Annotated in this window: 109 protein-coding genes, 1 tRNA gene, 1 pseudogene and 1 riboswitch (2 of these 112 cut by a window edge); of the genes and pseudogenes, 37 read left to right on the top strand and 74 right to left on the bottom strand. The window is 42.9% G+C overall.

All coding sequences use genetic code 11. The features are described 5' to 3' along the window. The 3 genes in view from B9Y67_RS04480 to B9Y67_RS04470 are tightly spaced (at most 29 nt apart) and all read left to right on the top strand, a layout consistent with a single transcriptional unit that may run on beyond the window. Window positions 1–766, top strand: the 3' portion of a protein-coding gene (locus B9Y67_RS04480; protein ID WP_085505559.1) for an NAD(P)/FAD-dependent oxidoreductase. Its footprint begins 401 nt before the window's first position; the window shows 766 of its 1,167 coding nt (coding positions 402–1,167); the start codon falls outside the window, past its left edge; its stop codon occupies window positions 764–766. Window positions 767–789: 23 nt separating this feature from the next. Further along, entirely contained in the window at window positions 790–1,749 is a 960-nt protein-coding gene (locus B9Y67_RS04475; RefSeq protein WP_085505558.1) for an ornithine cyclodeaminase family protein, read from the top strand. A gap of 29 nt (window positions 1,750–1,778) precedes the next feature. Continuing rightward, window positions 1,779–3,218: a sodium/proline symporter gene (locus B9Y67_RS04470; protein WP_085505557.1), complete on the top strand. Its 1,440-nt coding sequence runs from the start codon at window positions 1,779–1,781 to the stop codon at window positions 3,216–3,218. A gap of 43 nt (window positions 3,219–3,261) precedes the next feature. Here B9Y67_RS04470 and B9Y67_RS04465 read toward each other — a convergent pair whose 3' ends face one another. Next, window positions 3,262–4,878 (bottom strand): sodium:solute symporter family protein, encoded by a 1,617-nt coding sequence (locus tag B9Y67_RS04465; RefSeq protein WP_085505556.1) that lies wholly within the window; start codon window positions 4,876–4,878, stop codon window positions 3,262–3,264. A 178-nt stretch (window positions 4,879–5,056) separates the two neighbouring features. After that, a riboswitch (SAM riboswitch) is annotated at window positions 5,057–5,173 on the bottom strand. Between the two features lie 186 nt (window positions 5,174–5,359). On the opposite strand from B9Y67_RS04465, the gene B9Y67_RS04460 reads away from it, so the two are divergent. Next, window positions 5,360–6,595 carry a dicarboxylate/amino acid:cation symporter gene (locus B9Y67_RS04460; protein WP_085505555.1) on the top strand — a complete coding sequence of 412 codons (1,236 nt, stop codon included), beginning with the start codon at window positions 5,360–5,362 and terminating at the stop codon, window positions 6,593–6,595. Between the two features lie 304 nt (window positions 6,596–6,899). Here the strand turns inward: B9Y67_RS04460 and dacB are convergent, their stop codons facing one another. Next, window positions 6,900–8,399 (bottom strand): D-alanyl-D-alanine carboxypeptidase/D-alanyl-D-alanine endopeptidase, encoded by a 1,500-nt coding sequence (gene dacB / locus B9Y67_RS04455; protein ID WP_085505554.1) that lies wholly within the window; start codon window positions 8,397–8,399, stop codon window positions 6,900–6,902. A gap of 222 nt (window positions 8,400–8,621) precedes the next feature. Here dacB and B9Y67_RS04450 point away from each other — a divergent pair, with 222 nt between their 5' ends. The 4 genes from B9Y67_RS04450 to B9Y67_RS04435 all read left to right on the top strand — a co-directional run bounded on the left by B9Y67_RS04450 (window position 8,622) and on the right by B9Y67_RS04435 (window position 13,077). Continuing rightward, on the top strand, window positions 8,622–9,569 hold the full coding sequence (locus tag B9Y67_RS04450; RefSeq protein ID WP_085505553.1) for an MBL fold metallo-hydrolase: 948 nt from the start codon (window positions 8,622–8,624) through the stop codon (window positions 9,567–9,569). Window positions 9,570–9,760: 191 nt separating this feature from the next. After that, complete coding sequence (locus B9Y67_RS04445) at window positions 9,761–10,894, top strand: zinc-dependent alcohol dehydrogenase (protein WP_085505552.1); 1,134 nt, start codon at window positions 9,761–9,763, stop codon at window positions 10,892–10,894. Between the two features lie 129 nt (window positions 10,895–11,023). Next, a complete protein-coding gene (locus B9Y67_RS04440) occupies window positions 11,024–12,826 on the top strand; it encodes a cation:proton antiporter (protein ID WP_085505551.1) in 1,803 nt (600 codons plus the stop codon). A 68-nt stretch (window positions 12,827–12,894) separates the two neighbouring features. Beyond that, window positions 12,895–13,077, top strand: coding sequence for a hypothetical protein (locus tag B9Y67_RS04435; RefSeq protein WP_085505550.1), 183 nt, complete (start codon window positions 12,895–12,897; stop codon window positions 13,075–13,077). Between the two features lie 29 nt (window positions 13,078–13,106). Here the strand turns inward: B9Y67_RS04435 and B9Y67_RS04430 are convergent, their stop codons facing one another. The 6 genes from B9Y67_RS04430 to B9Y67_RS04405 form a co-directional block, all read right to left on the bottom strand. Beyond that, a complete protein-coding gene (locus B9Y67_RS04430; protein ID WP_085505549.1) occupies window positions 13,107–14,897 on the bottom strand; it encodes an L-lactate permease in 1,791 nt (596 codons plus the stop codon). 183 nt (window positions 14,898–15,080) lie between these two features. Then, a complete protein-coding gene (locus B9Y67_RS04425; protein ID WP_085505548.1) occupies window positions 15,081–15,857 on the bottom strand; it encodes a fumarylacetoacetate hydrolase family protein in 777 nt (258 codons plus the stop codon). A 27-nt stretch (window positions 15,858–15,884) separates the two neighbouring features. Continuing rightward, on the bottom strand, window positions 15,885–17,297 hold the full coding sequence (locus B9Y67_RS04420) for an FAD-binding oxidoreductase (RefSeq protein WP_085505653.1): 1,413 nt from the start codon (window positions 17,295–17,297) through the stop codon (window positions 15,885–15,887). Between the two features lie 60 nt (window positions 17,298–17,357). After that, window positions 17,358–18,734 carry a (Fe-S)-binding protein gene (locus B9Y67_RS04415; protein ID WP_085505547.1) on the bottom strand — a complete coding sequence of 459 codons (1,377 nt, stop codon included), beginning with the start codon at window positions 18,732–18,734 and terminating at the stop codon, window positions 17,358–17,360. Then, a complete protein-coding gene (locus B9Y67_RS04410; RefSeq protein WP_085505546.1) occupies window positions 18,735–20,033 on the bottom strand; it encodes an FAD-binding oxidoreductase in 1,299 nt (432 codons plus the stop codon). A gap of 360 nt (window positions 20,034–20,393) precedes the next feature. Further along, on the bottom strand, window positions 20,394–22,571 hold the full coding sequence (locus B9Y67_RS04405; protein WP_085505545.1) for a malate synthase G: 2,178 nt from the start codon (window positions 22,569–22,571) through the stop codon (window positions 20,394–20,396). A gap of 244 nt (window positions 22,572–22,815) precedes the next feature. On the opposite strand from B9Y67_RS04405, the gene B9Y67_RS04400 reads away from it, so the two are divergent. Further along, entirely contained in the window at window positions 22,816–23,727 is a 912-nt protein-coding gene (locus B9Y67_RS04400; protein ID WP_085505652.1) for a LysR family transcriptional regulator, read from the top strand. 140 nt (window positions 23,728–23,867) lie between these two features. On the opposite strand, the gene lpdA is transcribed toward B9Y67_RS04400, so the two are convergent. The 5 genes from lpdA to B9Y67_RS04375 all read right to left on the bottom strand — a co-directional run bounded on the left by lpdA (window position 23,868) and on the right by B9Y67_RS04375 (window position 30,634). Continuing rightward, window positions 23,868–25,256, bottom strand: coding sequence for a dihydrolipoyl dehydrogenase (gene lpdA / locus B9Y67_RS04395; RefSeq protein ID WP_085505544.1), 1,389 nt, complete (start codon window positions 25,254–25,256; stop codon window positions 23,868–23,870). A 17-nt stretch (window positions 25,257–25,273) separates the two neighbouring features. Further along, window positions 25,274–26,542 (bottom strand): dihydrolipoamide acetyltransferase family protein, encoded by a 1,269-nt coding sequence (locus tag B9Y67_RS04390; RefSeq protein WP_085505543.1) that lies wholly within the window; start codon window positions 26,540–26,542, stop codon window positions 25,274–25,276. A 38-nt stretch (window positions 26,543–26,580) separates the two neighbouring features. Beyond that, window positions 26,581–27,615 (bottom strand): alpha-ketoacid dehydrogenase subunit beta, encoded by a 1,035-nt coding sequence (locus B9Y67_RS04385; protein WP_085505542.1) that lies wholly within the window; start codon window positions 27,613–27,615, stop codon window positions 26,581–26,583. Between the two features lie 3 nt (window positions 27,616–27,618). Then, window positions 27,619–28,629: a thiamine pyrophosphate-dependent dehydrogenase E1 component subunit alpha gene (locus B9Y67_RS04380; protein ID WP_085505541.1), complete on the bottom strand. Its 1,011-nt coding sequence runs from the start codon at window positions 28,627–28,629 to the stop codon at window positions 27,619–27,621. Window positions 28,630–28,825: 196 nt separating this feature from the next. After that, the gene (locus B9Y67_RS04375) at window positions 28,826–30,634 is read right to left on the bottom strand and encodes a sigma-54-dependent Fis family transcriptional regulator (RefSeq protein ID WP_085505540.1); all 1,809 of its coding nucleotides are present in this window, start codon (window positions 30,632–30,634) and stop codon (window positions 28,826–28,828) included. A 306-nt stretch (window positions 30,635–30,940) separates the two neighbouring features. On the opposite strand from B9Y67_RS04375, the gene B9Y67_RS04370 reads away from it, so the two are divergent. Beyond that, entirely contained in the window at window positions 30,941–31,426 is a 486-nt protein-coding gene (locus B9Y67_RS04370; protein WP_085505539.1) for a hypothetical protein, read from the top strand. A 229-nt stretch (window positions 31,427–31,655) separates the two neighbouring features. On the opposite strand, the gene B9Y67_RS04365 is transcribed toward B9Y67_RS04370, so the two are convergent. Then, window positions 31,656–31,728: transfer RNA gene (locus tag B9Y67_RS04365), tRNA-Ala, on the bottom strand. A 163-nt stretch (window positions 31,729–31,891) separates the two neighbouring features. On the opposite strand from B9Y67_RS04365, the gene B9Y67_RS04360 reads away from it, so the two are divergent. After that, a complete protein-coding gene (locus tag B9Y67_RS04360; protein ID WP_085505538.1) occupies window positions 31,892–32,233 on the top strand; it encodes a YflT domain-containing protein in 342 nt (113 codons plus the stop codon). 51 nt (window positions 32,234–32,284) lie between these two features. On the opposite strand, the gene B9Y67_RS04355 is transcribed toward B9Y67_RS04360, so the two are convergent. From B9Y67_RS04355 to trpE, 7 genes are read right to left on the bottom strand one after another with little or no spacing between them, the layout of a single operon-like run. After that, window positions 32,285–32,869 carry an anthranilate synthase component II gene (locus B9Y67_RS04355; RefSeq protein WP_085505537.1) on the bottom strand — a complete coding sequence of 195 codons (585 nt, stop codon included), beginning with the start codon at window positions 32,867–32,869 and terminating at the stop codon, window positions 32,285–32,287. Between the two features lie 33 nt (window positions 32,870–32,902). Further along, on the bottom strand, window positions 32,903–33,706 hold the full coding sequence (gene trpA / locus B9Y67_RS04350) for a tryptophan synthase subunit alpha (protein ID WP_085505536.1): 804 nt from the start codon (window positions 33,704–33,706) through the stop codon (window positions 32,903–32,905). Window position 33,707: 1 nt separating this feature from the next. Beyond that, window positions 33,708–34,901 carry a tryptophan synthase subunit beta gene (gene trpB / locus B9Y67_RS04345; RefSeq protein WP_085505535.1) on the bottom strand — a complete coding sequence of 398 codons (1,194 nt, stop codon included), beginning with the start codon at window positions 34,899–34,901 and terminating at the stop codon, window positions 33,708–33,710. Beyond that, complete coding sequence (locus B9Y67_RS04340; RefSeq protein ID WP_085505534.1) at window positions 34,861–35,538, bottom strand: phosphoribosylanthranilate isomerase; 678 nt, start codon at window positions 35,536–35,538, stop codon at window positions 34,861–34,863. Before B9Y67_RS04340 ends, trpB begins: the two co-directional genes overlap by 41 nt. Further along, a complete protein-coding gene (gene trpC / locus B9Y67_RS04335) occupies window positions 35,535–36,296 on the bottom strand; it encodes an indole-3-glycerol phosphate synthase TrpC (protein WP_085505533.1) in 762 nt (253 codons plus the stop codon). Before trpC ends, B9Y67_RS04340 begins: the two co-directional genes overlap by 4 nt. Next, entirely contained in the window at window positions 36,289–37,308 is a 1,020-nt protein-coding gene (gene trpD, locus B9Y67_RS04330) for an anthranilate phosphoribosyltransferase (RefSeq protein WP_085505532.1), read from the bottom strand. The genes trpC and trpD overlap by 8 nt, the downstream gene beginning before the upstream one ends. Next, window positions 37,305–38,813, bottom strand: coding sequence for an anthranilate synthase component I (gene trpE, locus B9Y67_RS04325; protein ID WP_085505531.1), 1,509 nt, complete (start codon window positions 38,811–38,813; stop codon window positions 37,305–37,307). The genes trpD and trpE overlap by 4 nt, the downstream gene beginning before the upstream one ends. 464 nt (window positions 38,814–39,277) lie before the next feature. On the opposite strand from trpE, the gene B9Y67_RS04315 reads away from it, so the two are divergent. Genes B9Y67_RS04315 through B9Y67_RS04305 form a run of 3 tightly spaced genes read left to right on the top strand, consistent with a single transcriptional unit; the run spans window position 39,278 to window position 41,162 of the window. Further along, on the top strand, window positions 39,278–39,481 hold the full coding sequence (locus B9Y67_RS04315) for a PLD nuclease N-terminal domain-containing protein (protein WP_062439427.1): 204 nt from the start codon (window positions 39,278–39,280) through the stop codon (window positions 39,479–39,481). After that, window positions 39,481–40,389, top strand: a complete 909-nt coding sequence (locus B9Y67_RS04310; RefSeq protein ID WP_085505529.1) for an ABC transporter ATP-binding protein — start codon at window positions 39,481–39,483, stop codon at window positions 40,387–40,389. The genes B9Y67_RS04315 and B9Y67_RS04310 overlap by 1 nt, the downstream gene beginning before the upstream one ends. Continuing rightward, window positions 40,386–41,162, top strand: a complete 777-nt coding sequence (locus B9Y67_RS04305; RefSeq protein ID WP_254901697.1) for an ABC transporter permease — start codon at window positions 40,386–40,388, stop codon at window positions 41,160–41,162. The genes B9Y67_RS04310 and B9Y67_RS04305 overlap by 4 nt, the downstream gene beginning before the upstream one ends. Before the next feature lie 103 nt (window positions 41,163–41,265). Here B9Y67_RS04305 and B9Y67_RS04300 read toward each other — a convergent pair whose 3' ends face one another. Next, a complete protein-coding gene (locus B9Y67_RS04300; protein WP_085505528.1) occupies window positions 41,266–42,435 on the bottom strand; it encodes an FtsW/RodA/SpoVE family cell cycle protein in 1,170 nt (389 codons plus the stop codon). A 141-nt stretch (window positions 42,436–42,576) separates the two neighbouring features. Between B9Y67_RS04300 and ftsW the strand changes: the two genes are divergently transcribed. Beyond that, on the top strand, window positions 42,577–43,764 hold the full coding sequence (gene ftsW, locus B9Y67_RS04295; RefSeq protein ID WP_085505527.1) for a putative lipid II flippase FtsW: 1,188 nt from the start codon (window positions 42,577–42,579) through the stop codon (window positions 43,762–43,764). A gap of 61 nt (window positions 43,765–43,825) precedes the next feature. After that, entirely contained in the window at window positions 43,826–45,154 is a 1,329-nt protein-coding gene (mgtE, locus tag B9Y67_RS04290; protein ID WP_254901704.1) for a magnesium transporter, read from the top strand. Window positions 45,155–45,192: 38 nt separating this feature from the next. Here mgtE and B9Y67_RS04285 read toward each other — a convergent pair whose 3' ends face one another. The 3 genes from B9Y67_RS04285 to B9Y67_RS04275 all read right to left on the bottom strand — a co-directional run bounded on the left by B9Y67_RS04285 (window position 45,193) and on the right by B9Y67_RS04275 (window position 48,873). Beyond that, the gene (locus B9Y67_RS04285; protein ID WP_085505525.1) at window positions 45,193–45,429 is read right to left on the bottom strand and encodes a group-specific protein; all 237 of its coding nucleotides are present in this window, start codon (window positions 45,427–45,429) and stop codon (window positions 45,193–45,195) included. Between the two features lie 222 nt (window positions 45,430–45,651). Continuing rightward, window positions 45,652–46,641, bottom strand: coding sequence for a sodium:calcium antiporter (locus B9Y67_RS04280; protein ID WP_085505524.1), 990 nt, complete (start codon window positions 46,639–46,641; stop codon window positions 45,652–45,654). A gap of 72 nt (window positions 46,642–46,713) precedes the next feature. Continuing rightward, entirely contained in the window at window positions 46,714–48,873 is a 2,160-nt protein-coding gene (locus tag B9Y67_RS04275) for an ATP-dependent helicase (RefSeq protein WP_085505523.1), read from the bottom strand. A gap of 219 nt (window positions 48,874–49,092) precedes the next feature. On the opposite strand from B9Y67_RS04275, the gene B9Y67_RS04270 reads away from it, so the two are divergent. Both B9Y67_RS04270 and B9Y67_RS04265 read left to right on the top strand, forming a co-directional pair. Next, window positions 49,093–49,401, top strand: a complete 309-nt coding sequence (locus B9Y67_RS04270) for a transposase (protein WP_085505303.1) — start codon at window positions 49,093–49,095, stop codon at window positions 49,399–49,401. Then, window positions 49,359–50,309 carry an IS3 family transposase gene (locus tag B9Y67_RS04265; RefSeq protein ID WP_139823724.1) on the top strand — a complete coding sequence of 317 codons (951 nt, stop codon included), beginning with the start codon at window positions 49,359–49,361 and terminating at the stop codon, window positions 50,307–50,309. Before B9Y67_RS04270 ends, B9Y67_RS04265 begins: the two co-directional genes overlap by 43 nt. 273 nt (window positions 50,310–50,582) lie before the next feature. Here the strand turns inward: B9Y67_RS04265 and B9Y67_RS04260 are convergent, their stop codons facing one another. From B9Y67_RS04260 to B9Y67_RS04245, 4 genes and pseudogenes are all read right to left on the bottom strand, one after another. Next, window positions 50,583–51,719, bottom strand: coding sequence for an MBL fold metallo-hydrolase (locus tag B9Y67_RS04260; RefSeq protein ID WP_085505521.1), 1,137 nt, complete (start codon window positions 51,717–51,719; stop codon window positions 50,583–50,585). Window positions 51,720–51,736: 17 nt separating this feature from the next. Continuing rightward, a pseudogene (locus B9Y67_RS04255) lies at window positions 51,737–52,125 on the bottom strand (DsrE/DsrF/DrsH-like family protein). A gap of 11 nt (window positions 52,126–52,136) precedes the next feature. Then, the gene (locus B9Y67_RS04250; RefSeq protein ID WP_085505650.1) at window positions 52,137–52,709 is read right to left on the bottom strand and encodes a sulfurtransferase TusA family protein; all 573 of its coding nucleotides are present in this window, start codon (window positions 52,707–52,709) and stop codon (window positions 52,137–52,139) included. Window positions 52,710–52,865: 156 nt separating this feature from the next. Then, window positions 52,866–53,099, bottom strand: coding sequence for a DUF3006 family protein (locus B9Y67_RS04245; protein WP_254901696.1), 234 nt, complete (start codon window positions 53,097–53,099; stop codon window positions 52,866–52,868). A 278-nt stretch (window positions 53,100–53,377) separates the two neighbouring features. Here B9Y67_RS04245 and B9Y67_RS20610 point away from each other — a divergent pair, with 278 nt between their 5' ends. Next, a complete protein-coding gene (locus tag B9Y67_RS20610) occupies window positions 53,378–53,536 on the top strand; it encodes a hypothetical protein (RefSeq protein ID WP_176223912.1) in 159 nt (52 codons plus the stop codon). A 34-nt stretch (window positions 53,537–53,570) separates the two neighbouring features. Here B9Y67_RS20610 and B9Y67_RS04240 read toward each other — a convergent pair whose 3' ends face one another. Both B9Y67_RS04240 and nadE read right to left on the bottom strand, forming a co-directional pair. Then, window positions 53,571–54,131, bottom strand: a complete 561-nt coding sequence (locus B9Y67_RS04240) for a cysteine hydrolase family protein (RefSeq protein WP_085505520.1) — start codon at window positions 54,129–54,131, stop codon at window positions 53,571–53,573. Between the two features lie 12 nt (window positions 54,132–54,143). Continuing rightward, window positions 54,144–54,890 carry an NAD(+) synthase gene (gene nadE / locus B9Y67_RS04235; protein WP_085505648.1) on the bottom strand — a complete coding sequence of 249 codons (747 nt, stop codon included), beginning with the start codon at window positions 54,888–54,890 and terminating at the stop codon, window positions 54,144–54,146. Window positions 54,891–55,092: 202 nt separating this feature from the next. Here nadE and B9Y67_RS04230 point away from each other — a divergent pair, with 202 nt between their 5' ends. The 4 genes from B9Y67_RS04230 to B9Y67_RS04215 all read left to right on the top strand — a co-directional run bounded on the left by B9Y67_RS04230 (window position 55,093) and on the right by B9Y67_RS04215 (window position 57,161). Further along, window positions 55,093–55,419: an ion channel gene (locus B9Y67_RS04230; RefSeq protein WP_085505519.1), complete on the top strand. Its 327-nt coding sequence runs from the start codon at window positions 55,093–55,095 to the stop codon at window positions 55,417–55,419. Between the two features lie 9 nt (window positions 55,420–55,428). After that, entirely contained in the window at window positions 55,429–56,025 is a 597-nt protein-coding gene (locus B9Y67_RS04225; protein WP_085505518.1) for a potassium channel family protein, read from the top strand. A gap of 95 nt (window positions 56,026–56,120) precedes the next feature. Further along, window positions 56,121–56,807, top strand: a complete 687-nt coding sequence (gene bshB2 / locus B9Y67_RS04220; protein ID WP_176223911.1) for a bacillithiol biosynthesis deacetylase BshB2 — start codon at window positions 56,121–56,123, stop codon at window positions 56,805–56,807. A gap of 162 nt (window positions 56,808–56,969) precedes the next feature. Continuing rightward, the gene (locus B9Y67_RS04215) at window positions 56,970–57,161 is read left to right on the top strand and encodes a CsbD family protein (RefSeq protein WP_085505517.1); all 192 of its coding nucleotides are present in this window, start codon (window positions 56,970–56,972) and stop codon (window positions 57,159–57,161) included. Window positions 57,162–57,375: 214 nt separating this feature from the next. Here B9Y67_RS04215 and B9Y67_RS04210 read toward each other — a convergent pair whose 3' ends face one another. Both B9Y67_RS04210 and typA read right to left on the bottom strand, forming a co-directional pair. Next, window positions 57,376–57,807 carry a DUF4064 domain-containing protein gene (locus tag B9Y67_RS04210; RefSeq protein ID WP_085505516.1) on the bottom strand — a complete coding sequence of 144 codons (432 nt, stop codon included), beginning with the start codon at window positions 57,805–57,807 and terminating at the stop codon, window positions 57,376–57,378. A gap of 129 nt (window positions 57,808–57,936) precedes the next feature. Continuing rightward, the gene (typA, locus tag B9Y67_RS04205) at window positions 57,937–59,784 is read right to left on the bottom strand and encodes a translational GTPase TypA (protein WP_085505515.1); all 1,848 of its coding nucleotides are present in this window, start codon (window positions 59,782–59,784) and stop codon (window positions 57,937–57,939) included. 317 nt (window positions 59,785–60,101) lie between these two features. Between typA and B9Y67_RS04200 the strand changes: the two genes are divergently transcribed. Next, a complete protein-coding gene (locus tag B9Y67_RS04200) occupies window positions 60,102–60,860 on the top strand; it encodes a FixH family protein (protein ID WP_176223910.1) in 759 nt (252 codons plus the stop codon). Here B9Y67_RS04200 and B9Y67_RS04195 read toward each other — a convergent pair. The 4 genes from B9Y67_RS04195 to B9Y67_RS04180 all read right to left on the bottom strand — a co-directional run bounded on the left by B9Y67_RS04195 (window position 60,803) and on the right by B9Y67_RS04180 (window position 65,300). Beyond that, on the bottom strand, window positions 60,803–62,557 hold the full coding sequence (locus tag B9Y67_RS04195; RefSeq protein ID WP_085505646.1) for an IS1182 family transposase: 1,755 nt from the start codon (window positions 62,555–62,557) through the stop codon (window positions 60,803–60,805). The two genes, B9Y67_RS04200 and B9Y67_RS04195, sit on opposite strands and share 58 nt — an antisense overlap. A gap of 307 nt (window positions 62,558–62,864) precedes the next feature. Next, a complete protein-coding gene (locus B9Y67_RS04190) occupies window positions 62,865–63,161 on the bottom strand; it encodes a 4a-hydroxytetrahydrobiopterin dehydratase (protein WP_085505513.1) in 297 nt (98 codons plus the stop codon). 19 nt (window positions 63,162–63,180) lie between these two features. Next, window positions 63,181–64,971 (bottom strand): M3 family oligoendopeptidase, encoded by a 1,791-nt coding sequence (locus B9Y67_RS04185; RefSeq protein ID WP_085505512.1) that lies wholly within the window; start codon window positions 64,969–64,971, stop codon window positions 63,181–63,183. Between the two features lie 113 nt (window positions 64,972–65,084). After that, a complete protein-coding gene (locus tag B9Y67_RS04180) occupies window positions 65,085–65,300 on the bottom strand; it encodes a hypothetical protein (protein ID WP_085505511.1) in 216 nt (71 codons plus the stop codon). 310 nt (window positions 65,301–65,610) lie between these two features. On the opposite strand from B9Y67_RS04180, the gene B9Y67_RS04175 reads away from it, so the two are divergent. After that, a complete protein-coding gene (locus tag B9Y67_RS04175) occupies window positions 65,611–66,552 on the top strand; it encodes a TIGR03571 family LLM class oxidoreductase (protein ID WP_085505510.1) in 942 nt (313 codons plus the stop codon). Window positions 66,553–66,579: 27 nt separating this feature from the next. Then, window positions 66,580–67,287 carry a DUF5694 domain-containing protein gene (locus B9Y67_RS04170; RefSeq protein ID WP_085505509.1) on the top strand — a complete coding sequence of 236 codons (708 nt, stop codon included), beginning with the start codon at window positions 66,580–66,582 and terminating at the stop codon, window positions 67,285–67,287. Between the two features lie 38 nt (window positions 67,288–67,325). Here B9Y67_RS04170 and B9Y67_RS04165 read toward each other — a convergent pair whose 3' ends face one another. Further along, a complete protein-coding gene (locus tag B9Y67_RS04165) occupies window positions 67,326–68,945 on the bottom strand; it encodes a BCCT family transporter (RefSeq protein ID WP_085505508.1) in 1,620 nt (539 codons plus the stop codon). A gap of 543 nt (window positions 68,946–69,488) precedes the next feature. Here B9Y67_RS04165 and B9Y67_RS04160 point away from each other — a divergent pair. Next, window positions 69,489–69,758 (top strand): hypothetical protein, encoded by a 270-nt coding sequence (locus B9Y67_RS04160; RefSeq protein ID WP_085505507.1) that lies wholly within the window; start codon window positions 69,489–69,491, stop codon window positions 69,756–69,758. Between the two features lie 18 nt (window positions 69,759–69,776). Here the strand turns inward: B9Y67_RS04160 and B9Y67_RS04155 are convergent, their stop codons facing one another. Beyond that, complete coding sequence (locus B9Y67_RS04155; protein ID WP_085505506.1) at window positions 69,777–70,031, bottom strand: hypothetical protein; 255 nt, start codon at window positions 70,029–70,031, stop codon at window positions 69,777–69,779. A gap of 155 nt (window positions 70,032–70,186) precedes the next feature. On the opposite strand from B9Y67_RS04155, the gene B9Y67_RS04150 reads away from it, so the two are divergent. Then, window positions 70,187–71,089 carry an acetamidase/formamidase family protein gene (locus B9Y67_RS04150; RefSeq protein WP_254901695.1) on the top strand — a complete coding sequence of 301 codons (903 nt, stop codon included), beginning with the start codon at window positions 70,187–70,189 and terminating at the stop codon, window positions 71,087–71,089. Window positions 71,090–71,139: 50 nt separating this feature from the next. On the opposite strand, the gene B9Y67_RS04145 is transcribed toward B9Y67_RS04150, so the two are convergent. From B9Y67_RS04145 to B9Y67_RS04110, 10 genes are all read right to left on the bottom strand, one after another. Next, window positions 71,140–71,568, bottom strand: a complete 429-nt coding sequence (locus B9Y67_RS04145; RefSeq protein ID WP_085505504.1) for a GNAT family N-acetyltransferase — start codon at window positions 71,566–71,568, stop codon at window positions 71,140–71,142. A 133-nt stretch (window positions 71,569–71,701) separates the two neighbouring features. After that, a complete protein-coding gene (locus B9Y67_RS20605; RefSeq protein ID WP_176223909.1) occupies window positions 71,702–71,842 on the bottom strand; it encodes a hypothetical protein in 141 nt (46 codons plus the stop codon). A gap of 121 nt (window positions 71,843–71,963) precedes the next feature. Further along, window positions 71,964–73,544 carry an acyl-CoA synthetase MbcS gene (gene mbcS / locus B9Y67_RS04140; RefSeq protein WP_085505503.1) on the bottom strand — a complete coding sequence of 527 codons (1,581 nt, stop codon included), beginning with the start codon at window positions 73,542–73,544 and terminating at the stop codon, window positions 71,964–71,966. A gap of 794 nt (window positions 73,545–74,338) precedes the next feature. Then, window positions 74,339–75,187: a YitT family protein gene (locus B9Y67_RS04135; RefSeq protein ID WP_085505502.1), complete on the bottom strand. Its 849-nt coding sequence runs from the start codon at window positions 75,185–75,187 to the stop codon at window positions 74,339–74,341. A 240-nt stretch (window positions 75,188–75,427) separates the two neighbouring features. Further along, on the bottom strand, window positions 75,428–77,308 hold the full coding sequence (locus B9Y67_RS04130; RefSeq protein WP_085505501.1) for a PAS domain-containing sensor histidine kinase: 1,881 nt from the start codon (window positions 77,306–77,308) through the stop codon (window positions 75,428–75,430). A 336-nt stretch (window positions 77,309–77,644) separates the two neighbouring features. Continuing rightward, the gene (gene pdaA, locus B9Y67_RS04125; protein ID WP_085505500.1) at window positions 77,645–78,424 is read right to left on the bottom strand and encodes a delta-lactam-biosynthetic de-N-acetylase; all 780 of its coding nucleotides are present in this window, start codon (window positions 78,422–78,424) and stop codon (window positions 77,645–77,647) included. 119 nt (window positions 78,425–78,543) lie between these two features. Further along, complete coding sequence (locus B9Y67_RS04120; RefSeq protein ID WP_085505499.1) at window positions 78,544–79,851, bottom strand: Na+/H+ antiporter family protein; 1,308 nt, start codon at window positions 79,849–79,851, stop codon at window positions 78,544–78,546. Window positions 79,852–80,018: 167 nt separating this feature from the next. Continuing rightward, window positions 80,019–80,165 carry an SE1561 family protein gene (locus B9Y67_RS20600; protein ID WP_176223908.1) on the bottom strand — a complete coding sequence of 49 codons (147 nt, stop codon included), beginning with the start codon at window positions 80,163–80,165 and terminating at the stop codon, window positions 80,019–80,021. A 208-nt stretch (window positions 80,166–80,373) separates the two neighbouring features. Continuing rightward, window positions 80,374–81,162, bottom strand: coding sequence for a YfkD famly protein (locus B9Y67_RS04115; RefSeq protein WP_085505498.1), 789 nt, complete (start codon window positions 81,160–81,162; stop codon window positions 80,374–80,376). Window positions 81,163–81,286: 124 nt separating this feature from the next. Next, window positions 81,287–81,679, bottom strand: coding sequence for an OsmC family protein (locus tag B9Y67_RS04110; protein ID WP_085505497.1), 393 nt, complete (start codon window positions 81,677–81,679; stop codon window positions 81,287–81,289). Window positions 81,680–81,826: 147 nt separating this feature from the next. Between B9Y67_RS04110 and B9Y67_RS04105 the strand changes: the two genes are divergently transcribed. Further along, complete coding sequence (locus B9Y67_RS04105) at window positions 81,827–83,005, top strand: MFS transporter (RefSeq protein ID WP_085505496.1); 1,179 nt, start codon at window positions 81,827–81,829, stop codon at window positions 83,003–83,005. A gap of 40 nt (window positions 83,006–83,045) precedes the next feature. On the opposite strand, the gene B9Y67_RS04100 is transcribed toward B9Y67_RS04105, so the two are convergent. From B9Y67_RS04100 to B9Y67_RS04075, 6 genes are all read right to left on the bottom strand, one after another. Continuing rightward, window positions 83,046–84,053 (bottom strand): metal ABC transporter solute-binding protein, Zn/Mn family, encoded by a 1,008-nt coding sequence (locus tag B9Y67_RS04100; protein ID WP_085505495.1) that lies wholly within the window; start codon window positions 84,051–84,053, stop codon window positions 83,046–83,048. Window positions 84,054–84,180: 127 nt separating this feature from the next. Then, complete coding sequence (locus tag B9Y67_RS04095) at window positions 84,181–84,594, bottom strand: Fur family transcriptional regulator (protein WP_085505494.1); 414 nt, start codon at window positions 84,592–84,594, stop codon at window positions 84,181–84,183. Beyond that, a complete protein-coding gene (locus B9Y67_RS04090; RefSeq protein WP_085505493.1) occupies window positions 84,591–85,448 on the bottom strand; it encodes a metal ABC transporter permease in 858 nt (285 codons plus the stop codon). Before B9Y67_RS04090 ends, B9Y67_RS04095 begins: the two co-directional genes overlap by 4 nt. Further along, window positions 85,441–86,220, bottom strand: a complete 780-nt coding sequence (locus tag B9Y67_RS04085) for a metal ABC transporter ATP-binding protein (protein ID WP_085505492.1) — start codon at window positions 86,218–86,220, stop codon at window positions 85,441–85,443. The genes B9Y67_RS04090 and B9Y67_RS04085 overlap by 8 nt, the downstream gene beginning before the upstream one ends. Before the next feature lie 771 nt (window positions 86,221–86,991). Continuing rightward, complete coding sequence (locus B9Y67_RS04080) at window positions 86,992–87,684, bottom strand: amino acid ABC transporter permease (RefSeq protein ID WP_085505491.1); 693 nt, start codon at window positions 87,682–87,684, stop codon at window positions 86,992–86,994. 10 nt (window positions 87,685–87,694) lie between these two features. Beyond that, the gene (locus B9Y67_RS04075; protein ID WP_085505490.1) at window positions 87,695–88,543 is read right to left on the bottom strand and encodes a transporter substrate-binding domain-containing protein; all 849 of its coding nucleotides are present in this window, start codon (window positions 88,541–88,543) and stop codon (window positions 87,695–87,697) included. A gap of 270 nt (window positions 88,544–88,813) precedes the next feature. Here B9Y67_RS04075 and B9Y67_RS04070 point away from each other — a divergent pair, with 270 nt between their 5' ends. After that, the gene (locus B9Y67_RS04070) at window positions 88,814–90,751 is read left to right on the top strand and encodes a heavy metal translocating P-type ATPase (protein WP_085505489.1); all 1,938 of its coding nucleotides are present in this window, start codon (window positions 88,814–88,816) and stop codon (window positions 90,749–90,751) included. Between the two features lie 239 nt (window positions 90,752–90,990). Here B9Y67_RS04070 and B9Y67_RS04065 read toward each other — a convergent pair whose 3' ends face one another. Genes B9Y67_RS04065 through B9Y67_RS04055 form a run of 3 tightly spaced genes read right to left on the bottom strand, consistent with a single transcriptional unit; the run spans window position 90,991 to window position 92,667 of the window. Then, window positions 90,991–91,821: a YihY/virulence factor BrkB family protein gene (locus B9Y67_RS04065; protein ID WP_085505488.1), complete on the bottom strand. Its 831-nt coding sequence runs from the start codon at window positions 91,819–91,821 to the stop codon at window positions 90,991–90,993. Window positions 91,822–91,851: 30 nt separating this feature from the next. Then, a complete protein-coding gene (locus B9Y67_RS04060) occupies window positions 91,852–92,181 on the bottom strand; it encodes a hypothetical protein (protein ID WP_085505487.1) in 330 nt (109 codons plus the stop codon). A 6-nt stretch (window positions 92,182–92,187) separates the two neighbouring features. Next, the gene (locus B9Y67_RS04055; RefSeq protein ID WP_085505486.1) at window positions 92,188–92,667 is read right to left on the bottom strand and encodes a low molecular weight protein-tyrosine-phosphatase; all 480 of its coding nucleotides are present in this window, start codon (window positions 92,665–92,667) and stop codon (window positions 92,188–92,190) included. A 180-nt stretch (window positions 92,668–92,847) separates the two neighbouring features. On the opposite strand from B9Y67_RS04055, the gene B9Y67_RS04050 reads away from it, so the two are divergent. Next, on the top strand, window positions 92,848–94,218 hold the full coding sequence (locus B9Y67_RS04050) for an alanine/glycine:cation symporter family protein (protein ID WP_062439556.1): 1,371 nt from the start codon (window positions 92,848–92,850) through the stop codon (window positions 94,216–94,218). A 50-nt stretch (window positions 94,219–94,268) separates the two neighbouring features. Here the strand turns inward: B9Y67_RS04050 and B9Y67_RS04045 are convergent, their stop codons facing one another. The 12 genes from B9Y67_RS04045 to B9Y67_RS03990 form a co-directional block, all read right to left on the bottom strand. Continuing rightward, on the bottom strand, window positions 94,269–96,146 hold the full coding sequence (locus tag B9Y67_RS04045) for a sensor domain-containing protein (protein WP_085505485.1): 1,878 nt from the start codon (window positions 96,144–96,146) through the stop codon (window positions 94,269–94,271). A 227-nt stretch (window positions 96,147–96,373) separates the two neighbouring features. Continuing rightward, entirely contained in the window at window positions 96,374–98,185 is a 1,812-nt protein-coding gene (locus B9Y67_RS04040) for an IucA/IucC family protein (RefSeq protein WP_139823722.1), read from the bottom strand. Window positions 98,186–98,213: 28 nt separating this feature from the next. Then, window positions 98,214–99,554 carry a lysine N(6)-hydroxylase/L-ornithine N(5)-oxygenase family protein gene (locus B9Y67_RS04035; protein ID WP_085505484.1) on the bottom strand — a complete coding sequence of 447 codons (1,341 nt, stop codon included), beginning with the start codon at window positions 99,552–99,554 and terminating at the stop codon, window positions 98,214–98,216. Further along, window positions 99,529–100,113, bottom strand: coding sequence for a GNAT family N-acetyltransferase (locus B9Y67_RS04030; protein WP_085505483.1), 585 nt, complete (start codon window positions 100,111–100,113; stop codon window positions 99,529–99,531). The genes B9Y67_RS04035 and B9Y67_RS04030 overlap by 26 nt, the downstream gene beginning before the upstream one ends. Further along, entirely contained in the window at window positions 100,103–101,848 is a 1,746-nt protein-coding gene (locus B9Y67_RS04025) for an IucA/IucC family protein (protein ID WP_085505482.1), read from the bottom strand. The genes B9Y67_RS04030 and B9Y67_RS04025 overlap by 11 nt, the downstream gene beginning before the upstream one ends. Further along, the gene (locus tag B9Y67_RS04020) at window positions 101,845–103,389 is read right to left on the bottom strand and encodes a pyridoxal phosphate-dependent decarboxylase family protein (protein ID WP_139823721.1); all 1,545 of its coding nucleotides are present in this window, start codon (window positions 103,387–103,389) and stop codon (window positions 101,845–101,847) included. The genes B9Y67_RS04025 and B9Y67_RS04020 overlap by 4 nt, the downstream gene beginning before the upstream one ends. 347 nt (window positions 103,390–103,736) lie before the next feature. Further along, a complete protein-coding gene (locus B9Y67_RS04015) occupies window positions 103,737–105,299 on the bottom strand; it encodes an IS1182 family transposase (protein ID WP_085505849.1) in 1,563 nt (520 codons plus the stop codon). Between the two features lie 180 nt (window positions 105,300–105,479). Further along, window positions 105,480–106,145 carry an SOS response-associated peptidase gene (locus B9Y67_RS04010; RefSeq protein ID WP_085505481.1) on the bottom strand — a complete coding sequence of 222 codons (666 nt, stop codon included), beginning with the start codon at window positions 106,143–106,145 and terminating at the stop codon, window positions 105,480–105,482. Window positions 106,146–106,176: 31 nt separating this feature from the next. After that, on the bottom strand, window positions 106,177–106,548 hold the full coding sequence (locus tag B9Y67_RS04005; protein WP_085505480.1) for a DnaJ family domain-containing protein: 372 nt from the start codon (window positions 106,546–106,548) through the stop codon (window positions 106,177–106,179). 124 nt (window positions 106,549–106,672) lie between these two features. After that, on the bottom strand, window positions 106,673–107,497 hold the full coding sequence (locus B9Y67_RS04000; RefSeq protein ID WP_085505479.1) for a CAP domain-containing protein: 825 nt from the start codon (window positions 107,495–107,497) through the stop codon (window positions 106,673–106,675). Between the two features lie 256 nt (window positions 107,498–107,753). Beyond that, a complete protein-coding gene (locus B9Y67_RS03995; protein WP_085505478.1) occupies window positions 107,754–108,392 on the bottom strand; it encodes an MOSC domain-containing protein in 639 nt (212 codons plus the stop codon). After that, the gene (locus tag B9Y67_RS03990; RefSeq protein ID WP_085505477.1) at window positions 108,379–109,125 is read right to left on the bottom strand and encodes a YkgJ family cysteine cluster protein; all 747 of its coding nucleotides are present in this window, start codon (window positions 109,123–109,125) and stop codon (window positions 108,379–108,381) included. The genes B9Y67_RS03995 and B9Y67_RS03990 overlap by 14 nt, the downstream gene beginning before the upstream one ends. A gap of 182 nt (window positions 109,126–109,307) precedes the next feature. Here B9Y67_RS03990 and B9Y67_RS03985 point away from each other — a divergent pair, with 182 nt between their 5' ends. The 4 genes from B9Y67_RS03985 (at window position 109,308) to B9Y67_RS03970 (ending at window position 112,337) form a co-directional block, all read left to right on the top strand. Continuing rightward, the gene (locus B9Y67_RS03985; protein ID WP_082411897.1) at window positions 109,308–109,439 is read left to right on the top strand and encodes a YflJ family protein; all 132 of its coding nucleotides are present in this window, start codon (window positions 109,308–109,310) and stop codon (window positions 109,437–109,439) included. A gap of 148 nt (window positions 109,440–109,587) precedes the next feature. Beyond that, entirely contained in the window at window positions 109,588–110,595 is a 1,008-nt protein-coding gene (mreBH, locus tag B9Y67_RS03980) for a rod-share determining protein MreBH (protein WP_085505476.1), read from the top strand. Between the two features lie 197 nt (window positions 110,596–110,792). Beyond that, complete coding sequence (locus B9Y67_RS03975; RefSeq protein ID WP_085505475.1) at window positions 110,793–111,098, top strand: hypothetical protein; 306 nt, start codon at window positions 110,793–110,795, stop codon at window positions 111,096–111,098. A 324-nt stretch (window positions 111,099–111,422) separates the two neighbouring features. Next, complete coding sequence (locus B9Y67_RS03970) at window positions 111,423–112,337, top strand: ketopantoate reductase family protein (protein ID WP_085505474.1); 915 nt, start codon at window positions 111,423–111,425, stop codon at window positions 112,335–112,337. Window positions 112,338–112,378: 41 nt separating this feature from the next. On the opposite strand, the gene B9Y67_RS03965 is transcribed toward B9Y67_RS03970, so the two are convergent. Together B9Y67_RS03965 and B9Y67_RS03960 are read right to left on the bottom strand one after the other, a co-directional pair. Then, entirely contained in the window at window positions 112,379–112,732 is a 354-nt protein-coding gene (locus tag B9Y67_RS03965) for a GNAT family N-acetyltransferase (RefSeq protein ID WP_085505473.1), read from the bottom strand. Then, complete coding sequence (locus B9Y67_RS03960; RefSeq protein ID WP_085505472.1) at window positions 112,693–112,896, bottom strand: hypothetical protein; 204 nt, start codon at window positions 112,894–112,896, stop codon at window positions 112,693–112,695. Before B9Y67_RS03960 ends, B9Y67_RS03965 begins: the two co-directional genes overlap by 40 nt. 131 nt (window positions 112,897–113,027) lie before the next feature. Here B9Y67_RS03960 and B9Y67_RS03955 point away from each other — a divergent pair, with 131 nt between their 5' ends. Continuing rightward, the gene (locus B9Y67_RS03955) at window positions 113,028–113,666 is read left to right on the top strand and encodes a hypothetical protein (RefSeq protein ID WP_085505471.1); all 639 of its coding nucleotides are present in this window, start codon (window positions 113,028–113,030) and stop codon (window positions 113,664–113,666) included. A gap of 64 nt (window positions 113,667–113,730) precedes the next feature. After that, entirely contained in the window at window positions 113,731–113,961 is a 231-nt protein-coding gene (locus B9Y67_RS03950; protein WP_085505470.1) for a hypothetical protein, read from the top strand. A gap of 625 nt (window positions 113,962–114,586) precedes the next feature. Here B9Y67_RS03950 and B9Y67_RS03945 read toward each other — a convergent pair. Both B9Y67_RS03945 and B9Y67_RS03940 read right to left on the bottom strand, forming a co-directional pair. Continuing rightward, window positions 114,587–114,835: a hypothetical protein gene (locus B9Y67_RS03945; RefSeq protein ID WP_085505469.1), complete on the bottom strand. Its 249-nt coding sequence runs from the start codon at window positions 114,833–114,835 to the stop codon at window positions 114,587–114,589. 18 nt (window positions 114,836–114,853) lie between these two features. Beyond that, window positions 114,854–115,343: the 3' portion of a class D sortase gene (locus B9Y67_RS03940; RefSeq protein ID WP_085505468.1), read on the bottom strand. It continues 155 nt past the right edge of the window; 490 of the gene's 645 nt are visible here — the last part of the coding sequence; its start codon lies off the right edge, out of view; its stop codon occupies window positions 114,854–114,856.

Genomic DNA, 115,343 nt, shown 5'->3' with positions numbered 1-115,343 from the left:
TCCGGAACTTACGACGGATGACCTTGCAGGAGGGTTGTATTGTGCGGAAGATGGCTACCTCGATCCTTATTCCGTCATGCAGGGCTACATCAAAAAAGCGAAGCAGCTGGGGGCCGATTATGTGTATGAAGGAGTGGACCAGATTTTAACAGATCGAGATGGAGTCACTGGTGTACAGCTCGACAATGGTGAGACATATTATGCTCCCCGTGTTATTAATTGTGCCGGTCCATGGGCTCCTGTGCTCAGCGAAAAATTAAACCTGCCGCTCCCGATTGTGCCATTGAAACGGCAAGTCATACAATTTGATATTGCAGACCCCCTTTCAAAAGAAATCCCACTGACTATTGATCCGACTGGTGTCTATTTCCGGCATGAAGGAAAAGAAATCATCTCCGGATTCTCTGAAAAAGTGGAACCTGGCTACGATTTCCGTTGGACAAGGGCGTTTTTTGAAGAGCAATTATGGCCGGTTCTGGCCCAGCGTATCAAAAACTTCGTGCGGGCAAAAATCACTGGCGGCTGGGCAGGATTATATAGCCATAACACCCTGGATCAGAACGCCATTATCGGCCCCCATCCTAAGCTGACCGGTTATTATCTGGCGTGTGGTTTCAGTGGACATGGCATGCAGCAGGCGCCAGCGGTAGGAAAATGCCTGGCGGAACTATTGGTGACTGGCAGCTACCAGACACTGGATTTGAGTCCCCTTCGATTCGAACGGTTTGAGGAGAATGATCTTGTTATTGAAAATGCAGTAGTTTAGTAAAGCTGGGAGGTTCTGGTTTCATGCTCTATCTCAATGAACAAGCGATAAAACAGGCGGTATCAATGAGTGAAGTGACAGACAGTATCGATCTCGCCTATCAAACATATGAAGCGAAGCAATATCATATGCCCACAAGAATGCGGGTGCCCCACGGTGTAAATGATTTTTTGTTGATGCCGTGCGTAACGAGAGACGTAATTGGCACTAAGCTCGTGGCTGCACATCCAAAAAACATTAATACTCCGGTAATCCAGGGGCTTGTCACCTTGAATGATACCAAAACAGGCACCCCCATCGCTATGTTAAATGGAACGGTTTTAACTGGCATGCGGACGGGTGCGATTGGCGGGTCAGCAGTCAGACACCTGAGCTGCCCGGACGTCGCCAACCTGGCATTGATTGGAACCGGAGCGCAAGGTTTCTACCAGGCACTGGCAGCTTGTGCTGAACGGGATATCAAGCATATTCATCTGTTCAACCGCTCCAAGGCTCGTATGATCGACTTTGTTGATCAATTGCAAAAGGAATTAGGTGAGCATATCAAAATCAGTATCCATCACTCAGCCGCAGACGCGGTGGAAAAAAGTGAAGTCGTTATAACTGCCACTACATCCCGTCATCCGGTTCTTCCGGATGATGAAGCGTTATTGAAAGGAAAACTTCTGATGGGTGTCGGCTCTTTCCGACCGGACATGCGCGAATTTCCACATGCCGTCTACCGGCTGATCGACAATGTATATGTAGATAGCACCGATGCCATCCAGGAGTCTGGGGATATTGCCCAACCTTTAGAACAAAAGTGGCTTCACCCCTCTCAAGTCATCTCTTTCTCAAAAGTCGTCACTGGCGTCCAAGCGATCGACCGGGAGAAAACCATTCTGTTCAAATCAACAGGGATGGGCTTATTTGATACGGTAGCAGCCTACCACATCTACCAAAAGGCACAACAGAAAAATCTCGGCACCTCACTGACGTTATGAGGTGCAATACTTATTAAAGGGGAGATTAGATGAACAATATCATTATTGTTGAATTCATCCTGTATTGTCTTGTCATACTTGGAATCGGTTATTATTTCAGCAGGACGAAGCTGGACCATTCTGCTTTTCTATTAGGCGGAAAAAAATTGCCTGGATGGGCGCTAGCCTTTTCCGAGCGTGCCACAGGCGAATCGGCCTGGCTGTTACTCGGGTACACAGGCTTCGTGTTTGCCACAGGATTATCCGGTATCTGGGTAGCAGCAGGGATTGCACTCGGAATTATTTTTTCCTGGCTGTTCCTTGCGAAAAAATTCATGGAAGAGCGGGATAAATATAACGTCTTGACCCTTCCGGATTACCTGGCGGCCCGCTTTGGCGGACAGGCGAACCTGATCCGCTGGTTCGCCACCATACTGATAAGCAGTTTTCTCATGTTCTATTTAAGCGCCCAGATGGCCGGGGCCGGAAAAATGTTATTCACCACCTTTGGTTTGAATGAAACGTTAGGTGTTATTCTGGCTACCATCGTTGTAATCGGTCTCGCTTTTACGGGAGGTTTCATATCTGTTGTCTGGACGGATATGATTCAAAGCGTCATGATGCTGATTACACTTGTCGCACTTCCGATTGTGGCACTTGTATATATCCATACGAATGACTTATCTATTCCAACTGCGTTAGCTGAAGCAGGGTCCACGCACGATGCCTGGTTCGGTGGTGCTGCCGGGTTTGCCATTGGACTATTGTTTTTCAACAACTTTTCCTGGTTTTTCGGTTTCCTCGGCGGGCAGCCTCAGTTAAGTGCCAGATTCATGGCTTTAAGAAGTGAAAAAGATGTGAAGACCGGCCGCAATGTTGCCATCCTTTGGACATTCCTTGCCTACGGGGGAGCTTTCATGATCGGCGTCACGGCCATCACCATCTATAGTCAGGGTTCCTTTGCGGATACGGAAACGGTTCTGCCAGTGATGATTATGGACCTCATGCCGGCCTGGATTGCAGGTATTCTACTGTCCGGTATCCTTGCAGCAATCATCACAACAGCCGATTCCCAGTTGATGGTAGTCACAAGCTCCATTAGTGAAGACATTTTGCATAAAGCATTAAAACTGGACCTTTCTGAAAAACAGTTACTGACTGCCTCCCGTGTCATCATCATCTTCTGTGGATTAATCGGTATGACGATCGCTCTCGTCTCCGAAACGTTGCTTTATTTGATAGTGGGCTGGGCATGGGCTGGCGTTGGAGGAACACTCTCTCCTGCCATCATCCTGACATTTTTCTGGAAACGTTATTCCGGCGTTGGGGTAATCGCCACTATCGTTTCCGGGATCGTTTTCACTGTACTATGGATCAGCACACCCCTGGACTCCATTATTACGTCCCGTTTTACAACATTCTTTATCGCAGCATTTTTCGGTATCGTATTCAGTTTGCTTTTCCCAAACAAAAAATCACAGAAGGCATAGAAAAAGAGAACGCGGCTCTGCTATCCGCGTTCTCTTTTTGTTATCATCCTGTTTTCCATTGTTTTGTTACAGGAACAGTTTGTTTCTTCTCTTTTATAAAATTCATACAGGTGATGAACAACCCACAAACGATCAGCAGCCCGACCATGCCGGCAAGCCCTTTGGCAAGCAGGAAGTCAAATGAGCTGAAGAAGACGATGGCCAGTCCGACAGCAGCGACCATGGAATAGAACCCTACACTGCGGAAGGAAGCTTTCCAAACCCAGTTTCCGGCATTGTCGATCAGGCTGACTACCACAATCGTGATAATATTGATGCCCATTCCGATCCATACCGGGTGTGTATTCATGAAAAAATCATTAATCGCCCAGCCACTGAGATGGTACCACAGAAGACCGGAAGCCGAACCAGTGAACAAAGATATTAAAGCTGCACGTTTTGTCACGACCGGCCAGAAAATCGCCGCTACCACCGGGGCAAATGTCGCAGAGTTTCTCGTCACCCATGCCACGACGTTCCACCATGCGGATTGTTCGGAACGAAGCAGTGCAAATACAATCATTAACCCAGTCAACAACAGCAAAGACCATTTGGTATATTTGATCAGCTGTAATTCATTGGCTTTAGGATTCAAAGCTTTTCCGACATCACGGCCAAGGCTTGTTGCACCAGAGAATTGACAAGGTGCTCCCCAACTGAGTGCAGCTGCCCAGAAACCTAAGAAAAACAGCCCGACTAACGGTGCCGGCAGGGTTTCCATCAAGTAAAGAGGAACTGCCACCAGGCCACGTGTTTCCCCAGGTACTACTTGTGCGGCCGCGAGTCCGAATAGTACAGCACCGATGATCAACGGAATACCAAGCAGAGAAGCGTAGATTAAGCCGCGGCGTCCCTGTTCCGGTGTTTTACAGGACAATGCCATCTGGAATGCCGCCTGAGCAAGAATGACATTGAAAAGGAATGTCCCAAACCAGGCCAGGATCGTCTGTAGACCAGCTGCATTCCAGGAAGCATACTCCGGTCTTTCTTGGAACAGCGTCTGGATGCCATCAATCCCTGGATTGATAAAAAATGCGTAAGTTCCGATCGCAAGCATCATGAAAAATACCACGACATTGCTCAATTGTGTAAATCCGACCGACCACATGCCACCGAATTGCAGGTAGACGAATAGTAATAAAGCAGTTAAAGCGACCGATAATACCAGTGAAATTCCTGTAAATACGGACAATGCGGATGCAAATGCCAGTGCGGTCGCCACCGACCACATCGGGAATGTGAAAGCCGTAATTGCTCCGGCAAGTCCACGAACCTTTTCACCGTACCTGTCACCCAGCAGTCCCGAAATCGTCACCAGCGCGCGCTTACGGAATGGTGCAATTAAAACAAGAGCGATGATCAACACGTGCAGTGTTTCCGCAACACCATACCAGATCGCCGATACTCCCGTCAGATAGCTGAGCTCCAGAATCGCTATGTATGACGATCCGGAAAACAATCCGGTGATACAGACGGTGACAAACAGGGTGTTGAACCCACGCCCTCCTACAAAAAATCCGTTACCATCTTTCGCCCGCCTCATTCCGAGCTGGCTCATGAAAATCAAAAAGAACGTATAGGCTAATGCAAAACCGATGAACCAATATCCTACTGTTGTCATTCTTCTGCCTCCTTAAAAATATGTTAAACTTCTTGGCTGCTTAAAATCCTATTATATTTATCAGTTTAATGAGTTTAAAATTAATAAAAATCCCCCTGTCATTTAGAAAACCCTTTTTAGGGATGCCCTTTCACATAACAAAAAGAAAAGCCTCTCCCGGAGGAAGAGGCTTTTCTCTTCCTCATCTTTCAGACAACAGCGTCTGTTGGACGTAGCACCTTATTATTTCCTTAGAGAAAATAACAGGTTGCTGCAGGTTCACGGGACCAAATTCCTCCCCTGCTCGCGATAAGGATGTTTTCCGTAATTAAGTTAAATCCTACGCTACAAGATACCAATAAGAATGTCAATATATTTTCTGACTTTTTTATCTATTCTCACAATGAAAACCTTTACATTAGTAAAAATAATTCTAATTGCCTAATGGTGATGATCTCTTCCTGTTATACTTTAAGTAACAAGGTGAAAGTGAGGTTTAATCATGCAAACAATCTGGCATACATACAAACATTCTTCTTTTATTTTAAAAATGACCATCGGCTTCCTGTTAGGTATTGCTGTAGGCATTATCTTCGGACAACAGGCGGAAGTGCTGAAACCACTGGGTACGATTCTTATCAACCTATTAAGCTTAATTGCAATTCCAGTCATTTTCCTGACCGTTGTCCTGGCTATCAATCAGATGAAGCCGAGACATTTAGGTCGCCTCGGCGGCAAATTACTCGTCTACTACGGGCTGACCACAGGTGCCGCGGTCGTCATCGGAGTAGCTCTAGCATTATGGATCAATCCGGGTTCTCAGCTTTCGTTACCTGATGCCCAAGTAGAAAAACCGGAAACTCCAGGTTTTTCGGATGTATTACTGAATATTGTCCCGGACAATATCTTTCAAGTCTTCGCATCCGGGGAACTGATGGGTATTCTTTTCCTGGCCGTCATCATCGGCTTGGGAATGGCCAGGATGAGATACGCCGATAAAGTCGACCTGCGTAATGCAGGAGAAACATTACACCGGTTTTTTTCTGCTGCCAACGAGTTATTCTTTTTACTATTAAAAGGAATTCTTCTCTATGCTCCGATTGGAATATTCGCAATTAGTGCTTCTTCTTTCGGGAGCCAGGGCTGGCAGACTTTCCAATCGCTGCTGGCGTTTACCGGGGTGTTTTATCTCGGGGTCATCCTGTTGTGGCTGTTCGTTTATACAGCTTTTCTCAAGTATGCAAAAGTCAGTATCCGTGGTTTTTTCAAAAAGACAAAAGAAGCGTATTTTACTGCATTCTTTACATCCAGCAGTATTGCTTCCCTTCCTGTTGCCATTGATTCAGCTAAAAAAGCAGGTATATCCGAGCGCACAGCCAATTTTTCCTTGCCAATCGGAGCTGTATTTAACTCAGATGGCGGGGCATTGCGGATGGGAGTGTCCATCGTATTTGCAGCCAATATCACTGGCCTTGAGTTGTCTGTCATGGACTTTCTTACCATTGTATTAGTCGGAACACTATTGTCGATCGGGACAGCTGGTATTCCAGCTGCTGGACTGGTTACGTTGGCAGCCGTACTCAGCCTGTTCAACTTGCCACTTGAAATTGTCGCATTGATTGCTGGAGTGGATGTACTGATTGGCATGGCTGGTACAGCCTCGAATGTTTTAGGAGATATCGTCGGTTCCGCCGTCATTGACCGCAATGAAGAAGCAGATTCCGACCCAGCCGCCTGATGCCTTATCTGCTTCCGTGTCTACCTTTTACCAGACAGCATGCTGGAGTACTAGACAAGGAAGGCCGGTTACTAGAAGTTCTCTGAAGTTTATTAGACATAGTGAGAAAAATACTAGACATATTCAATTTTTATTTAGACAATCCTGATGAATGTTAGACATAAAGCGGCGATGCTGGACAGCATATTCCAGCATCGTTCTTTTGATGTTAGATATGAATTAAAAAGTATCCTGCTTGTCAGGAGTGTCCCTCAAAAAAACATCAAAAACGGACTCCCCAGATATAGGAGTCCGTTTTTTCATTTCATTCTTCACTACTAAATTCGGATTCTGCCAATGTGATAGCAATTTCATCTTCAATATCCTGAACCGATCCAAGGTAATTATTCAATACCACAGCGAAAATCAGCTCTTCCCCACCCTTGCTGGTCACATAACCGGACAGTGAAGTAACTCCGGTCAAAGACCCGGTCTTTGCTTTAACATTGCCTTCTGCCGGTGTATCATTCATCCGGTAACGAAGTGTTCCCCCTAGAAACCGATCATTGTTTCCGGCGACGGGAAGGGAAGCTAAATATGCAGGATACCACTCTTTCCCTCTTACTTGATATAATAGTTCAGAAATTTCATGGGCAGGTACCATGTTGACATGGGACATACCGGAACCATCCCGTAGTCGTAGCGTATCAGCTTCCACTCCTATATCCATCAGGAAATCTTCCACAACCTCCAGCCCTTTTTCCCAGCTGCCTTCACCGTGAACGACTTTCCCCATTTCTTTTATTAAGGTTTCCGCATGTCCATTGTTGCTTAGTTTCATAAAGGGTATTAACAGCTCTTCCAATGGCATCGACTTTTTGGAAGCAAGCAACTCAGCAGACTCAGGAGCTGATCCCTCCCAAGCTAATTCCCCTTTTACCTTTATGTCTTCCTTCTCTAATGCTTTTCTGAACAGATGCAATGCTAGTCCGGAAGGTTCATCGACAGCAACCCAGGAGCGGGAACGGAACCCTTCAACAGGAATCTCACCTTCTACAATAATCTGGTTAGTTCCATGCTTACGTTCAATAGAAATATCCTTCTTTTGATTCATTGGTACAGTTTTTGCCTGGTTAATAATTTCTACATAATCGTTTTCCGGTACAACTTTGACCTCCGCAGGCTCCCCGGCTGTATCCGCTGGATGTGCTTCCACGATGACGGTGCCTGCATCATAGTCTTCATTAGGAGCGGCAGTCAGGGCAGAAACCTGAGCGGCATAATAGTTCGTTTCATCGTTCCAGGAAATATCTTCGGACAACCGGACATCATCGTACCAGCTGTCATTCGCTATCACATTTCCTTTCACTTCTTTGATCCCGGCTCCTTTTAGCGCGTTTGCTAAAGTATCAAAGTCTTTTTCCATCAACGTAGGGTCGCCTTTCCCTTTCAAATATAAATCCCCATGCAGTTTATTTCCTTTTATCTCTCCCTCGGCGAGAACTTCAGTCGGGAAGGTATAGTCAGGTCCGAGAACCTCTAATGCAGCAGCAGCGGTCAACAGCTTCATATTAGAAGCCGGCTTCAGTCGCTTATCAGCGTCATGTTCGTAAATAATCTCACCCGTTTCGGCAGAGCGGATACTGACGCCTGCCAGGGCCCCTTCTAATTTTTTATCTGCCATAATCATATTCAGCTGATCGGTTAAGGCCTCATTTTCAGAAGAAGCGGTAACTTGTGGATTATCATAGGCTTGAAAAGGGGCAAACAACATTACAGAACACAGAAACATTACCATGATTTGTTTCGCTTTTGCAGGCAGCATCTTATGTATCTTCCTCCTTGAATAAATTGATACTTCAACCGTAGCAAAGAATACTGAAAATTTTAACAATTATTCAAAAAACAGCTAATTGGTCTAGTGTATTCATGACTTTTGACGGATTAGATTTTTTCCCCATTGAAAAGACTGTCAGAAAGAAGGATTTTTTGTTTAAAAAGTGAATGTAGTAAAGAAGTGACAGAAATTCTTTATGAGGTGAGCCAAATGAAAACAAAAGCTCCAATCGAATTAGGAAACCGCATCCAGTTAATTGATGGTTATGATTTGGGGATGCCTGGCAGAACAGGCACCTATGTACTTAATGAAGAGCACCTGACTCTGATAGAAACTGGACCCAGTCCCTCTATTCCGTATGTACTTGAGGGTCTGAAAGAATTGGATATCAATCCTGAAGCTATCCGTTATATCATTGTGACCCATATTCACCTGGACCATGCAGGCGGGGCAGGACTTTTATTGAAAGAATGTCCTAATGCCGAAGTAGTAGTACATCCACGCGGGAAGCGACATCTCGCTGATCCATCCCGATTGATTGCCGGCGCCCGTGCCGTCTATGGAGAGAAGTTCGATGAATTGTTTGATCCCATTGTTCCAATTCCAGAAGACCGCCTGCTTGTGAAAGAAGATGGAGAAACCCTGGATATCGGTCCGGATTGTACCCTAACCTTTTATGATTCACCCGGTCATGCCAAACACCATTTCAGCATCCATGATTCCAAAAGCAACGGCATTTTCACGGGAGACACAGTCGGTGTAAGGTATCATCAAACCCAGGATAAAGGATTAACCTTCTATTTGCCTTCTACATCACCGAACCAGTTCGATCCCGGTGCTATGAAAGCTTCCATCGATCGATTCCGTACGCTCGGTGTCGACCGAATCTATTTCGGCCATTTTGGTGAATCGGCCCAACCCGAAGAAGTATTCCAGCAGGTAGAAGTATGGCTCCCAAAGTTTGTAGCAGCAGGCGAAGAGGCATTGGCTAATGATGAAGGACAAGCAGGTGTCAAAAAGCGCCTCTACCAGTTAGTTCAGGATTATCTACAAAACCACAATATCCCTGATACTCACCCTGTTCACCAGGTATTGGAAGTGGATTTCGAAGTATGTGCCATGGGCATTGTTGATCTCTTGAATAAGCAAAATAAATAACTCCCTTTATACGGTCGGAAAATTTCCGGCCGTTTTTTAACGGCTTATTTAACAAATCCTCTGATACCTCATTGCGAGTGACATTCCCCCTATTAAAGCAGCTACTCTTCCTCTCTAATGCAAAAGAAGCAGAGTTTAAAATTTCTATAAAATGGTTATAGCCCATTACAACATAGAAAGGATGTGAAGGAATGAAAGCAGTAACGTTTCAAGGAAAAGAAAACATGCAAGTGAAAGATGTTGAAGCTCCATCCATCCAGCAGCCGGATGATATGATCGTAAAAATAACAGCCAGCGGGATATGCGGCTCTGACCTTCATTTATACAAAGGTGGAATCGAGCCGGAACAGGATTACATTGTCGGACATGAACCTATGGGTATTGTCGAAGAAGTTGGACCTGAAGTGAAGAACCTGAAAAAAGGTGACCGTGTCGTCATCCCATTCAACATAGGGTGCGGCGAATGCTTTTTCTGTAATAACCAGATGGAAAGCCAATGCGACAACTCCAACCCACACGGTGAAATAGGCGGCTTATTCGGGTTTACTGAAATGTTCGGAAACTTTCCCGGAGGCCAGGCAGAGTATTTAAGAGTACCTTATGCTGATTTTACTTCGTTCAAGGTTCCCGAAAACAGCAACCTGGATGACGAAAGCGTATTGTTTTTATCTGATGTCATTCCTACCGCTTACTGGAGTGTCGAACATAGTGGTGTGAAAGAAGGTGACACCGTTGTCATATTAGGAAGTGGACCAATTGGTTTGATGGCTCAGAAATTCGCCCGTCTCAAAGGAGCTGAGCGAGTCATTACGGTCGACCAGGTTGACCACCGTCTGGAGCATGCGAAAAAAACCAATCAGGTAGAGACGTTCGATTTCAAAGAAAATCCAGATATCGGAGCTCTATTGCATGAGGAAACTAAAGGCGGCGCGGATGTTGTCATCGATTGTGTAGGAATGGATGGGACCGTGCCTCCGAATGAAGAATTCGGTTCCGAACATGACAACCAATTTGGAACAATCAGTCCGATTGTAACATCTTCTCAGGCTGTCCGTAAGTTTGGTACAGTCCAATTGACTGGTGTTTATGGCACGGAAGCAAATGGCTTCCCGATTGGAGATTTCTTCAGTCGAAATGTTTCCCTGAAAATGGGACAAGCGCCCGTCATCCACTTGATGCCGATGCTTTATGACATGATTGAAAACAACAAGTTCGATCCTACAGACATCATCACCCACCGCATGCCGATTGATGATGCAGCCAAAGCCTATGATATTTTTGATAAAAAAGAAGATGGAAACATCAAAGTAGTACTGAAGCCATAAACAAATAGCATGAATTAAGCGGCCATATCCCAATGGCCGCTTTTTATTTGAAAATTGTCATAGCCGCGCATGTACTGGGACTGGATAGTAAAAGATAAATCTACCAGTGCTTTTTAAGGAGACGTGGCTATGCTTGATTCAACTTTATTTCTATTTATGATGATTGGTTTGCTCGGTATCGGTTCTCAATGGATCGCGTGGCGGTTCCAATGGCCATCCATCGTCGTCATGTCGGTTGTCGGATTATTAGCCGGACCAATCTTCGGCTTTATGAACCCGGAGGAAACCTTTGCAGGTGTGTATGAGCCGATCATTTCGATCGCGGTTGCGATTATTTTATTCGAGGGGAGTTTAAAGCTCTCATTCCGGGAGATAAAAGGGCTCGAGCGCTCTGTAGTAAGAATCGTTACGCTGGGAGCTTTCCTGGGGTGGATTCTTGGTTCCTTCACGGCTCATTATGTAGCCGGATTATCATGGGCCGTCTCTTTTGTAATCGGAGGTCTGTTAATTGTAACAGGGCCGACTGTCGTACTGCCGATGCTGAGGCAGGCGAAACTTAAGCCCCGGCCGGCTTCGATACTGAAATGGGAAGGAATCATCGTTGATCCCCTCGGCGCACTTCTCGCTGTTTTTTCTTATGAAATCATTCGATTTCTCGTATTAGAAAAAGTATCGGTTACGGAGCTGTTATTGTTTTTCCTTGTATCAGGGTTTGCTGTTCTTCTTGGATGGCTGTTAGGCTGGTGTATTGCATGGATGTTCAAGCATGGTTACATCCCTGAATTTCTGAAGTCGCCAATTGTATTCGTTGTGGTCATTCTCTGTTTCACCATCCCAAACGAAATCATGCATGAAACTGGTCTGCTTTCCGTAACGGCCATGGGGGTGACGATGGCCAATATGAACATTTCTTCGATTAATGACATGCGCCATTTCAAGGAAAACATATCCGTTCTACTGATCTCAGCAATATTCATCATGCTGACTGCTTCCCTGTCACTAGACACCCTGCTTTCCATGCTGGAAATGGAAATCCTTTGGTATGTCATCCTGATGCTGTTCATTGTCCGCCCGCTTTCCATCTTATTATCGACGATTCGGACAGAACTTTCTCTTAAAGAAAGGATATTGGTCGGATGGATTGCACCTCGTGGGATCGTAGCCTTGACGGTTTCTGGTTATTTTGCCAGTGTGCTTGTCAATGAAGGCTTTGAGGACGCCTCCATATTAGTACCGCTCACCTTCGGATTGGTCTTTTCCACAGTTGTAGTCCATGGCTTTTCTATCACCTGGCTGGCACAGAAGCTGGGTATTGCCGCTAATGCCACCCCTGGGGTACTAATTGTCGGCAGCAACCATTTTACAATAAAACTGGCATCTGCTCTTCGTAATCTTGAAGTTCCAGTATTGTTAACAGAAGCTTCGTGGGAGCGTGTCCAACTGGCGAAGCAAAACGACTTTAAAAAGGTCTATTATGGAGAAATTCTCTCGGAAAAAACCGAATACCGTTTAGACCTTACCCCTTATGATAAGCTGGTAGCGGCAACAGAGCTTGATTCTTATAACGCGCTCGTAAGTACAAATTTCATGGCGGAATTCGGCCGCAGCAATGTCTATCAATTAAGCCTGAAATCAAACGAGGAAGGTCATCTGAATGACCTGGCTCATACAACGCATGGCAATATTTTATTCGAAGAAGGCATGAGCTGGGAAGCATTGATGAAACGAATAGAACACGGCTTTGTTTTCCAGTCCGAGGAGCTTTCAAAATCCTTCACACTGGAAGACTACGAGGCTCGGCTTTCAGATGATTCGGTCATGATAGCCATATTAAAAAATGAAGGAAGCGTTCAATTTTTTACCTCGGAAAATAAATTGGAAGGCCAGCCCGGCGATAAGGTGTTGAGTTTAGTAACACGGCAAGAAGCTTAATCTTTTTTCAAATATTTACAGGCATTATCTGGTCTGGTAGCCTTATAGTAGGCATGGGGGTAAAAGCTATGTTGAAAAAGATATTTGAATATTTGGCTGCCGCAATTGCTGTTCTACTTATTGTCATCGGCCTTATTCTCGCCTACTTGATTTTTGCTGACTTCCAATATAATGAGGATGAAGATGATTATAACGAAAATGGGAATACGGAAAGCCAATATCAATTTGAAATTCAAAAAATAAGCTTGTAGACAATCGGCGTCTACAAGCTTATTTTTGTTTATTTAGCTGATTTCCAGGATTTTTGATTTTGAAGGGAAAGGTTTGCCATTCTATTGCGGTTCGTGGCGATGATGTAGACGGCAATCGTGCTGATAATAGCTACGATAATCGAACCGATATTGAAGATTCCTTTTTCCGCGGTCCAAACAATCGTGTAGCCAAGACCACCGGCAAACGTAGCATAATACAAGAACGGGAAGATTGTTTTTCGTATGATATCCCCTTCTTTCCCTACTAAACCAACGACGGCACATGCTGCTACGACATTATGAACACAAATCATATTCCCGGCAGCTCCTCCGACTGCCTGGAGTGCCACAATCCAAGGTGCATCGACACCAATCTGTGAGCCAACGTTAAATTGGAACAAGGAAAACATCATGTTGCTGACCGTGTTACTCCCCGCAATAAAGGCACCCAAGCCGCCAACAAATGTAGCAAACAGCGGCCATAAATCTCCTGTCAGCGTTGCTACTCCTGTCGCGAGTTCCATTGGCATGCTTTCAAAACCGGCAGTACCACCACCGGAGTTCAAGAATACCTGAACCATTGGCACGGTAAAAACAAGGGCGGCTGAGGCTGGAATCATCGTCTTGCCTGAATGTTTCCAAGCTTTCTTATAGGATGTGCTGTTCATTTGATGAATAAAGTATGTGATTAATGATACCAGTACAAAAATAGTACCCGGTAAGTATAACGGTTGGAAACTGGCTGTGATTTCTGTACCGAAAATATTTGGAATCGTTACATTCCAAGCCTGCAGCCACTCCAGAAAAGGAAGCGCTTTCAATCTTGTTATTACAAGAAACAGCCCAATTAACAAGTATGGCGTCCAGGCACGCACCATCGACATGCTGCCACTTTTATGAGCGATATCTTTGATTTCAATACTTCCAGTCCATGATGGGTCCCAACGTTCCTTTTCCTCAAAGTCCCAATGCTCTTCTTTGGGGGGCATTAAGAAACCTTTTTTAGCTGCTGATACGACAATGGCAAGCCCCACCAGTCCGCCAATCATGGATGGAAATTCTGGTCCAAGGAGATTCGCTACCATTACGTACGGTATTGTCATGGCAAAAGCAGCGAACAAGGCGAACTTCCAAATTGCAAGCCCTTCGCTGAACGATTTGTTTTTCCCAAAAAATCTTGTCATCAAAGCAACAACGAATAAAGGGATCAGGGTGCCTGTAATGGCGTGGATGATGGCTACCCTGCCCCCAACCATGGTAACCAGCGTCAGGAAGTTATCCGTAATCGTGGCATCCGCTGCCAGCCCTGACTGGACGCCGATCAGAATGGGTGTGCCGACTGCACCAAACGAAACTGGAGTACTCTGGATGACCATCCCTGCAACGACAGCCGCCATGGCAGGAAAACCAAGACCAACAAGCAACGGAACTGCCACAGCTGCCGGTGTGCCGAATCCAGCTGATCCTTCGATGAAGGAACCGAACAACCAGGCAATGATGATGACTTGCACTCGTCTATCCGGGGAAATATCGATAAATCCCTGGCGAATGGTTTTGATTCCACCGCTCTCCTGCAAAGTATTCAATAATAGAATTGCACCAAAAATGATATAAAGGAGTGTTCCAGCGACAACCAGACCATTGACAGAAGCTGCAGCAACCGTTGCTCCAGGAACTTGCCAGACAAACAACGACAACAAAACTGCGACTATATAGGAAATCGGCATGGCTTTTGCCGCCGGCCACCGGAGTCCTACCAGGAATATACCAACTGCAATAATCGGTAACAACGACAAAAGTGCTAAGGTTCCAGTATTCATTACTCACCCTCCGTTATATTATTGTCACTCGTGTTTAGAAAAAGCTAGCTTCTCTTAAACCATTGCTCCTCCTTTCTTTAAGATATATACCTGGGACGAAAAGAGCATATAAACTAAAAGCCAGGGACTTCGCTCCTCGTATTAAACCAACTTCACAGCTAAACCCCTGACAAATTCATCTATTCAGCTTCCGACCGATATAGAACTCTTTACCATTTTATTGCTTAACGTGCCAATTTCATCTATTTTGCAAGCTATAACATCATCGGATTTGATAAGGTAAGCTCCTAAAGGGCTGCCAGTCAAGATACAGTCACCTGGCTTCAAGGTCATTACTTTCGATAGATAAGAAACCATTTCAGCCAAAGGAACAATCATAAGGCTTGTGGGGCTGTTTTGCTTTTCATCTCCGTTGACCTCTGCTTTCACCTGTACTTGATAAGGGTCAAGCTCTGTTTCGATATAAGGACCGAGCGGCGTGAACGTATCGAATGATTTACCCAATGTCCAATGCCCCGCCTCATGGAAAAATTGCGGAGCTGTAACATCATTGCCAATCGTGTAGCCGAATACATAGTCCAACACTTCTTCTTTCGGTACATTTTTCATTTCTTTCCCGATGATAACAGCCAATTCTGATTCGAACTTCACTTCTTCAATTCCCTCTGGGATCTGGATATCCTCATCTGGTCCGATGACAGATGAAGAAGGTTTGAAAAAGAAAACGGGTAAATCAGGAATTTGTTCCGGCAGTTCTTCTCTACTGCTGACATAGTTGGCTCCAATCCCGAGAATTTTTTCCGGAATTACCGGGGCCAGCAATTGAACCTCATCCTCTGCCAAGACTTCCCCCGTGTATTCCCATTCTGAATACATATCACCATTTATGACCTGGATAGCGCCATCAGCAGCCACTCCAGTGAGCGTTTTCCCCATGTGTTTAAATCTTGCAAATTTCATTGTCCTTCCTCCTGTCTATTCCGTGTGTTATTTTACTGCTACCGTGTCTTTTACGATCGTTTTGATATCCATACAACGGCTTGGTGTCGGGAACAGCTTCCCTTTATTGAGCAAATCCTCCGGATTGAATACTTCTCTGATTCTTGTCTGGGCATCCAGTTCTTCGTCCGTAAAGATAAAACGCATTTCCTCTTTTTTCTCAATGCCCACTCCGTGTTCACCGGTTATCGAGCCACCAACATCAGCGCACGCTTTCAAACAGGCAGTACCTGCTTCCAGTGCTTTTTCGGTTTCACCAGGGATACGGGAATCAAACAGTATCAGCGGATGCAGGTTGCCATCACCGGCATGAAAAATGTTCGCAATCCGAAGCCCGGATTCTTCACTGATTTCTGTGATGCGCTGCAGCACTTCAGGCAGTCTGCTCCTCGGAATTACGCCATCCTGAACGAGATAATCCGGGGAAATCGCACCCATTGCACCAAACCCCGTCTTCCGGTTTGCCCACCACTTTCCTCTTTCTTCTTCACTCTCTGCTACTTTTACTTCACGAACGTTCCTTGATTTACAAACCTCCAGTATTTGCTCGATTTGCTCATCTATGCCCGCCGCTATGCCATCTACTTCAATCAAAAGAAGGGCTTCAATGTCTTTCGGGTGACCGACTGGAAAAGTGCCCGCTTCTACCCCCTCAATAGCCGTTTTATCCATCATTTCCAAAGCCGCTGGCACGATTCCCGCTGATATGATGCCAGACACAGCACGGCTACCATCCTCCACATTATCGAAGTAGGCAAGCACTGTCTGTTTACCTTCCGGGTTCTTCAAAATTCGCACCGTAATTTTTGTAACGATACCGAGTGTCCCTTCCGATCCAGTCAACAGCCCCATTAAGTCGTATCCAGGACTGTCCGGGATGCCGTCTTCACTGATTTCGATGACCTCTCCGTTCGGCAGAACAACTTCCAGACCTAATATGTGATTAGTTGTCACCCCGTACTTCAGACAATGGGCACCACCTGCATTCTCCGCCACATTGCCTCCGATAGTACAAACATACTGACTCGATGGGTCGGGTGCATAATAATAACCCTTACTTGAAATCGAATTCGTTAATTTCAAATTGACAAAGCCTGGCTGAACCACAGCCTGACGATTTTCAAAATCGACATGGAGGAGGTTCTTCATTTTCCCAAGACTAATAATCACCTCTCCATTCAGCGGGATTGCACCGCCACTCAGTCCTGTGCCAGCTCCCCGAGCCAAAAAAGGAAGGTCATGTGCAGCACAATATTTTACAAGTGCAGCTACTTCCTCTGTGTTTTTTGGGAAAACCACTGCTTTTGGCATTGCCTTGTGTACGGTGAAACCATCACAGTCATAAGAGAGCAGATCTTCCTTTTCAAAAAGGATCTCGTCTGGTCCTACAATTGCGGCCATTTGTTCAATGTGCACATCTCTACGCGTCTTCTTTTTCCTTCTAGATTTGAACAAACTCACTCACCCCTTGCCTGTTGTGGATTCCATGGCCTTTTTATCTTTTTGATAAGCCCAATCAAGCAGCTGCACCGTATGGACAATCTCGCTTCTCCGCCCGTGTTTTTGTACACCCATCGCCATTTGCAGCATGCAGCCTGGGTTCCCCATTGAAATCATCTCTACTTCTTCTGGGACATGTTCCATTTTTCTATCTAACACAGCACCAGCCATTTCGGGATTGGTAATGTTATAGATTCCGGCACTGCCGCAGCATGTATCGGAATTCGCCATTTCGGTATATTCGACGCCAGGGATGTCATTCAGAAGCTGGCGTGGTTCATGTCTGACCCCTTGCCCATGAGCTAAGTGACAGGCATCATGATAGGTGATTTTTTTATTGATCTCACTTTTTGGTTTCTCATAACCTGTATCATAAAGGTATTTGGAAATGTCCTGGACTTTCTCCGAAAAAACTTCCGCTTTTTCTTTCCATACCGGATCGTCCTTAAATAATTCCGGATATTCTTTCAGTGCACAGCCACAGCCCGCGGCGTTGACGACTACTTTTTCATCATCCTCAAATGCTTCAATATTCTGCTTCGCGAGCTTCCTTCCCATGTCCCGGTCTCCGGCATGGACATGAAGCGCCCCGCAACAGGTCTGCTTCTTCGGTATCTCGACATCATTCCCGTTATGGGTCAACACGTTGATGGTAGATTCATTGATATCACTGAACATGACATCCATGATACACCCGGTCAGCATGGCAACCCTGGCTTTTGTCTGTCCTTCAGCAGGAACAAACTTATAATCTTTGAATTTCTTTTGAACGGGCTGCTTAATCTCAGGCATGATTGCTTCCATATCAGCAAGATGGGGAGGCATGATCTTAAGAGCCCCAGTTTTACGCACCGCCGACTGCAAGCCGCTTTTTTGATAGAGTTTAAGAAAGCTGCCAACCGTCTGCATCCGGTTCGGGTGAGGAAAAAGCCCTTTCAGGAAAAATCCGCTGACCGCTCCTTTCCATCCCTTCAGCGGCAGCGCCTGACGGACCTGGCCGCGTGCTTCTTCTATCAGCCCTCCAACATCAACATCTGCTGGACATGCAGTCGTACAGGCACGGCAGTCCAGACACTGGAAGACAGGATCAGCAAATTGTTCATTGACACTGATCTGTCCTTCCGCTACCGACTTAATCAGGTGAACGCGTCCCCGAGGGGAATGCTGCTCTTTCCCGGTTTCTAAATATGTAGGGCATGACTCCAGACACATGCCGCAGTGAACACAATCGGCCCATTTGTTTTCATCAGGATGATCCTTCAGCAAATAATTACTCGGGCTGGCTTCCGCACATGGCGGTGCTGCTTCTTCCAGTTGTGCCGCTAAACTCTTAGCCATTTATATCCCTCCTAAGAAGCGCTGGTAATTCAACGTATTGTTTGGATCGTTTGTCTTTTTGATCCCTTCAAACAAGAAAAAGTAGGATGGTTTCTTTCCCCAGACATCGATTTCCTTTCGAAGCTTAACAGGCAAATGTTTCACCACAGCATAACCTTTTTTACTTTCTGCTTCTGCTCGGAACTGGTGAATAGCTTGCTTCACTTGAGATTCTTCCCCTGTAAGAATGACGGTAGTGATACCGTGCCCTAACCCGCCATGTATCTCTATTTCCAACTGATCGATATCCGTCATGGTTTCCTCCACCGCCATCATGGTTAGGACATCCATATTCTTCGTGCCTATTTTCAACACAGCTTTTGTACTGCCTGATTCTTGATCAGTCAGGCTGTTCGGAGCCAGGGTGGCAAAAGCACGCCAGAATTCCTTTGCCTTATCCCCTTGGGAAACATCCACACTCATTCCTGCTGGGACATGCTCTTCCATCCACTGTTCCTGATACCGGACGGAGTTTTCGACATCTTCAAAGGCAACCAGTAACGTGTATACTTCCCGATTAAATAACTTTTTGGAAAGAGCCGGGTTAATCATTTCAAGCGAAGCAGGTTCAACCATCGAATCCTGGATGTTTACGATAAATTCTTTTAGAACCTGCACCTGCTCTTTAGGTACAAACAGCTTTACCAGACTTTCTGCTTTTGGGACAGGGCGCAGCTTCATGGTGATTTCCGTAATCACTCCAAGCGTGCCCATAGCACCGATAAATAGTTTATTCATATCATAACCGGCAACATTTTTGACGACCTTTCCACCCGTGCGGATGATCGTGCCAGCAGGGTAAGCCACCCTTAAACCGATCACCTGATCCCTTGCTGAACCATACTTCATTCGTTTGGGACCGCTTTCATTTGCAGCGATTACGCCTCCAATTGTCGCTTGTTCCGGCCAGGCTGGATCAAGCGAAACCATCTGACCAAAATCACTAAGAAACTCCTGGAGTTCTTTAATGGTCGTACCCGGACGAACGGTAACCGTCATATCACCAGCTGTATGCTCGATGATTCCTTTATACTGAGACAGCGAAAGCAGGATATCGTAATCATCTTTCAAACCGCCATATCCCCGCTTCGTACCTCCGGAAACTACAGCAACCTTCTTACCTTCTTCATTCGCTTTGCGAAGAACGTTCGCGATTTCTTCTTCGCTTGTCGGCTCTGCTAATTCAGCACCGCTGTTTCCGAATTTCTCATCTTTCAATACAAGTGAAGCTGTCGATTGAGGAATATCCTTAATTTCCACCCCATCCCCTCCTTTAATAAAAATTTATAATGTCTCCAAAGCTCGTCTTCGACCCTCTTTAGTAAATAACATCATTAATCCCAATAAAATAAAAATTAGTTTAGTAGTCCTTACTTTTTATAAAGGTTTCCAACTACCAACTTAGCAAAGGGGAAGGGAAACGGCGAAACTCCTGCGGGAACGGAAGGACTGGCAAGACCCCGCATGACTAAAGGCCTGAGGAGGATTGCCGTTCTCCCCGCGGAAAAGCGAGTCGTTTCCCTGACCCGCCACTTTTCCATCAGGATGGAAACCATTGTATTAATAAATTTTTATAAAAGGAGCCACTAACGGATCGTTAATGGCTCATGTTCAGTTCGTTTACTTGTTTGCCGGCTCCTTGGATTTTGCTTCGATACGACGGCGGTGAAGAATCGGCTCTGTATAACCGCTCGGCTGTTCACATCCTTTGAATACCAGGTCACAAGCAGCCTGGAAGGCAACAGACTCATCATAATCAGCTGACATTGGACGGTAATCTGCATCTCCTGCATTCTGTTCATCGACGACCTTAGCCATCCGCTTCAACGTTTCCATCACTTGCTCTTCTGTGCAGATGCCGTGATGCAGCCAGTTGGCAATATGCTGACTGGAAATTCTTAAGGTCGCACGGTCCTCCATCAAATCGATATTATTGATATCCGGCACCTTGGAACATCCCACGCCATGTTCCACCCAGCGGACGACATATCCGAGGATGCCCTGCGCGTTATTATCCAATTCCTCCCGGATTTCTTCCTGGCTCCAGTTTGGATTTTCAGCAACCGGAATTTGCAGGATATCATCTTCATACTTACCAGGAGATTTAGCGAGTTCGTTCTGCACTTCTGAGACATCGACTTTATGATAATGAAGGGCATGCAAAGTTGCTGCTGTCGGAGAAGGTACCCAGGCTGTACTTGCCCCTGCTTTCAATTGGCCGTCTTTTTGTTCCAGCATGGCAGCCATCAGATCCGGCATTGCCCACATCCCTTTTCCGATCTGCGCTGTCCTGCGGAAGCCTGTTTCAAGTCCGACACTGACATTCGACTTCTCATATCCGGTAAGCCAGACAGATCCTTTCATGTCCCCTTTTCGAATCATTGGTCCTGCTTCCATAGATGTATGGATCTCATCGCCAGTACGGTCTAAAAATCCAGTATTAATAAAGGCGATTCTGTCTTTAACTTTGCTGATACAGTTTTTCAAGTTTAATGTCGTACGACGTTCTTCATCCATAACACCGATCTTCAATGTATTTCGTTCATAGCCAAGCAGCTCTTCGGTCCGACTGAATAGTTCTTCTGCAAATGCCACTTCCTCAGAACCATGCATCTTCGGCTTAACGATATAGACAGATCCTTTACGTGAATTCTGATAAGTACCATTACCAAGCACCTCATGTTTAGCAAGCAGACCTGTAATTACCGTGTCCAGGATACCCTCTGGTACTTCTTTTCCATTCTGATCCAATACAGCATTATTGGTCATCAGATGCCCTACATTCCGCGCAAACATCAAGGAACGTCCGGACAGAGTCAATTCCCCGCCATCTGGTGTCGTATAGGAGCGGTCGGGATTCAGCTTCCGTGTAATCTCTTTTTTGCCTTTTTGGAAAGAGACACTTAAGTCTCCTTTCAAGAGACCAAGGTAATTTCGATAGACAAGCACTTTATCCTCGGCATCAACCGCTGTTACAGAATCTTCAAAGTCCATAATGGTGGTTAAGGCGGATTCCACCAGCACATCTTTCACACCAGCTTTGTCAGACCTGCCGATTGGATGCTTGCGATCTACCTGAACTTCAAGATGAATGCCATTGTTTTTCAACAGTACGGCCTCTGGTTCTTCCGGGCTTCCGACATATCCGGCGAACTGGGATGGTTCTTCAAGTTCCGCATTACTGCCATCCTCCAATTCAGCAGTAAGCTTGCCGTCATTTATTTTATACACGGTTACCTGTTTATGGGAAGTTCCTTTCAATGGGACGGTGTCATCTAAAAATTCTTTGGAATAGGCAATGACTTTGTCCCCACGAACCGGATTGTAGTCTCCTTTGATTTCAGCTCCCTCATCTTCACTGATCGCGTCAGTGCCGTATAAAGCATCATACAGGCTTCCCCAGCGAGCATTGGCAGCATTAATCGCATAACGCGCATTATTTACAGGTACGACCAGCTGTGGTCCAGCCTGAACCGTGATTTCATCATCAACATTTTGGGTCGTAACCTGAAAATCGTCGACCTCCGGCTCCAGATAGTTCATTTCTTTTAGAAAGGCTTTATATTTACCAGCATCGAAAGATTTATTTTCTTTATGCCAGCTGTCAATTTTCTTTTGTATTTCTTCCCGTTTATTCAGTAACGATTTATTCTCAGGTGCTAAATTATAAATGATCGCTTCTAATCCGCCCCAAAAGTTATCACTTGTGATCCCGCTTTCCGGGATTGCTTCTTCGTTAATAAAATTATAAAGTTCAGGAGCTACTTGAAGATTACCGATTTGAACGTAGTCTTTCACTGTAAATTCCTCCTTAAAATGAATGGTTGGAACAGATAGCAGGATATACACCCAAAACATAGGAACAACAATTTAAAATTCCGAATTTTCTATCCATTCGTTACCTTTTATCTTATAATAAAAGCGCACATATCAAAAATACATATTTGGAATTTACATTATGCCTTTTAGTTATAGTACAATAGAAAATGCAGAACCACTGTTTTATTACAGCGTGAAAAAATATATAACTGGAGTGATCAATGTGGATATTCGTCACCTGGAGTACTTTTCCGAGGTAGCCAAACAATTAAGCTTCACGAAAGCTGCTTCCACCTTGCATGTATCGCAGCCGTCTCTCAGTAAAGCCATCAAACAGCTGGAAGATGAATTGGGCGTGCCGCTTTTCTACCGCGCGAAACAATTAGTATTAACTGACGCCGGTAAGGCTGTGCTCGTCAATGCAAAGAATGTGCTGGACGCTTTTCATAATCTCAACTCGGAACTGAATGACGTTATCGATTTGAAAAAAGGTGAGGTGAAAATCGGAATCCCTCCAATCATCGGTGCCGCCTTTTTCTCCAGCGTAATTACGTGCTATAAAGAAAAATACCCACAAGTAGAAATTTTGTTGAACGAGGTCGGATCAAAAATGATTAAACAGGGAGTGGAAGATGGCTCATTAGACATCGGTTTAGTTTGCAATTTACCAAGTAAAAATGAAGATTTGTTTGACGTGATTGAGGTTATCAACGATCCATTGACACTAGTCGTCCACAACGATCACCCATTAGCATCGGAAAAACACATCGATCTGGCATCCTTAGAAAACGAATCCTTCATTATGTACCGTCAGGACTTCACGCTACACGATCGGATTATAGATGAATGTGCAAAGAAAGGTTTCACCCCAAATGTCGTCTGTCACAGTTCCCAGCGTGACTTTATGATTGAGATGGTAGAGGCAAGGTTAGGCGTAGCTTTGCTTCCTGGAAAAATTGCTGCAGAATTAATGGATCGCTCCCTGGTTTCCATCCCCCTGATCGATTCGAACGCAAGCCTCGAACTCGGGATGATTTGGAAGAAAAATAAATACCTGCCATTTGCAGTAAGAGAATTTATTGAAACAGCAGAGCAATTATTAGTAAAGAAAGAATTGGTTTCTGCAGTAAATTAAAGATTTATTCTGCAGAAATCGGGCCAGAGTTACCGGATACGGCTGCTTCCCTATCAAAGAGAAAGGTTACGAGGGGACAATCACAATGATTAAAAGCTAACAAGGCGCTGCAAACGCAGCGCCTCATTTTTATACTTACCTCATAAGCTATGGACAGGGAAACCAATTGCTTTGTCAGCAGCTTCCATGATACTTTCCCCTAGAGTCGGATGGGCATGGACAACAAGGGAAATATCTTCTGCGGTAAGACCAGACTGAATAGCAACAGCAAGCTCATTAATTAACTCCGGTGCCCCTTCCCCCGCCACTTCTGCTGACAGAATTGTTTGGTCAAGTGAGTCAACCAGCAGCTTCACAAAACCTTTACTGTTATTCATGGTTAGCGACCGGCCATTATGGCTGAAAGGGAAATAATGGACATCTACTGTAACTCCGGATGTAGTTAATTCCTCTTTCGAAGGCCCGACAGCAGCAAGTGGCGGATCTGAAAACACCACCGCCGGAATGACATAATCGGATAGGTCTACCGTGTCTCCAATGATAGTTTCTACAGCAATCTTTCCTTGCAGTGAGGCACGGTGAGCCAGAGCCTGGCCGGAGGTTACATCCCCAATAGCAAAAATGTGGGACTGATTGGTTCGACAAGCGGAATCTATAGGAATTAACCCTTCCTCTGTCGCAATAATTCCCGCTTTATCTAAGCCTAAGGCTTCTGTGTTCGGTTTTCTTCCGACAGTGACCAACGCATAATCCGCTGAGATTTGCCTGGATTCCCCATGGGCATTAAAGTTAACCACAACGCCATCGGTCGAGTTTTCAACTTTAGAGACGTTTGCATCGGTATGAATGGCGACGTTCTTTCTTCCATTCAGCTCCTCCTGAACAAGTGTGCTCATTTCTGATGAGAAACCTGAAAGTATTGAAGGAAGTCCCTCAAGGATAATCACCTCTGTTCCGAAGTTTGCAAACATGGTTCCCAGTTCTATTCCGATGTACCCTCCTCCAATGACAGCGAGGGAGGAGGGCTTTTCATTTAATGATAAAACTCCTTCGGAAGAAAGAATTCGCTCTCCAAAAGGAAATGCAGGGACATTTACAGGTTTTGAACCTGTAGCTATAATACAAGAATCAAAAGTCACCACCCTATATTCAGTGCCAGAAATGGCTGCAGAATGTGAGTCAAGGAAAGCCGCTTCTCCTTGTATCACGTTTACATTTCGATGATGAAGCAATCCGGCAACCCCGTCGGTCAGCTGCCTGACAATATTATTTTTCCAGGCTTGCAATTCGGCGAAATCCACCTTCGCTTCTGGATAATACACACCTGCAGCTGCAGCTTTTTGCGGGATTGCGGCATAGTGGCTCGCCTCGATCAGTGCTTTAGAGGGAATGCAACCGACATTCAAGCAGGTGCCTCCCAGCTTCTCTTTTTCCACTAGTGTTACCTTCATTCCAAGCTGTGCTGCCCGTAATGCTGCCACATAACCACCTGGCCCGGCTCCAATAATGAGAACATCCGTATTAAGCATGTTGATTTCTCCCTTTCTCACAATAGCATTTGATAAGGATGCTCAAGATAATAGACGATTTCATTCAAAAAGGAGCTGGCAGGATCTCCATCAAGGGCACGGTGATCGAACGTCAAGCTAAGGGGTAAAAGGGTTCGTTCTGCTATTTCCCCGCCTTGGAATACGACCGATTTTTGATAGGTTCCTACTCCTAAAATCCCGGCTTCCGGTGTATTCAGGATCGGAGTGAAGTATTCAATTCCGGACGCCCCTAAATTGGTGATTGTAAATGTTGATCCCTTCATCTCATCACTGGAAAGACTGTTTTCTCTTGCTTTTTTACTTAGCGTATATATACTCTCCGCCAACTCCAGGATGGTTTTATTTTCAGCCTGAAAAACGACCGGAACAACCAGGCCATCATCTAAAGATGTTGCCATTCCCAGATTAATCGTTTCGTACGTATGGATTTCATCATTGATATAAGCACTGTTAGCTGCTTTATGTTTTCCTAAGGCCATTACTGTTGCCCTGGCAATAAACGCTGTCAATGTTAGAGAAATGTCGGCATCTGTTTTTTGCAATTCCTGTTTCGCTTGTTTTTGAATTTCCTGTAACTCGGTGATATCTGCCTTTTTCATCAGAGTCAACTGAGCGCTTTCCTGCAGACTTTGATGCATTCGATCTGCAATTACTTTCCTCATTCCTTTAGCTGGAGCTACTTTGGAATTTGCATGGTCCTGGGAAGGTTGTTCATGAGAAGAAGCCGGTGCAGCTGCCAGACCTTCCTTTTCTTCCTCAACAGCTGAATTTTGGTCTAAATAATTCTGTACGTCCTGCTTGGTAATCCGTCCTTGCGGGCCTGTCCCGACTAATTCTTCCATTGGAACTCCATTGGATTTCGCCATTTTTTTAGCAGCTGGTGATATTTTAATTCTCTTACCCGTATCTGGTGCCCGTTTTTCCTCTGTCATGACAGCAGTGGCTGCTACCTCACTTGCAGCTGATGTTTCTTTAGAAGATGTTGAAGGCTTGTCTTCCTCATTAGAAGAAGTGTCGATATTTTCACCTGCTTCTCCAATATAGGCTAATGTATTGCCCACTTTTAACGTTTCATCTTCTTTCGCCATAATTTTCAAGATTACTCCATTCGCCGGAGCCTCTAATTCATTGGTTATTTTCTCTGAGCTGATTGTAACCAGGGGTTCCCCTTTCTTCACTGGTTCGTTTTCCTTTTTCAACCATTCAGCAATGGTGCCCTCCTGCATGCTCATTCCGAATTTCGGCATCACCACTTTCTCCGCCATGGCATTCCCACTCCTTCTTTCATCAGATTAAAAACTAGTTAGATAGTTACGATTGATTCATCATCTATCAATTCAGAAACTACGGCTAATATTTTTTCAGGTGTTGGCAAATACAAGTCTTCTAAAGCTGGCGAGAACGGCACCGGGCTGTGAGGTGCAGTAACCATCTTAATCGGTGCATCGAGGTAATCAAAACCTTTATCAGCTACCAATGCTGAAATGTCGGTTGCTGCGTTGCAGCGTGGGTTGGCTTCATCGACGATGACCAGCCGGCTTGTCTTCTGAACGGATTTCAAAATTGAATTCTCATCCAATGGAGAAAGACTCCTAGGATCAACAACTTCGGCTTCGATTCCTTTTTGGGCAAGTTGTTCAGCCGCAGCAAGCGCTGTATTGACTTGCTTTCCGATTGCCACAATCGTTAAGTCGTCCCCGGCACGTTTGATGTCCGCCTTTCCAATCGGGATGGTATAATGTCCTTCTGGTACTTCCCCTTTGACGTTATATAGGGTTTTATCTTCAAAGAACACTACCATATCGTCATCTTCTATAGCAGAAATCAGCAGTCCTTTGGCATCAGCAGGGGTGGAAGGGACCACAACTTTGACACCTGGAATTGCGGTAAACATGCCATAAAGGGTCTGCGAGTGCTGAGCTGCTGCACGAAATCCTGCTCCGTGCATCGTCCGGATTACAAGAGGAATTTTCGCGTGGCCGCCAAACATGTACCTTAATTTCGCACCCTGGTTCATCACTTCATCCAGACAGCTGCCGATAAAGTCATTAAACATCAATTCAGCAATTGGCCGCATTCCAGTGGCTGCAGCACTTACAGCAGCTCCAACATATCCTGCTTCAGCAATTGGCGTATCAAGAATCCGATCCCGTCCAAATTCCTGGACTAAGCCTTTTGTAACCCCCATTACTCCGCCCCAGGCATCTTCATCTCCAAGATGATCAAGGTCCGCTCCACCGGCTACATCTTCTCCCAGCAAAATAACATTTTCATCGTTTCTCATCGTTTCCTTTATCGCTTCATTAATCGCATCAGCAAATGAAATTTGTCTTGCCATCGTTTATTCCTCCCCGCCTGGTTTATAGTTCACGTACACATCCGTGATCAGTTGATCGGCCTCCGGCATTGGGCTTTTCTCCGCAAACTCCACAGCATCTGCGACGGCCTGCCGCACGTTTTCATCAATGGAGTGGAGCTCATCCTCGGATGCAAGGTTATTCGATAATAGATGTTCCCGGAATCGAATAATTGCATCTAATTCATTCAGGTGCTGCTCCCGTTCCTCTGATGTTTTATAGGTCTGGGCATCGCCTTCAAAATGTCCATAGTTTCGATAGGTGACACACTCGATCAGACTAGGTCCTTCTCCATTACGGGCACGTTCTACCGCTCTTTGTGCCGCTTCATATACGGCCATCGTATCTTTTCCGTCCACCGTTTCACCCGGGATATTATATCCGACTGCCCGATCAGCAATCGATTTACAGCTGGAGGCATATTCAAAAGGTGTTGATTCTCCATATCCATTGTTTTCCGCTACAAAAATGACAGGAAGGTTCCAGATTGCTGCCTGGTTGATTCCTTCATGGAAAGTTCCGTGGTTGTTGGCACCATCACCAAAGAAGCAAACCGCAACCCCGCCAGTTTTTCTCAACTTTGCTGATAACCCTGCGCCAGTCGCCAGCGGGAAACCACCGCCTACAATTCCATTTGCTCCAAGCATCCCTTTACTGACATCGGCAATGTGCATGGAGCCGCCCTTTCCTTTACATAAGCCCGTGGCTTTTCCATAGATTTCTGCCATCATGCCTTTCAAGTCGCACCCTTTAGCAATACAATGTCCATGTCCACGGTGTGTACTCGTAATGTAGTCCTTGTCATCTAAATGGGAACAAACGCCGACCGCAACCGCCTCTTCCCCAGCATATAGATGCACGAATCCGGGTATGGTTCCTGTACTGAATGTTTCATGGACCTGATCTTCAAACCGACGAATCTCTACCATCTTCTGATACATCCATTTGGCTTTTTCAGCTGTCAGTGCTTCTTGCTGGACTTCCGACACTCTCATACACGTCGCCCTCCTTAATTTTTGTAACGCTCTAACGGAAATTGCCTATGGAGCGTTCTACTTTTAACTGTTGCAAGTTTCATGCCAAAAAAGAAAACGCTTACATAATAAGCGTTTTTAAACATTCATCTATTAAATTTCGACTGGAAACTGAGACAAATCGGGAAACTGTCTCATTCTGTCTCAATATGTTCCATTATCCTAGATTGTATTTTTTCAATTTCCGATAAAAAGTGCTGCGGGGTATCCCAAGCTGCCGGGCAGCGGCCGAAGCTTTTCCTCCGTGCTGTCTTAACGCTTTTTCAATATACTCCTTTTCCATCTGCTCACGTGTGGACAATTCAACACAAAAGCTGTCTTCCCTTTCATATGGAGTAATTTGCCGAATATAGGTTTCAACTTCTGAAGGTTCTGGTGATTGCTCACCATATTCTGTATAAATACCTTCCAATACATTAAAAAGCTCCCGGATATTCCCTGGCCAATGGTAGCTTTGCAAAGCACGAATAGCTTCTTTACTCCAGGTGAATGGCCAATTTTGTTTCCCAAAATAATAATCAACTAAGTCAGGAATATCCGACAACCTGCTTTTAAGCGGCGGCATGTGAAGAGGATAGACATAGATTCGATAATAAAGATCTTCCCTGAATTGCCCTTTCTTAACGAGCGCTCCAAGGGACCTATTGGTTGCTGTAATGAGACGGAATGAGACAGGTATCGGCTTTTTACCGCCAATAGGCACTACCTTTTTTTCCTGGAGCGTACGCAGTAGAGCAACCTGTGTTTTTACTGAGATGTCACCAATTTCATCCAAAAATAAAGTGCCACCATTGGCTTGTACTATTTTCCCTTCATAACCACCCTTTTGAGCACCAGTGAATGCTCCTCCTGTATAACCAAACAGTTCGCTTTCCAACAGGTTTTCAGGTATGGCACCACAATTGACCGCAACAAACGGGCCTTTGGATTTACTGCAATCATGAAGCGATCTTGCCATCACTTCTTTTCCTGTCCCTGTGTCTCCAGTAATATGAATGGTGACATTCTTATCAGCAGCCTTTTTCGCACGATCTATTACTTTTTGAAATGCGCTGCTTTTCCCGGCTACACCCTGAAATTGGAACGAGGAGTTCCAGCCTTCGACTGCAGGTGATTTTTTATGATTTGTTAAAGTGATTAGATGCCCTATGATTTCTCTTGAATCTTTTGCGTATACAGGAGACTTTTTGTGGTTTGTCGGTAATTCAGAAATGGCAGCAGGACCATTTGTAATGGCAGGGGATGCGTAAACCAACTGGTGATTACGATTATAAAGCATGAAGGAACGGTCACTGCCTCTTTCTTCTTTCAATCCAAAATGGAATAACTCAAGCTCTTCTTCCTTCATCATATGCTGCCACTTGCTTTCAATCGCATACGCAGCTGCCACAACTGTCGCAAGCACATGTTGATAGTGCTCGGGAATATAAGGACTTGAGATGTCCAAAGCACCAATCACATCGCCATTCTCATCTTTAATCGGCGCAGCGGAACATCCCCATGTTTGCGATGCTACTGAAAAATGTTCCATCCCATTGATGGCGATGGGTTCACCAATTGCCAATGCTGTTCCTATTGCATTCGTTCCGACTTGTTCTTCCGTCCATTTCACACCCTCTGTAAAATTTATCTGACTTGCCGTGGCTTTCACTTGTTCTTCCCCTGCCATCCTTAGTACATAGCCCTCACGATCGACAAGGAGCAAAATCACATTAGAATCATGGTACATAGCTGCAAGCTTTTTGATAAACGGTTCTGCCAACTGTATTAACCGGCTATTTTCTCTTCTCCGCTTCTGTAACGCATCATAAGACAACAAGTGGGTGCCTTTCCCGTTGTAAGGATCGACCCCAAGTCGTCTGCAATGGTTCCACGAAGTTTGAATCCGCTCATTGATACGTGAATCATCCAATACACCTTCCTGGACAAAACGTCTCCAATCACCTTTTGTGATTTGTTCCACCACGGGATACTTCACCTCTTTGAATGGTATTAAAGTTAGTCAGCAAGAGAGCATTCTACTTCTAATATTCGATTAAAATTGCTCTGGTTCCTCCTTGTAACTACTTATATTTCTGAAAATTCCTACAAAATTCTCAAACTATTAAAATACTGCGCATAAAGGGTTTAGCAGCTTGAAGATGAGTTCATTTCCCGACTTTTGTAAAAAAAAATCGATAAATGTAAAACGAATATAAAAGGAATTTTTTGTCGGTTTGTCGAAATTAAGCAGTATGCATAAAAACTTAAGACACTATGAAAGGGTGTAAGTATGTTGAAGAATAGTCTTTTCAAATGGCTGCCCTATAAAGACCAGGATACAAGTGAAAAAAGATTAGTAGAAGTAATGAAACGTCTAAAGATTGGTGACTACCATTTTAATTGGGATCGCAGCAGTTGTTATATAGAATTCGATTACAAAGATCATTCCTATCGTTTGGAACATTCTGTAGAGAAAGCAAAAAGAAAAGGGATTTTGCTGAAGAACGGACTTGATTGTTTAGCGGCATTGACCCAGACACTAGAGGACCTTTGTGTCATCATCGACCGCGGCACCTATCCGTTCGAAACATGGATAGCAGGGATGCAGGACGATTCAAAAGAGGAAACTCCAAAGGTTGATAGAACGCATCAAAATGACACAAACGCAGAGACAGACAAAGAGGAGTTTAACAAGGAATTCATTCCTTTTCGTAAAGATTCAACCGTAAGAGATTTTGAACGAAAGCAGGTTGCCCAGGGAGGACAGCGTAAATAAGGGAAAGTTATGTAATTTTAATATTAAATCGATTACATTAACTATATTCATGTCCTGATCTGATAAAATTTATAAAAAGAATGACAGCACCACATTGGCGCCTACCCCTGGCGCCAGTATAGTGCTGCTTTCTTAAGCAAGAAAACCAACCAATGAAATCTGGTTGGTTTTTTTATGAGGAAAATAAATGCAATAGAAAAACCCTTGTAAACAAACAAGGGTTTATAAGTGGAGCATAGCGGGCTCGAACCGCTGACCTCTTCGCTGCCAGCGAAGCGCTCTCCCAGCTGAGCTAATGCCCCGTAATTCAATTTTTAACTCGACAATCAGTATTATATAACGACATTCCTATTTTTATCAAGAGGAAAATGAAAAAACTGCTAATTTTAATTCTATAACGGGACTTTCTTCATTGTTTATGTTGTTCCATCACCGGGAAACGCTCTTTCTAAGGAGGCGATATCGATGCAACCGAACTATCAAATCTTTGGTGATGACGAAAAAATGGGTGAATCCATCGACCGAATCAAGAAACATGGGGTCGATGAGGATAACATCTATATTCTTTCCCATGACAATGACCATGTCAGACGAGCGAAAAGGCAAACCGACGCTAATAAGATTGGTGTAAGCGAAACTGGTCTTGGTACAGCAACGAAAAATGTCTTCCGTGGTAAAGATGATAAACTGCTCTCCAAGATGAAAGAAATTGGTTTCGAGCAATCTACGGCTAAGGAACTCCATAAAGAATTAGAAAAAGGAAAAACGTTATTAGTTGTAACGAATGAAGAAGATGTTAAATTTTAATAAAAGAAACAAGAAGCGGAGGGTTCTATTGCTAGCAACCTCCGCTTCGCTTTATTTAACGGGAACTTTAATATACTGGTTCAGCATATTTTTCATCAATTGTTTTCCTTCAAGCGTCCCGATAGATTCCGGGTGAAATTGGACACCTTCGATCGGATACTCTTTATGCCGGATACCCATGATTTCTCCGTCTACTGTTACAGCAGTTAAATCAAAGGTTTTTGGCAGACTTTCCATATCGACAATCAAAGAATGGTAGCGCATGGCTTCCATCGGGGATATCAGCCCCTCGTAAATTCCTTTTTCCTCGTGATGGATGTAAGATGATTTGCCATGCATCAACTTTTCCGTCTGTACCACTTCCGCGCCGAATGCCTGGGCGATGGCCTGATGTCCAAGACAGACACCGAAAATGGGGATTTTACCTTTAAACTCATCGATGACCTCTAACGTCATCGGCGCATCGCTCGGTGAACATGGTCCCGGTGAAAGAAAAATCAAATCAGGCTGAAGATTTTTTATCTCTTCCAGGCTTACCTTATCATTACGACGGACAAGAATTTCTTCCCCAAGCTCGCCGAGATATTGCACAATGTTATAGGTAAAGGAATCATAATGGTCAATCATGTAAATCATATTGCTCAGCTCCTCTCCGCTCTTCCTCCTCTACTACTCGACTAGTTCACGTACATTCTCATAAAAACGATCCAGGGCTTCCTGACGCTTGCTATCATCTTTTAAATTTTCTACTTCTGCTTCCACCAGCCGAATGATTTTACTTCCGATAATGACACCGTCGGCATGGTCCCGAATCATTCGGACATCTTCATTCGTCGAAATGCCAAAGCCAACGGCAACAGGAACAGGACTGTGCTCCTTCACTTTCCGGATAAAGTCGGTGACTTCCGACGACAGCTGGTTTTCGCCTCCAGTAACGCCAAGTGTGGATACGCAATAAAGGAATCCACGTGCTTCCGATGCTATCTTTTGAATCCGCTCTTCTGAATTAGGAGCAACTAATGAAATATATTCAATATCGTGCTTTAAAGCCAGGTCTCTGACAGACTCGCTTTCTTCATGTGGCAAGTCTGGAATCAATACACCTTCTGCTCCATGTTCCTCCAATAGTTTAAAAAACTTTTCCTCTCCAATACGGAGAACTGGATTATAATACGTGAAGACGACAACTGGTATCTCCAGTCCCTTTTCACGCATTTCTGGAATCAATTCAATTGCCTGTTGCAAAGACATGCCATTGTCCAGAGCCCGTTTCGCCGCCCGCTGGATTGTCGGCCCATCGGCCAATGGATCGGAATAAGGAATTCCTAATTCCAAAATATCAGCACCAGCCTCCTGGAGTTTCAAAGCGAGCTCAATCGTCACCTCAGGAGTAGGATCGCCTGCTTCAATGAATGGGATGAACAAGTCTTCTGTCTTGTTCAATTTCCCTTGGAATGAAGTTTGTGTCAGCATATTATTCCTCCCCCTTGAAATGATTCATAATCGTAGCCAGGTCTTTATCTCCACGTCCCGACAGATTGATAAGAATCGTTTTATCCGGTGACATGTCTTTTGCTTCTTTGAAAGCCTGTGCTAAGGCATGGGCGCTTTCCACAGCAGGAATGATGCCTTCCGTCTCGGTCAGCAGCTTCAATGCGTTCATCGCTTCCTCATCGGTAACCGCTTCATAGCGTACCTGTTTGGAGTCGAACAAATAAGCGTGCTCCGGGCCGATGCCTGGATAGTCGAGTCCTGCGGAAATCGAGTATGGCTCGGTAATTTGTCCATGCTCATCCTGCAACAGGAACGTCAACGAACCATGAATAACACCGCGATCTCCCTTCGTCAATGTCGCGGCATGCTCCGACGTATCTATGCCTTTTCCAGCCGCTTCAACGCCGACAAGCTCCACATCATCTTCCAGGAAAGGATGGAACATACCGATGGCGTTGCTCCCGCCGCCGACACAGGCATAAATATAATCCGGCAGGGTTGGCTCTCCTTCAAGAAACTGACGCTTGGATTCATCACCGATAATCCGCTGGAAATCACGGACCATCCGTGGGTAAGGGTGCGGTCCAACAACAGAACCGATCAAATAAAAGGTATCTTCACAGTTGGCAACCCAGTAACGAATCGCCTCATTGGTTGCATCCTTCAAGGTGCCTCGTCCACTGGAGACAGGAATCACTTCTGCCCCAAGCATTTTCATCCGAAAAACATTCGGCTCCTGGCGGCGGATATCTTCTTCCCCCATGAACACTTTACATTCCAATCCGAATTTAGCAGCCACCGTCGCAGACGCTACACCATGCTGTCCTGCTCCCGTTTCTGCAATGATTTTTTGTTTGCCCATCCTTTTCGCAAGCAATGCCTGACCAATGGCGTTATTTAATTTATGGGCACCAGTATGGAGCAAATCCTCCCGCTTTAAATAAATCCTGGCTCCACCGAGCATCTCGGTCACTTTATCTGCATAAGTAAGTGCCGTCGGTCTTCCTGCATACTTTTCTAATACGCGGTGATATTCTGTGATAAACTCTCTGTCAGCCATCGCTTCATCAAGCGCTTCTTCGAGCTCCTGTAATGGAGCCATCAAGGTTTCCGGTACATATTTTCCACCAAAGTCACCGTACCGCCCTTTTTGATCTGGATATACTTGTTCCATAGTTTTCCACCTCTCTCATCAGCGCTTGAATTTTATTTCGATCTTTTTTATTGTCCGTTTCAGTCCCACTGGAAAGGTCTATCCCTCCCGGGTGGTAGTTTAGTACTTCTGCTGCATTTTCATCGGTAATACCGCCAGCAATCAGACACGGAACCCTCTGGTGCTCTGCTTCTTTCCTATACGCCGGGATTGCTTCCCAATCAAATCGCACGCCGGTTCCGCCATAGGCACCTTTCACTTTGGAATCTACTACAAATCCATCAACTGCTCCTTTGAATAAGTGCATATAATCCACGCCAAAATCAGCGTGGTGGATGACTTTATAAACCGGTACAGCAAAATGTTCTTTGATTTGCAGTACTTCAGAAACCGTTTCATTGCCATGTAACTGGATGATGTCGAGTGGGACGTAGTGTAAAGCGATTTCCAATTCTTCAAGTGTCGGTTCGACAAAAACACCAACCAGTTTTTGCTGTGGTTTGATTTCATTTATCCAGCGTCCGACAAGCTCAGGACGGACATACCGTTTTGTTCCTTGTACGAAGATGAAACCAAGATGAGTCGCCTGCGAGTCTGCACTATAGGCTAAGTCCTGCTTTGAGCGGTTCCCACATAGTTTCACTAACGGTTCGGTCATGAGCGGACGCCCCCCATCAAACGGTTCACCGCTTGATTGAGGTTATTCTGTCTCATCAGCGCTTCACCAACCAGGATACCTTCCGCTCCAACAGATACGACCTGTTCGATATCCTCATAGGTGAAGATGCCGCTTTCCGAAACTAGCAGACTCTCTTCTGGCACCATTGGGGCAATTTTCTTCGTCTGTTCCAATGTAGTTTCAAAGGTTTTAAGATTCCGATTATTGATACCGATAATTTTCGGTGTAAAAACTTCTAAAATCCCTTCCAGCGTCTCTCCTGAATGAACTTCTACGAGAGCTTCCATCCCAAGTGACTCGGCATGATCATAAAGTTCATGAAGCTGCTTTGGTTCCAATGCTTCTCCGATCAAAAGGATCGCATCCGCTCCGATACGGTCGCTTTCTTCGACCTGGATAGGGTCGATGATGAAATCTTTACGCAATACCGGCAGCTCCACTACCTTTTTAATATCACTTAAAAAGTCACGGTGCCCCTGGAAGAAATGCTGATCGGTCAATACAGATATCGCCTGCGCTCCCGCTTTCTCATATTCCCGCGCGATGACGACGGGATTGAAGTCATCACGGATGATTCCTTTCGATGGCGATGCCTTCTTCACTTCTGCAATCAAACCGGCAAGGTGGGGGGAATTTCTTATCGCACCACGCAAGGAATGGCGTGTCGTATTCTGTTTATCTGGTAATAAGGTTTTTTCTATTTCTTGTTGTTTGATAGCGAGAATTGTATCAAGCATATTTCTGCTCCTTTGTATGTGTGATTGCTTCAAAGTATTCCCTTACAACATCTTCCTCAAGCGCTTTTTTCACCTGCGCTACCCCTGCCTGGATGCTATCCGCCTGTCCGGCAATATATAATCCAGCTGCCGCGTTCATCAGTACGATGTCCCTGGCGCTGTCATTCGCTTTGTTATAGACGATATCTTCAATGATAGCGGCACTTTCTGTCGGATGGGAAATTTGGATATCCTCCAGCTTGCCTCGTCTCAGCCCCACCTCTTCCGGGCTCACAGTAAACCTCGTAATCTCTCCATCTTTCAATTCCACGATATCGGTTTCTCCGGTAATGGTTATTTCGTCCAGTCCATCACGGCCAGTCACCAATAGTACGTGTTTGGATCCAAGTGCCTTTAACGTACCTGCCAGTTTTTCTCCGTGATTCGTATCATAGATACCAATCAGCTGACGTTTCGTCTGCGCAGGATTGGAAATCGGCCCAAGCAAGTTGAAGACAGTCCGGAATCCAAGCTCCTGTCTTGCAGGTACGGCGTGTTTCATCGCCTGATGGTAAGTCGGTGCATATAAAAACGTCATCCGCTTTTCGTTCAGCGCTCGCTTGCCTTCCTCCGGAGTAACCTCTAAAGGCATTCCTAATAACTCTAGCACATCGGCGCTGCCACTTTTGGAGGAAACTTTACGGTTGCCATGCTTTGCAACCTTTACACCCATTGCGGCAAGGACAATAGCTACTGCTGTAGAAATATTAAAGGTCGAGCTGCCATCTCCACCAGTTCCGCAAGTATCAATGACCGCGTCATCTTCGAGATCCATTTTCAGCATATTGCTTCGCATCGCTCTGGCAAAGCCCGTCATCTCCTCGATTGTTTCCCCACGGTAACGCAGTACGCTCAATACACTCATCAATTGTCCTGTAGAGACTTTCCCCTGCATAATCTGGTTCATCAAATCAAAGGCGTCCTGTTCCCCAAGCTTTTCTCCTTCAACGACACGTTTCAATAATTCTTTCATCTCTGCTCCACTCCTTCTCTGCTCTTCTCAAATGTTTTCTCAGCTAATTCTATCGTCTTCTTTAATGCACTCGCTTTATTTAATGTTTCCTCATATTCGCTTTGCGGGTCGGAGTCTGCTACAACTCCCGCCCCCGCCTGGATATAAGCTTTTCCTTTATAAAGGGTCATTGTCCTTATAGTGATACAGGAATCAATGTTCCCGTCATACCCAAGGTAAAGAATGCCTCCTCCGTAAAGGTGTCTTGGCGTTGGTTCCAGTTCCCTTAATATCTGCATCGCCCGTACTTTCGGCGCACCGGATAATGTCCCAGCCGGGAATGCCGAGTATAAAGCCTCTAGCGGATGGATTCCGCTGCGAAGCTTTCCGGTCACTTTACTGATGATATGCATCACCTTGGAAAAACGTCCGATGACCATGAACTCAGGCACCTTAACGGACCCGTACTCCGCTACCCGTCCGATATCATTCCGGGCTAGATCGACAAGCATCCGGTGCTCGGCCCGTTCTTTTTCATCTGCAAGGAGTTCATTAGCCAGGGATTCATCTTCTTCCTCAGTCATCCCCCGCTTTCTCGTCCCGGCAATCGGGTGAATTTCTAATTCCCCATCCCGGACTTCTAACAATCGCTCCGGGGAGCTGCCGATCACTTCTAACTCACCGAATTTCAAATAAAACATATAAGGGGATGGATTCACTTTCCTTAATACCCTGTAGAGCTGAAATCCCCCAAGTGTGGTTTCCGCTTCGAACCGTTGGGAAAGGACCGCTTGAAAAATATCTCCTGCATGGATATAATTTTTCACTTTTTCTACATCTTCAAGAAATGATTCATGCGAATAGTTGCTTTTCAATTGGATTTCTTCGTGAGATTCTTCATCGTTCGTCAGCATCAGGTCATGTACAAACCCGTTGGTCATCAGCTGATCACTAAGTTCTTTGATACGGTTTCTCGCCTGAAGGAATTTATCTTCTGGTTTATCATCATCTTCCAACCGCGCAAACTGCATAATTGTGGTTTCTTTCGTTTTATGGTTATAAGCAATGAGCGTCTGGCAAAACAACAGGTGATAGTTCGAGATCGGAATATCGTCTTCAATTGCCTCGGGAACAGGCTCTATATCAGAAATAGCATCATACGCGATATAACCGACCGCGCCACCACGAAACGGGACAGCGACCTCTGGTTCCTTTACCTTCAAATACTCCAATGAGCGATCGAAGGCTTCCTTCAAATCAGGAGCTTCCATCACCTGTGCTTTTTGTAAATCTTTAATATGAAATATCTCCCCATCCTGCTCAACTTCCAGCATCGGTTCAATGCCGATGAAGGAAAAATTGGACCATGGGGATTCTGGATCCTGACTCTCCAGCATATAGACAGCTTCGTCTTTCAAAGCCTGGAACATATGAATCGGAGTCAAAGTATCCGTATAAAATGATTCCGTTACAGGGATTGTCTGATATGTGCGTGCAGCTTTTAGAAAAGCTTCGCGTGTGGTCATGTCCTCACCTCTCCATAATTGTTATGGAGAATGAGAGTTGGAGGGTAAAAAGTGGATGATAAAAGAAGGTTTGGTACAGGCAACAGTTCAGGCTCTCCCTGATGTCCCTCTACTCGCTCGGCTCAACTCATCCAATTACCTCAACTCAGCTCACTCATTCTCGTCTCTCAACTCTAACTTGTTTGTTAGTTTAAAGAATACTACGCTGTATGTCAACCAAAAGTTCTGACAATTTAAATAATATGTTCTGTTAAAGCTCCCTTTTCTTGAAGACTCAGTTTCGAGATAGTTTGTTTCCGTTACGATAGTAACGATTTGGAGGTTTGGGGGGGTTTCTCCCATCCTTCGGATGGGGTGGTTGGGGATGCTTGGTATTTCTTTATAAATATTTCTATAAAAATATGAAGCTTTTTCCTATAATCATTCGTAAGATTAGATGTATAGGAATTATAGGGGGGATTCATATGGCAGAGTTATTTGAAAGTGTCAACTGGGCGCTTATCGCACCGTTGATTGTCATTCAGCTGATTTTACAAGTGGTGGCGCTGATTGACTGGTTCCGGATTGAACGGACAAACGGTCCAAAGATCATGTGGCTGTTCATCATCCTGCTTCTTAATATGATAGGACCTATCTTGTATTTTGTGATCGGAAGGAGACAAGAGTAATGGCGCTGCTCACGGTAAAAAACTTGAAGAAAAATTATGATGGCAGTCCTGTCATCCGTGGAATCGATTTTTCAATCAACAAGGGAACTTGTGTCGCGTTGCTTGGTCCCAATGGAGCGGGCAAAACGACAACGTTACGGATGTTGTCCGGTTTGATCCGCTCAAACGGCGGGAGCATCTCTTTTGAAGGACTGGATGATCAGACGGATATCCGCTATCACATCGGCTATCTGCCCCAACACCCCGTATTCCATTCCTGGATGTCAGGCAAAGAGTTTCTAGTATATGTAGCTAGGCTTGCTAACCTTGATAAAAAAACAGCGGCTGCACGGGCGGACGAATTACTTGCCCGTGTCGGCATTGCTGATGCAAAAAATAAGCGGATAGGAAAGTATTCTGGTGGGATGAAGCAGCGGCTTGGCATTGCCCAGGCTATGATTCACCAGCCGAAGTTGTTGATGCTGGATGAGCCAGTATCTGCACTCGATCCGATTGGGCGCAGGGAAGTGCTTAATTTGATGGAAGAGTTGAAGCAGGAAACAACCTTGCTTTTTTCTACTCATATATTAAATGATGCAGAAGAAGTCAGCGATGAGCTTCTGATGATGCATAATGGCGAAATTGTAGAGTCGGGACCGATGGAGATGGTAAGGCAAAAGCATCGCGTCGATAAAATCGATGTCGCCTTCCAGAAAGATTTTGTACCCGATGAAAGTTTATTGACAGCTCTTCCTTCTGTCATGCGTATAGAGTCGAACAGGGGAATACACCATATATTCGTTACAGATACCACCCAGGCAAGGGATGAACTTTTGCAATTGGTTCAGTCAGAACACTGGCCACTGGAACGGTTTGAAGTCGGCCGCGCATCACTGGAGGACTTATTCATGAAGGTGGTGAAGTCATGATGCAATTTCTGACCGTGTTCAAACGGGAAATGCTTGAATCGGGCCGGAATTTCAAATGGATTTGGGTGCCTCTTGTTTTCATTCTGCTGGGGTTATCTGATCCATTGTCGACTTACTATCTTCCACAGATCATTGAATCCGTTGGCGGCCTACCTGAGGGAGCATCTTTTGACATACCGACACCTCCGCCACATGACGTCCTAATGATGAGCCTGGCCCAGTTCAGTCAGCTTGGCGTACTGGTGATTTCCTTAATGTCGATGGGACTTATAGCAAGCGAAAGAAAAAGTGGTGTTGCAGAACTGGTGCTGGTAAAACCGGTGAAATACAGCACGTATGTATCTGCAAAATGGACGGCTACCAGTGTTCTGGTACTGGTTTCTTTGTTTGCCGGGTTATTGGCAAGCTGGTATTATGTCAATTTACTGTTTGGTGACATTTCCTTTTTACACCTTTTAGCCACATGGTTTTTCTATGGGTTATGGCTGTTGTTCGTCATCAGTATCTCTGTATTCATGAATAGCTTATTCAAAGTGCCAGGCCTGGTCGGATTTATGACAATAGTGCTGGTCATCCTTACCAGTATCGTTACGACCGTACTGAATCATATTCTGGACTGGAGCCCTGCTAAACTGAGCCCTTATATTAGAATGATGTTAAGCGAAGGAAACATATCTGGCGACCTTTGGGCTACTGCCCTCATCACGATAGGAATTAGCATAGCCTTGCTGGCAGCAGCCATCTACACTTTCCGCACGAAAGAAATGGCCTGATTCCCAGCATTTGGAGGGCTCCGGGGTGTTTACGTAAACACCCCGGAGCCCTCCAAGATTTAACAAAAGGGAGGGTGCAAGTTGCAGCACTCTCCCTTTTCCTTTAATCTTGTAAATTGTTATCGCCAAACATGAATTCACGCTGATGGTAATGAACAGCAAAAGCGAGCCCGATCGCCATCAGGTTCGCGAGCAGCGAGCTGCCGCCATAACTGATGAATGGCAATGGAATACCTGTAATTGGAAGAAGCTGAACGGTCATACCAATATTTTGAAACACGTGGAAAGTAATCATACTGACAACGCCTACGCAAACATAGGCACTGTAGGAATAATTTGCCCTAATAGCCAGCTGGATTAAATGGTAAATCAATAAAAAGAAAACCAGAATCACCAGACAGGCGCCAACAAAACCGAATTCTTCTCCTATTACACTAAAAATGAAGTCGGTATGACTTTCGGGGATATACACTTCTCCCCCGCCAAATCCTTTCCCCGTCAACATGCCGGACCCAATCGCCTGCAAAGACTTAATGAGATGATACCCTTCACCGGACTGGTATTTATAGGGCTCAAGCCAGGCATAGATTCTTCCAAATTGATACTCCTGGATTCCTAAATACTTTCGCAGTACATCAGGAGCCTGGATGACGAGGTAAAACACCGTACCTCCCACTGCTCCAATCAATCCATAAATCGGAAGAATCAGCTTCCAGGTTACACCCGCAACAATAATCAATCCTGACATAATTCCCAGATAAACCAGAGCTGTTCCGAAGTCCGGTTGCTGCATAATCAGCATGATTGGAGCGAATGTGACCCCCATAATTTTCATCAGGAGAACGAAATCAGTCTTAGTAGTCTTAAATTGATTTTCCTTATTGTGGTTGACGATTACTCTGCTTAAGACAAGAATCGTAAATATTTTCATAAATTCCGAAGGCTGGATTGATCCTATTCCTGGCAGAAGAAACCAGCTTTTTTGTCCGTTGATGACTGGAGCTATACTTGCCGGTGCCACGACAAGCGCAAGCAGAATCAACATGCCGGCTCCGTATACATACCAACTCAACCCTTTATACTGAATAGGCTCAATCATTATCATTCCAGCAATGATAAAGCTGCCAAGTATGTACCACATAATCTGCCTCAATACATAGTTATCAGAATACTGATTCGTCTGGATTGCACTGTATATGGCGACACAACTGATGGTGAACAAGGCTAACATAATAAAAAACAGGCGCCAATCAAAGCGCTCTTCAAATGTCATTCAAATCATCCTCAAGGTTTATCAAAATGATGTAAGAGAAAAAAACTGCTTTCCATACATATAGATTCTAATACAATATGAGGGATGATGAAACATATTTATACCAGATTTAATAATGAAAATCACATAAGGAGGCCCAATATGAAACAGATTTTGCGGAGCTATGATTTCGGTCTGCTTGCTATCATACTACTCCTGGGTATATTCGGACTGTTAATGGTCTATAGTTCCAGTTTTGCCTTTGCAGAGATTAAACATGGTAACCCTCAGTATTTTTTTAACAAACAATTGATATGGCTGATCATTGGACTGACGCTATTTTTCTTCGTCAGCATCTTCCCCTACCAATTATATGGACGATGGATCATACCAATAGTCTTTTTGACTTTCCTTTTACTGATAGCAGTCCTGATTCCTGGTGTCGGTATTGAAAGAAACTATTCGCAACGGTGGCTCGGGGCCGGTCCGTTGATTTTCCAGCCATCAGAACTGGCAAAAATAGCGTTCATCGTTTATTTCAGCAAAGTATATACCAATAAACAAAAGGATATAGAAAGCTTCACAAAAGGGGTACTCCCACCATTAATTATACTTGGTGCCGGGTTCGGACTGATATTAGTGCAGCCTGACCTCGGAACTGGCACGTCAATTCTTCTTGCTTGTGGATTGATTTTATCTGTATCAGGAATAAGACAGGTACATTTTTGGGCATTGGCAGGTACTGCCGCTGCCGGGATCGCTGTTTTGGCATTTTCTGCGTCATACAGGCTGGAGCGTCTAACCTCCTTCATCAATCCTTTCGCTGATCCTGATGGAAGTGGATTTCAACTGGTCAATTCTTACCTGTCTATTGGAACTGGCGGTGTCACCGGAACCGGGCTGGCTAACAGTGTCCAAAAACTGGGATACTTGCCGGAAGCCCATACGGATTTCATCATGGCGATTATAGCTGAGGAGTTGGGGTTCCTTGGGGTAGCCATGACTATGATTCTATACTTGTTGCTTTTGTTTAAAGGATTCCATATTTTTCAAAAAACAGAAAATCCGTTCGGGAAGTTATTGGCATTAGGGTTCACCTTTCAAATCATTTCTCAGGCGATGATCAACCTAGGAGCAGTTACAGGGATGCTTCCAATTACAGGGATAACTCTGCCATTGATTAGTTATGGAGGGACTTCCATGGTCATCACCTTTATTTCCCTAGGCATTATGATGAACATTTCTTTGCAGCAAAATTACCGCTTAAAGTATAAGAAATCTGGGAATACTACCCCTCCTAACAGGGTAAAAGATGAAAAGACATACCACCGTCCGGTATGGAACGGATGACGTACCTGTTGTAAAAGGGGGGAATACCTTGACTGCAAAAATTGAGTATGACAGTGAACTTATGTTAGAGATCTTAGATTTGGTCAAAGAAAACAATCAGCCAAAGTTAATGGAACTAGTGGATGATATCCAGCCTTATGACTTACGGCAAATCTATCTCCAACTACCCGAAAAGCTGAAAACTAAATTTTTGTCTCTAGTGGACGAAGTACAGCTGGTAAAGCTGATCCAGGAACTGGAACAACCAGATCAGTTGAAAATGCTCAACCAATTGAGTACGAGTAAGTCTGTTGCTGTTTTAAACAAAATGGATAATGATGACTTGGCTTATATGCTCGATCAATTTCCTAAAGAACGGGTAGAATATTATCTTTCGCGCATGCAAGAACAGGAATCTACTCATGTACAAAATATCATGAACTATCCCGCCGAGACTGCAGGAAGACTGATGACGAACCGTTTTGTATGGATTTCTAAATCTGCAAGCGTGCGCGAGACCGTTGATAAATTAAAATCATTTGCAGCGATAGCCGAAACCATCAATTACCTGTATGTCATTGATGAGGACAAAAAGCTGGTTGGCGTTGTCTCATACCGTGACCTGATTCTAGCGGATATGAATGAAACGATGGAGGATTTGATTTCCCATCGGGTTATTTCGGTACCGACAGGAATGGACCAGGAGGAAGTAGCCCAGGTAATCGAGCGTTATGATTTCCTTGCGGTCCCGGTTGTAGATGAGGAAAACCATCTGAAAGGGATTATCACGGTCGACGATGTCATTGATGTCGTCATCCAGGAAGCGAATGAAGACATCGAAAAGTTGTCTGCTTCTGGTAAAGATATTACATTCGAAACCAACTCGTTGACCGCTTCCTACCGGCGACTGCCGTGGCTGATTTTATTATTATTTATTGGCCTGGTCTCAGGAAGTATCATCAGCACCTTTGAAGAGACATTGGATGCGGTGGTTGCACTTGCCTTCTTTATGCCATTGATTGCAGGTATGACTGGTAACACAGGGACTCAATCATTAGCCATTGTCGTCCGGGGATTGGTTTCTCACGACCTGGATAAAAAGACAGTCACCAGGCTGCTATTAAGAGAAATGTTCGTCGGGATCATCATGGGAGTGATATGCGGTGTGCTTATATTAGTGGTAGCCTATTTATGGCAAGGAAATATGGCGTTAGGAGCTGTCGTAGGGTTATCATTGCTGCTGACCATTATTATCGGTACCTTGACTGGGACAAGTATCCCGCTCCTGCTTCATAAATTCAATGTCGACCCTGCAGTTGCTTCCGGACCACTAATTACGACTATCAATGACATTCTATCCTTATTTATTTATTTTAGTTTAGCAAGACTTCTAATCGAGTTTATGATGTAAAAAGGTCTGGCCCAGTTCAGGGCCAGACCTTTTATCATTTATTCGATTTCAGCTACATACTTCCTCAGTTGTTCGTTTCTTTCCTCACGATCTTGTTCAGAAGCTGTATCGTATTTTTTCAAGAGATGGAAAATATCATTAAGCTCTTCTTGAGAACGAATATCCTTTAAATAGATATGCATTTTCACTGCAAGTTCATCAGGTAGGAATTCTTCCTGACTAATCAGTTTTTTCTTTACATCGTCTTGACCATGATCAATATTGCACTCTGCCATGTTTAACAAACCTCCATCTTTAATAATTTATATTGAGACTTACTACATGCTTACCCATAAAAATCCCTAAAAAAACTCCCCTCTTTCTTAAGCTCTGTTAAATCCCCGTGTTGTTCTTGCGGATAAGCTCCCAATTGCTGAAGACTCAGTTTCAAGATAGTTGGGTCCGTTACCGAAAGGGAAGCGATGGGCTGTGAAACGACGCTTTCCCCTCTCTAACTTTTATGAATTTACATAAATAAGATAACTTGAAATGAAGTAGGTTATAACCATCAATAAAGATGGAATGACATACGTTAGTTTATTTTTCACCTGGACACGAATGATTGGATAAATCGCTAACAGTCCTAATGCCATCGCACTCAAGGTAGTAATGGCATGGGTATTGCTGACTGTTTGGAGAATGGCTTCTTGCCAGTACAATACATCGGTTCCTACTAAAATCATCAGATTAAACAAGTTGCTCCCCAGGATGGAACCAATCGCTAAAGGATAATTCCTTAATTTCAAAGCTACAAATACAGAAACCGCTTCAGGCAATGACGTGGAAGCAGCGACAAGAAATGTACCGACAAAACTGGAACCCAGCCCGGTAATGACTGCAATTTTATCTGCTGAGATAGTCAAAGCTGAACCCGCCGCCAATACTAAAATGGCGGATATGATAAATCCAATGACTGCACGCTTCAAGGTGACATGTTTATAAGCCCCATAGACTTCCGCTTGTCCCTCCGGTTCAGATTCCTTCTGTTCGTCCCCTGCCTTTGAAATGATCTTCGCGCCTATGCCATACATAACAACCATGGCAATGGATTCCCATCCGATGCCGAAAAAAGAAAAAGGAATCGGGATAAGGATCGAGACGACTACTGTTAACGACAGCAGCATAAATAGGCCCATGGTATAAAAGTTTTCATTGGTTGCATGGTTAAAGATACGTTTCCTTCTGAAAATCGCATCCATGACAGCCAGTATCAATAAATTGAACATGTTGCTTCCCATTACATTCCCGACTGCAATATCCGGGTTATCAATGATGACAGAGGTGACACTGGTAGTAACCTCCGGTAATGAAGTGGCACCACCAAGCAGCACCCCTAACAAGGCTGCTTTCAATGTTGATTTTTTATCAATGACATCTACATAATTGGAGATTTTAACACTTAAATAGATGGTAGCGACAGCTGCAATTATAAAAATGACATAAATCATGATGACCCTCCGTTTTTATTCTACGGGTATATACCCAGTACGCAAAATATCAACCATATGATTACTGTCGCTTTACTGATCATCCATAAATTCGAGGTTCTTAAAATTTCTGCTGATCGGTCTTGGCGCTTTCAGCTTATCAAAGAATATCACATACGTGTTTTTCTTTTCATCAATACTTTCGATTTTACCTTCACCAAACACAGGGTGCCTGACGCGAGACCCTTCATGAAAGCTATCAGTTGATGCTTGTTCAGGATGGGCATACGCCTCGATATACTGCTTCGCTTCTTTGATCAACTCTTCATCCAATAAACCTATGCGCTGGTATGCTGCTTCTTCGATTTCAAAAATAAACCGGGAGGGATACTTTTGCAGGCCGCCGCTCTGGAAACCTTCAGATTCCGTCAGATACAGTTCCTTTTCTGCCCGGGTTATAGCTACATAGGCAAGCCTCCGTTCCTCTTCCAGGCCGCGCTCTTTCCGTTCTCTTAAGGTCCGGACATTGGGGATGATCCCTTCTGTCATTCCGACAAAAAAGACATACGGAAACTCCAGCCCCTTGGCCGTATGGATAGTCATCATTTTGACAGTTTCCGCTTGTGCTTCCCGGTCATGTTCCGTATAAAGAGTCAGCATCTGCAAATATTCTTCCAACTCGATGTCTTCCCCCAGTGTCTGTTCATACTGCACGATGGAATGAAGCAGCTCGGTAAGGTTATCCAGACGATCCTGATCCCCATCTTCCCGGATATAAGCTTCGTATCCGGTCTGCTGGAGAGCCTCCTGTAACAGCTCAGAGATGTTCATTGATTTTCTTTTTACTTTTAATGATTCGATCGCCTCGATGAAAGCTTGCGCTCCTGTACGGTGTAGCCGGGGATAATCCGCATATGTTTTCAACGCACCATATAAGGATAAGCCTTCCGTTTCCGCCCGTTCCCTGAGAAAATGCATCCGCTTCTTTCCGATTTGACGTTTCGGTACATTGATAATCCTTGAAAAAGACAAGTCATCTTCAAACGCTATCATCTTAAGATGAGCAAGGGCATCTTTGACCTCCATCCGGTCAAAAAACTTGAAGCCGCCCAAAATGGTGTACTCTATGCTTTCTTTGATAAGCGCTTGTTCGATGAAACGGGATAAGTAATTGGCGCGATATAAAATGGCGATGTCATTATAACTGACCTGCTTCGTGTCAATCAGCTCATTAATTTTATCCACCACCCAGGCCGCCTCTTCTTGCTCGTCCTTGCCATGATAATGGATAACCTTTAAGCCACCTGCATTATCGGTAACCATTTCCTTATCGACACGAAAGTAGTTATGCTTGATCAGCGAATTACCCGCCGATAATATTTCGGGACTCGACCGATAGTTCCGGTTCAGGAAAATTGTTTCAGCTGAAGGAAAGTACTCCTCGAAGTCGACGATATATTTGGGATCGGCTCCCCGCCATTCGTAGATCGTCTGATCCGGGTCACCAACAACGAACAAATTCCCATGCTTTTCTGCCAGCATCCGTACAAGTTCGAATTGCTTGGCATTACTGTCCTGAAATTCATCTACCTGAATATAAAACAACCGGTCCTGCCACTTTTCCAATACCTTGGGATATTGACTGAATAAAACAAATGTGAAATTAATCAAGTCACCAAAGTCCAGACCGAATACCCGTTTTTGTTTTTTCAAATACATTTGGATAATCCGACCATCCAGGTCGTCCCCCGCTTCTTCTGCCGGCATCTCTCCCCGCTGGACCATTTGCTGAACATAATGGGTGTTTCCTTTCAGTATGCCGATCTTATCGAGCAGCCGCTTGAATGTTTTATCATTCATTTTTAAACCTAAGTCTTCGAAAATCTCCCGGAGAATTGTTTTTTGATCTTCCACATCCAGAATGACGAAATTTTTCGGATAGAATAGCCGATGGATGTCCTCCCGCAGCACACGGACACAAAATCCATGATATGTTGTGATAAAGCCGGTATCCTGCTCTCCGCCAATCAATTGTTTGAATCGTCTCCGCATTTCATGGGCTGCTTTATTGGTGAACGTCACACACAGCATGTTGGAAGGCTCGATCCCTAATGCATTAACAATGAAGCCATAACGGTGTGTCAACGCTTTTGTTTTTCCTGATCCTGCCCCGGCGATGACTCGTATGTATCCTTCCGTGGAAGTAACTGCCTGCTGCTGCGCTTCATTCAGTCCTTGCAGTAAATCTTCCATGCCTCACCCCACCTTTTTCTAGAACGTTTGTTTGTATTATATCATAATTGCTGGGCAAGCACTTATCACTCATCTATCATCTCAATTACGTATAATAATTCTCTCTTTTTTGAAGATTTGTCTCTCATATTTTTGAATTTTGGAACTAGTATAGAAAGTGGACACAGGTAGTGAGCCATGTTTTAATCGACCTAAAGCTTAAATTAAGGACGTGTTCACTTGACTAAAAAAATGAAGAGTTACAGTTCGGAATTTAAAGAGTATGTAGCTAAAATGATTGTCCTAGACGGACATAAAATGACTGATATTTGCAACAAGCTCAATTTACCTTACGGTACCGTTAAGCGGTGGGTAGGGAGCTATCGTGACAAGCAGAAGAACGCAGAAAAAGAGGAACAAAACCAGCTATTAACGGCCTCTGAGTACAAAGAGATGTATGAAAAAGAACGGCAAGAGAAGCTTGAAGCTCAGGAGGAAGCCGAAATATTAAAAAAGGCAATGCACATCTTCACGCAAGAAAAAGAGTAAAGTTCGAGTTCATTTATGAACATCGTACAGAACACACCGTATCGAAGATGTGCGAAGTTCTTGGTGTGTCTACATCAGGCTATTATGCTTACCTCCACAGGTTAGAGCGGCCAGAAACAGAGCGGGAAGCATTCAATCGTTATTTAGATGAGCGAATTCTATTTCACTATCACGATAATCATGGGTGTTACGGCAGCCCTCGTATTCATAAAAAAATCCGGGATGAGGATGGACTATCGGTTTCCTTGAAGAAAGTGACTAACCGTATGAGAGAGTTAGAACTGTATGCAGTGCCACCAAAGAAATTTGTAGCGACTACCGATTCGAAACATGCCAATCAAACTTTTCCTAACCATTTGAAACGAGAGTTTCAACCAGAAGCTCCGAACAAGGTCTGGGCTACAGATATTACCTATATTCATACTGGTGAAGGATTCTTGTATCTAAATCCTGTCATGGACCTGTATTCTCGCCGTATTATCAGTTTTCGTATTGACGACCATATGAAACAATCGCTATCTCTACATGCCTTAGAAGAAGCTATCTCCCTTCGGGAGCCAGAAGCAGGATGGATCCATCATTCAGATCAAGGATCCCAATACTGTTCCAGGGCTTATGTAGAAACCCTTGAAGAAGCCCAAGCTACAATAAGCATGAGTCGGAAAGGCACACCCTATGATAACGCCTGTGTCGAAAGTTTCTTTGCCTCATTAAAAAAGGAGTACTTGTATAAATACGTATTCCCTACAAAAGCTGAAGCTATTTTAGCTGTTCAATTTTATATTAAATTTTATAACCAGAAGCGTATGCATTCCTTCTTGGATGATAAGAGCCCTATTGAAAAAGAAAAGGCCTATTATTCGGGCCAAAGTCAGAAGCTCGCTTCAGAACAAACTCCCTCTGCATAAAGGGTAGGATCGGTTTTGGTATCCTTCCCTTTATGCGGAGGCATCCAAGTGTTTCGGAAGAAAACACGCGGAAGAAAAAGTGGCCCGCTGAGTGATCTATTTTTGTCCACTTTATTGACAGAATTCCAATTTGTCTCTTTTGTCCCTGAAATCACCTCTCTTCTTTTCATAAATTCTCCTTTAACGTTATGTATTCTCTCTTTTAGTCATTTTGTCTCATAAACCCAACAAAAATAGAAACCAGCCACCCCTGGGGGCTTACTGGTTTCTTAGCTATTCCCGAATCGCACAACGGTTTGGGCCGATCTCCATTTCCCGCTGAGCTTCTGTTTCTGGTTTTTGTTTTCCCATATTTGTTTCACGGATGTCCTGGTAGCTGTTTGGCTGTGGCGGCAAGTTGTCTGTCACCGCGCTTCGGAATTCATTTTCGTCCTCGATGTTCAACCCATGATTCTCGTTATAGAGGATCCCGAGATTTTCTGAAATGCTTCCGTCTTCACTCATTTCTTTGATGCTCATATAGTGGGCAGGCAGAACAGTCAGGCTATCCGGCAGAGATTTATATCTCTCATAAAGGGTGTTACGTAAATCAGCCACCCAATCTTCAGCCTTTCCTGCCAAGTCAGGACGACCGATGGAATCGATGAACAGAATGTCTCCCGTGAGTAGATACTTATCATCGACAATAAAAGACGTACTCCCAATGGTGTGGCCGGGAGAGTATATAGCTTTGATGGTCGTTTGCCCTAACTGAAATTCATCGCCGTCATGCAAGGGGCTATAATCATATGTTACTTCATCGGCATCCTTCGGAGGTAAATAATAAGAAGCCTGCTGTTTATCAGCCAGCTTTTTTCCTCCTGAAATATGGTCGGCATGCAGATGAGTGTCGAACACATGGGTCAGCTTTACGCCTTTTTCCTTAATCATCTGTTCATATGGCTCCAGCATCCTGTTTGTATCAATCATTGCTGCCTCGCCATCCGATATGACCAGGTAAGACAAACAACCTTTTCCGATCCTGACGAACTGAATCAAACTACCACCGGCAACCGTTCCGATTTCAACCGGCTCTAAGTGTTCACTGTATGCTTTCATTCCTCCAGCAATTGAATAGACATTATCGTACCCTGCCTCGGCGATCTGCTCAGCGACAAATTGAGAAGATCCTCCTTTGGCACAAATCGTATAAATCGGTTTATCCTTTGGCAAATGGTCGACGACTGGATCAATTCCTTCTAATAATTCGAAGTAAGGTTTATTCACAACATCTACGTTTTCACCTTCAATTTTCCAATCATCAAACTCATCGGTATTTCGGACATCTAAAATAAAAACCTTTTCCCCTGACAAGATTTTCTTGGTAAGTTCCTTTACTGTAACTTCTTTGACCTGTTGGCCTATGCTCATTCCTATTCTCCTTTCATTTAAAATGTGAGCGTGATGTTGGCATCATTCGCAAAGTTCAAAAAGCTGGCAGCTCCACCAACATCTATACCCTCCACAAAATGGTCTTTCTCTAAGCTCATCACGTCCATTGTCATCTGACAGGCGATCATTTTCACATTCATTTCACTTGCCATGCTTACCAATTCTTCTATTGGAGGAACATTGGCACGTTGAAAACCTTCCTGGAAATGTTCTGTTCCTTCAGGCATCGGCAATTGTTTGTGTCCTTCCTTGTGAATCAAATTCAACCCTTCAAACGTGAAAAAGATGCCGACTTCAGCATCTGTCGCTGCAGCGGCTGTACAATATTGAATACTTTATATGCATCGAACATTCCGCCATTCGCTGCTATAATAGCTACTTTCATTTTTCATCCTCCTAGTTATTTTGTTCTGTCGGTCCTGACCATTCTTTCATGCCGGGAACCACATTTTTGACATTTTCAAATCCTTTCGCAGCCATTTTCTGTGCAGCTAGATCACTACGGCTGCCTGTTCGGCAAACCACATGAATATCATCATTTTTATCCATTTCCTCAAACCGTTTTTCTAGTTCATCCAAAGGAATGTTAATAGCACCAGGGATATGGCCGAATGCGTATTCAGCAGGTTCACGGACATCGATGACAGTAACTTTTTCATTACCTTCTATCTTCTGCAGCAAATCATCCAAAGCCATAATATCTTTATGTTTCGTTTCTGTTTTCTCTTCATCTGCACTGGCTTTTCTCAAATAATGTTTGAATACATCGCCTTCTTGCGTAGAACCTAAATATTGATGTCCGGTATTTTCAGCCCAGGCTTTAATATCGGTCGTCGACCCTTTGTCCGTTGCCTGAATTTCCATAACCATACCCGGATCTAAGCTTTCGATTCCTTTTTTGGTTTTAACAATGGGCATTGGACAGGCTAGTCCTTTAGCATCAACCACTTTATTGACGGTAACTTCCACCTTGTATTCACTCCTTTCGTCCTTATTATTGATAAGCTTTCTTTTAATATGCTGAGTTATTATTGCCATTGGTTTGTCGGCAACTTTTTTATATTTAGGTATAAAAAAAGCACCCCAATTGGTGTGCTTGAAAAATAAAATAATTATGAATGCCATTTACAATCCTTCTAACTCTTTTTCTGGAATATCCGCTTCCTCATTATTGGACTTAATAATTTCTACATGTCTTAAGTTACCGATACTATCAAAATCTATGGCTAAGGTATCTCCTTCTTTCGCAAAAGCAATCAGCCTTTCTTTTAACACCATCATTTCATTATGCTTGTTGCCTTTATCAACAAGTACAGCGTACAGCCCTTCAAAACGGTCCAAGGTGTATTGATTAATCATTAGGATGTCTCCCTCTCTTCGTAGTTTAGTTGGAGATATTAGCCTGTATCATTTCTTCTCTTAGTTATCCCTACCCTTGTCAGAAAATTAAAAACAGGTATTTCTTGGATTTTGTCGAATTATTTGGATTTTATGATAGGTATGGCTCAAAATTAATCAAAATAGATTATGACAAAAGACTTATTTGATACATTTTGTAAAGAAAATGTAATATAAATGTCGTTTTATTCCCTGTTTTATTATAGAATAAACATAGACATGATGAAGGAGGAACAACAGTGCGCACGTTTTTATTAGCCTTATTGGTCATTTTCATGATCAGCTTCGGAGTCATTGGCTATACGGACACGGGAGAAGAAGGCGAAATTGAAATCAAGGATGATAATCAAACCGAACATTTGGTTATCCAGAGTATTGCCACTTTTAAAACAAAATAAAAATCCGCCTGTCATGGATGACAGACGGATTTTTTTACTGGTTCATGACTTTTTCAAAATTGAAATCAACGCTTGGCGTAATATCGGCAAATAATGACCGCTTCATAATCTGTAATGCATTACTGTTATCATTTTTATCTTCCGACGCGACCAAATCCTCCGGGATATAAAGGTCGTACTCGCGCATGTAGGCACCGTTAGCTGTAAACAATACACACATATCTCCTGTCAATCCTGTCAGGATGAGCCGATTTACTCCCATTTGTGTCAGGAGGATATCCAGCTGGGTACCATAAAAGCCGGAATGTTTTGGTTTGATAACAAAAAAGTCGTCATTAGCCGGTCTCATCTTTTCAACGATGGGTTTTCCTTTTCCTTTTCTGCACTCTTCCACTATTTCTTCAGCATTATCCTGCCAGAGGCCAAAGTTGTCATTAACATAAATGACAGGAATGTTTTTGGCTTTTGCCTCTTGCTTAAATGTATGGAGATTATCTATCATCTCCAAGCCATTTTCAAGTAAGTCTTCTCCTCCATCAAAATCCATTTTATTAATGACGTCTATAATCAACAAGGCTGTATTGGATTGCTGCATTCTATTACTCCTCTATGATTCGAATTTTGGCGGTTCAGCCGGCATGATTCGTTTATGTGCCGATTTCCGGTGAAGAGCTTCGATAATTTCTTTATCTTTCTCCGCTATTTCTTCGCCTCGCAAGTATGCGTCTATCGTATCGTAGGAAACACCCATTTCTTCCTCATCCGTTTGACCTTCCCACAATTCTGCACTCGGTTTCTTATCGACGACCTGAGAAGGTACACCTAGATAGCGAGCCATCTCCTTGACTTCTCCTTTAGTCAGATGGATAAGTGGGACAAGATCGACACCGCCATCCCCATATTTCGTGAAGTATCCGGTGTAATGTTCAGGAGCATTGTCTGTCCCTACCACTAGATAGCCGTAATTTGCAGCGACTGAATATAAAGTGCTCATACGCAGTCTCGCCTGGAGATTAGCACCGTTCAACTGAGCGTTCTCTTCATTCCAATCCTGACTTTGCCGTAACTGTTCCTGTATCTCGTTATAAGTGGTCTGATAACTTTGGGTCAACTCGATACCAACATATTTTAAATCAGCTTCTTGCACTACTGCTACGGCATCCTTTTGATCTTCCACTCGCTGATTAATTGGGAGGATGACACCGATGGAGTTTTCCGGAAAAGCCCGTTTGATCAGATTCGCTACTACCGCGGAATCAATTCCTCCACTTACACCTACCACGGCACCGTTAAGTCCAGCACCCTCTGCCTGCTGCCTTATCCAAGTAACTAGATGTTCGACTCGTCTTTCCATACTCATTGTATCTCTCCTTCTTTTTAACCATTTATCTATACCTCAAGTTCCTTTCCAGACCTGTTTCTAAACATTCTGGTTTACTCGGTTGTATGTAAGGAAATAATCCTATACAGATTGACATGTAAGGAGAGAGATTATGCCGAAGCCATATAGACGCGCCGTTCAATTCAGCATCACACTTGCTGCTTAGATTTTTATCATGACCATTGTGTTCATGCAGATCGAAAACTATACATTTTTTGATAGTTTCTGGATGACAATCGTATCCGTTTTGGCCATCGGATACGGTGATTTGGTTCCTGTCAGCAATGCAGGGAAAATTTTCGCCATGTTGTTTGTTCCGCTTACTATGGGGTTTTCAACCTACCTGCTGACCTTTGTGGCAGCATCTATGATTGAAGGTCGACTATCTAAAAAATGGGAGAGAAAAAAGATGGATAACCAGATTAAACGTATGAAAAATCACTATATTATTTGTGGCTACGGCCGTGTAGGGGAACAGGTTCTAAGAGAGTTTTCCGAGTAGAATTATGAGGTGGTTATCATTGACAATGATGAAGAAGCAGTAGAAAAGATTCCGGAAGACATCCCTTACATTAGGAATAATGCGAAAAGGAATGACGTGCTCAACCATGCGGGGATTAAGAGAGCAAAGGGAATCGTCATCACTACTTCCGATGATGCTGCGAATGTTTTTATTACACTGACAGCCAAGGGATTAAATAAAGACATTGAGACAATTGTACGGGCAGAAGAGTTTGAAACTGAAGATAAAATGAGACGTGCCGGTGCTGACCATGTCGTCAACACGAATGATATAGGCGGAAGAAGAATGGCTCTTTCTATGATCAAACCTGCCAGCATCCATTATATCGATTCCATCATGCATGCAGAATCCGGCCATCATAAGGTAGAGGAAATTACGATTGGTCAAAACTCTAAGCTTGCCAATAAAAAAGCAACCGAACTTCGCACTCAGGATGATTACGGGATTTCCGTCCTTGGGATTGAACGTAAGGGAGAATTTATTGGCCTGGCAGATAAAGATGCCATTATCCAAACGGATGATAAATTGATCCTGTTCGGCGATGCCAAGAACATTAAATTTTTTACAGAAAGCTCATTCGAATAAGCACTCCGGGCAAATGACTTTAAAAACTTCTTATCGTGCGTGATAATAACAGACAGAGGATTTTTATTTGCAGTCGTTTTAAAGGAGTGCTGATCATGATAGAAAAAGAAAGACAGGTGCTAGTCATTTTCCCTCACCCGGATGATGAAGCGTTTGGTGTTTCCGGTACAATTTCCTCCTATATTAACCAAGGGACGCCGCTGACTTACGCCTGCTTAACCTTGGGAGAAATGGGAAGAAATCTTGGCAAACCTCAGTTTGCCAACCGTGAAACCCTCCCATTAATTCGGAAAGAGGAATTGAAGCTTGCTGCAAAAGCAATGGGGATTGAAGACTTGCGGATGATGGGGTTTCGTGACAAAACATTGGAATTCGAAGATGATGAGAAAATGACCCAATTGGTCCGCGACCTCATTAAAGAGATCAACCCGTCATTAATTATTACTTTTTATCCAGGTTATGCTGTCCATCCCGATCACGAGGCTACTGCCCGTGCTGTTATACGCGCAGTTCGCGAAATTACCCCCGCAGACCGCCCGAAACTGCATTGCCTTGCCTTTGCGAATAATACATTTGATGAACTTGGTGCTCCCGATGTCATCAATGATATCAAAGCAGTGAAAAAGCAGAAACTGGATGCCATGCGGGCTCATATATCACAAACGGCCCGTATTCTGGAAATGATCGAGGAAGGAATGAAAGTCAATGATCCAGAAGCGTTGAAATGGGTCACCAAAGAGAGCTTTTATACGTATGACTGGAACAACGATACCGTAAGCTGAAAAGCTGTCCTGCCGGACAGCTTTTTAACTTGTGAAGAAACCCGCGTTTTCCTAAACGACTCCCTAAACCACACCACGATAAAGAACTTTACATCGTTTAGCGCTCCTTATGGGCGGGTACATATTAAACACGACATTGCATAGAAAGGAGCATACTTTCATATGGCAGATAAAAAAGGTCTAAGCGATAAAATGAAAGCCGGCGTGTCAAAAGCTAAAGGCGAGATGAAAGATCAAGTCGGTAATGCAAAAAACGATCCTAAGATGCAGGCAGAAGGAAAAAACGAAAAGGATAAAGGTGAATTTCAGGAGAAAAAAAGTGAAATGAAAGATAGCTTTAATAACGGAAAATAAAAGCAAAGAACAAAAGCGCAAGCGCCTTGCTCACCCCCGACAAGCTTAAGACAAGCCTCGCCGTGACGTTTTTTGTCACAGAGAGGATTGACTTAAGACCTCGAGGGGGTAGGCGCTGGAGCTGGATGGGACCAACCACGTAAAGTTAAGAAAATTTTATAATTTCCTAGACAACGACGAAAAGCCGCTTCCTGGTTCAGGATAGCGGCTTTTCTTATGTTTCTGTATTCATTTCTTTAGGTTTTCGAACAATGCTGAGCACACCAGCTATTATATAGAATAACCCGGCGACCACAGCGACACCAATGGTTACAATAGTGGCCATAACCGCAATGACAATCAATAATATCCCGGCAAGCTTTGGCTTTTTATTTCCTTTTAACATATAGATGGCCCATATACCAGCAAGTAAAGCAATCACAGCTGTTATTATAATGACCATCGCACCATCAGCTATCCCTTCTATCATCTGGTCAATATTGACCTCCTCCAGGTTAGCTTCAGGATCCTGCTGAATAGTTCCTTCCAACGTGTTCCTGAAATCAGGATTGTCTTTCGCATTAAGTACAATCCCAAGCATCCCGGCAATCAGGCCAAAGAGCGCAATCCCGATGCTGGTCACTACTATTTCGGCAGTCCGCTTCATACATTTTCAACTCCCATATAAAGGTTGCATTATTCCTGTTTTTCATTAAAAAGAATAACATACCAGTCAACGATAGGTTCTAGTAAAAAACCCACTTGCCTGATGATGGTTCAGGCAAATGGGCATCTATTACTTCTCTACATTTTGCAGTTTCTTCTTCTTCGCTTCTTTTTCACGTTCATTCTTATTCAAAATCTTTTTACGGATACGGATGGATTCCGGAGTAACTTCACAGTACTCATCATCATCCAAATATTCAATCGCTTCTTCCAGCGTAAGTTTACGAGTCTTTTTGATCGTATTCGTGGTGTCTTTATTAGCAGAACGGATGTTGGTCAAATGTTTTTCTTTCGTAATATTAACCGTCAGGTCATTATCACGATTATGCTCTCCGACCACCATGCCTTCATAAACTTCTGTACCTGGATCGACGAAAATCGTTCCACGATCTTCCAGGTTCATAATGCCATACGTGGAAGATTTCCCTTTATCCAGTGAAACAAGTACACCTTGACGACGACCGCCAACTTGCCCTTGGGCAAGGGGAGCATAGCCATCAAATGTGTGGTTCAAAATTCCATACCCACGTGTCTGAGACAAGAATTCAGTCGTGTAGCCGATCAGGCCGCGGGATGGTACAAGAAACTCCAAGCGGACTTGTCCATTACCATCGTTGACCATATCCTGCATTTCACCCTTACGGAGTCCGATTGATTCCATAACCGCCCCTTGATATTCTTCTGGAACATCAATTTGGACGCGCTCTACCGGTTCACATGTTACGCCGTCTACTTCTTTCAAGATGACTTTCGGTTTGGACAATTGCAGCTCAAAACCTTCACGGCGCATATTTTCCACCAGGATAGACAGGTGAAGTTCTCCTCGGCCTGCTACGATCCATACGTCAGGTGATTCTGTAGGTGTAACACGCAGGCTGACATCTGTTTCAAGCTGAGTCATCAAACGTTCTTCAATTTGACGGGATGTAACATACTTGCCCTCACGTCCGGCAAACGGACTATTGTTCACGAGGAACGTCATTTCAAGTGTCGGTTCATCGATACGTGGAATTTCCATTGCCTCTTGATGGTCAGGAGGGCAAATGGTTTCTCCGACGTTGATATCTTCCATTCCGGAAACCGCAATGATGTCTCCAGCTTTCGCTTCTTTAATTTCGATACGTTTTAGACCGATGAAGCCAAACAACTTCGTCACGCGGAAGTTTTTGACGGATCCGTCTTTTTTCATCAGGACGACGGATTGTCCAACTTTGATACTGCCGCGGAAAATCCGGCCGACTCCGATTCGTCCGACATAATCGTTATAATCAAGCAAAGTAACCTGGAACTGCAATGGGTCATCTGAATTCTCGACAGGTGCCGGAATATTATCCATAATCGTCTGGAACACAGGGTCCATGGTTTCTTTTTGAGTCTCTAATTCAGCTTCTTCACTGGAAGTTCCATTTAATGCAGACGCATAGACTACCGGGAACTCCAATTGATCTTCATCAGCACCAAGCTCGATGAAAAGGTCCAATACTTCATCCACGACCTCTTCCGGCCGGGCACTAGGACGGTCGATTTTATTCAATACGACAACCGGCGTCAACTTTTGTTCTAATGCCTTTTTCAATACAAACCGTGTCTGCGGCATGCACCCTTCATAAGCATCGACGACCAGTAATACGCCATCGACCATTTTCAGGATCCGTTCTACTTCGCCACCAAAATCCGCGTGGCCGGGAGTATCCAGAATGTTAATTCGGGTATCATTATAGTTAATCGCGGTATTCTTAGCTAAAATCGTAATTCCGCGTTCTTTTTCTAAATCATTCGAATCCATTGCGCGTTCGTCCACATGCTCGTTGTCCCGGAACGTGCCGGAATAACGCAACATTTGATCAACTAACGTAGTTTTTCCGTGGTCAACGTGAGCGATGATCGCTACGTTACGGATATCATTTCTGTGTTGCATGGTGCATACACTCCTCTTTTGCTTTTAGAAAAGCCTGACTTTACGTACAAAAATTATTCAACTTGACTATTATAACACAATAACAACTATGATAATACACCTAACTTATATTTTGCTATTCTTCCCATTTACGATTCAATAAAATCAATTATTTGATTGCAATTGTCAATTCATAGTCTTATATAACATAAAAAGATATTTCGAAAAAGTGCCACAAAGTTGCCACAAGATTATACGGACAGGTTCATAGTTTTTCTTTCATGCAAATGATAAGCTATAAATGAATGTGATTATTTACAAGTAAGGGAGTCATTATGATGAGAAAATCGTTGTTTTTACTGGGATTTTTTATTACGGCTATCGTACTTACTGCTTGCGGAGGAGATCAGTCCGGAAATGCTGAAGAAGAGGAAATGGAGCCGATGATCGCAACTGAAGTAATCATACCGGAAGATATTCAGCCTGGCGAAGAAGCCACTTTTCAGGCTAAGGTTACCCAGGGAGATGAAGCTGTCGAAGACGCTGACTATGTAAAGTTTGAATTTTGGGCTGAAGGTAATGAAGATGAAGATAATGAAAAAGTGGAAGCCGAACACCAGGGTGATGGCGTATACGAAGTCTCCTATACGTTCCCGGAAGAAGGAGTATATTTCTTATATGCACATACTCAGGCAAGTGATATGCACGTCATGCCTAAAGAACAATTTACCGTAGGGGATGGAGAAACGGAAGAAGTACAGGAAAAAGCAGAGGAAGACCAATCTGATGAACACCATGATTCTAAAGATATAAAGGTGGCATTTGATTCTAACGGAGAGTGGAAACCAAATGAAGAAGCTAAACTGGAGGCAGACATAACTCAAAACAAAAAGCCGTTTGAGAATGCAACCGTCCAATTTGAAATTGTTTCTGACAAGCTGGATAAACACATATTTGTTGACGCCGCTGAACAAAAGCCAGGTGAATATGAAGGAAAATATACCTTCCCTTCTACTGGTAACTATGAGCTAATAATCCATTACGTAAAAGAAGAAACACATGACCATATAAGCAAACAAGTGAAAATAAACGAATAGTGAATAAGGGGCTGTCCCAAAAGTCTCTTTAAAATGAAAAAAACCACGAAGAAATTAATTTTTCTTCGTGGTTTTTTCGTTGTGAGCTTATTTCCCCAGTGAAACAGGCGGTTCCACTCCGCCTGTTTCAGGAAGTTGTGGGCGATGGCGACCAGCCCAAACTCTATATTCACTTTATCCATGCCCCGGAGAGAAAATTTCCGGAACGACCGATTGCCTTTGATATGACCGAACACACTTTCTACCTCAACTTTTCGTCTGGCATAGATGCGTGCTCCTTCGTCACACCAAAGGCTTTCTCTTGCTTCCTTCTTCAGTTTTTCATATTCCGGGTTATAGTAAACACGCCGGTTTCCTTTTGCTTTCGTGCATTTTTCTTTTAAAGGGCATCCGGTACACTCTTCACATTCATAGACCTTGAATCTTCGCGTATATCCGTACCGGTCGGTACGGTGAGAATGGAATTGAAAAGGAACCTTGCGTCCATTCGGACAAATGTAATAATCTCCATCTGCCTTGTACTCCCAGTTCATAACCTGACTCAGGTCTTTTTTGAACGAACGAGACTGCTCTTTTCGCATCGTGTTGTATGGGATGAGTGTCTCAAACCCTTCCTTCTTCGCGTATTTGTAATTGGATTCTCCGCCATAACCTCCATCAGCGACAATTGTGTTGGGGAATGGAAGATCTGCAGCCTGTAGCTTTTGAATATGCGGTTCAAAACAACGGGTGTCCGTAGGACGCTGATGGATCGAGTAGCCGATAATGAATTGGTTTTCTGTTCCTGCCTGCACATTATAACCAGGTTTTAACTGCCCATTCTTCATGTGATCTTCTTTCATTCGCATAAAAGTGGCATCGGTATCTGTCTTGGAAAAACTATTGCGATCACCGAAGGTGGCTAGCTGGGTTTCATACTTTTTCAAACGAGGAAGGTAGTCCTGTCTCAACGATTTATAGATACGTCGTTTGGCACGGAATATTTCCTTTTTTTCTTTCTTCTTCACCTTATCAGTTTCCTCTTCGACCGCCTTTTCCGCTTGTTCTACCTGTGCTTCTACCTGCTCGACAACTTTTTCTAATTGTTCGGAAGTTACTCGCTTGGCAGAAGACCCCTCATCAGTGAGTATTTTTTCATCCAACTCAATGGCATCTTCAATATCCGCGAAAGTTTGATTCAATTTTTCCTGTAGTTTTTCTTCGTAACCTTGGACGGATTTTTTCCACACAAACGTGTATTTATTGGCATTCGCCTCGAATTTGGTTCCATCGAGGAAGTAGTTGTCCATGGATATGTATTCTTGGTCGATCAGAAGTTTAATCAACTCCGTGAATAAAGGTTCAATGATCGCTTTCATCCGTTCTGAACGGAACCGGTTGATAGTTCGGAAATCTGGTGTCTGTTGGCCGGCCAGCCACATCATCGGCAGATGTTCTCTAAGGGATTTGGCGATTTCACGGCAGGAATAGATTTTTTGCGTATAGGCGTATAAGATAACTTTTGTCATCATTTTGGGATGATAGGAGCTCCGACCGCCGCCTTGATATTGAGAGAAAAAGATGTCATCGTTGACCTGTTCCACCATGGCATGAATGACACGGACCACATGGTCCTCAGGAATTAAATCACTGAAGTCCATTGGTAGAACTAACTGCCCCATGTTATAATCAATAAAAGTAGCTGAAGAGTTACTCATAAAAAATCGCCTCACTTTTCGTTTTTTGTTTGTTTGGTCGCTTACATTATAACGAATGAGGCGATTTTTTTGTATGTAAAAATGAAGTTTCTGCATTGTTGATTGCTAATTTGGGCAGGGAAACGATGAGACTCCTACGGGAGAGGCAAGGCTGACGAGGCCCCGCAGGGCGAAGCCCGAGGAGACTTGTCGTCTTCCCCGTGGAAAGGGAATCGTTTCCCAGCCCCACTTTTTCGGTATCAACAATAATGAAAAAAGGCTGCCCCTATAAGTCTTTTTTAGACTTATGGGACAGCCCCTTTAGTTATCATTGCTTTATACACTTAAAAAGCCTGTCATATTCATTAGCACTTGTAATATCCAATTCCGTCAGACCTTTAGCATTCCAGGAAGTTAATTTCATCGTGATCACTTTATAATCGATATTTATTAAAGGATGATGCTGTATCTCCTCGGCATATTCAGCAACCTGATTGACAAAATGCACGCCCGTCAAATAATCTTTAAAGCGATATCGTTTGACGATCCACTTATCATCTTCCAATTTCCACCCATCAAGCTGTTCTACTTCCTTGACCTTTTGTGCATCAGAAAACCTTTCCACTACCCTTCCCCCTTTATTGTTATTCTGCTGTGGTCCCTGCCGTCAGCTTTAAAAACTCTTCAACATCTTCCATACATAGTTTCATGGCATCCTCCCAAAATTCCTGCTGCTCAAGATTTACCCCTAAATGCTTTTCTGCCAAATCTTCCACCCGCATTTTCCCGGTATCCTGCAGTAAAGCAATGTACTTATTTTCGAATTCTTTCCCTTCCTTTATCGATCGGGCGTAGATACCTAAACTGAACAAATAACCAAACGTATATGGGAAGTTATAGAATGGTACACCGGTAATATGAAAATGAAGCTTAGATGCCCAGAAATAGGGATCATATTCTCCTAATGCTTCCTGATAGGCTTCTCTTTGAGCATCAACCATCAACTCATTTAATCGCGCTGTTGGTACCATCCCGTGCTTCCTTTCTTCATAGAAACGTGTTTCAAATAGAAACCTGGCATGGATGTTCATAAAAAAGGCGACGCTGCGCTGTACTTTATCTTCCAGCAATACTGCTTTTTCCGTTTCATTCTTCGCATGCTTGACAGCTGCGTCAGCAACAATCATTTCCGCAAATGTAGAAGCAGTTTCAGCCACATTCATCGCATACCCCTGGTTTAAAATGGGAAGGTCATTCATCACATGCTGGTGATAGGCATGACCCAGTTCGTGTGCCAGTGTTGCCACATTAGAAGGTGTACCTGAATATGTCATGAAAATTCTCGTTTCTTTGCTGTCCGGAAAACTGGTGCAAAAACCTCCCGGGCGTTTTCCTGGCCGGTCCTCCGCTTCAATCCACCTTTTGTCAAAAGCCATTTCCGCAAACTCAGCCATTTTTGGACTGAACTTACCGAACTGTTCAATAATAAAAGCTGCCCCCTCATCATAGGACAATTTCTGATCAGCTCCCCCGATCGGAGCACCTACATCATAAATCGCAAGCTTATCCAGACCTAGTAGATCCGCTTTTCGGCTAAGATACTTCGTGTAATATTTTTTATATTTGGTGATAGCATTCCACATGGCATGAAGGGTTTGCTTATTCATACGATTAATGTCCAGGGGTTCTTTTAATGTATTATTCCAACCCCGGTGTTTATAAGTCTGCAGTCGGAAACCTGCTAAATGATTAAGGGTTTCGGTAAATAAATCACTCTTCTCTTCCCAGGCCTCCTGGAGTTTACCTGCTGCTTCTTTTCTTACTTCCCGGTTGGAAGAACTCAATTTATTGGATGCCTGCCCGACCGATAACTCCTTTCCTTCTACCGATATCGTCATTTTTCCTACTATGCTGTTATAGACTTGTCCCCAGGCATGATAGCCATCTACACTCAAATCATTGATTAAAGATTCCTGGTCTGCTGGAAGCTTTTCTTTAGCACGTTTACGCCTTTCTTCCAGTACATAAGATACAGGCGAAAGTGAATCCTCTTGAAGCAGCCCTTCCCAGTGCTGATCACCGACCTCCACCAGTTTCTCATCAAGTTTCGTCAGGATGTTGCTATAATCTGCCCCAAGTTGACTGCGCTTCGCCAGCCATTCTTTCGCTTTGATATCTTTGACATCCTGGGCAGTCAAACAGCTTACGAAAGCCCCTATTTCTCTGATCCTCCTGGTCACTGTCTGGAGTATATCCAAGACCCCTGTAAGTAGTGCAGCATCACCTTCCTGGTTTTCGAACGACAAGGCTTCTACCTTGTCTTTAAGTTGAAGCATGAATTGTTCTGTTTTCTGTACGTAGCTTTCAAATTCTTTGGAATTACTTTCTCCAGGAAATAAACTATCAAGGTCCCATTTCAGATTATATGTATTCAATACAGGCGCCTCCTTTTTATGTATACATTTTCCATTATAAAGAAATTTCAGATAATTAGCCACTTCGATATATAATAAAAAACCTATGTTCAGCCACTCGCTTATACATAGGTTTACATTGTAGCTATTTGTTTTTCGCTAAAGTCTTTTGATTCATCCTTTTCAATCGTAAAATGATATTTCCCTTGCATGTATCCAGTGTCTTTAAGTGAGCGAATGAACTTTTCTGCTTCTGCTTTCGTTTTAAAACTTAACTCTCTTTTGCTTTCACTATAAAGAAAATTGATTTCTGTTCTTTTATTAAACCATGCTACTACTTTAAAACTCATCCGTATTCCCCCTCCACAAAATAAATAGTGAAACTGATCCTAAGCATGTTTCTACAACGGGAGGTCAAGAGTGAAAGACTACAAATGTTTCTTTTTTTATTTAATATGTATATTTTAACATTATCCGACTTCCTTTTTATATATATTCATAAAGAACAGGAGATAAGTCTTATGAAAGATAACTAAATTTTCTGAATTATATTTCGTTTTTAGGTAATTAGACATGGACACTGTCAGGAAGCAGATGGTTTGTACACATAAATGTTTTCATTCATAATAAATGAACTAGTTATCGGAAGGTAGGATGACAATGAAAAACCATGCAGGTTATCAAAAAATGATACGTCCCGGACACCTGTCTTTTGGTTTGTCGATACCAATAGAGAACCATGGTAAACAGGTACCTCATATGCACAACCAGGTAGAAATGGCTCAGCTTGCTGAAAACAAGGGATTCCGGAGTTTATGGCTGCAAGATGTTGTATTGGAAGATCCTACATTTGAAGACCCTGCCACCGGACAAATTTACGATAGTTTTATCTATTTAACCTACCTTGCAAGTCATACCCGTTCCATCAACCTTGGAACAGCAGCAACTGTTTTTTCTTTACGCCATCCGCTCCGGACAGCAAAAGAAGCAGCCAGCATCGAAAGGTTATTTCCTGAACGGCTAATGCTGGGAGTGTCATCAGGAGATAGACGGAAGGATTTCGCAGGCTTGAATATTCCAATCATGGAGCGTGGACAATGGTTTCGAGATTCCTTCCACTACTTTCAACAAGTACTTTATGAAGAGTTTCCATCCCTTGAATCACCACTGGGTCAAATAGAAAAAGCCAACCTTGTTCCTAAACCGACGAAAGAAATCCCCATCTTCCTAACTGGGTATGCTCAGCAAACATTAGAATGGGTCGCTAAACACGGAGATGGGTGGATGTTCTACCCCCAGCGCCCGGACCAGCAGGCCACGACGATTACAGAATATCGAAACCTGGCAGTAAAGCATAATTCTGAGGAACACCGTGCCTTCCTCATGCCCTTGCCTTTGGATTTGACTGCTGATCCTGATCACCCTTATGAAAAAATCCCTGCCGGGTACAGGACCGGACGGAATGATTTACTAGAAATATTAACGGCCTACCGCGACGCCGGAGTCAATCATATCTTTTTCAACCTATCCCAGAGTAAACGCCCGGTTAAGGAGGTTATCAGTGAATTAGGCGAATATATTCTCCCGTATTTTCACTGGTAAGAACATAAAAAACAGGAGGTGATAAAGATGGCTTCGAAACCTGAAGTTATTATACTAGGGACTTACCATATGGCCATGAATCCAGAATCGGTGAATCAACATCAGAGGGAGATATCAGAGATTATTCACGAGTTGAAGGAATTCAACCCCACAAAAATCGCGGTCGAAAAAAGCTTTTTGCTTAGCAAGGAAGTCAACCGCAGGCTGAAGGAATATATTGCCGGGACATTTAGGCTGGGTTACGACGAGGTGGACCAATTTGGTTACCGCCTGGCCAAAGACCTAGGTCATAAGGAACTTTACACAATTGATGAAGAGGTGAACATGACCAGCCCGGCCTTGAACCAGGTATTTGAATGGGCAGAGAATTATCAGCCTGATTTATTAACGGAGATTATTGAAATTCAGCAGCAGTTGGCGAAAATGGAACCGGAAGACTCCTCCCCGCTGCATCGTCTTAAAGCTATCAACAATGCTGATTACAGCTCTACTCTTGAAAAATTGTATTTGAAACTCACGTTGATCGGTAACCATCAGCATCAAGTGGGGGCAGCATGGTTGAAACAATGGCACCAAAGAGACTTATCTATTTTTGCTAATGTCAGCCGTTTGGCAGTTAATGACGATCGCATTTTACTTCTAATCGGCAAAGACCACCTTCCGCTTTTGAATCACTTTTTTGAAGCAAGCGGAAGCTTTGAAATGGTTCCACCATACGAATATCTCCCCAAATAAAAACCTCCACCTTCTTATAAAGAGTGGAGGTTTTGCCTTTATTTGTGAGGGGGCTGATCCTCATTGTGTTTTCTTTTTCTTCTCATACGTTCCAAAATTCGCTTACGGTTGATATGAATGGTCTTCGGTTCATACCCTTCACTAGCCTGGATATCTTCATTGGAAGCTTTCATGAAGGATAATGCCAGCATGAACATAATAAAAATCAGCGGGAAGCCACCGACGATGCTGGCCGTCTGCAGCGTGCCAAGTCCTCCCAGGAACATGAGTGCCAACGGAAGCAGACATAGAGCGAATGCCCAAAATAACCGGTTCCAGCGCAATGGCTCTCCATCCACCTCTTTTTGAACGACAGCAGAAAGGATGTAAGAACTTGAATCAAAGGTTGTCGCAAGGAAGATGATTGCCAAGATCGTAAATATCAGCACCATGAACTTCGCTAATGGCAGCTGGCCGATAATCGCAACAATGGCGGCAGGGGCACCGTACTCATTCATATAACCAATGGTATCAAAGGATCCCGTCATCTGCATGTATAGGCCAAAGTTGCCCATGATTCCAAAGAACAGGATACATCCGAGCGTTCCATATACCATTGTACCGAGAATCATCTGCCGGATCGTACGACCTCTGGATATCCGTGCCACAAACAAGCCGACAAACGGGGCATATACAAGCCACCATGCCCAATAGAAAATGGTCCAACCTTCCGGGAAGCCAGTTTCTTCAAATTCACCAATATCACCAAATGGTTCTGTCCATGTTGCCATTTTGAAGAAATTATCAAGCAATATGCCAAGACTGTTCGTAGTCGTCTCTGTTATAAATCTCGTCGGACCGAATACGAAAATGAAACCTAACAGGAAAAGAGCAAGCCATAAGTTAATATCACTAAGCAGCTTGATCCCCTTTTTTAACCCAGAATAAGCACTGAAAGCGAAAATCGCCGTACATAAGAGTAATATGAAAGCCTGCATCGTCATATTCGCTTCTATGCCGGTCAGATCGCTGACACCCTCTGCAATCATTGGAGTACCAAGTGCCAGGGTTGTACCAGCACCTCCCATTAAACCGAACATGAATAGAATATCAATGATATGACCTAGCGGACCATCTACTGTTTTTCCTAATAATGGTCTGCAAGCTTCACTGATCTTCAGTACAGGCTTTTTCCTCACATAGTAGAAATAAGCGATCGGCAGTGCCGGAAGTGTATAGATTGCCCATGCGATCGGTCCCCAATGAAAAATACCATAAGCGGTCGACCACTGGATTGCCTCTTTTGATTCTGGTTCAATACCGAATGGCGGTCCTTGATAATAATACGCCCATTCAATGACTGCCCAATATAAAATACTTGAACCGATCCCTGCCGCAAATAGCATCGCTGCCCAGGAGAAAGAATTAAATTCAGGCTTCTCTCCCTCATCCCCTAATAAAATATGGCCATTTTCACTGAAAGCCACAAAAATCAGGAAAGCAAACACCAATAAACCCATGACTAAGTATAAGACGCCGAAATTAGTGGTCATGAAGGTATTCGCCTGATCCACTAATGCTGCTCCGGCTTCTGGGAAAATAACAAGTGGTACGACCACCAATAGCAGCAAGGCAAAGGCTCCTATAAACGTGGGCCAGTCAATTATTTTAGTATTCATTTCACTACCTGCCTTTCTTATTTTGTTATGATTACTACAACAATGATTTGAAGTGATTTTAAGTAGAGAACAAGTATATAAGATGTTTTCCTTACACCAGTTAATTACTGTATCAAAACCTTTATGAAGCAACAAACCGGCTATAATCCCTTTTCGCAGTGTGACAGTAAAATATCTCAAGCTAGAAAGAGGCTATGTCGAATTTTATACTATTTTGTCGAATTAAAAAGAATCTCCAAATTGTAAATCGGAGGTCTAATTACTCGTAAGGTTCGATCTTCCTAAGAGAATCCTGGTTATTATCTTCAACAGCTTTGCTATTAAGTTTGCTCTATTCCCTCCCATTTATTAATCACCTCATTAAGGTGGGAGGTTATGATATGGGATTTAAAAGCAGGAATATTTAATAAACGGTAGCGGTGATGAGCGAATATGTGAAATGGAACCCGTATTACCGGATGGAATAGAGGGGTTGATTATGATTTAAAGTAACTGGAAGTCTGCTCGCAGTCTTTCTTTTGCAGGAGAAAGGAGAAGTATAAAATGAAGAATTGGCGGAAGTGGGATGATTGGTTCAATCCCTTATATTTTCCCTTAGTAACAGCCATACCTGTCGAAACATGGCTGTTGATTTCTATTCAAACTAAAACGTGGAATGCGGTAGAGTTGACCACCTTTATCATATCTGCGCTATTCTTAGTATTTGCGGGAATTGTAGAATTGAGCGCTGAAGAAATAAAACATCGTTTTTTCGGCCACCTTTACTTAGGAAGTGCTGTGGTCTTTGGGGGATTAGGGTACCTCTTTTTTTGAGTTTCCCTCCCCCTATTGTTATATAAAAAAAAGCCACGGCAGGATCATCGGGATCATAATGATCAGGGTCACGGTAAGCCAGGCAGTAGAATTTTCATTCGACAATTGCTTACGGTACGACATCCCCCATGCCATTAGAAGCAGGAGGGTGACAATGATGCTTCGTAAATGGAACGTGTCATCTTTATTCATCATGAATATATAGATTCCGCCTTCGGTAAGAAGCATAATACCTACTAATGAATTGAATATATGGGTGAAACGTCTGCTCACGCTTGTTCACTCCTTGACTAATAAGTTCATTTACATTTTATCATTCGCTTAAAACATTATAGTATTACTTTTGCTTTTACAAGTTGAAAAGATTAAAATTATAGATGACAGAAAATTCCCTTAATTATACAAGTTTCCCTAAAGGAGGAATCCTAGTGACACGACAGCTTACATGCCAATCTGCGGTATATGCGTTAAGTAAAGAAAACCCGCCTGCAATTACAATCCAGCCCGGAGAGACGCTTACCATGGAAACGTACGATTGTTTTCAAAATCAAATCCAGTCAGAAACAACGGAGATCAGTGCGATTGACTGGAATCAAATCAATCCGGCAACGGGACCAGTATATGTAGAAGGTGCTGAACCAGGAGATATTCTTAAGGTGAAAATTGATCAGTTGAAAATAGGTGAACGAGGAGTAATGGTGACAGGAAAAGACCTTGGTGTCTTAGGCCACCGTTTTGATGATTTTGATGTCAAGATCATTCCAATCAAGGATAACCAGGCAATTTTTGATGAAAAACTTTCATTACCATTAAACCCAATGATTGGGGTCATTGGTGTCGCACCTGAAAATGAATCCGTCAACTGTGGCACTCCTGGCGCACATGGCGGCAATATGGATACAAAGGTTATCACAGAAGATGCAGAGCTATATTTTCCGGTTTTCGTGGAAGGCGCATTGTTTGCTCTGGGAGATTTTCATGCTGCCATGGGGGATGGAGAAGTCAGTGTATCAGGTATAGAAGTTCCTGGAGAAGCAACGGTCACCTTTGAACTTATAAAAAAACAATCACTATCTTTCCCTTTAGTCGCAAACGATGAAGGCATCTCCTTAATTGTATCAAAAGAAACGCTTGATGATGCTGTTGCTACTGCAGTAGAGCAAATGGTGGATTTATTACATCCGCACACAGACCTCACGCTTTCACACCTGACCATGCTGATGAGTGCTGCTGGAGAAGTTCAAGTAAGTCAGGTTGTCGATCCACTGGTAACGGCCAGATTTTTTGTACCGAAACATATATTAGAAACTTATGATATTCAACTATTTTAAACAGAACGCCAACTCCTGACAAAGAGTTGGCGTTCTTTAAGTTATGATATTCAGGAAATCGGCTTATAAAATCCGGTTGATTTCTTCCTATACCCCCACTTTTCATATATATGATGGGTCGTTTGCCGTTCAGGTCGATTCCCGCTATTCAGGATTATAGAAGCAGCTCCGCGCGCTTTCCCCCATTGTTCTGCACGTTTGAATAGTTCTTTCCCAATTCCTCTTCCCTGATGTTCCTCCTCCACAATAGCAGCAACCACCCTCACATAGCTTTCATTCTTTTCATAACGAAAGCTATGAATCATCCCAATCATTCCGAGCAGCTGTCCAGATTCTTCGTATACATAAGTCTGATAGTCCGTCTTCATTTTGATTTTTGCAAACCGTGCGGACATTTCCTTTACAGTGGTCGGATATCCTAATAAATTTACCAGCTTTGCTAACTCCCCTGCATCTTCTAACATTGCTTCCCTTATCATATACTTCCTCCTTAACCCAAAATCCAGTCGATTAACCGCCAAGTCCTATTTGGATAAAAAACTAAATATTTATACTTATTAACATAGTAAAAGAAAGCCTTTCTCTAATAGAGAAAGGCTAATTGTTTGCGGTTCATTCAGGTTTTGTCTGTTCCAGCTCCAGGCTCTCCCATTTTTCCTGTTGATCCATCTCCGGACTTTGAACTTGGAACGGAATTACAGCCACAGCTATACCTATAAGGATAATAAATGCGACACGTTTGACCTTATTCACGTTCTTCCCCCTATACAGGTTAGTAATCTAAGTGTAACATACCAAAACCTTCCTAATAAGGTGTGGAATGAATTCAATCTGAAAACCAGGTGACACCTTTCGCCACCTGGCTATTTTCTACTTACGATTGCTGCTTCTCCCTTTGTCTTAATTCGACTCTGCGAATTTTACCAGAAGTGGTTTTCGGCAATTCCCCAATGAAGTCGATCTTTCTTGGGTATTTATAAGGTGCTGTCAATTCCTTCACATGGTCCTGTAGTTCCTTGACCAGTGTTTCATCACCATTGACATTTTCCTTCAATACGATATATGCTTTGACAATATTACCGCGGACTTCATCTGGACTTGCAACTACGGCACATTCCTGAACGGCAGGGTGTTTTACTAAAGCGTCTTCCACTTCGAAAGGACCAATTGTATATCCAGAGCTGATGATGATGTCATCACTTCTTCCTTCAAACCAGAAATAACCATCTTCGTCCTTGGAAGCCTGATCCCCTGTTACATAATAGTCACCACGATAAGACATTTTCGTGCGTTCTGGATCTTTGTAGTACTCTTTGAAGAGCGCTGGAGTTTCCAAGTGTACGGCAATATCTCCAACATCGCCAACTCCTACTGGCTGTCCCAGTTCATCAATGATTTCTACTCGATTTCCTGGAGTCGGTTTACCCATTGATCCTGGCTTGACATTCATGTCCTTCATTACCCCGACTAACAGTGTGTTTTCTGTTTGTCCGTAACCATCACGCACGGTGACATTGAAATGCTTCTGGAAAGTGTCGATTACTTCCCGGTTCAGCGGCTCTCCGGCTGAAACAGCACTGTGCAACGCCGGGAGGTGATAATCGTCCAAATTATCGACTTTTGCCATCAGGCGGTATTCAGTTGGTGTACAGCACAGTACATTAACCGTATAGCGTTCCAAAATACTCAGATAAGTCTTTGGATCGAACTTTCCTTGATAAACCAGGCCAGTAGCTCCAGAGCCTAACACAGAAAGAAAAGGGCTCCAAATCCACTTCTGCCATCCTGGACCAGCTGTCGCCCAAACAGTATCCCCTTCCTGTATACTAAGCCAATTTTCGGCTGCTGTTTTCAAATGGGCATACCCCCATCCATGTGTATGCACTACACCTTTTGGGTTACCGGTAGTCCCTGATGTATAGGATAAGAAAGCCATATCATTTCGCGAAGTATTTGCCATCTCCAATTCAGCAGCTACCTTGTTTTGGTCGAGGAGTTCGTCAAGAAAAGTCCACCCTTCAACCGCTCCACCGACTGTAAACTTTTTAAGTGCATCGATTTCTTTTATATCCTTAAACTGCCCCGTGTATGGGTGGTAGCTTACAACCCCACTTACTTCGCCATGGGAAATACGATATTGAAGGTCTTTCGTTCTTAACATTTCAGAGCTTGGAATCACAACAAGACCAGCTTTTAAAGCCCCTACATATACCTGGTAGGCCTCAATCAGACGCGGGATCATGATCAATACCTTATCGCCTTTTTGAAGCCCTCCTTCTTTGAAAGCGTTACCAATTTTGTTGGCATTTGTTATTAATTCCGCATATGTAATTTCTTCCTGGTTCCCCTGTTCATCTTCCCATTGCAGCGCTTTACGATCAGGGTCACCTGCATACTTCTCAATTTCACTGACTACATTATAAGTTTCTGGAGCAATTAATGATTCTCTATTCATCTCATATCCCCTTCCAAAAATCTAGTAGCTTCATTCAATCGTATTATATCAAATAATTCATAATTGTTGTAATTATTTCAAAAGTAAAATGAACTGTTGTAATTCATGACGCTTATCCAATAAAACAACCGAAAAGTCGAAGACTTGATTTCGAGATGATTGTAAGAGTTTTGGGGCGTTGGGGAAGGATTCGCTTTCCAGCTCCATCGCCTAGACACTCGCGACATAAGCAGTCCATCAACGGGAAGAAAGAGCCCTTCCCTTTTGCTGTTCTGCTTATGCGTGTCGTGTCTCCCAAGGCGATTACGCATTTATTTCTTTCCTGCGGGGGAACTGGCAAGCCTCCTCATTCGTTTCACTCTCTGTGGGGTCTTGCCTGCTCCTCCTCCCTAGGGAGTTTCGTAGTTTCCCAACCACCCCTTCCGAAAGATGAGAGAAAAGAACCCCTGTTATAGAGGCGACTGTCTTCTACAATAACTGGTTATAAGCACGTTTTTACAAGTAGCTCTCCCTTTGGTTGAAGGACTGCATAACGAAGTTTCCGTTCTCTCATAAACGCAATGAGGGCCGGGAAATTGCGAGACTCCAATGGGAGGATAGTACATGGTGAGATCCCGCAGGGCTTTAAAGCCCGAGGAAGCTCACCGTACGCCCATGGAAAGCGAGTGATTTCCCGGACCTCCAAACCGTTACTATCGTAACGGAAACAACTTATCTTGAAACTGAGTTTTCAACAATTGGGAGCTTTACTTAAAAAAACCGGTTGAAACTTTTCGTTTCAACCGGTTTATCTACTAAGCGAGACGTTTGAAGTTCTCGCCTAATATTTCATTCATGGAATGCACAGTAACAAAAGCGCGCTCATCGATGGAAGAGATATATTTTTTCAGGCGCGCGAAGTCCTTCCGACCCAGGATTGTAGTTATAACTTCTTTATCTTCATAGTTAAAAGCACCTCGGGCAGTATGAATAGTTGCCCCCTTCCCAAGCTGGCGAACAATAAATTCACGGACTTGCTCACTTTCCCTGCTAATGATGACAATTTCATTCTTATGGTCTAATTGCTGAAGAGCATAGTCAATGACTAAACCATTCAGAATGACCCCGAAGAAAGCGTACATTCCGATAGCCGGGCCAAATAGGAAAACAGATGAAGCAGCAATAGCAATATCAGCCATCAGCACACCTTTCCCGACTTCAACGGAAAAATACTTATTCATAATCATAGCCAATATGTCCGTTCCTCCTGTTGAGGCACCTTGATGGAATACGATGGCCATCCCGGTGGCAGCAATAATCTGACCAATGATTAACTGAATTAAAATATCATTACTTAGCGGAGCCCCCATCGGGAAGACCACTTCCAGCCCCCACACCATAAAGGAAAGAGCTAAGCTTGCGTAAATCGTTTTTGCACCAAATTGAAACCCTAAAAAAATGATACCAACTATGAATAACAATATATTCAAGATCAACATAATAAGCCCAAGTGATAAATCAGGAAAAACTTTATTCATCACAATCGAGAGCCCACTGACCCCACCAGTTGCCAGATCATTTGGTGACAAGAAAAAATGCACATTCACCGCCACAAAAAACGCACCAATATTCATAAGTGTAAATGACCACAATTTTTTTATCATCAGAAAGCCCCCTTGTGTTTATTTTATAGTTTATTTATCACGTTTCTTATTTCGACACAATCGGGATTATAACGAGGCTTTCGATGTTTGTAAACAGCTATGCACAAAACTACAAAAAAACTTTCATGTAAGCGATTTAAGCAATTTCATCATTCATAATTGTACAAATTTTTTAATTTTAAAGAGGGCTATTACCCGGGAAATATGTCGAAAAAAACAGACCCTGTAAAGGTCTGTTTCTTACATAGGAAAAGCTATCGTAACATACGTACCCTTTCCTTCTTCACTGCTATATTTAATGGTGCCGCCTAAATCGTCTACCATCTTTCTAGTCACCATAATTCCTAAGCCTGTTCCATCTTTTTTTGTTGTGAAAAAAGGTTCTCCAAGTCTTTTTAGCCTTTCTTCCGATAATCCTTTACCATTGTCTTTAACTACTATTTTAGCCTCACTATAGTCACAAAAGACATCAATACAGACTGTACCTTTAAGTTCTACAGCTTCTATGGCATTTTTAATGATATTTATCAATATCTGCTTGAACCTGTTGGGATCAGACTCAAGCGTATATTCACCGCAATCGATTGAAGTATGAATTTTAATGCCCTTCTCTGCAATCAACGATTGGTAGAGTTCCAATACATAATCTATCATTTGCTTAATATTGACCGGTTCTAACTGTTTGGATGAAGCCGGCTTTGCAAGCATCATGAAATCATTGACAATTGACTCAATGCGATTGACCTCACTTAATAATAAATCATTATAAGAGTCCCTCAACTCTGGATTTGCTGCTCCAAGCTGCATGAATCCTTTCAAAGCGGTTAATGGATTTTTGATTTCATGGGCAATACCAGCTGACATCTGGGTAATCGTTGAAAGCTGTTCAGATTGGCGCATGAAAGCTTCCTTTTCTTTCATTTCGGTAATATCCTCACTGATACCGACAATGTATTTTTGATTGCCTTCCTGGACCGGAAATCCCCTGGTCCGTATCCATTTCACTTCTCCGACAGGTGTTGTGATTGGGTATTCTATCTGACAGTTTTCACTCCGCATCTTTCGATATCCTTCAAGTATATAGTCATAATTTTCTTCTTCCGTTAACTGCTTCCACCAGCATAGCGGGTCATCTCTTCTTTTTTCTAAGGGAATACCGAATAAGTCACTGAAGCGTGGACTGACATACATCAATTCCATGAATGATTCATCACAAATCCAGAAGACGTCTTTGATATTATCAGCTAACAAGCTAAATCGCTTTTCGGATTCTTGCAACGCCTGAAGATATTTCTTCCTGATTGTCACATCCTGGATAAAGATAGTGAATCCATCATCTGTCGGGTAAATCGTGATTCTCGCATACATCTTCCGTTCTTTCATGTAAGCATCAAATGTAACCGGCTGTTCCATTTCTAACGCCATATAGTAATGGCGATAAAAAAGGTAGTAGTCACTGATCGGATATAATTGCCATAATTTATGTTTATAATGGGACTGCAGATTCTTACCAAGCATCCGTTCCATTTGCGGATTAGCATAAGTCAATTGCCACTGCTTATTAATCAGTGCTAAACCATGTGGAAAATTTTCTGTGATTGCTTTCATTTGGTTATGCAATTCAGCAAAATTCATTTCAGGAGGCTTATCCGTTACTCGTGTTTGTTTTTCTTGAACTGCGGCCAGGGCCTCGGAGCTTTCTTTAACTTTTGATGCCTTGTGGTTATACTCAGCAAGAAGCATATGGTGGGAAATGCTATTATCATCCTTATGTAAAGGCTGGATAACAACAGCTACTCTTCGATGGGATAGTGGTTTAAACGCACATCGTACCCATTGATGATGTGTCTTGAAGAGAAGGCGCGCTTTGCTGTATAAGGTCTCTTTCTTTGTGACATGCTTCAATGAATGTTGTATGCCGAATTGGTCGTAAACATAGAACAAGTCCAGCCAGTCATCGAGAAGGATCTCTTCCTTCGTAGAAATCTCCTTCTGCATCGAACGACTGCATGTTACCGTTTTAGTTTCTAAGTTAATGAGACAAATATTCTGATCAATCAGATCAAACAGCGCTAATACGTCACTTTCCTCCAAACCATATTGCATCCTCTCAATTAACATCAATGGACTACCTCTTTCCTTATGATACTTAAGGTAACGATTGTATGCTCCGTAGGTACTATTATAACAAAATTATTTAAATTTTGAATATATTCTTACAATTTTGTGAGAATTAGGTAAAACCCCTTAGAACATGGGTGTCTATTAGAGATATTGTCATAAATAGGAATACACAGGAATACCATCTTTTTTATCAACTTCAAAAGAGTTCTTTCTACCTATGTAAAAAAATCATTTGCCACCTCGGTGAGCCTTTTATGGTTATCCTAACAGATGCAAAGTGAATAATTTGTCGAAAAACATCAAATAGAGACACTTTTTTTCAGTGTCTCCATATCAGTACCAATATCCACCTTCCGGAAGCAGTTTTTTCATCATTAAATGATCCAGACTATGAAACGTATATCCTTGTGCACGCAAATCATCGATCATTTTTTCCAAGGCAAGTGCGTTATCTTCAGAAACGCTATGGAGCAACATCACCGCTCCGGGATGAACCTGGCTCATTAAGCTATCGTAAGCATACTTCCAGCCTTTTTGCCGGCCGGTATTCCAATCCACAAATGCAATGGACCAAAAGGCATTGATATACCCCAATTCTCTCGTCCATTCTAACGACTTATCTGTAAATGTGCCACGCGGTGGGCGTAAATAAAGCATATCTTTCTGGTCAGTCAATTGGGCTACCGCTGTTTCTACTTTGTCCAGCTCTTCTTTAATTCGCGACTTCGATGACGCCGTAAAGTCAGGGTGATGCCAGGAATGGTTGCCGATAATGTGGCCTTCTTTGTTCATTCGTTTCACAAGCTCAGGAGCACTGTTTATATAATGGCCTGTAATAAAAAATGCTGCCGGTACCTTTTTCTCTTTTAATACGTCAAGAATTTGCCCTGTATACCCTTCTTCATACCCGTTATCAAAAGTAAGGTATATTTCTTTGTCGCCTGACTTATCTATATAAAAGCCATCATGTTGTTCCAATAATGGCCCATAAAAACCTACATCCGGCGGGGAACCATCCTTATTTTTTTCATAGCCCCAGCCATAAGCAGCGGCCGATACCGGAAATAAAGGCACTATTATAATGGATAAGATTAAAAGCGTTATCTTTTTCATTGTTGTACACCTGCTTTTTTCTTAGTTTACAGCAAGTATCCTCTGATATACCTGACTTACTTTTCCATATTAATAAGTAAAGAAGCACCTGCCGAACAGGTGCTTCTTGAATAACCAAACTATAGAACCATGGCTGCAACCCAGCCAAAAATGAATAACGGTATATTATAATGCAAGAAGGTTGGAACACATGTGTCCCAGATGTGGTGATGCTTTCCGTCAGCAGCAAGTCCTGAAGTTGGTCCCAGCGTGCTGTCTGATGCCGGAGAACCAGCATCCCCCAGCGCCCCTGCTGTTCCAATCAAAGCAGCCAATGCCATCGGGGAGAATCCAGCTGCAACACCGATAGGGACGAATAATGCTGCCAAGATCGGTACTGTCCCGAAGGAAGAACCAATTCCCATGGTTACCAACAGACCGACAAGCAACAGTATGAAAGCGATCAGACCTTTATTGTCTCCTATCATATCAGAGCTTGAATCAACTAACGCATCGATTGAACCCGTTTCCTGCAGTACATTGGCATAACCAGCAGCAATCAGCATAACAAATGCTATCATTCCCATCATACCGATACCATTCGTGACCACTTCGTCCCCACGACGGAAAGGTACTACAAGGAATACAAACATAAGAACAAGTCCGGTCAATGCTCCTAATACTAGGTTTTCGGTCCAAATTTGTACTCCTAATGCTGCTGCCACGGCTACAAGCGTCCAGGCATGTTTGGCACTAAAAGAAGCATTTGTGATGTCTGGAGTGTCTTCTTCCCCTACTTCTACACTGAGCTGATATTTATCTCTTGGTTTGCGATAAGAAAAGAACACAGCTACGAGCAAGCCAATAATCATCCCGGAGCCAGGAATCAATAGTGACAGAGCGATACTTCCGATACCTACATCAACTCCGCTGGTCCCCATCGCATCCTGAATGGTCTGATGGAAGATCAAACCAAAGCCTGCGGGAATCATCACATAAGGTGCTTTCAAACCAAATGTTAAGGCAGCAGCTACCCCGCGTCGATCCAGTTTCATCTGATCAAAAAGGTTTAACAAAGGCGGAATTAATATTGGGATGAATGCAATATGAACGGGAATGACATTCTGAGATAAAGATGCCACACCAGCAATCACTAATAACATGATGACACGCTTATTTTTCAACATTTTCAATAAATAATTCACTAATATATTCGTTATGCCCGAGTAACTGATTGCTACTGCGAAGGCACCTAATAAAATATAGCTTAAAGCAACGCTCGCCTGATTCCCCATGCCATTGATCATCATATCCAGGGAATTTTGCAGCGATTCTCCAGCTATGAGCCCTGCTGATAAAGCCGCAGCAATGATTGCGATTATTACATTGACACGCAAAAGACTGAGCACGGTCATGATCAGCACCGAAATAATAACAGCCCACGCCATAAAAATTCTCCTCTCAAACATTTTAATTTTAGTTCGTTAACGATTTACCATGATAAAGGAAGGTGTTATAAAAATCAACCTTTTATTGTTTTATTCCATATAATTACAAACCCCTCTCCTCTAATAATAAAAACCGCACATTGGTGGGTGCGGTTTCGTCTTGGGTGTTACATTTTCTTTTCAAGTTCTTCGAGCATTTGTATAAGCTGATCAATATCCTGCACGGATGTCTCTTCCGGCTCCATTTCATCCAGGCGTGACATAAAGGCTGCCAACCTTAATTTCAGATCTTGAAGTTTTTCTTCTTGAGCCATGCATAAACTCCTTTGTTCATTGTATTCTTTACAGGTTTCTTCGATTGATACCATGCACTATCATAGTAGAAATACTCCGGTTTGTCCATGTAGAACAGGAATATAACATTAGAATTACTGTTGATAGCCTTCATTCTTTACCAAAGTTAAATATCCAAAAATTAAAAATACGCCTGACCCAGGTGACCGGATCAGGCGTGTATGCTGGTTATTTCAATTGGAAAGAGTAAGATACATGATCCTGAATTGGTATCCAGGCTCCAATTCCTTGTTTTTTTATGTTTTTTACGATTAATTGCTTTTTGGACCCTTTCAATTGAATATATACTTCCCCAAAAGCAACTGTTCCTTTTTCATTGACTGCTGGAGCATATGCTTGTAAGGAACCGATTTTTTTAGATGGAACTGCATAGGTATTCTGCTGTTTCGTACCACTGCCCACGACCGTATGAAAAGACAACGGAAGGTTGGTATTATTTTGGGCTTCTAATAGAAGCATGCGTTTCACTTGATCAGGGGTATCAATTTTGGCTGTAAGGCCACCTTTGATGTGTTTTTCATCTTTTTGCAGGTAATTCATTTTTTCTGTCTGTTGACTTGCCTGATTGTTCAGTTCATTTGTGTTGATATGCTGATATTCCCAATTAATACTCGTCTCCTTGGACGTGTAGTTCAATGGCCATTTTCCTAAGTAAACCTCGCCGCGATACCCAATGGCTAATGGGGAAGGTTTCAAATTCGTTTCATTCAATAATTCAATTAGCTGGGGGTTCGTGATTTTCACCTCAGCTTCTTTTATCAGTTCATCTGTCAATTCACTTGGCTCAAGGACAACCTGGTCTTCTGTTGAGTTAGGGTAGGTATTGTCTTTCGAGATATTCAAAACGTGACTTGGCAGCCGTCCTTCTTCTTTTTTATCTTCTGCTTGTAGAAGAAGCGGCTCAGCCGCGAATAACACCAATAATAATGCCATGATGGACAAGATCCACGTTCGCATATAAGGGAGCCCCTTTCTTTTTTGATTATCATTTGAAATAAGGGGCTTTTTATTCATCACGTCATCTCACCCATATATTAAAAAACGCGTCCTATCAATATAGGACACGCTTTACAGGAATTATTTACATACTAAGCTCGATATAATCTACCGTTTCTTGTACATCGATACTGTCTTTGACCGACTGTACCATCGAACAGTTATTACGGGCGATTTCCAAGTTTTTCTGCAGTTTATCCCGACTGATGTTATGGCCTTTCACAACATAATGAATCGCCACCTTTTCAATCCGGTTAGCCTCATCTGGATTGCGGGTTACATCTGCGGTAACTTTAATATCCTCGTACTTCACCCGTTGTTTGTCTAAAATTTTACGATAGACACCAACACTGCAGCCAACGATGGACGAAACCATTAATTGGTAGGGGCGGAAGCCAAATTCTTCATTACTGGATATATTCAGTTCTCCATATTCCAATTGCGTTCGAATTCCATTCTCTCTCATAAAAAATTCCATTATACCACTCCTTTATGAAGTTCTTTTTCCCATTTTAACAGAACAAGCTCAAGGAATAACATCTTTTACTCAAAGTTTGCATTTTTCTTGCCATTACCATTATTCTCCGATAGGATGAAAGAAGTTTTTTGAGGGGGAGGATAAAGAATGGTCAAAGCTAATACTCGCTTCAAGATCCTCATCGCCTTAGTAGCGATTTCAGGCTTTTCTCAAGGTATGCTGCTTCCATTGCTTGCAGTCATCTTAGAGCAAAATGGGGTTTCTTCATCCATTAATGGCCTGCATGCCACTGGCCTGTATATAGGAGTGCTGATAGCTTCTCCTTTTATGGAAAAACCGATGCAAAAAGCAGGGTATAAGCCAGTGATTCTGCTTGGTGGGGCATTCGTATTCATCTCCATGGCTTTATTTCCATTTTGGCAGGCGCTTTGGTTTTGGTTTATTTTGCGGATGACTATTGGTATTGGGGACCATATGCTTCACTTCGGAACCCAGACTTGGATTACATCCACGGCTTCTCCTGAGACCAGAGGAAAAAGTATCGCATATTACGGTTTATTCTTCAGTGCCGGCTTTACGTTAGGACCCTTGATGACAAACTTATTATCTGTCCATATATATTTACCATTCCTGCTTTCCGCCTTGCTGAGCGCCATCGTCTGGTCCAGTATGTTTTGGGTTAGAAATGAATTACCAGCGAAAGATAGCCATAACGTTCATATGGGCAGTTCGATCAGCAGATTTGGACAGGCCATCAAGTTAGCCTGGGTCGCATTTCTCCCCCCGCTTACTTACGGTTTTCTGGAAGCTACCTTGCACGGGATTTTTCCTGTTTACGGCATGCGGATTGGTCATGATGTTAACATTCTTTCATTGATCATCCCATTTTTTGCAGCAGCAAGCCTTTTATCCCAAATACCATTGGGCATGTGGAGCGATAAAGCAGGTCGTAAAAAAGTGATTTCCCTTGTCTTAACAGCCGGTACTTTAGCGTTTTTTCTTGCTGCATTACTCGAAGACTCCGCATTCTGGCTCTTCGTACTATTTGCGCTGGCAGGATTATGTGTTGGTTCTCTCTATTCCTTAGGGCTTTCCTACATGACCGATATTCTGCCAAAATCGCTCTTACCAGCTGGAAATATTATGTGTGGCATCGCCTTCAGTGTCGGCAGTATCAGTGGCCCGTTTTTAAGCGGTGCTTTCATTGATTTGTTCCCAGACACTTCCTTCTTCTATGTCATCGTAGCATTGCTTTTAGTCGTACTGATCGCTACTATATTGAAGAAAGAGCCGGCAGTTAACGACAACCTGCAGCACTCTTCATAAAAAATGTCTCCTGTTAACACAAGTTAACAGGAGACATTTTTTATTGTAGTGCTTTCTTCAAGACCTCGAGATTCCGATACATTAAACTGAAGTAATCTTCATCAGCATCGATATCATTATCTGTCAAAACGGATAAATTATGAATTCTTAATGCTTCTCCATTAATTTCTTTTTGAACGACTTCGGATACTTTAGGAGTAACATTTTGTTCGAACAATACATACTTTAAGTCATTGTCTTCCGCTGCTTTGATAATTTTTTCTAATTGTTTTTGTGATGGCTCTTCCGTAGGACTTAATCCACTGACTGCAATCTGTTCAAGACCATAGGCATGTTCCCAATAACCATAAGCCGCATGGGACACAATAATTTTATTTTTGGGTTGTGCTTTTATTTCATTAGCAAACGAATGATCCAGCTCCTCCAAGTCTGCTTTCAATGTGTTGAAGTTCTCTTCATAAGTTTCTTCCTCTTCCGGTTTTAATTCAACAAGAAGGTCTTTGATGTTAGCTGCCAGTTGGATGGATAGGACAGGATCAAGCCATACGTGAGGGTCTTTGTCGTTATCACCATGACCATGACCATGACCATCACCTTCTTCTCCGGCGTGATTCTCCTCATCGTCATGCTCGTCATGGCCGCCATCTTCTTCATTCTGTTGGTGTTCATGATTCTCCAAATTGATACCTTCAGTCGCCTCCAGGATTTTCACGTCCTCTGCTTCAACAGCACCGGAGATCTTTTCTGCATATGCTTCCAGTCCGGCTCCGCTATAAATGAAACCATCTGCTTCTGCTACTTTTATCATTTGTTTTGTATCGGGTTCAAATGTATGCGAATCCGCACCAGGAGGAAGGATAGACTCCACTTCTACATGATCTCCGCCAATTTTTTCAGCAAAATCCTTCAACGGATAGACCGTTGTATAAAGTTTAAGTGTTTCTTTAACTTCCTCCTCTGAAGCGTCATTTTGACTCGCTTGTTCTCCACAAGCTCCCAGGAAAACAGTCAATAATAATGATAATAAAAATAAATACCTCTTTTTCATTCCTTACTCTCCCCCTTCGTTACTGAAGTGAATTATAGCGTAATCATTACGCTTTGTAAATAGTAATCACTACCATTTAGTTTAGACCTGAATAGAAGCGTACCGTCTCGTACGATACGCTTCGTTCTTAAAGACAGCCTGGGCATTTTCCGTAAATCTCGAACTTATGATCATCAACAGCATAACCATCCAGGCTTTGGGCTATTTTATCCATCGGACAAAACTCTACCGCCTTTGTTTTGCCACACCCGGTACAAATAAAATGATGATGATGGCCATGCGTGTCACAATGGAAACGGAAATGTTTCTCCCCATCCAGTTCAGTCGATTCAAGTACCTGTTCTTCTGCCAACAAGTATAAGTTACGGTAGATGGTATCATAGCTTACACCGGGAAAGTCCTTTTGTATTTCCTTTAATATCGTCTTGGCAGGAATATATCCTTGATCCTGCTCCGAGAATATCTCAAGTATCCGCTCACGCTGTTTCGTACGCTTATATCCCTTTTCTTTTAATTTATCAATTGCTTTTTCTATATTCATATCGTTTCACCCTTTAATGATAATTGACCTGAAACCTTCCGATAGGCTATCGCTCCGATTAATATCAAAATGGCAGTCACCACAATCGTTCCGCCAGGCGGTACGCTTAGCTGATAGGAAGTAATTAATCCAACGATTACGGATAATTCTCCGAAAAAGATAGATAATCCAATCGTCTGTTTAAAACTTTTGGAGATACGTAATGCTGCAGCAACAGGAAGGGTCATCAATGCTGATACGAGCAATATACCGACAATTTGCATCGCTGAAGCGATAACTAAGGCCACCATAACAATAAACAATAGGTGGATCAATTTCCCATTAACCCCGGACACCGCAGCATGGTCTTCATCAAACGACAACACAAACAGCTCTTTATAGAACAACAAAACGACGGCAAGTACCAATAATGTAATCACTAACACTGTCGACATGTCCGCACGGCTGACAGCAGTGACACTGCCAAATAAATAACTGAATAAGTCGGTATTAAAGCCGTCCGCAAGCGAGATCAATATGACCCCGACACCGATCCCTCCAGATAAGATGATCGGAATCGCGAGCTCCTCATAATGCTTATAAACTTTTCTAAGTTTTTCAATCAGAATGGCGCCCGTGACAGAAAACACCATCCCCATATAAACGGGGTTCCATTCATTGATCGCCGTTACCCGCTTTTCTAATAACAGACTTGCCGCAATACCAGTTAAAGTAATGTGTGAGAGCGCATCCGCAATCAGCGACAATCGCCGCACAACGATAAAGACACCAAGAAGCGGTGCCACAAAACCGATCATCAAACCGGCTAGCGCTGCGTTCTGTAAGAACTCATAGGTGAAAAAGCTTTCAATCACGAGGGTCCACCTCCCCATGGTTGTGGGTCAGCTGCTGGACCGGATGACCATATAATTGGCTGAGATCTTCATTAGAAAACGCCTTATATTCATGAGACTCTCCATGAAAATGAATGGTTTTATTCATACAGACAACATGGCTCGCATGTTCGGTAATCGTCCCAATATCATGGGAAACCATCAATAATGTAATCCCTTCGTTGCGATTTAATTTGTGCAGCAATTGATAAAAGTCAGCCACATGTTTGGCATCGACTCCGACAGTGGGTTCGTCTAATATTAAAAACTTCGGATCGCTCACCAAAGCTCTGGCAATAAATACACGCTGCTGCTGTCCACCAGAAAGTTCACCGATATTATGGTTGAAGTAGTCTTCCATCTCTACTGTCTTTAACGCCTGCATCGCTTTCTCCCGGTCATTCTTATTATAAAAACGAAACAAGCCTGTTTTTGAAATTAACCCTGTTTTTACAACTTCCAGTACGGTAGCCGGAAATCCAGAGTTAAAGCTGTTGGCTTTTTGTGATACAAATCCGATCTCTTCCCAATGTTTAAAGCTGCGGACTGGAGACCCAAAGAGCTTGATACTTCCCTTCGTAGGTTTCAAAAGGCCGAGCATAAGCTTGATCAATGTGGATTTACCAGAGCCGTTCGGACCGACCAGCCCAAAGAATTGCCCCGCCTCGATAGTAAGTGATACATCCTTCACTACCGTCTCTTTTTCATATTTAAAGGATACATTATCCATTTCTAAAACTTTATTATCTGTCATACTAATCCCTCTTCAAATCATAATGATTACGAATTACATTATAACGGCTTACGAACGCATACACAAGTATCTAATCGTAACCATTACAATTAAATATATTTTCCAGTTAACCTCCCTTTAATGGAAGACTCAGTTTCAAGATAGTTGGGTCCATTAACGTTAGGGAAAAGGGATGGGCAGGGAAACGACTCGCTTTCCTGCGGGGGACCTGGCAAGCTTCCTCGGGCTAAAGCCCTGCGGGATCTCGCCTAGCCCCTTCTCCCGCGGGAGTCTCCCCGTTTCCCTGCCCATCCAGCCATTATTAAAGTAAACGGACCCTTCATAAAACAAAGAGTGTACAGCTCAAACCTTCATCTAAATGCATTTACAAAGGATGTATAGGCAAAAACATCTTCTTTCTATAACCGTGGAGGAGGTTCCACAAGTGTGATTACGAGAACTTCTTATGGCAAGAGGAGTGGGGGAACGACGAGACTCCTCGAAAATGCTACGCATTTCCTTCGTGCGTGGGTTAATTCAGGGTGAAAATTGCAAAGTCCTGTGGGATACGCGGGTTAGATGAGACCCCGCAGAGCGTCAGCTCGAGTAGGCTCGTCACTCGCCCACGGAAAGCGAGTTGTTCCCCAACGACCCTTCCCCTCACACAATATCTTGAAATCAAGTCTTTGACTTTTCGGCACTTTAATTGAATAAGCCTCTTGTCAAATATAACGTATAGCCAATAAATATAAAAAAGAAGCTCTGGCAGGCAATGCCTGGAGAACTTCTTGTCTATAAATATTTATTGTAGCGCTGTTCTAAATAATCCTGCAAAGCAGAGAATACCATGGTCATCGGCCAATAAATCATTGCTGCCAGGATATACATTGTCATCGTGTCGTAATTTCTTCCTGCTACAATCTGCGCTTTATTGAACAGTTCAGGTACGGAAATCATTGCAGCCAACGACGTCGCTTTCAACAAATCCAGGAACACATTCGACAGTGGCGGAATAGCTATTCTCGTAGCTTGAGGAAGGATAATTCTTCTCATCGTCTGCCAATACGAAAAACCTAAAGCCTGTGCAGATTCCCATTGTCCCCTATCCACACTGCTTAGAGAGGAACGATTAATTTCAGCGATATAAGCAGCCGAATTCAATCCGAACCCTAACACAGCAGCCATGGTGGCAGTCAATTCAATCCCGACTACCGGAAGTCCAAAATACAGGATAAACAGGAAAACCAAGATAGGTGTGCCTCGCATGAACGATATATACATCCTTGCAGGCCAGCGCAGCATCCGTTTGTCCGATCGTCTCGCCAGAGCAAGAAATAAACCAATCAACAGTCCAAGCAGCATACCAAGGATAGCCACCAATAAAGTCAGCGGTACCCCGCTTAATACAAAGGGAAGATTATCCCAGGCCCGCTGGGCATTGAACAGATCCTCGATCTCTACTCGTTTGATTTCGATGCCGAACATATTCACTCACCTACAAACCTAAGCCTTCGATCTCTCGAATATCCTCGTCTGGTTTCTTTGATGCATCTTTTCCGCCGAAGAATTCTTTCGAAATCTCAGTTAAAGTTCTATCTTCACGCATTTCATTCAAAGTTTCATTCACTTTTTGTTGTAATGTACCTGCGTCTTTCGGCATTACGATCGCAGAGTTTGTTGGATGAAACTTCAAGTCCGGATGTAATGTAACCGCAATGTCCGGCAGTGCTTTTAATGCCAATGATTGCAGGTAATAGTCATTGATAATTAAATCGGTACGCCCATTCTCCACATCACGCAAATATACATCATTGGTTACGTTTCCGTAAGTTTTCACCTCAGCTCCAAAATGACGGGAAATCTCTGCAAAAACAGTAGTGGCTCCGCCGCCCGCAACTTTACCATCTAAATCTTCAAGTTTTTCAATGCCGGACAAGTCATCTTCCCGCACAATCATCGTAGAATAAGAATACTTATAAGGGTCGCTGAACGCGAACTCTTTCTTTCGCTCTTCTGTCACTTCCATATCATTGATTGCCATATCGATCCGTCCGCTTTTAATGGCTGAAAGCAGACCGTCTACTCCATATTCTTCAAATTTTACCTCGAGGCCAAGACGGTCCCCGATTTCACGCATAATTTCAACATCATAGCCTGTTAATTCTTCATCAGATCCTTCGGGATAAAAGGAAGCAGGATAAAGGGTGCCAGATGTGCCTACCACCACTTCTCCTTGCTCCTCAATTTCTGACCACTTTTCTCCTGTCTGGTCTGAAGAACCACAAGCCGCTAACGCGAAAACAGAAAGTATCATAAGTATAAAAAATAGTGCTTTATTTTTCATGATTATTTCCTCCTCCTTAAATTCACACTTCACCAATATAGCAACGGGAAGGATAGTTTGCAACAATATAACCCTCCTTTTAAAAAGGATAAATAATCCAACGATTCTCACTTGATAATATCCCGAAATATGCTATGATAATAACAGATACTAAATTATAATTATTTTAATTAAAATCAATGCTATCAAAACCTAATTGATAGCATTTATCATTTGTATAGTTAAATGATGTTGATTACTATTCTCAATTATAAAAGAGGAGTTGAGAACATGAGTTCAGAAGCACGTGCAGTCAGTACAAACCAGCCACAAACATCGCATACTCAAAAATCATTCGTATGGTGGGAAAAAGTTAAAGAGCATATGGAACTTATCGCAGCGATCGTCAGTGGAATTATCATACTGACTGCCTGGATTTTTGAAGGATCCATGAGCTATGGAACATTTGTTGTTCTTCATTTAGCTGCCTTCGTCATTGGTGGTTTTGCAAAAGCTAAAGAAGGTATTGAGGAAACCATTGAAAATCAGGAACTTAATGTCGAGATGCTTATGATATTCGCGGCAGTCGGTTCTGCCATTATCGGCTACTGGACAGAAGGAGCTATCCTGATATTTATCTTTGCATTAAGTGGAGCATTAGAAACTTACACCATGAATAAAAGCCAACGGGAAATTTCATCTTTAATGGATTTACAGCCTGAAGAGGCTTTGCGTATAAAAAATGGAAGAGAAGAAATTGTTTCAGTTAAAGAGTTGCAACTAGGTGACCGCATCCTTATCAAGGCTGGTGAACGTGTTCCTTCTGATGGAACCATTATTAAAGGAAGAACCAGCCTGGATGAAAGTGCGATTACTGGAGAATCTGTTCCAGTAACAAAAGAAACCAACGGAGATGTATTTGCCGGGACAGTCAATATTAATGGAAGTATTACCGTTGAAATCACGAAACCGTCTGATGAAACGCTTTTCCAGAAAATCATACAGTTGGTACAGTCCGCGCAAAGTGAAAAATCACCATCTCAATTGTTTATCGAAAGGTTTGAAGGTACTTATGTCAAAATTGTCTTGATTGTGGTTGCATTAATGATGTTTTTACCTCACTTTCTGTTTGGCTGGAGCTGGACAGATACGATATACAGAGCAATGATCCTATTGGTAGTTGCCTCTCCATGCGCGTTAGTAGCATCCATTATGCCGGCAACGCTGTCAGCTATATCGAACGGTGCCCGAAATGGAGTTCTCTTTAAAGGTGGGGTTCACCTGGAGAACCTGTCCCATTTAAATGCGATTGCTTTTGACAAGACAGGGACACTGACCAAAGGAAAACCGGAAGTCACAGATGTGTTTTTCCGCTCAGAGGAAGAGTCGGGTAGAGTTCTATCGGTACTTGCCTCAATAGAAAGAGAATCCAACCATCCGTTAGCACAGGCTATTGTCAATTACACGGACACCCAACCCGGCATTGAACGTCGGGAAATCAGCAATATGCAGGATCTTGCCGGCAACGGTGTTACAGCAGCAGTGGATGGAGTCACATGGAAGATCGGTAAGCCAGGATTTCTTGGAAAAGAAGCTGCCGAATCCTTCCACGGAGGAATTCTGGAACAATTAGCCAGGCAAGGAAAAACGGTCATATTCATTGGAGATGAAAAAGGCATCGCAGGCGTTGTCGCTTTAAAGGACACGGTTCGAGAAGAAACCAAAAATGCCATCAAAATTTTACGGCAACACGGAATTTACACTGTTATGCTGACCGGTGATAATGAAACCACAGCTAAAGCGATTGCTGAAGAAGCTGGGCTTGATAACTATGTGGCTGAGTGTATGCCGGAGGAGAAAGTGGAAGAGGTGAAAATTCTTCGTAACAATTTTGATAACGTCGGTATGGTCGGTGATGGTATCAATGATGCACCTGCTCTGGCTACCGCAAATGTGGGAATCGCTATGGGGGAAGGTACAGATGTTGCTTTAGAAACGGCTGATATCGTTTTGATGAAAAATGACTTACCGAAAATCGCCAATGCCATTAAACTTTCCGAACGAATGAACAAAATTGTCAAACAAAACGTTGTCTTTTCCATATTGGTCATCATGGTACTGATCATTTCAAACTTCCTGCAAGTTTTGGACCTGCCGCTAGGCGTTATTGGTCATGAAGGAAGTACCATACTTGTTATTCTGAATGGCTTGCGACTTCTTAAATCCTAGTATGTATGAAGGTGTAAACCATCAAAAAAAGGCTTCCCGTCCGGGGAGCCTTTTTTCGTGTTAGTGGTAGTTATTCTGCTTATTCGCGGAGCTGCTTGTTTTGTGTTTAGGAGCATCACTTTTTTTCTTCTTGTTGTTCTTATTATTATGATTTTGCTTATTATCGCTCATCGCTGCCACTCCTTTTTTTCAATAATCATGCTTAGGTTCTGCATGAAGTACAGCGATTATACAGGCTATCAGGAGGAATGGATGCCCAATTTTCTCCTTCGCAAAATTGCATTAATTTCTCCTCCTAAAATGATGATGATCCCGGAAATATAAAACCAGATCATCAATACGATAAACCCGCCGAGGCTGCCATAAGTGGCTGAGTAATTGCCCATGCTGGTGACATAAAATGAAAATAATAAGGACACGATCTGCCAGCCAACTGTTGCAAAAACCGCGCCAGGGAAAGCCTGCTTTATTTTAATGTATTTATTGGGGGCCAGCATATACAGAAACATGAGGACGAGAAAAAAGATGATCGAAGAAATCACCCAGCGTAAGGCATTCCACAACTCAAGGAAACCTTCGGATAATCCAAACATAGAAAACAGATAGACCCCGACCATTCTTCCAAACACAGGGAGTAAAAATGCGACGGCAATGACACCGATCATCGAAATAGTAAGTACGATAGCAATAATTCTCCCGACAAATGGAGAACGGCTTTCTTCTACATCATAAGCACGGTTGAATGCACGCATGATGGAGTTGACACCATTGGACGCAGACCATAACGTGCCGATGATACCAATAGACAGTAAGCCACTATTCTGACTTGCCATCAATTCTGCCAGATTTTCCTGAATCATCGTGTAGGTTTCCTGAGGAGCATAGGTGTGAATAAAATCCAACAGCCTTTCCTGCGAAAGCCGCATATAGCCTAATAAAGTGACAAGAAATATCATGAAAGGGAATAAAGATAATAAAAAAAAGTAAGATAATTGGGCGGCCATGCCACTGATGTCATCCTTGTTGAAGCTCGCTCCTACCTCTTTTATAAAACTGAAGAACTCTTTCATGATATCCCTCTCCTAACCATTGGGAGAATGTTATGAAACGTCCCGGTGATCTGTCAGTTTCTCGACGTCCTTTTCTACTTCTTTTTCCCATTCGCTCACTTTATCAAGCAGTTCCTCCACTTTATTCAAAACTTCCAGTATATCTTTAGCCCCATCTGCCACACGGTTCGTCAGCTGGTTGTACTTAAGGCGTAACTCCCGGATAGCTTCTGAAGGGTTTGAAGTATAACTCTTAGCAGATACCCCAGCCTGTTTAGTGCTGTTAAAAACATACTCTCTGGTCTCCTTGTCCAACAGCGTAACAGCTCCTCCAATAACGGCACCGATCATGACCCCTTTCCAAAACTTATGCTCTTTCATATTTACCTATTCCTCCTTTGATAATTGATGGTCTTTTTTGATTTTATTTAAAAGTTCTCTGCAGCCAGCCGATACAAGTTCATAGACATATTCAAAGTTGCCTGTAAAAAATGGATCGGGGACATCTTTCACTTCTGCTTCCGGAATAAAATCAAGCAGTCGAGCTACAGTAACATCTTCTTTTTTTCTTATACCTTCCATATCTGTGACATTCTTTTCATCCATCGCAATCAAGTAATCAAAATCGTCCCAATCGCGCTCTGTAATTTGCCTGGCAGACATTCCTTCATAAGAAATTTTATATTTATTCAGAATTTCTCTTGTGCCCTCATGAGGAAGATCACCAACATGCCAGTGACCGATCCCGGCAGAGTCTATGGATATTTTCTTTTCCAACCCTTCTTTCCTTATTAAATCGCGAAAAATAGCTTCCGCCATCGGCGACCGGCAAATGTTGCCTAAACAAACAAATAGAACTTTAATCATTACTTCTTCTCCCCCAATTCTTCTCTTTTTATCTCATGCAAATTTTGTATATATCGACTGCTACCCCCATTTTTACCGGTGAAAACTTGTTTTATCATCTACTATTATACCCGAAATAGCTTGACATTTGCTCTTAGTTTTCGGAATATTTTATATATAAGGAAAAAGGGGGTACTAATCATGCAAGATGTCTTAAGCAGTATATCCGGCGTTGTATGGGGTCCCGTATTATTGATCCTGCTCGTCGGAACCGGTGTCTATTTGACACTAAGGCTCGGATTTTTGCAATTCAGCGCATTGCCTTACGCGTTGAAGCTTGCATTCAGTCCGGGTAAACAAGATAAAAAATCGAAAGGTGACATTTCCCACTACCAGGCTTTGACTACTGCGATGGCAGCCACTATTGGAACCGGTAACATTGCCGGGGTAGCTACAGCTGTCGTACTTGGTGGCCCAGGTGCCGTATTCTGGATGTGGATCACCGCTATTTTCGGAATGGCAACAAAATATGCAGAAGCCATTCTCGCCGTTAAATATCGAATTACAGACAAAAACGGAAACATGTCTGGTGGGCCGATGTATTACCTGGACCGAGGTTTAAAAATGAAAGGCCTTGGAAAAACACTCGGTATCTTGTTTGCTATCTTTGGTGCGATAGCTGCTTTCGGTATTGGAAATATGGTACAATCCAATTCTGTATCCGATGCACTCGATGCCACGTTCTCCATCCCTACCTGGGTAACAGGATTGATTCTTACCGCGCTGGCAGGTTTGGTATTGCTTGGCGGAATTAAAAGTATCGGTAAGGTCACTGCATTTTTTGTACCGATCATGGCGATATTTTATGTCATTGGTGCACTTATTATTATCTTTACTAACTTTCACCTCGTACCAGCTGCATTTGGCACAATCTTTACGGATGCTTTCAGTGGGAATGCGGTAGCTGGCGGCCTGTTAGGTACAGCCATCCGCTATGGTGTCGCACGTGGTGTCTTCTCCAACGAAGCTGGTTTAGGGTCTGCTCCGATCGCAGCAGCAGCTGCAAAAACAGACTATCCTGGCCGCCAGGCATTGGTTTCGATGACTCAGGTTTTAATCGATACGATCATCGTCTGTACAATGACTGGTCTGACAATCGTTATGGCAGGTCAATATGGTAATGGAGACCTGGAAGGAGCTGATTTAACTACCGCCTCATTCTCCATTTTCTTAGGTGATATCGGTGGTTATATCGTTTCTCTCGGACTTGTATTCTTCGCTTTCTCCACCATTGTGGGATGGTCCTACTATGGAGAGAAATGTTTTGGTTATCTGACAAAAGACCGCGCTTTACCACTTTATAAAATTGCATTCGTCTTATTCGTGTTTGTAGGCGCTGTCCAAGAACTAGGCATCGTATGGACCTTTGCTGACATCATGAACGGGTTGATGGCATTCCCTAACTTGATTGGGCTCTTGCTTCTATCCGGCGTGGTAGCATCAGAAACGAAGCGCTTCTTGAAAGTAGCCAAGGAAGAAAAACGTCAGGAGAAGCAGTCCTCTTACTCTTAATTAGAACAAAGTTTAATGGAAAAATAAAGCAGCGCCTGCCTGGCGCTGCTTTATTTAGTCTTGTGGAAAGTATAAGGATTACGTACTGTTAAAAAATTCTCAAATTCTTCCGATGGAAGCGGCTTACTAAAGTGGTAGCCCTGATAATGATCACAGCCATTTTCTTTAAGAAAACCTAAAACCATAGGTTTTTCCACGCCCTCTCCTATGACTTCTAACTTAAACGTATGCGCAAGCTGAATCATTGCCTTCACAATTTCTGCACCACTTGGGTTCGTGCTCACATCTTTTATGAAGGATTGGTCAATTTTCAAGTAATTAATTGGAAACTGCCGTAAATACCCAAGCGAGGAGTAGCCAGTGCCAAAATCGTCAATTGACAAAGCAACGCCAAGCCTTTTAAGCTCCTGCATCGTTTGGATGCATACTTCCGTATTTTGCATTATACTGTTCTCAGTAATTTCAATTTCTAAAAACCGGGCTGGCATCCCCGTTGCTTCTAATATTTTCCCTACACGGCTCGCAAAGTCATGGCGCTGAATTTCTTCTGCTGATACATTGACAGCCACACGCTCCGGTGCATATCCTTTTTCCATCCATTCTTTGTTTTGGCGACATGCTTCATAAAGCACCCATTCCCCCAGCTCCAGAATCAATCCAGTCTCTTCAGCAATCGGAATAAATTTCCCAGGGGAAATGAATCCTTGGACAGGATGCTTCCACCGAACGAGAGCTTCCATGCCACTGATCACCCCGGAACGGACGTCAATTTTCGGCTGATAATACAGCAGCAGCTCCTTATTACGGATGGCTGCACGCAAGTCGCCTTCTAAAAAAACCAGTTCATTATAGGACTTATTCATGGAATCTGTATAAAAGAGCAGGCTCTGCCTTCCTTTCAGTTTACAATAATGCATGGCAACGTCCGCATTTCCAATCAATTTTCCAGCCGTAGTACCGCCGCCTGAATAGCCAGCGATGCCAATACTTGTGGTAAGAAATAATTCCTTCCCTTTTATACGCAATGGTTTGCTTACTTGTTCCAAAATAGAGTTACCTAATTTACGCGCATCTTTTTCTGAGCTTGCCTGATCGATGATAGCAACAAATTCATCACTTCCAAGTCGGTATAGATTCCCTTTTTCGCTGATCACTTCACGGATTCGCCTTCCAATCAGCTGGATGACTTCATCACCAGCCGTGTGACCAAGGGCATCATTAATATATTTGAAACGATCCAGATCACATAAAAGGATATAGAAAGGTGTGCCCTCCTGCTTATCAGGGGACGTTAACCTTTCTTCCAAGTCTTTCTGTAATTTCTTCCGGTTAGGCAAGTCCGTCAATGGGTCGTGATAGGCCATATGCCTGACTCGCATCTCAGCCACTGCGTGTACAGTTATATCAACAGAAGAACCGATAATTTCCACCACTTCTCCCTCGTGCTGGATAGGAGCTAACGTAGAGTAAAGGAAGATATCTTTTAATCTGTGTTTATATGTAACGTTTTCTCCAGCAAATGCTTTATCGTATTTATTTGTTAAATACCTGGCTTTTTCCAACCCGAAAATCTCATCCATTTCTTTCCCTTCAACAAAAGCTGTGGTAAGCCCTAGGTCTCTGGCCAGCTTCCCTTCATACATGGTAAAGTAATAATTACCATTTTTATTTTTTCTAACTTTAAATACCATATTCATTAATGCTGTCACGGTTCGTTGAAAATCATTTTCCACTTCAATAGCCAAAGTTTCTTCCATCACTTTGCTTTCCGTAAATGCTAAATTCTCGTAGGAAGTAAGATAATTATGAAGCAGTTTATCAAGCTCATTTAGTGTTTGTCGTTCTTTTCCCCCTTGAAGCTGTAGTTTGAGCGTTTCCATTAATCGAGTTATTTCTGCATGTACAAATGAGGTATCCAAATTATTCATGGAATCCACCTTTACCAAATATCGTTAAGGTTCGACAAGATTGACTTAATTTTAAACTATTTTACCCATTATAAATAAGACTAATCATTTCCTGCATTCACTTTAATCACCAGCTATTTTTCTCTGAAAATTAATATTTTCTTAGCTGAATTTTCATTTTTTCAAGTGGGTGACAAGCAAGAAAAATTAAGACAGACCTATTGAAATAGGCCTGTCTGATGAAGGTTCTATGAAAAGTGTACTTCCCTGGCAAAACGAGCAAGCGGATTTGTGACTTTCCCTGATTCGGAAGCATGAGGGCGATCATCACCATCTTCATAACCATAGTCAACCATACGATTACGATTTAACGTAAGTTTGGTTAATTCAGGTTTAAAGAAATCAAAGAGTTTAAAACGATCTTTCAAATGTAGGTGGTTGTCCTGATATTGTTTGATGGAATCCGCAAGACACTCCCAAAATTTATATTCGGTTACGGCTTCCTGTCGATCAAGTATGTCAGCCATGTACCTTAAGTGACATACAAATAACCCTGTGAAGATAAATTGGGTAAGTCCTTCAGGCGGCTCACTCCTCAGTACATCTTTCAGTTCTTGTGATAGTACAGATAACTCTTCAAATGGCTGATCACTGATATTTACGTCATCCACAAAATCTTTGACTGCCAACCGGTGTGGTCTGAAATCTTTCATTACCAATATCGTATTCTGCCCATGAGGTGAAAATACTGTGCCATATTGATATAAGTAGTGGAGCAGCGGATCCATGACTACTCGGAAAAATTCCTTCAGCCACTCCTCAGGGGACATCCCGGAAGCCTCGATCAAGCTTGAGACAAATGGTTTGCCATCGTTATCTTCATGTAATAATGCGGCCAGGGTAATCGCTTTTTCTCCATCATCGAGATATGTGTAAATACTCTCCCGCCAAATGACACCAAGCATTTCCAGGTATTGATAGGGGGAGTTCTCAAGCTCAGGGTAGAGGCTGTGATCTACATTAATACTTGCTACTTCCCCTGGCAGAATCACCCGGCAAGTTTCTTTTAAAAAGTCATCCTTCTCATAAATTCCTTTGATGAATTCCGTAATTTTTGGTGCAATCAGGGTACGCTCCGCAGGCAAGCCGCGATAGACAAGGGTATTCAATATACTCATTGGCACCTTCACGTGATGTTTTTCTTTATGGCTTTGATTTACAAAGGTCCGAATCGACTGTTGAGGAAGGTAATTGTCTTCACCTTTTCCTAGTGGTATGATCATCTGCCTGGATAACTCTTCAGCGAATTGCTGGATGATCACATTTTTCCACTGCCATTCATGAACAGGAAGGTAGAAATATTTCTGTTCATCAACTCCCCATTCTTGCAGCACTTTTTCAAACTGTTTCTTTTCATCAAGGGAAAGCTCGTCATGTAAAAGCTTATGATAATTGATTTTTTCAGTCGATTGAAAGGAAGCGCGCTCCTTATGGACGGCGATCCAGTATAATTTAGTTTCTTTTCGCATTTCTGGCGCGTAATCACAATAATCGTCGTAGCCGAAACCGATTCTTCCTTTATTATAAGTAATCCATGGGTGGCCGCTCATGTGTCCCTCTAATAACGCATAATCTTCCTTAATCAGCTCATCGGAGGTTTTCGAAGCTTGTCCAAGCAGATGCATATCAGCCACAAGGGTATTGTTCAATTCTTTGATTAAATGACCGGCTGTTTCAGAAGACATTCCTATAATAGGCTGGATATCAAGTAAAAATTGAATGGCATGATCAGCTGGGCGCTCTGTTCCATCTTCTTTTTCGCAAATAGTTCCAGCTTTTACCTTCAACCCTCCAAATAGATCTTTTCTTGCAAGAAAAGTATATTGCTTATTATCAGAGATCGGCAGCATGTATTCATCCCACTTACCATGCTGCTTCTTAATTTCTGGTTTAAGCATATCTTCGTACGTATACTCCTCGATCATTTTGGTTAACAGCTGGTAATTCGCTTTCTCCCAGTGTTCGTGCTTAAAGTATTTCTCTATATATGGTAAATGCATAAGTGAAATCCCTTCTTTCCCAGTAAATTTATTGACTAAAAGCAGGCTGTCTCCTAGTGCCAAATGACTGATAAACATTTACTTGGCTGACTGGATAGACGTCTCTGCCAGCCAAGGAGTTAATGATAACCGCATTTCGGTGAGCGCCCAATCCAAGATCTGGGGCACCTACTCCATGCGTATGAATTTCTCCATTTTGAATGAAGATATGATTATTGTAGATTCCGTCCATTGATAGCTTATAATCTTCACACACGCTAAACCGCCCTTGGCTATCCCGGATAATAAGGTCATGAACTGGCATCAGGAAGTCTGGAAAGTTTGACTTGTAGCCTGTCCCTAATATCACAACATCTGTTTCCACTAAAAATTCTTCTTCACTTACCAGCTGGCACCCATAAAGTCTCCATTTCTCCCCAACAGGGTTGATCTGTTTAATAGCCGACATAGCTTGTAAGTGGATGTCAGGCTCTTCTTCTCCAACACTTCGCTGATATAAAAGTTCATAAATATCGGAGATAGTCTCTGCGCTGATTCCTTTATATAACAAATCCTGTTCATTCAACAATTTGTCTTTTTTCGCCTGAGCTAATTGATAGAAAAAAGAAGTATAATCAGGTGAAAAATGTTCAAGTCCAAGTTTTGAATATTCCATTGGGAAGAAACCTTTCGAGCGAGTGTACCAATCTAACGAATATACATGGTCTGGCTGGTCTTCCAGCAAATCAAGAAATACCTCAGCCGCACTTTGTCCAGAGCCAATGACCGTTACTTTTTCAGCCCCTTTACAAATATTTTTCTTATATAGATAATCTGCTGTATGAAACACCTTTTCCCCTAGGGCCTCCTGTAATTGTTCAGGCACAGCAGGTACCGTTCCAATTCCCATTAGAATATGGCGGCTATAGTAGCAATCTTCTTCCTTGGTACGAACATCTTCCACCACTATTTCATATACGTCTTCTCCATCAATAGTTTGAAGCTCCACTTGTTTCACATTGACATGAAAGTGGCAATTATCCAGTTGCTCCGTCACCCATCTGCAATAATGGTTGTACTCCTTCCTCGGAATGTGGAAATCCTCCCGGAAATAAAAACGATACAACCTATTCTTTTCCTGCAAGTAATTTAAGAAGCTATAACGATTTGTTACATCTGCCATACTTACAAGGTCAGCTAAAAAAGGAACTTGTAATGTAGTCCCTTCAATCATCATACCGGGGTGCCAGTCAAATTGTGGTTTCTTCTCAAAGAACAAAGCATCTATTTCGGGTACCCCTTCTGCGAGCGCTGCAAAGCCAAGGTTGAATGGACCGATTCCGATGCCAATCACGTCGTAAATGTTAGACTTCTTGATAGAATCCCGCATGAGACCACCTCTTTTCAAATGTCTCCCTGTGACAAAACATCAATAACCCCGTTTTATCTGGCAGTTCTATTGGATGGACAGCTTCAAATCCGCACTTTTTAAAAACATGTATCATCTTTTCATTTTGTATATCCGGTTCGGCAACCACTTTCTTTGTTTCGGGCCGCTTGAATTGAAAACCTACCATCGCCCGTAACAGGGGGAGAGCGTATCCCCTCCCTAGATATTGTGGGTCCCCGATCAACAGATGGATCCCTTGATCAAAGGGTTCAGCATCGTAGCATTTTTCTACGACATCCTCCTTGACCCAATAAGCCTCCCAATAGCTCATAGGATGACCGTCAACCTCTCCTATATATAACGTTTGGTGACGGTCATCCAGTGCGTCTTTCAAATGTCTGCTGAACTTTGCGAACGGCAGATTCAGTTGCCAAAAAGGGATTACGTGCTGTTGATGCATCCATAAAAATACGTTGGTCAAATCCCTATCATAGTCTAATTTACGGAAGGAAATATTTTTCTCAACATCATTGTCAAAGGTAATGAAATCAGGATTCATGAGAAATTCCCACCTTTTTTGCTATAGGGTTTGTTACTGATGTATAAACCGATTGCGTTTCCAGCGAGCCTACAAGTTCATCCATATCGTGAAAACGAGTAAGCAAGTTAGCCTTACAAGGGAGGTCGTCATTTTCTAATAGACTGTCAAGCAATTGCTTAGACTCCGTGGTATGTTTCTTGTGTTCCTCTAAACGCTCACGCAGCAGCTGGATTAAATTTTCCTCGGGAACTAACCCATTGGTTCCAAATCCATTAATGACACCAAACAAATGGTTGAAGACAAAATAATAACGAAGCCTTTCCTCCGCAATACTATCTGCACAGATGGTATCGCTCTTTTCATTCAGGCCAGGTAAAAGAGCCTTCAGATGGTCAGCTTTCTTTTCCCGAAAGTAGTAGCCTTGGTTATCACGGTAGTAAAAACGCTCAGGATAACCGTCTTTCAATTGAACCATTGAATTCTGCTGGTGAGCTTCCAGTGCAATGCCATAGTTTTCAAAGAGCCATAGAATCGGATCAAGGGTAATGAATAGATAGCGTTCGAACCAGTCTTCACTTACCTGTTGAGTAGTTTTGTTTGCTCGTTCAGCCAAACCGGTAATAATACTATAAAGGCGTGTCTGTTCCCCATAAGGGTGGTCTTGCCCCAGTCCGGCTGCTAATATCACATTTGCATCATCGTTGTAAAACGGATTCTCACGCAGGATGCAATCCAGCCGCACTTCATTTTCCCCTGGAATATCTACACTGATATAAGCAGGGTCTGATATCACATTGAAATTTGGAAACTGTCGATTCAAATCCTCCCCTAAAGTTGTCTGTAATAGTCGTGACACTTCAACTCCTCTATCCAATTCTTTCTGCTGGTTCATTCTAAGGGAATTCGTAATTTTTATCGGGACTGAAAACTTGTACATATATTTTGACTGTGGACTATATACCGTTCGGAATGAGGAGGTAGCTGTAAACTTAGGTCCCATCGGTCCAAAATACCTTATTGTCCCCTCATCCAACATATGCTGTACGGATGATTTTTTCAGCAGTTCTCTTGCCTGCAAAGGGTGAGCAGGAATCCATGCTCCTTCACCTTCAGTCTTGATCACCTCTTCGGCCAAGTTTTCTTTGATCATTTCTTCAGCAGAAGCCTTCAGGGAAGAGTCTTGATTTACGTATCCCTCTGCAGCCCAGAAGTAATGCAATTGGAACTCTCCCTTCATTTCAGGTGCGTACCAATTATCTTCTTCTTCCGTGATGCCTTGCTTGCTTTTTGGAGTAGGGTGAAGCAAATGACCGAAAATCAATGATTGCTCTGCTTCAATAAAATTGAATTGACGGCTGCTCAAGTAGTTGGAATCAGCTAATCTATGTTCGAGGTATTTTTTTATGTTTTTACAGCTCAGAATCACACGCATGATCAGTTCATCCTCAGCTTCTTCCTGATTATTTTCCAATGCTAATTCTTTGGTAATCAGGGAAGCTAATGTGACATAATCGATCGGCTTAGTTTCATTTCCTGTATGATAATAAATAGGGAAATCAAACAGGTGCCTTCCTGTTTCAGACCAATACTTCACATCGATGATCAGATCAATTCCCTGATTAGATAAGGCGCAGGAAATCGTCTTTACTGACCCTGCAGCAGTTTCTTCCTTGAAATTTCCTGTTTCTCTCAGGTAGCAGTTCAAAAAGCTCTGCATTGTCGCGTTCTCGGCAATTTCTTTTATATTTCTCACACGGGAAACCTCCATTTCTTTACTTCCAATTCTCCAAACTCATGGATATCAGCTAAAATTCCCTTCAAATCTACAAGCTTCGTCCGGGGATTCAGAAGTGTAAATTTCAAACATACTTCACCTTTTATTGTTGTTTTAGCGAGAACAGCTTTACCTGTATAAAGTAAATGCTTATGGATATTACGGTTGACCTGGTTTAAATCTACTGTGTCGGGTACAGACGGTTCAAAGCGAAAAACAATTGTATTTAACTCTGGATCGGGATTGATCACCTTCATGTTTTCCAACCCAGCGATATAGCAGGCAGCAGAGCTTGCCAAAGACAACGTATGATCGATCATCTCACCGTATTGCTTTGTCCCTACCATTCTTAAGGAGAAAAACAGCTTCAACGCGTCAAACCGTCTTGTTGTTTGAATCGACTTATTGACCAGGTTAACAATACCTTTTTCCTCATCCTCTTCAGGATTCAAATAATCGGCGTGGTGCTGCAGGTAACGAAATCCCTCTTTATTTTTAAGGAGGAACGCACCACAGCTGATTGGCTGATAGAATAATTTGTGAAAATCAACAGTAATGGAATCCGCTTTTTCTATCCCTCTCAATTTACTTCTATGCTGATGACTCAAGATCAAAGCCCCTCCGAATGCTGCATCGACATGTAGCCATAGCCCATGTTTTTTTGCTATTGCTGCCATATCAGAAAGAGGATCGATACTACCGAAATCAGTCGTCCCGCATGTAGCCACCAATGCAAATGGCAACAATTGCTCCTTGTCCAATTCTTCTAGTTTCCTGTTTAAATCAGCGATGCACAGGCGATGGTTTTTATCTGTGCGAATAGATAATACCGATTCCTCTCCCAGCCCTAGTTGAGAAGCGGATTTTTTGACAGTGAAATGTGCATCTTCGGAGCAAAGTATCCGCAGGCGCTGAAATTGAGGAGGAAGGCCATGTTTCTGTACATTCACTCCCCAGGTCTTTTTACAAAAAGAATCACGGGCAATAAGTAAACCTGTGTAATTGGACTGCGTTCCCCCGCTGGTAAAAACCCCATCCGCTTCAGAATCAAAGCCGAATCCATGAAGCAGCCACTGGATCACTTCTTGTTCTAAATATGTTGCTGCCGGGCTCTGATCCCAGGAATCCATCGAAGGATTGAAAGCATTGATGATCATTTCGGCCGCCAATGCAGATACGAGTGATGGGCAGTGGAGGTGGGCAACTGACTTTTGATGGGCAATATGAATATTACTCATCAAAAGGGTATCGTTTATGTCTTCCAATAAGCTTTCTATTGATTCTCCCTCGTAGCTGAAAACAGATAGTTTGTTCAACTCCTGATATAAGCTTGAGGGTTTTTTTCCTGAGTATGGGTGTTCAAGTTTATTCATCACTTCGGCAAGTTTCTCTGTCACCTGCTGTGTAATATGTTGATAACTTTCGGTGCTCTCTCCATGAAGAAAAAGATTACTATATTCTTTATCCGGGTGATTAAATCCCCTATTTTCAAGCGACTCTTTCTCAAATATGAAGTTCAAAAGCTATCCTTCCTTTCCAATTCATAATTATTGGGTTGCTCCTATTCATCCCCTTAAATGAAAATCATTTTCAATTAAGTGCATATATACATACTAATTGAGAATGATAATCATAGTCAATAGTAATTGAGATCCATTATCAATTACACCCATTACATTCTCACTCTAGGTATATATTCAGTAAAATTAACCAGTATTTAGTGAGTGTTCAAGAAAGAGAGGCATAAAAAAGAGGCTGGGACATAACTAGCCGAAAATAGTAAAAAAAGGGTTCCGATTATCGAATTTTGATGACCGGAACCCTTTTTTACTGAGTCAATCTCATAATTGGTTAGACGGTTTCCGTTTCAGGCCGTGTACTTTCTCAAGTTCACGGCCAAAAAGGCAAAACCTAATTCATTTTCAACGTTATCGCTGCCCCTGACGGACATGCGAGTGAAACGCAAATTAGCCTTCAGAAATCCAAAAACTGGCTCTACATCTACTTTGCGTCTGCCGTAGAGTTCGCCGGTTTTCTCATCCGAAAGCTTCTCTCTCACCGTATTTTTTTGTTGCTCCCACTTTTCATTATAATAGACTTTTCGATTGTTCCCTTCTTTTGCCTTCGTGCACGGGGAACGGAGCGGACATCCCGTACAATCTTCGCTCTCGTACACTTTGAACTCCCGGGTATAACCGTTTCGATCGGTTTTCTGGGATCGGTAACGGAACGTCACTTGTTTTCCGTTAGGACACGTATAGGAATCTTCTTCTTCATTGTATGACCAATTCGCGGAGTGGAAGGCATTTTTTTGAAAGCTCTTCGTCTTCTCTTTACGATAAGAGTTGTATGTAATCAGAGGCTCACGCTCCCGGTTTTCCAGGACATCTTCATAATTTTCTTCACTCCCATAGCCCCCATCGGCGACGATGTAGTTCGGAAGTTCAAAGTAATCCTGTTCGATCCGATCAAGGAAAGGACCGAAGGTACGCATATCCGTGGGGTTCGGAAAAATATCATAAGCGAGGGCGTATTGACCTTCCGTCGCAACTTGGATATTATAGCCGGCTTTCAATTGCCCATTCTTCATGTAATCATCTTTCATCCGCATAAATGTCGCATCGTGGTCTGTCTTCGAATAACTATTCCTTTTCCCGAAGATTTCCATGTCGTTCGCATATTTTTGCTTGCGCGCCGCAAAGTCTCTGAACTGTTTCCTGGCCTGATTCGGTTCTTTGCGTTCGGAACGAATTTGTTTTCGTTCACTTGTGTCTTCGCTTTCTTCAATTTTCCGGTTCAAGTCTTCGACTTTTTCATCTAATGTTTCGGCTATATCAGAAAGTTCGTCGACCGATAATTCCTCCGGATTTTCCCTTTCTATTTCAGGGATGATTTCCTTTTCCACTAATTCCTCATACATTCGGTTGGACTTTTCTATTAGCTTGTCGCTGTAGTTTTCGACGGCCTTACGCCAGACGAACGTAAACTTGTTGGCGTTTGCTTCTATCTTGGTTCCATCAATAAAAATAGCTTCCGCATCAATGATATCTTCTTGAACCAGTCGGGAACGAAACTGGACAAAGCTCTGGCGAAGAAGATCTTTGACGGCGGGGTGGACACGGAACCGATTAATGGTTCGATAGCTGGGTTCATAACCTTGAGCCAGCCACATCATACGCACACTATCCTTGATCAGCCCTTCGATTTTTCTTCCAGAGAACACGGATTGGGTGTAGGCGCATAAAATGACCTTCATCATCATGCGTGGGTGATACGCCGGGCATCCCGTGTCACGCAGGAATGCTGAAAAGGCTTCATCCGGAATACTTTCCACCAACTCATGCACGGCATAGGCGATATCATTATCTTGTAGTTTCATTTCCACATCCATAGGCAAGATTACTTGGTTCATGTTATACTGTTTAAACATAAGGACACCTCCGATGGTTATTGTGTGGTAACTTTAATTTTATCAGAGGTTGTCCTTATTTTCTTTATTGAAAATAAAAGAAAACCATAAAAAAGTGGTCGGCATCATTTTGATGCCGACCACTTTCCGTTTAATTTACTGGGTTTTGTCCCAGCCTCTCGGTTTAACAATATTTATAGTTCAAGCCAGGGATTGGATGCACTGCGGTCCTTCATTTTTGGGAGAATTAACGAAGTCGCTTACATCGTAAGCATCTAAATCTTCCATCTGCAGCTGCTCAAGGAAACCAGCCGCTTCATCAGCCCCCCATTTGACGGGCTCAATCCATTCATCCTGCTTTTCTTTAGGCAGAATCACCGGCATTCGATCATGGATCGGATTCATAAAATCATTAGCTTCCTTAGTAAGAATCGTACATGTAAACATCTCTTCCTCATCTTTAGCCCATTTATCCCATAGGCCGGCAAACGCGAATAGCTTCCTGTCTTTTAAATTCATCCGTTTTGCCTGCTTGCCGTTATCGGTACGCTGCCATTCATAAAAGCTATCCGCAACTATGAGACATCGTTTTTTACCCATAAGTGACTTGAAACTTGGTTTTTCATGAGCTGTTTCACTCCGGGCATTGATCATCTTATATCCGATCTTTGGATCTTTCGCCCAAAAAGGAACGAGTCCCCATTTTAAAAATCCGGCTCGCTTTTCTTTCCCATCATGAATGATGGCAAGCACCTTCTGACCCGGAGCGATATTATATCTTGGCTCATAATTCGGAATTTTGTGATCGAGACCAAATTCTTTTAAAATCTCAACCTCTTCTGCTAATAATGTATAACGGCCACACATCACTACCCCTCCATCCCTGTCTAAGCATGAATCAAAAGCCCATCCGCTTGTTGATTTGACCACGGTAGCGTCTGAAAGCTCCAGAACCTTTCAACTTCCTTTGTTCCATCATCAACTGAAAACGAAGCTGTTTTTCACTTAACTGCTTCTTATAGCTCTCTCTTTCTTCCGGCTCCCTGCAACAGTCAATCAATTCCTCCAGCGACACAATCTCTTTTTTCAACTGCATTTCTTCTGGGATCATATTGGCATTCTTTAAAATTTTATAGCTGTTTCGAAGGTCGGCAGGGACATGTTCCATATCATCTTTTGGAAGCGGTTTTCCTTTTCCGGGAAGATTGTCAAAATCCCCATTCCGAATGGATTGCTTAATTTTCTCTTCCACGAGTGATGTAAAATCCATTTCATTTTCTCCTTTCAGAAAAAGGAAATCTTTGTATAATATTATACCACTAATTATTATTGTTTATTAAATGTGACACTATAAAAAAGAGCCCGGCTCAAGGCCGGACTCCATAGCTGCTATATTATTTTCCAATAAACATTTGTGTCCATACATTGCCATTTTCTACATAGCCTACACCGATGTGAGTGAAGTTAGGGTTCATGATGTTCTTACGGTGGCCTTCACTATTCATCCAGCCATTGACAACTTCTTCTGGGCTGCGTTGTCCTTTAGCAATATTTTCACCCGCTGTACGGTAATCAATGCCATATGCTTTCATCATATCGAATGGAGAACCGTGTGTCGGACTGTTGTGAGAGAAATATCCGTTAGTAGCCATATCTTTAGATTTATCACGTGCAACTTTGCTTAGCTCTGCGTCTGCTTTAAGTGGTTCAAGTCCTTGCTTTTGACGCTCTTGGTTTGTCAATTCTACTACCTGCTGTTCGAATTGGCTTAACTCGCTGTTTTGCTCAGCAGATTGCTCTTCAGCTGGAGCTTCTTGAGTTTGTTCTTGTTGCTGTGGAGCAGGTGCTTGTTGTTGCTCTTCAGCTGGCTGTTCTGAAGCTTCTTGCTTCTCAGCAGGTTGTTCTGGAGCTTGTTCTTTCTCAGCTGGCTCCTCTTGCTTTGGTTGTTCTTTCGGTTGTTCTTGTTTAGGCTGCTCCTTAGGCTGTTCTTGCTTTGGCGTTTGCAGCTGATCCCATTGAATGTCGTATTTATTCAAAGCATCTTGCAACAATTTATTTACATCATCCTGGGAGAAAGAACCTCCATAGGATTGAATTTTATAGAATGCTTTAATAGATGGTGCCTGTTGTTCGCCTCCTGCGTGTGCGTCAGCTGTGAAAGCACCACCCATAAGCAATGCTGTTGATAATGCGAATGCAGTACTTACTTTCTTAAACATGCGTTGATCCTCTCCTTTGGTGTTTTTTGTACAATATCATCATAGCATCGCTTTTCTGTAACATTAGACCCAAGGTTTTCCATTGACTATTTTTGCAAGCGCTATCAACAGAAGAACCCCATCAAAGCAATAATAACGAATAGATTATTCAGATAATTCTCTGGAAAAAAACAAACAGATTTCTAGAAATTTCATAAAAAAAGCCGTTGACAGGCGTCAAAACGGCTTTTTTATGTTACGTTATATTACTGGTTTGTTACAATTTCCGCTCCAAAGAAGCCCGAAGTCCAGCAGCCAGGGCTGGTGTCTCTAATATTCTGGAAATTTTATCTTTATTTTCACGATCATGGAAAAGAACATCATTCACATCAGCTACGGTAATATGCAACGAGTCCCTTTCCTTCAAGATTAATTTGTCTTCTGGCTTCACACTTCCTTCTTTAACTACCCGCAGGTAGAAACCAGAAAACCCTTTTTCAATCATCTTGGTTGGAAAATCGTCAAGCCCGTACTTTCTGGCAATAATATAACAAGGCTTCCGCGGCTCGGAAACTTCAAGTTCTGCATCCCCAAGAAGGTACCGGTCTCCTATAGCAGCTTCACGTTCATCCACCCCTTCAACCGTCAAATTTTCTCCGAATGATGGAAAAGTAAAGGTTTGCTGATAATGATCTTTCCAATGTTTGTAGTGTTGGGCGGGATAAAGACAGACCGCTTTGTCCGGCCCGCCATGGTTTTTCTGATCCGCCTGGTAATCCCCTTCAAAATTAAGCCGGCTTAACCAAACCGGCTCATCTACCCTTCTCTTCTTTATTGCTGTTTTCAGTGGTCCTTTATCTGTATCTAATAGAACAGGCTTTCCGACACTGATAGCTCGTACCTCATACTCCTTCATCCTCTAACTCACTCCTTCGCTTGATCCAGGCAGGTAAATAATCGTAACTCCATACATCACTTGGGTAGTCGACAAACAAACCTTCTCCATTTTCATATAAGGCCTGCATGATTTCATTTAAAGAGCCCATATAATATTCATACAAAAATTCATAGCTGAAAGGCTCATCTGGCATATGATTCTCCGCACAGACTTTAGGATTGGCGTAGTTGAGATAGGTCCGGCAAGGGATCGGACGTATTTCGTAAGCCATACACGTTTTTGTTTCGGGATCGAGCATTGGACATGGCAAATCCAGCCGCTTATAATTCAGCTTCGTTTCTGAGTCCTGAAGGTCCATATTCAACGCGGTATCGAGTTTCACTTCGTGTTCGTCAAAATAGGAGTTCCAGTGCTGATATATTTTTTCTTTCCGCTCTTCAGGAAAATTCTCAATTTCTTTTAACATGATTTTCGCTTCCATTTGGGTCACGATAATCGGAAAATAGCAGCAAAACGCGCACCCCTTGAAACAACTGGCCTTCATACCAGCGTAGTCTTCCATTCGCTCTATCTCATGGTCAACTTCACTTAATAAACGCTTAAAACCATTTAGGATGACTGAATCTGTATCCATGTCGCTATCAAGCAGTTCTTCTATGATGTTATCGAAAAATGCCGGGTCGACCTGATAGTTTTGGTTCAGCCGTTCGCATTTATCGATTATTTCCTGGTGTTTCAGATATTCCGTCATGAAAATGCTCCTTTTTCAGCTACAATTGATTTCTTCCATTATACATCCATATTTATATTCAGAACCACTTATGAAATTTTTCTCTTGAATTTCTTCAAAAACCTTTCGTCCCTATTTTTGAGATGTTACAATGGCACACGCATTTGAAAAAAAGCAAATGGATCACAGAAAGGATGATAGGGATGCACGTAGGAAGCAAAGGCTGGTACGTAGAAAAGTTGAAAGAACATGGGGTTAATACAATCGAAGGAAGAAAAGTGGAAAAGTTTAAAAAGCACATTCTTGCAAACCTATTAGCCGAAAAAGAAGATTAAGTTTATACTAGGGCAGAGGGATTTTTTCTCTGCCCTTTTTTTAATTATAATAGTATTGATAGATTTCCTATCATCCACCCCCGAAAATAGTAAATATTGGTCGAATTAATATTAGAAGAAATCTGTCATCATTGGAGGTACTTTCTACATGTTTGCAACTGCTGAAATTGGTATTGATTTAGGAACTGCTAATATATTAATCTACTCAAAGTCCAAAGGTATCATTTTAAATGAGCCTTCCGTGGTAGCTTATAATACGGATACAAAAGAAGTCGTCGCTGTAGGGAAAGAAGCAAAAGAAATGGTCGGAAAGACACCAAAGAATGTGATCCCTGTACGCCCTTTGAAAGATGGTGTCATTGCTGATTACGATATGACCGCTCAAATGTTGAAAGAGTTAATGAAGAAAGCAAGTAAACAGGCAGGTGCTTCTATGCGGAAACCGACCGTTGTCGTTTGTACTCCATCCGGTTCTACTTCTGTCGAACGTCGTGCTATTCACAACGCGGTTAAAAGCTATGGAGCAAAAAACGTCCACTTGATCGAAGAGCCGATTGCTGCCGCTATCGGTGCTGACCTTCCAGTCGAAGAACCGGTCGCTAACGTTATCGTAGACATCGGTGGGGGAACAAGCGAAGTAGCCATCATATCCTTCGGCGGTGTTGTTTCCTGTCGTTCTATCCGTACGGGCGGTGACAAAATGGACGAAGAAATCATCCAATATGTCCGCAAAGAATACAACATTCTTATCGGTGAAAGAACTGCCGAACAAATTAAAATGGAAATTGGTCATGCATTGCTCGACCATAAAGAAGAAAAGATGGAAGTTCGCGGCCGTGATATGGTCACCGGCCTGCCAAAAACTATCGAGCTAGGGTCTAAAGAAGTCCAAGGAGCGTTACGTGAATCTCTTGAGCAGATTCTAGAGACAATTCGTGCAACTCTGGAAGACTGTCCGCCAGAACTAAGCGGCGACATTGTCGACCATGGCGTTATTTTAACTGGAGGAGGCGCTTTGTTGAAAGGCATGCAAGAGTGGCTTTCTGAAGTGATCGTTGTACCAGTACATCTGGCACCGAACCCATTGGAGTCAGTCGCTATCGGAACGGGGCGCTCCATCAAAATGATTCAAAAACTCCAAAAAGCCGCTAAGTGATAGGCAGGCGAAAACAACTATTAAAGCAGAGCAGCAATTGCTCTGCTTTTTTGTATGTATAAATAGGATAGCTTACGCCTGATGACCTTGAAAACAAGGCATTTTCTATAAGGAATTAGTTTATAAATCTTAAGAAACAGGAAAAGCTAATAAAATAGAACTAGTTAATTTTCTATATAGGATTGGAGTGAAAGCGCATGGTATCCACAACATTTAAATGGGTTACCGGTATACTGGAAGGACTACTTGCCATCCCAATTGCAGGCGGGTTGTTCATTATCGGATCAGGATGGCAGCCATTGATGTTTATGTTTGTCCTACACTTGATCACCTTGATTTTTTCTGTAAAAGACAGCCGATTCAGCGCCGGCAGTGTGCTCGGGCTGATTGCTAGTGTTGTAGGTGTTATACCAGGTGTCGGGTGGTTTATGCATATGATTACAGCAATTGTTCTGGTTATTGACGCTGCTATATCATCTAAAGCAATGAACCGTGCAAAATAATTATTGAAGGCAGGGCCGTTCCGGCATAGTGGAACGGCCCTGCCTTATGAAAAGGTTTATTGGACAATTCACCTGTATACTAGACAGTTCACCAACCTTATGCGACATTTCAAAGACTAAACTAGACAACTTTAAAATATTATAAGACAAAATCGTTATTAAACTAGACGCAATCGACATTTAACTAGAAAAAGAATACTGTTATGGGACATTATTTCTGCGCTTTATATGTTTTCAATTTCATATAATCACCGGGTGGCAGTTTTCTATGATAATTGACGAGCTTCATGCTAAGATAAAGATAAAGATTTCGGAGGTGGAAAAATGAAGATTCTAGTAATCGGAGCCGGTGCCTTGGGGGCCTATTTTGGCGGTCGCTGGCACGAATCCGGACATGAAGTTACATTCTTAGTACGTGAACGGCGGGCAAAACAGCTGAAGCAACATGGAATTGAGATACATAGTCCGCATGGGAATTATAAAATAGAAGAACCTTCTATTATCCGAAACGCAAATGAAGCGGAAGATATCGACCTTGTCTTTCTATCAGTGAAAGGTTACCATCTTCCTGGTACAATTGATTCGTTGAAAACGCTCGTTGATAAAGGGGCAAAGGTACTCCCGGTTTTAAATGGAGTGGAACATATTTCTGTCTTGCAAAAAGAATTAGGCGAGGAATCTGTAATCGGTGGTCTTTCCTTCATCATAGCTACGCTAGATGAAAATGGACATGTCATCCACTCTTCTCAGATACATGACTTGATCTTCGGTGCACTCCATCAATCCCAGCAAGAAGTAGTAGATGAACTGGGTATTGCCTGCGAACAATCAAAATTCGACGGAAAGCTAAGTGATCGTATTTTAAAAGAAATTTGGAAAAAATACATGTTCATCACAGCATTTTCCGGCATTACGACTGCAGTCAACCAGCCAATTGGCGAGATTCGCAAACATCCGGAAACCTTCCATATCGCCCGTAAAATTCTTGAAGATATGCAGCAACTGGCCAATAGCCATGGGTTAGAACTTACCGATGAACATGTAGACAAAGCTTTCGAAAGTATGGAGAACTTAGGTGAAGAAGCTACTTCTTCCATGCATCAGGACCGTCGAAAGGGACTGACTTTAGAAGTCGAGCATCTGCATGGCGGTGCTTTGCGTCTTGGGGAAACGGTCGGTTTGAAACTGCCTTATACCGAAGCCATATACGGCATCATCAAACCATTTGAAAATGCTTGAATGTAAAAGGAAGCCCGGTAGTTTCGGGCTTCCTTTCCTGTTTATATGCTTATCCATTTTTCATAGCAGTTATAACGCTGACAGTCTTTCGGCCTGTGGGTAAACTCCACATATCCTCGTAGTTGAAAATCGCTATGCAGATATAATCGGTTGGAAACAGGATTGCCATCAAAGGTATCAAGTCGAACGCTTGTATATCCATACTGCCTTGCGTAGTCCTCACACCACTCTATCATTTTGCGGACATACCCTTTTCCCTGATGCGTCGGGGAAATGCACAAGCCATGAAGTACAAGTGGTTTCCCAATGACATCACGCCACTCTACCGTTTCCCATTCTGGTGTTTCTGCTTCATTCAGTATGACTGCACCAATGATATTACCGCCTTTTGACATACGTATAAGTCATTCTGATCAATCGCTTCCTGAACAAATTCCCGGCCAGGATAATTTTCATCCCATTGCAGGATCGATTGAGCTGTCAAAACTTCGCCACAAGCCTGATACAGATTAAAAATCTCTTCCCCCTGATGCTTTTCCGCCAATTTGATGTCCGTCATGTCTCTTCCCCTTTTTCATTGGTTAATTATGATAAACTGATACAGAGTATGATTTTACCAGTAAATCTATGTTTCTATAATTTTAGCATAATTCTGATGAATAAAAGTTAAAAATTCGAGGACGGACAACCATGGGCTTTTTCACGGATCGAACCAAAAAACAAACAACATATGAAATTTTCATGCTGCTTCTGGCTACGCTTTCCGTAGCTACGATTTGGAAAAAGACAGGCTATGACAGCTACATCGTCTGGACGACATGGGCCATCTTTTTCCTGGACTTTCTATACCGCTTATTTAAAAGCAAGAGTAAATGGGGATTCATCAAAGAACATCCCTTCATTGTCATAGCAGCGATACCATTGGATGCCGTGTTTCAATTTGCCCGGTTTGCAAGAATCCTCCACTTATTGAGACTCAAGTCGATTACCAAGTTTTATACCAAGCCAATTATTCGATACTTAAAAGGCCAGCACTTGTCGCTAGTTGCTGGATTAACTGCGATTGCCATTTTCCTTGCCATTATCCCGCTATATCAATTCGAATCAGGAATAGAAAGCTATTGGGAGGCAATGCTCGGTGCCCTTACAGCCATCACCTTTTTTGGCAGGACAGCCTTTGAGCCATCCACTGGAATCGGCCAAACGATTGTAGTAATTCTCACGATTTTCGGCGTAATCTTACATGGGCTTATCATCAGTACCGCTTTTGATATGCTTTATCATTCTAAATGGGTGCAATCTTTTGTAAAGAAATTGAAAAATAGATAACGTTTAGGATTTTAAAGAAAGAGGTATATCTCTCATATAACGCTGAAAGAATGAGGTGAAAAGGATGGCTGAAAACCAAAAGAAAAAAGACCGCCAGCAAAAGGGTATGGCCAGAAGGAATCAGCCTGAACAAATCAAGTCAGATAACGAAAGCTTGTTGGACAAGCACGAAGAAGAACAGCTGACTGATCCCATTCCTATGGATGATTTGAATAAAGAAATGAAGGAAGAAAAGAAAAAAGATAAAACAAAGAAAGATTCTGGTTCAGAAGAAAAATATCGTCAGGACTATTAGAAAAACCTGGCTTATCGCCTAACTCTAATGGCGAAAGTCTTAGATTTTCTTATAGTTTAATCCTTTAACAAAGGTAAATTTTCTTAAAGTATTAGAAGAACCTGGAGGGCCGGCCGCCAGGTTCTATATTACTCTTTGCCGTCATTAGTTTGGGAGTTTGATTCAAAAACATTTTGTTGACAGGATGCTTACTTTCCTGTAGTATTGTCTTTTGTAGCTATATAGCGAATGGAACGTTGAAATGTAAAGAAACGTTAAGAGTGTAGTATGATCGAACTCTTGACGGACAAAACTGGCATTCTGTGCTAAGTTTTTGAAAGACTTATTCACACTGGATCGGCTTCGGAGCCGTAAGGATGCAAGAGAGGTAGGGCTTGCGTCGTCTAAGTTAGAAAACTACCAAACGGAATTTGAACCGCGGCATAATAAATAGACACACATTAGAAAAACTTGGCTTGTCGCCAAGTACTTATGGCGAAAGCCTTAGTATTTTCTTATACTTTAATCCTTCAAAGTTAAACTTTCTTAAAGTATAAAACAACGTGTGCAACATAATAAAGCATTTCCAAACGTTTAAAACTACAAAGCGGGTCTGACTAATGTCGGACCCGCTTTTCCAATGGAATTATACCTTTATATCTATGTTCGTCTCATTTAATTCCTGGAAAAGTACCGAGTCCTCAATATACCCCACTCGAGTGCGAGGCTGAAGTTTTTCAAGCAGATTAATTTGTTCTTTGATGTAATCAAATGGACCAATACCTCGAAATTCTTTATTTATGTATATTTCACAGCGGTTATCACTAAGCAAAACCAGCTTAACAAGCCTGCCATTGATCAGACTTACATAGGTTCTATCCAACAAACGAATCATGTTTCTACCTCCTTAAACTCAACTACCTTCTTCTACAAGTTCAGCCTGGACGATTAACCGATGTGTCGGATCTTTAATCGGATGACAGGTGATCAGTGTCACCATCGACTTATCTGTTGGCTGTTCTAAAACTGACAGATCTGTAGGTATAACAAGAAATGTCTCTTTCACACGATATGTAAAGGTTTCGTCTTGTGTGGATACCTTCACTTCCTGCCCTTCCTTTACTTCATCCAGCCGATTGAACAACCTGCCATAACTGTAGCCGCGATGCCCCGCTAGTGCTGAATTGCCGATTTCTCCTACTTGAGCTGTTTCAGACATGTGACCGACCGCATATTCCAGATTATCCATTCCGGCGCCTTCTAATAGTGGGAGTTTCAAATCAATGGTAGGAATTTCAATGCTTCCGATTATAGGAACTGCTGAGACTTTCTGAGATTCTTTATGTTTTTGTTGCGAATTTTCTTGTTCTCCAGCTTCTAATATTTGATTTACGTTTTGATAA

It is taken from the genome of Thalassobacillus devorans, assembly GCF_900176565.1.
Lineage (GTDB): Bacteria > Bacillota > Bacilli > Bacillales > Halobacillaceae > Thalassobacillus > Thalassobacillus devorans_A.
Note: the sequence above shows the minus strand (reverse complement) of the source record. Positions and strands in the feature narration are given on the sequence as shown.

What these genes read in the sequence shown, in the direction of transcription:
- B9Y67_RS04475 (WP_085505558.1), top strand. Translation starts at nt 790, where the DNA reads ATGCTCTATCTCAATGAACAAGCGATAAAACAGGCGGTATCAATGAGT.
- B9Y67_RS04470 (WP_085505557.1), top strand. Translation starts at nt 1,779, where the DNA reads ATGAACAATATCATTATTGTTGAATTCATCCTGTATTGTCTTGTCATA.
- B9Y67_RS04465 (WP_085505556.1), bottom strand. Translation starts at nt 4,878, where the DNA reads ATGACAACAGTAGGATATTGGTTCATCGGTTTTGCATTAGCCTATACG.
- B9Y67_RS04460 (WP_085505555.1), top strand. Translation starts at nt 5,360, where the DNA reads ATGCAAACAATCTGGCATACATACAAACATTCTTCTTTTATTTTAAAA.
- dacB (WP_085505554.1), bottom strand. Translation starts at nt 8,399, where the DNA reads ATGCTGCCTGCAAAAGCGAAACAAATCATGGTAATGTTTCTGTGTTCT.
- B9Y67_RS04450 (WP_085505553.1), top strand. Translation starts at nt 8,622, where the DNA reads ATGAAAACAAAAGCTCCAATCGAATTAGGAAACCGCATCCAGTTAATT.
- B9Y67_RS04445 (WP_085505552.1), top strand. Translation starts at nt 9,761, where the DNA reads ATGAAAGCAGTAACGTTTCAAGGAAAAGAAAACATGCAAGTGAAAGAT.
- B9Y67_RS04440 (WP_085505551.1), top strand. Translation starts at nt 11,024, where the DNA reads ATGCTTGATTCAACTTTATTTCTATTTATGATGATTGGTTTGCTCGGT.
- B9Y67_RS04435 (WP_085505550.1), top strand. Translation starts at nt 12,895, where the DNA reads ATGTTGAAAAAGATATTTGAATATTTGGCTGCCGCAATTGCTGTTCTA.
- B9Y67_RS04430 (WP_085505549.1), bottom strand. Translation starts at nt 14,897, where the DNA reads ATGAATACTGGAACCTTAGCACTTTTGTCGTTGTTACCGATTATTGCA.
- B9Y67_RS04425 (WP_085505548.1), bottom strand. Translation starts at nt 15,857, where the DNA reads ATGAAATTTGCAAGATTTAAACACATGGGGAAAACGCTCACTGGAGTG.
- B9Y67_RS04420 (WP_085505653.1), bottom strand. Translation starts at nt 17,297, where the DNA reads ATGGCCGCAATTGTAGGACCAGACGAGATCCTTTTTGAAAAGGAAGAT.
- B9Y67_RS04415 (WP_085505547.1), bottom strand. Translation starts at nt 18,734, where the DNA reads ATGGCTAAGAGTTTAGCGGCACAACTGGAAGAAGCAGCACCGCCATGT.
- lpdA (WP_085505544.1), bottom strand. Translation starts at nt 25,256, where the DNA reads ATGCTTAATACGGATGTTCTCATTATTGGAGCCGGGCCAGGTGGTTAT.
- B9Y67_RS04390 (WP_085505543.1), bottom strand. Translation starts at nt 26,542, where the DNA reads ATGGCGGAGAAAGTGGTGATGCCGAAATTCGGAATGAGCATGCAGGAG.
- B9Y67_RS04385 (WP_085505542.1), bottom strand. Translation starts at nt 27,615, where the DNA reads ATGGCAAGACAAATTTCATTTGCTGATGCGATTAATGAAGCGATAAAG.
- B9Y67_RS04380 (WP_085505541.1), bottom strand. Translation starts at nt 28,629, where the DNA reads ATGAGAGTGTCGGAAGTCCAGCAAGAAGCACTGACAGCTGAAAAAGCC.
- B9Y67_RS04370 (WP_085505539.1), top strand. Translation starts at nt 30,941, where the DNA reads ATGTTGAAGAATAGTCTTTTCAAATGGCTGCCCTATAAAGACCAGGAT.
- B9Y67_RS04360 (WP_085505538.1), top strand. Translation starts at nt 31,892, where the DNA reads ATGCAACCGAACTATCAAATCTTTGGTGATGACGAAAAAATGGGTGAA.
- B9Y67_RS04355 (WP_085505537.1), bottom strand. Translation starts at nt 32,869, where the DNA reads ATGATTTACATGATTGACCATTATGATTCCTTTACCTATAACATTGTG.
- trpA (WP_085505536.1), bottom strand. Translation starts at nt 33,706, where the DNA reads ATGCTGACACAAACTTCATTCCAAGGGAAATTGAACAAGACAGAAGAC.
- trpB (WP_085505535.1), bottom strand. Translation starts at nt 34,901, where the DNA reads ATGGAACAAGTATATCCAGATCAAAAAGGGCGGTACGGTGACTTTGGT.
- B9Y67_RS04340 (WP_085505534.1), bottom strand. Translation starts at nt 35,538, where the DNA reads ATGACCGAACCGTTAGTGAAACTATGTGGGAACCGCTCAAAGCAGGAC.
- trpC (WP_085505533.1), bottom strand. Translation starts at nt 36,296, where the DNA reads ATGCTTGATACAATTCTCGCTATCAAACAACAAGAAATAGAAAAAACC.
- trpD (WP_085505532.1), bottom strand. Translation starts at nt 37,308, where the DNA reads ATGAAAGAATTATTGAAACGTGTCGTTGAAGGAGAAAAGCTTGGGGAA.
- trpE (WP_085505531.1), bottom strand. Translation starts at nt 38,813, where the DNA reads ATGACCACACGCGAAGCTTTTCTAAAAGCTGCACGCACATATCAGACA.
- B9Y67_RS04315 (WP_062439427.1), top strand. Translation starts at nt 39,278, where the DNA reads ATGGCAGAGTTATTTGAAAGTGTCAACTGGGCGCTTATCGCACCGTTG.
- B9Y67_RS04310 (WP_085505529.1), top strand. Translation starts at nt 39,481, where the DNA reads ATGGCGCTGCTCACGGTAAAAAACTTGAAGAAAAATTATGATGGCAGT.
- B9Y67_RS04305 (WP_254901697.1), top strand. Translation starts at nt 40,386, where the DNA reads ATGATGCAATTTCTGACCGTGTTCAAACGGGAAATGCTTGAATCGGGC.
- B9Y67_RS04300 (WP_085505528.1), bottom strand. Translation starts at nt 42,435, where the DNA reads ATGACATTTGAAGAGCGCTTTGATTGGCGCCTGTTTTTTATTATGTTA.
- ftsW (WP_085505527.1), top strand. Translation starts at nt 42,577, where the DNA reads ATGAAACAGATTTTGCGGAGCTATGATTTCGGTCTGCTTGCTATCATA.
- mgtE (WP_254901704.1), top strand. Translation starts at nt 43,826, where the DNA reads ATGTTAGAGATCTTAGATTTGGTCAAAGAAAACAATCAGCCAAAGTTA.
- B9Y67_RS04285 (WP_085505525.1), bottom strand. Translation starts at nt 45,429, where the DNA reads ATGGCAGAGTGCAATATTGATCATGGTCAAGACGATGTAAAGAAAAAA.
- B9Y67_RS04280 (WP_085505524.1), bottom strand. Translation starts at nt 46,641, where the DNA reads ATGATTTATGTCATTTTTATAATTGCAGCTGTCGCTACCATCTATTTA.
- B9Y67_RS04275 (WP_085505523.1), bottom strand. Translation starts at nt 48,873, where the DNA reads ATGGAAGATTTACTGCAAGGACTGAATGAAGCGCAGCAGCAGGCAGTT.
- B9Y67_RS04260 (WP_085505521.1), bottom strand. Translation starts at nt 51,719, where the DNA reads ATGAGCATAGGCCAACAGGTCAAAGAAGTTACAGTAAAGGAACTTACC.
- B9Y67_RS04245 (WP_254901696.1), bottom strand. Translation starts at nt 53,099, where the DNA reads ATGATTAATCAATACACCTTGGACCGTTTTGAAGGGCTGTACGCTGTA.
- B9Y67_RS04240 (WP_085505520.1), bottom strand. Translation starts at nt 54,131, where the DNA reads ATGCAGCAATCCAATACAGCCTTGTTGATTATAGACGTCATTAATAAA.
- nadE (WP_085505648.1), bottom strand. Translation starts at nt 54,890, where the DNA reads ATGGAAAGACGAGTCGAACATCTAGTTACTTGGATAAGGCAGCAGGCA.
- B9Y67_RS04230 (WP_085505519.1), top strand. Translation starts at nt 55,093, where the DNA reads ATGACCATTGTGTTCATGCAGATCGAAAACTATACATTTTTTGATAGT.
- bshB2 (WP_176223911.1), top strand. Translation starts at nt 56,121, where the DNA reads ATGATAGAAAAAGAAAGACAGGTGCTAGTCATTTTCCCTCACCCGGAT.
- B9Y67_RS04215 (WP_085505517.1), top strand. Translation starts at nt 56,970, where the DNA reads ATGGCAGATAAAAAAGGTCTAAGCGATAAAATGAAAGCCGGCGTGTCA.
- B9Y67_RS04210 (WP_085505516.1), bottom strand. Translation starts at nt 57,807, where the DNA reads ATGAAGCGGACTGCCGAAATAGTAGTGACCAGCATCGGGATTGCGCTC.
- typA (WP_085505515.1), bottom strand. Translation starts at nt 59,784, where the DNA reads ATGCAACACAGAAATGATATCCGTAACGTAGCGATCATCGCTCACGTT.
- B9Y67_RS04200 (WP_176223910.1), top strand. Translation starts at nt 60,102, where the DNA reads ATGAGAAAATCGTTGTTTTTACTGGGATTTTTTATTACGGCTATCGTA.
- B9Y67_RS04195 (WP_085505646.1), bottom strand. Translation starts at nt 62,557, where the DNA reads ATGAGTAACTCTTCAGCTACTTTTATTGATTATAACATGGGGCAGTTA.
- B9Y67_RS04180 (WP_085505511.1), bottom strand. Translation starts at nt 65,300, where the DNA reads ATGAGTTTTAAAGTAGTAGCATGGTTTAATAAAAGAACAGAAATCAAT.
- B9Y67_RS04175 (WP_085505510.1), top strand. Translation starts at nt 65,611, where the DNA reads ATGAAAAACCATGCAGGTTATCAAAAAATGATACGTCCCGGACACCTG.
- B9Y67_RS04170 (WP_085505509.1), top strand. Translation starts at nt 66,580, where the DNA reads ATGGCTTCGAAACCTGAAGTTATTATACTAGGGACTTACCATATGGCC.
- B9Y67_RS04165 (WP_085505508.1), bottom strand. Translation starts at nt 68,945, where the DNA reads ATGAATACTAAAATAATTGACTGGCCCACGTTTATAGGAGCCTTTGCC.
- B9Y67_RS04160 (WP_085505507.1), top strand. Translation starts at nt 69,489, where the DNA reads ATGAAGAATTGGCGGAAGTGGGATGATTGGTTCAATCCCTTATATTTT.
- B9Y67_RS04145 (WP_085505504.1), bottom strand. Translation starts at nt 71,568, where the DNA reads ATGATAAGGGAAGCAATGTTAGAAGATGCAGGGGAGTTAGCAAAGCTG.
- mbcS (WP_085505503.1), bottom strand. Translation starts at nt 73,544, where the DNA reads ATGAATAGAGAATCATTAATTGCTCCAGAAACTTATAATGTAGTCAGT.
- B9Y67_RS04135 (WP_085505502.1), bottom strand. Translation starts at nt 75,187, where the DNA reads ATGATAAAAAAATTGTGGTCATTTACACTTATGAATATTGGTGCGTTT.
- B9Y67_RS04130 (WP_085505501.1), bottom strand. Translation starts at nt 77,308, where the DNA reads ATGTTAATTGAGAGGATGCAATATGGTTTGGAGGAAAGTGACGTATTA.
- pdaA (WP_085505500.1), bottom strand. Translation starts at nt 78,424, where the DNA reads ATGAAAAAGATAACGCTTTTAATCTTATCCATTATAATAGTGCCTTTA.
- B9Y67_RS04120 (WP_085505499.1), bottom strand. Translation starts at nt 79,851, where the DNA reads ATGGCGTGGGCTGTTATTATTTCGGTGCTGATCATGACCGTGCTCAGT.
- B9Y67_RS20600 (WP_176223908.1), bottom strand. Translation starts at nt 80,165, where the DNA reads ATGGCTCAAGAAGAAAAACTTCAAGATCTGAAATTAAGGTTGGCAGCC.
- B9Y67_RS04115 (WP_085505498.1), bottom strand. Translation starts at nt 81,162, where the DNA reads ATGCGAACGTGGATCTTGTCCATCATGGCATTATTATTGGTGTTATTC.
- B9Y67_RS04110 (WP_085505497.1), bottom strand. Translation starts at nt 81,679, where the DNA reads ATGGAATTTTTTATGAGAGAGAATGGAATTCGAACGCAATTGGAATAT.
- B9Y67_RS04105 (WP_085505496.1), top strand. Translation starts at nt 81,827, where the DNA reads ATGGTCAAAGCTAATACTCGCTTCAAGATCCTCATCGCCTTAGTAGCG.
- B9Y67_RS04100 (WP_085505495.1), bottom strand. Translation starts at nt 84,053, where the DNA reads ATGAAAAAGAGGTATTTATTTTTATTATCATTATTATTGACTGTTTTC.
- B9Y67_RS04095 (WP_085505494.1), bottom strand. Translation starts at nt 84,594, where the DNA reads ATGAATATAGAAAAAGCAATTGATAAATTAAAAGAAAAGGGATATAAG.
- B9Y67_RS04085 (WP_085505492.1), bottom strand. Translation starts at nt 86,220, where the DNA reads ATGACAGATAATAAAGTTTTAGAAATGGATAATGTATCCTTTAAATAT.
- B9Y67_RS04080 (WP_085505491.1), bottom strand. Translation starts at nt 87,684, where the DNA reads ATGTTCGGCATCGAAATCAAACGAGTAGAGATCGAGGATCTGTTCAAT.
- B9Y67_RS04075 (WP_085505490.1), bottom strand. Translation starts at nt 88,543, where the DNA reads ATGAAAAATAAAGCACTATTTTTTATACTTATGATACTTTCTGTTTTC.
- B9Y67_RS04070 (WP_085505489.1), top strand. Translation starts at nt 88,814, where the DNA reads ATGAGTTCAGAAGCACGTGCAGTCAGTACAAACCAGCCACAAACATCG.
- B9Y67_RS04065 (WP_085505488.1), bottom strand. Translation starts at nt 91,821, where the DNA reads ATGAAAGAGTTCTTCAGTTTTATAAAAGAGGTAGGAGCGAGCTTCAAC.
- B9Y67_RS04060 (WP_085505487.1), bottom strand. Translation starts at nt 92,181, where the DNA reads ATGAAAGAGCATAAGTTTTGGAAAGGGGTCATGATCGGTGCCGTTATT.
- B9Y67_RS04055 (WP_085505486.1), bottom strand. Translation starts at nt 92,667, where the DNA reads ATGATTAAAGTTCTATTTGTTTGTTTAGGCAACATTTGCCGGTCGCCG.
- B9Y67_RS04050 (WP_062439556.1), top strand. Translation starts at nt 92,848, where the DNA reads ATGCAAGATGTCTTAAGCAGTATATCCGGCGTTGTATGGGGTCCCGTA.
- B9Y67_RS04045 (WP_085505485.1), bottom strand. Translation starts at nt 96,146, where the DNA reads ATGAATAATTTGGATACCTCATTTGTACATGCAGAAATAACTCGATTA.
- B9Y67_RS04040 (WP_139823722.1), bottom strand. Translation starts at nt 98,185, where the DNA reads ATGCATTTACCATATATAGAGAAATACTTTAAGCACGAACACTGGGAG.
- B9Y67_RS04035 (WP_085505484.1), bottom strand. Translation starts at nt 99,554, where the DNA reads ATGCGGGATTCTATCAAGAAGTCTAACATTTACGACGTGATTGGCATC.
- B9Y67_RS04030 (WP_085505483.1), bottom strand. Translation starts at nt 100,113, where the DNA reads ATGAATCCTGATTTCATTACCTTTGACAATGATGTTGAGAAAAATATT.
- B9Y67_RS04015 (WP_085505849.1), bottom strand. Translation starts at nt 105,299, where the DNA reads ATGTTTAAACAGTATAACATGAACCAAGTAATCTTGCCTATGGATGTG.
- B9Y67_RS04010 (WP_085505481.1), bottom strand. Translation starts at nt 106,145, where the DNA reads ATGTGTGGCCGTTATACATTATTAGCAGAAGAGGTTGAGATTTTAAAA.
- B9Y67_RS04005 (WP_085505480.1), bottom strand. Translation starts at nt 106,548, where the DNA reads ATGGATTTTACATCACTCGTGGAAGAGAAAATTAAGCAATCCATTCGG.
- B9Y67_RS04000 (WP_085505479.1), bottom strand. Translation starts at nt 107,497, where the DNA reads ATGTTTAAGAAAGTAAGTACTGCATTCGCATTATCAACAGCATTGCTT.
- B9Y67_RS03995 (WP_085505478.1), bottom strand. Translation starts at nt 108,392, where the DNA reads ATGAAGGAGTATGAGGTACGAGCTATCAGTGTCGGAAAGCCTGTTCTA.
- B9Y67_RS03990 (WP_085505477.1), bottom strand. Translation starts at nt 109,125, where the DNA reads ATGACGGAATATCTGAAACACCAGGAAATAATCGATAAATGCGAACGG.
- B9Y67_RS03985 (WP_082411897.1), top strand. Translation starts at nt 109,308, where the DNA reads ATGCACGTAGGAAGCAAAGGCTGGTACGTAGAAAAGTTGAAAGAACAT.
- mreBH (WP_085505476.1), top strand. Translation starts at nt 109,588, where the DNA reads ATGTTTGCAACTGCTGAAATTGGTATTGATTTAGGAACTGCTAATATA.
- B9Y67_RS03975 (WP_085505475.1), top strand. Translation starts at nt 110,793, where the DNA reads ATGGTATCCACAACATTTAAATGGGTTACCGGTATACTGGAAGGACTA.
- B9Y67_RS03970 (WP_085505474.1), top strand. Translation starts at nt 111,423, where the DNA reads ATGAAGATTCTAGTAATCGGAGCCGGTGCCTTGGGGGCCTATTTTGGC.
- B9Y67_RS03965 (WP_085505473.1), bottom strand. Translation starts at nt 112,732, where the DNA reads ATGTCAAAAGGCGGTAATATCATTGGTGCAGTCATACTGAATGAAGCA.
- B9Y67_RS03960 (WP_085505472.1), bottom strand. Translation starts at nt 112,896, where the DNA reads ATGACGGACATCAAATTGGCGGAAAAGCATCAGGGGGAAGAGATTTTT.
- B9Y67_RS03955 (WP_085505471.1), top strand. Translation starts at nt 113,028, where the DNA reads ATGGGCTTTTTCACGGATCGAACCAAAAAACAAACAACATATGAAATT.
- B9Y67_RS03950 (WP_085505470.1), top strand. Translation starts at nt 113,731, where the DNA reads ATGGCTGAAAACCAAAAGAAAAAAGACCGCCAGCAAAAGGGTATGGCC.
- B9Y67_RS03945 (WP_085505469.1), bottom strand. Translation starts at nt 114,835, where the DNA reads ATGATTCGTTTGTTGGATAGAACCTATGTAAGTCTGATCAATGGCAGG.